The sequence below is a fragment of the Mycobacterium lacus genome, from assembly GCF_010731535.1.
Lineage (GTDB): Bacteria > Actinomycetota > Actinomycetes > Mycobacteriales > Mycobacteriaceae > Mycobacterium > Mycobacterium lacus.
Genome location: NZ_AP022581.1, coordinates 3,454,512 through 3,569,854, shown reverse-complemented (window position 1 = coordinate 3,569,854; position 115,343 = coordinate 3,454,512). Strand labels below are relative to the sequence as shown.

Sequence of the window (115,343 nt, the reverse complement as noted above, 5' to 3'; positions counted from 1 at the left end):
CGGGTCGCCGGTGATCACCACGCGGCCGATGTTGGGCAGTGGATGGCTGGCCAGCAGCCCGGTCTTCGGATTCTTGACGTTCATCAGCGTCCACACCATGATCGCCTCCCCCTGGGAGAACACGACCGGCTTGTTGTGGCCGCTGTCGTAGATCTTGCGGACGGCCGCGGTGAACTGGGAATTGAAATCGCGGCCGCTGATCGAGCCCGGGATGCTGTTGCCGACATCGCCGTTGATCCAGTTCACCGGCGCCAGCAGGTACGTCGAGTTGGCCCACGTCTCGGGCCTGCCGTTGTACCAGCCGGCGTTGATCGACTGCAGGCCGGGCACGATCTCGACGCGCTTGCCGAGTTGGCTGGCCAACGGCCCGGCGGTCTGCTGGTCCGCCGCCATGGTCGACGCGTAGATGCTGTCGAAGTCATTGTGGGAGTGCACAACCCGTTGGGCCTGCTCTTTGCCCTCGGCGGTGAGGCCGGGGCCGGGCACGTCGGTGTCGATGACCCCGTCGGCGTTGGCCTGCGTCTGGGCGTTGCGGATGAAGGTCAAGGTGATGCTGCGCGCCTGCGCCGTCCCTGCGCAGGCGCCGACGATCAGCGTCGCGGCGAGCACGGCTAACACTTTGGAGGCCTTCCAGATCATGGTGCGCTTTGCCATGGCGATAGCCTGCCCTGCCGACACCGCCGGTGGGAAGGGTTTGCGATGGTTGGGTGCAGAAAAGGCGTGAATTTTCTTGATCGAGAGGAGACTCGCATGGCGATTGACCCGAGCGCCATCGGCGCGGTGACCGAGCCGAGGTTGTTCGAGTGGACCGACCGGGACACCCTGCTCTACGCGCTCGGTGTCGGTGCCGGCATCGAGGACTTGTCCTTCACCACCGAGAACAGCCACGGCATCACCCAGCAGGTGCTGCCGACCTACGCGGTGATTTGCTGCCCGGCGTTCGGGGCGGCGGCCAAGGTCGGCACGTTCAACTGGGCGATGCTCCTGCACGGTTCGCAGGGCATAAGGCTGCATGCGCCGCTGCCGGCGGCGGGGAGGCTGTCGGTGGTCACGGAGGTCGCCGACATCCAGGACAAGGGCGAGGGCAAGAATGCGATCATCATGCTGCGCGGGCGCGGCAGTGACCCGGAATCGGGGTCGCTGGTTGCCGAGACGTTCACCACGCTGGTCATCCGGGGAGCCGGCGGGTTCGGGGGAGTGCCGGGCCAGCGGCCGACCGCGCCCGAGATCCCGGACCGCGAGCCGGACGCCCGAGTCGACCTGCCCACCCGCGAGGATCAAGCGCTGATCTACCGGCTGTCCGGTGACCGCAACCCGCTGCACAGCGACCCCTGGTTCGCTAAGGAGATGGCCGGTTTCCCCAAGCCGATCCTGCACGGCCTGTGCAGCTACGGCGTTACGGGCCGCGCCTTGGTGGCCGAGCTTGGCGGCGGCGTGGCCGCCAACATCACCTCGATCGCGGCGCGGTTCACCAAGCCGGTGTTTCCCGGCGAGGCGCTGAGCACGCTGATCTGGCGGACCGAACCGGGACGGGCGGTGTTTCGCACCGAGGTCGCCGGGGCCGACGCTCGGGTGGTTCTCGACGACGGCGCGGTGGAGTACGTGCAGGCTTAGCTCCGGCGAGCAGACGCAAAAGCCCCCATTTCGGGCCCGAAATGGGGGCTTTTGCGTCTGCTCGCCGTCGTCAACAAGGGGCAATCACGACCAGGCCGAGCGCCTCGGCGGCGTCGCGCATCCGCTCGTCGTAGGTGCACAACCGGCCCAGGTCGACGCCGAGCCGCTGGGCCGTCGCAAGGTGAATTGCGTCGAGCGTGCGTAGTTCGAATGGCAGCAGTCCACCAGCGAGATCGAGCACCCGGTTGTCGACGCGAAGCAGGTCTAGGTTGGCCAGCACCCGGCGTCCGGCCTTGCGGGCTGGTTCGCCCTGGTGGAGCAAAGCCCGCATGACCTCCGTGCGCGCCAGGGCACTCGACACCCGCGGACGGCGGGTGCGCAGGTAGCGACGCAGCGCGTCCGACTCCGGCTCACGAACCGCAAGCTTGACGATGGCCGACGAGTCGAGGTAGATGGCCGCCATCAACGCTCGTGCTCGCGCAGGCGCGCGAGCGTCACCGACGGCAGCTCGACGCCCGCTTCGAGGTCAAGCGGTTCGGGCAGATCATCGAGATCGAGCGTCGCACGTTCGATCTCGCCGCTTGCCAGCATCCGCTGGTAGGGACCGCCCTCCGGCAACGGCGAGAGCAGGGCGACGGGCCGACCGCGGTCGGTGATCTCGATCGTCTCGCCAGCCTCGACGCGGCGAAGCAGTTCGCTGGCGCGCTGCCGCAGCTCACGCACACCCACCGAAGGCATGTGCTAACTGTAGCACATTGGAGGGGCCTTCCGCGGCTCCCGCGGCCGGCGGTGAGCAGACGCAAAAGGGCCCGGAAACCGCGGTTTCCGGGCCCTTTTGCGTCTGCTCACCGGGCTTGGGTGCCGTCGGTGCCGTGGGTGCCCGGGGCGCCGAACAGCGTGCCGCCGGTGCCGCCGGCGGCACCGGTGCCACCGGCGCCGGGGAAGAATCCGGTGCCGCCGTTGCCGCCGTTGCCGCCGTTGCCGCCGTTGCCGAACCGGACGGCGTTGGCGCCGAGTCCACCGGTGCCACCAGCCCCACCGTTGCCATTAGTGGCAACGATGCTGGTGGCGGTGCCGCCGTTACCGCCGGCCCCGCCGTCGCCGCCACCGCCGCCGTTGCCGATCTGGCCGGCCTGGCCGCCGGCGGCGCCGGTGCCACCGTTGCCACCGTTGCCGCCCAGGGCGGAGGTCGCCGCGGTGGCGTTTCCGCCGTTGCCGGCGATCGCGCCGGCGCCGCCGGATCCGCCGTTGCCGAAGAGCGAACCGCCGTCGCCGCCGATGCCCCCGCTGCCGCCGTTGCCGCCCGTTCCGCCCTGACTGCTACCCACCGCATTATTGGCGGTGCCGCCGTTACCGCCGGCCCCGCCGTCGCCGCCGGCCCCGCCGGCGCCGGTAAGCCCGGCCTTGCCGCCGGCCCCGCCGTTACCGCCATTGCCTCCCGCGGCGCCGATGAAGTCTCCCGCGTTGGTGGTCGCGGTGGCGCTGCCGCCGATGCCGCCGCTCCCACCGGCCCCGGCGTTGCCGGACAGCCACCCGCCGTCGCCGCCGGCGCCGCCGTCCCCGCCGGCGCCGGCGGCCGCGGCAGACGTCCTGCCTTTGGTGTCTCCGCCGTCGCCGCCGTCCCCGCCGTGGCCGCCGGCGCCGATGAGCCGGGCGCTGCCGCCTGCACCACCGTTGCCGCCGTCTCCGCCGTCGGAGCCGTTGCCGCCGGCGGTGTTCTTGCCGCCGGCCCCGCCGTCCCCGCCGTTGCCGCCGTCGCCGTAGAGCCACCCACCGGCGCCGCCGGACCCACCGTTGCCGGCGGCGCCGCCGTTGCCGACGCCGCCGGGTTGGTTGCCGCCGCCCCCGCCGGCGCCGCCGTGGCCGCCGTGGCCGATCAGCCCGGCGCTCGCGCCGGTCCCGCCGTTGCCCCCGGCACCCGCGGCCCCGGCGGCTGCGTTGTTCCCGCCGGCCCCGCCGGCCCCGCCGGCCCCGCCGTTGCCGTACAGCCACGCGCCGGCTCCGCCGTCTCCGCCGAAGCCACCGACGCCGCCGGTACCCGCGCCGCTGGTGTTCCCGCCGGCTCCGGCGGCACCGCCAGCACCGCCGTTGCCGTACAGCCACCCGGCCGCGCCGCCTGTTCCGCCGGCCCCGCCGGTGCCTCCGATGGCGCCCCCGCTTGCGTTTTGCCCGCCCGTGCCGCCGTTTCCGCCGGCGCCGCCGTCGCCGATGAGGTAGCCGCCGCCGCCCGCGCCGCCCGCGCCGCCGGCGCCCCCACTCGGGCCAGTATGGCTATTTGTCCCGCCGGTGCCGCCGGTGCCGCCGGTGCCGCCGGTGCCGACCAGCCCGGCGTGGCCGCCGGCCCCGCCCGCACCTCCGGCCGAATCGGTCAAATTATTAAAGCCCTTGCCGGCGTCGCCGCCGTCGCCGCCGGCCCCGGCCGTCCCGGACAGCAACCCGGCGTTCCCGCCGGCCCCGCCGCCGGCGGTGACGGCGTCACCGTCGGCGCCGGCCGCGCCCGTTCCGCCGTTCCCGCCCGAGCCCCACAGCCCGGCGCTGCCGCCGGCCCCGCCGGCCCCGCCGCTGCCGCCGAGGACCGTGGCCGCCCCGCCGTTGCCGCCGGCGCCGCCGCCGCCATACAGCCACCCGCCGTTGCCGCCGGCGCCGCCGGCCGCGCCGGCCCCGCCGGACCCCCCGGCGCCGCCGTTGCCGATCAACCCGGCGGACCCGCCGGCACCACCGGCCACCCCGGCGGTCGTCTGGGAGAAGCCGTTGCCGCCGTTGCCGTACAACAGCCCACCGGCCCCGCCGTTCGGGCTGGCCGCCGTCCCGTCGGCGCCGTCGCCGATCAGGGGACGGCCCAACAGCGTCTGGGTGGGCGCGTTGATCGCGTCCAGCACGGTCTGCAAGGGCGACGCGTTGGCGGCTTCGGCGGCGGCATACGAGGCGCCGGCGCCGCTCAGGGCCTGGACGAACTGGGTGTGAAACTCCGCTGCCTGGGCGCTGACCGCCTGATACGACAGGCCATGCTCGCCGAACAGCGCCGCGATCGCCATCGACACCTCGTCGGCGGCCGCGGCTTACAGTTGCGAGGTCGGGGCCAATGCCGCCGCGGTCGCGGCGCCGAGCGCCGACCTGATCCCGGCCAGGTCGGATGCCGCCGCTGCCAGCATCTCCGGGGTCGCGAACACAAACGCCATGGCCCTACTCCTATCGACCGGAGGACGTATCTCCCCGCCGGGCCGGGCGCCCGGGATTTCGGCGAGTTTGGGCGGCTAATTCACGCGAGCGTCACTCAGCTGGCGCGCCAGCCGAAGGGTGAACTCGCTGACCCGGGCGGGATTGTCCAGCGCGAACAGTGCGGCGGTGGCGCGGTCACCGTCCTCGTTGTGCCGCACCACGATCGGAACACCCTGAACGTCACCGTGGCGGACGGCGTCGAACGCGTCCTCGTCGGTGATGTCGTCGCCGAGATAGATCGGGAGCAGCGCCGCGGAGCCGGCCGCATGCAGGTTTTCGATCACCCAGCGCAGCGTTTTGCCCTTATCCCAGTCGATATCGGGACGCAGCTCGACGACTTCGCGGCCCGTCGTCACCCGAAGCGCAGCACGCCGGCCCGCCGCGCGCACCGCAGCCGCGACCTCGGTAACGCGGTCGCGCGCGGCGTTGCGATAGTGCACGGCGACACCAAACCGCTTGCGCTCCACCACAACACCGGGAATGGACGCGAGTTGATCGTGTAGCTGCGCGGCGGCCTGCGCCAGGATCGGTATGGCCGCCGCGGCGGCGTCGTTTTGGTGGTGGGTGCCGTCGGGCGCGGTCAGCTCGAAGCCATGGCTGCCGGCGTACCAGATGCCGGGCAGCCCGACCCGCTGGGCCACATCCGCGAGGTCGCGGCCGGACAGCACCGCGACCGGACACTGCGCGGCCAGCTTCGCGAGCGCCTCGGACGCGCCGGTGACGAGCCTGGCCGCGTCGGGATCGTCCACGATGTCGGACAGGGTGCCGTCGAAGTCGAAGAACACCGCCGGCCGCCGAGCGGTGAGGCCGGCGGCCAGGCCGAGGGCCCGCGAGGCGTCGGGGAGCTCGGACATCCGCCGGTCTCCGGTCCGCACGCCAAGCTCACGCAGGTCGGTGACCACCGTGTCGGCGCCGTGATCGCGCAAAGCATCGCGATGCCCCGTCCGGTCGACACCGATCACCAGGGCGAATCCACCCTTACGCCCGGCCGCGACGCCGGCCGCGTCGGCCGCGACGACGACGCACCGGCCCGGCCGCGCGGCCAGGTGGTTGGCCGCCTCGATCAGGTCGCCACCGCTCGCGGAAAAGACGCCGGTACCGACGCCGACCTCCAGCAATTGCCCGATCAGCGCCGTGGATTCCAACGCGGCATCGAACAGGACGGCGTCGTGGCGGCGCGGGTCGATGATAACCGGCCCCAACTTGCGCACGCCCCACCTTCTCACGGTGGTCGATGCCGACGAGAGCGGGTCAGTGCCGCCCCGGCGCGGATCGGGGTGCCCGCCTCCGTTGTCCGCGGGATGAACGCTTGCGTCCGTCTTTGGTGAACAGTAGGACGGAGTCTTCGCTGAGCGCCGCCAGCCGCGCTATCCCCGATTCGATGCCGGCGGCCAGCCGCTTCATGTCGGGTGCGGCGTCATAGTCGGCGGTGATGCCGAATACCAACTCTTCGCCATAGCTGAGCACCGCCACCCCGGTGCTGAGCCGGTGCGCGGTCGGCGGGATTGGCAGCAGCTGGTCCATCCATTGGCCCATCAGCCGTAACCGGTGCCGTGGCCCGGGTGCGTTGGTCGCGAGCGTCACGATGCCCTGTTGCGGTAGCCGAGCGAGCGTTTGAATGGCCTTGGCGCACAACATCAACGGCCGGTAGCTGGTTGTCAGGTCCGAGAGGCTGCCGGTTTGGCGACGGCCGTCCTGGGTGGTCTGGTGCAACCGGTTGTGCACGGCCCGCAGTCGCCGAACCGGGTCATCGTGCTCGACCGGAAGATACGGCAGCATGGCCGAGACACGATTGTCGGTTTTCTCCAAGGTGCGCAGCGAGTCGGCGCGCGGTTGCTCGCCGCGCTGCAGCAGCACCGTCCGGAAACCCTCGCTGATGGCCGCGAGGGCAACGTCGTTGGTGGTCACACCGAACTTGCGGCACACGCTGTCGACCGCGGCGAGGGGAATCCGCACCGCGTCGTACCGCCGCATGGTGGTGGCGGGGCCGATCGACGATACGCACGTGGAACGTATCGCTGCGGCGGCGGTTTCCGCAGCGCGTGCGGCCACGTTGTAGACGGCTGCAGACGTGCGCCACAGGACATCGGCCCAGCTCCGCATGTGGTCTGACGACGAAACCTGTTTGGTAGCAGCATCATTAGCGAACGTGTCGGTGTCGACATCGTCACAGAGCCTGGTAAGGAGCTGGGCCGCCGAGATGTCGTCGGTCAGGTAGTGGTGGATCTTCACCAGGATCGCCCAGCGATTGTCTTTCAGGCCCTCGATGACCCAGCACTCCCACAGCGGGAGGTCCAGGTCGAGGGGGCGCTCCAGGGCGTAGGCGATCGCCCGGAACAGCTCGGCGTCGTCGCCCGGCCAGGGCAGCGCCATCCGTCGCACATGATGGTTGAGGTCGAATCCGGGATCGTTGACCCACCCCGCCCGCAGCACCTGCGTGCACCGCGGAATCGCCTGAATCCGCTCTGCCAGAAGCGCTTTGAGCAGGCCGAAATCAGGCACGGCGCCGCCGATGATGGCGACCGCGCCGATCGCCAGGCTGGCGTGCCGATCAGGGTCCTGAGCTTTGAGGAAGCCCGGATCCAGTGTCATCAGCTGTGGCATGACTGGTCCCCGCCGTGTTTTTGAAGTGGTACCAGTATCCGTCGCGAGCCGCTGGGAGCGGTAGGCCCGCAAGGTTAAGAACGTGTTTTGCAGTTAACGACATGTTAAACGGCAAAACATGCCGGGGCCCTCGATATCGAACAAACTTTCGATAGACTGGTGGGCATGGGCTTTAGCAACGGGCCGCCGAGCTGGGCGGAAATGGTGCGGGTACTCGACGGAAAACCGCGCCATGCCGGTGCGCCGGTTGCAGCTGAACCCGCTGATGACGGTCCGTGGTCTCGCCGGCGCGAGACGTACCAGCCGCCAGACCGGGCCCGGACGGTCCGCTCGTCCGTCGCGTATGCCGAGCTGCATGCGCATTCCGCGTACAGCTTCCTCGACGGAGCCAGCACGCCGGAGGAACTGGTCGAAGAGGCTGCCCGGCTGGGTTTGCGTGCCCTCGCGCTGACCGACCACAACGGCCTGTACGGGGCGGTGCGGTTCGCCGAGGCGGCCGCGGAGCTTGACGTGCGTACCGTATTCGGCGCCGAGCTGTCGCTGGGATCGCAGGCCCGTACCGAGCAGCCCGATCCGCCCGGGCCGCACCTGCTGGTGCTGGCCCGCGGCCCGGAAGGTTACCGACGACTGTCGCGTCAACTGGCCGCGGCGCATCTGGCCGGCGGCGAGAAGGGCAAGCCGCGCTATGACTACGACGCGCTGACCGAGGCGGCCGGCGGGCACTGGCACATCCTGACGGGTTGCCGGAAAGGTCATGTGCGCCAGGCGCTTTCCGACTCCGGCCCGGACGCGGCGGGGCGGGCGCTGGCCGACCTGGTGGACCGGTTCGGCGCCGGCCGGGTCAGCATCGAGTTGACCCATCATGGTCAACCGCTCGACGACGAACACAACGCGGCGCTGGCCGAGCTGGCGCCGCGTTTCGGTGTCGGCGTCGTGGCCACTACCGGAGCCCATTTCGCCCATCCGTCACGCAGTCGGCTGGCCATGGCGATGGGCGCGATCCGGGCCCGGCAGTCCCTGGACTCTGCCGCCGGGTGGCTGGCTCCGCTGGGCGGCTCGCACCTACGGTCCGGCGAGGAGATGGCCCGGCTGTTCGCCTGGCATCCCGACGCGGTGACGGCCGCCGCCGAGCTCGGCGAGCAGTGCGCGTTCGGGCTGGCGCTCATCGCGCCGCGGCTGCCGCCGTTCGCCGTACCCGACGGGGACACCGAGGACAGCTGGCTGCGGTCGCTGGTCATGGCGGGCGCCCGCGATCGCTACGGGGCTCCTGACGCAGCGCCCCGGGCGTACTCGCAGATCGAGCATGAGCTGAAAGTCATTGCCCAACTGGCATTTCCAGGCTACTTCCTGGTGGTGCACGACATCACCCGGTTTTGCCGGGAGAACAACATCCTGTGTCAGGGCAGGGGATCGGCGGCCAACTCCGCGGTCTGCTATGCCCTCGGCGTCACCGCCGTCGATCCGATAGCCAACGAGCTGTTGTTCGAGCGCTTTTTATCGCCCGCCCGTGATGGGCCACCCGACATCGACGTCGACATCGAATCGGACCAGCGCGAAAAGGTCATCCAGTACGTCTACGACAAATACGGCCGTGACTACGCCGCCCAGGTTGCCAACGTCATCACCTACCGGGGGCGCAGCGCCGTGCGCGACATGGCCCGCGCCCTGGGCTTCTCGCAGGGCCAGCAGGACGCCTGGAGCAAGCAGATCGGTCACTGGAATGGGTTGGACGCCGCCGACATTGAGGACATCCCGCAACAGGTGATCGACCTGGCGACCCAGATCCGGAACCTGCCGCGGCACATGGGCATCCATTCCGGCGGCATGGTGATCTGCGACCGCCCGATCGCCGACGTGTGCCCGGTGGAGTGGGCCCGCATGGAGAACCGCAGCGTCCTGCAGTGGGACAAAGACGACTGTGCAGCAATCGGTTTGGTGAAGTTCGACCTGCTCGGGCTGGGCATGCTCTCGGCGCTGCACTACGCGATGGACCTGGTGGCCGAACACAAGGGCATCGAGGTGGACCTGGCCCGCCTCGACCTTTCCGAGCCGGCGGTCTACGAGATGCTGGCCCGCGCGGATTCCGTCGGCGTGTTCCAGGTGGAATCGCGGGCGCAGATGGCCACCTTGCCGAGGCTGCGGCCGCGGATGTTCTACGACCTGGTGGTGGAGGTGGCGCTGATCCGTCCCGGGCCCATCCAGGGCGGTTCGGTGCACCCGTACATCCGGCGGCGCAACGGCATCGACCCGGTCGGTTACGACCACCCGTCGATGGAGCCAGCATTGCGAAAGACGCTGGGGGTACCGCTTTTTCAGGAACAGCTGATGCAGCTCGCGGTCGACTGCGCCGGCTTCTCCGCCGCCGAGGCCGACCAGCTGCGCCGCGCCATGGGATCCAAGCGTTCCACCGAGCGCATGCGACGGCTGCGCGGCCGGTTCTACGACGGCATGCGCGCGCTGCACGGCGCCGACGACGAGGTGATCGACCGGATCTACGAAAAGCTGGAGGCGTTCGCCAATTTTGGGTTTCCGGAGAGCCACGCGCTGTCCTTCGCCTCGCTGGTGTTCTACTCGTCGTGGTTCAAGCTGCACCACCCGGCGGCGTTCTGCGCGGCGTTGTTAAGGGCCCAGCCGATGGGTTTCTATTCACCCCAGTCGCTGGTCGCCGATGCGCGCCGGCACGGCGTGGTGGTGCGCGGACCCGACGTCAACGCCAGCCTGGCGCACGCCTCATTGGAGAACGCCGGAACGGAGGTCCGCCTCGGATTGGGCGCCGTTCGTTACATCGGTGACGACCTCGCCGAGAGGCTGGTCGAGGAGCGAAAAGCCAACGGCCCGTTCGCCTCTCTGCTGGACCTGACGTCCCGGCTGCAGCTTTCCGTGCCGCAGGCCGAAGCGCTGGCGACGGCCGGGGCGCTGGGCTGCTTTGGGATGTCGCGGCGAGAGGCGCTGTGGGCGGCCGGGGCCGCGGCCACCCAACGGCCGGACCGCTTACCCGGTGTGGGCTCGTCGTCGCACATCCCGGCGTTGCCGGGGATGAGCGAGCTGGAGCTGGCCGCCGCCGACGTGTGGGCCACCGGCATTTCCCCGGACAGTTATCCGACGCAGTTCCTGCGGGCGGACCTGGACGCGATGGGGGTGCTGCCCGCCGGCGCGCTGTTAAGCGTGCCCGACGGCGACCGGGTGCTGATCGCCGGCGCGGTGACCCATCGGCAGCGACCCTCGACGGCCCAGGGGGTGACGTTCATCAACCTCGAAGACGAGACCGGGATGGTCAACGTGCTCTGCACGCCGGGGGTGTGGGCGCGGCACCGCAAGCTGGCGAACACGGCGCCGGCGCTGCTGATCCGCGGTCGGGTCCAAAACGCCAGCGGCGCGGTCACCGTCGTGGCCGAGCGGATGGGACGCGTCAACCTGGCGGTCGGCTCCCGTTCGCGCGACTTCCGCTGAGCACCGCGCCGATTGTGAAACGGGCGACGTGACACGCCGCCAAGGCGTCGTGGAATTCACTTTCGCCGCAGCAGGTCAAGCTGTCCACCCATACGGTTCGTCTTCCCGTTGGCTGCTTGTGGCGCGGAGTACATGGTCAGGCCGGCCCCGTCGCAGTCAAACCAGACCAGCCGGGGTACGGGCTGTCCCGATTTGGCGACCGTGGTCAGCCACCCGTAGTGGTCCGAGGCCAGTCTGCTGGAAACCTCTTGTGTCAGTTCGACGGTCAGAGCCAACGGTAGTCTCCGCACATGACACTTCACCTGTCCGTCGACGAAGTCCTGCGCACCACCCGCTCGGTTCGCAAACGCCTGAATTTCCACAAGCCGGTGCCACGTGAGGTGCTGATGGAATGCCTCGACCTGGCGCTGCAGGCGCCCACCGGCTCCAACTCGCAGGGCTGGCAGTGGGTGTTCGTCGAGGACGCGGGCAAGAAAAAGGCCATCGGCGACATCTATCTGGCCAACGCCCGCGGCTACCTCAGCGCGCCCGCACCCAATTACCCCGAGGGCGACACCCGCGGTGAGCGAATGGGCCGCGTCCGCGATTCCGCGACCTATCTCGCCGAGCACATGCACGAGGCACCGGTCCTTATGGTCCCGTGCCTGCAAGGCCGCGAAGACAACTCGCCGATCGGCGGTGTGTCGTTCTGGGCGTCGCTGTTCCCGGCGGTCTGGAGCTTCTGCCTGGCGCTGCGCTCCCGTGGTTTGGGTTCGTGCTGGACGACGCTGCACCTGCTCGACGACGGCGAGCGCAAGGTGGCCGAGGTGCTCGGCATACCCTACGACAGCTACAGCCAGGGCGGGCTGTTCCCGATCGCTTACACCAAAGGCACCGACTTCCGGCCCGCCAAGCGGCTGCCCGCCGAGAGCCTCACGCACTGGGACACGTGGTGACTAGCGTGCGGAGGTGTTCCGCCATTAGAGCGCCGAATCGCTTGCTTGTCGCCGCAAACCCGCACTAGTAGTTTCTGCTTAGTGGTCGAGGTCGTGATCGTGGGCGCCGGACCCAACGGGCTGATGCTGGCCTGCGAACTGGGACTGGCGGGCATCAGGCCGGTGGTGTTGGACGGCAGTCCTGGCCCTAACCAGCAGAGGCGTGCCGAAGGCGTTGTCGGCCAAGGGGTTCGGATCTTCGACCACCGCGGCTTGTACGGCACGCTTGCGGGGACGACCGAACCCCCTCAACCAGCGCCCGGCGCAATGTTTGCGGGCTTCGCATTGGATTTCGCCGCGGTGCCGGATCCCCAACTGTTCACGCTCCTGGTGGGACAGCCCAGGTTGGTTCAGGTGTTGCTCGCGCGTGCCCTCGAATACCACGCCGACATTCGCTGGGGTCATGCGATGACGGGCTTCGACCAAGGCGTCGACGGCGTCACCGTACGCGTCGCCGGTCCGGACGGCACCTATGAGCTGGCCGCCAAGTACCTCGTTGGTGCCGACGGTGGTAATAGCCTGACCCGCAAGCTCGCCGGTATTGATTTTCCCGGGATGTCGTCGTACGACGTGGTCGACCGGGTCGCGTTCGGGGTGCTGCCGCCGGACGACTTTGTGGACCCGGTCAGCGGGGCTCTCGACATACCGGGACTGGGCGCCGTCGCGCCGAGGCGGTTCTTTCGCACCGACCGGGGCATTTTCGGGTGGGGCCGATTAGCGGATCGGCCGGGGGTGTTCACCATCGAATTGGAGAACTTGCCCCGCGAAGACCCCGGCCAAGGTGACAACGACGATCCCATGACCCTGGACGAGCAGCAGGCCAGCATCAAGCGGGTGCTGGGCGCCGATGTGCCGCTGCGGCCCGAATCGCCCGACACGCCACCCGATCTGCGTCGTATCTGCGGCGTGAACTCGAGGCTGGCGTCGCGGTATCGGACCGGCCGGGTGATTCTGGTCGGCGATGCCGCGCACGTGCAGTCCCCGGTGGGGGGACCGGGGCTGAATCTCGGTCTGCAGGACGCGGTGAACCTTGGCTGGAAATTGGCGGCGGTGCTCGATGGTCGCGTCGACCCCGGACTGCTTGACACCTATGAGGCCGAGCGCCGGCCTGCGGCCGAGCGGGTGATCCTGCACAGCCGCGCCCAATTGGCTCTGTTGCGGCCCGGGCCTGAGGTCTCGGCCCTGAGGGAACTGTTTTCCGAACTGCTGGCCCAGCCCGGTGCCCTCGGTCACGTCGGCGACCTGCTGTCCGGCGCCGACGTGCGCTATGCGTTCGATGGGCATTCCCTCGTCGGGCGCTGGGTGCCGGATTTTGCCGTGGCTAACGCGAGCGGCACGAGACGCATTGCGGAGCTTGCTCGCGACGGTAAGCCCCTACTTGTCGACCTCACCGAGCGGGGCGCGTTAGCCGCCATGGCGGCCGATATCGCAGGCCGCGTCACCGTCGTCGCCGGGCGCCCGATCGGTGACGTGTCGGCTACGGCCTTGCTGGTACGGCCGGACGGTTACGTGGCCTGGGCCTCGTCGATGTCGGCGCCTGATACCGACGAGCTTCGTGATGTGTTCACCCGCTGGTTCGGAATCACCCTGGTCTGACGGGGTCTGAGCTACAGCTGGGGGACCGCTGACCCCCCATTCGTACCACCGAAGTTTCCTCACACGTGCCCCCCAATGGGTGGGTGACGTTTGCTCGTCATCCCAGGCAACGTGGTGTGCGACCAATGTTGTGGCCCAGTGCCCGTTTGCCGATGAGGAGATTCCCATGAACCACGAGATCCTGTTCCACGAGGTGGAGACCGCGTACACCTGGCCCGTTTTTGGGGTTGACGACATCGTCTAGCGCGAACCGCGTGGGAAGCAGGCTCTGCCGATAGGCTCAATCCCTGAGCCTGTTTCTGTATTTCCGCCACCCTGCCTGCCAGACAGACCGAACCCCCGAGATCCAGTTTCACGCGGCGCCCGAGCTCCCCGATGAGCTCAAGGGTGTTCGGCTGCAACTGGACACTGGTGCGCCCGTTACGACGGGATGGCTGCAGGCAGGCGCCATGCATGCGCCCAGGTCTCAGGTTGCCCCGGCGAACCCGTGCTGCCGCCACGCCTCGTAGACGGCGACGGCCGCGGCGTTGGACAGGTTCAGCGAGCGCCGGCCCGCCAGCATGGGAATGCGCACCTGCTCGGTGATGTGCCCGTCGGCCAGGGTCGCCGCGTCCAGCCCGGTGGGTTCGGGCCCGAACATCAACACGTCGCCGGCCCGGTAGCTGACGTCGGTGAACACAGTGCTCGCGTGCGTGCTGAACGCGAATACTCGCGCCGGCGACAGCGCGTCCCACGCCTCGGCCAGCGAGGCGTGGACGGTGACCGAGGCCAGGTCGTGATAGTCCAGCCCGGCGCGTCGGAGCTTGGGCTCGGACAGGTCGAAGCCAAGCGGCTCGACCAGATGCAGTTCGCAGCCGGTGGCGGCCGCGGTTCGGATGGCGTTGCCCGTGTTGGGCGCGATGCGCGGGGAGAAGAACAGCAGCCGAAACATCTGCTGATCATGGCAAAGTTCGATGGCCCGGCTCCTTGCTCGCGCCGCGCCGGCGCTCGCTGTCGCCGGGCGAACTTGGCCGGACCTGCTCGGCGGTGTGCGGTTCCGCTCCGGCGGGTCGCTCTGCTCAGTAGCAATGGTGGAGACCTCGGCCGCGGGCTGTCATACTCGTCGAATTGCCAGGCGTTTATTCGTTCGCGCCCATATTCCCGGCGCGGGCGGCGTAAAGCAGGAAAGTTTCATGAGCGATCCAGTTCTCCGCGCGCCACAGATTCGGGGAGCGGCCGGTAGCGCGGCCGCGAGCAAGTGACCGTGTTCACCCGCCCGACCGCTCTGGTCGCGGCGGCCGCGCCCGGCATCGCAGCCGTCCCCGCCGGTGAGCCGGCGCCTGCAGGGCGCAAAAAACGCCGGCCGCGGCCCCGCGCCTGGTCGCTGCGCAACTGGCCGGTTGGGTGGAAAGTCGTTGCGATAGCGCTGGTTCCACTGGTGCTGGCGACGGCTTTCGGCGGATTGCGCATCCAGGGTGCGATGGCCAATTCCAGCGGCCTGCGGCTGGTCGCCGCGCGCGCCGACGTCATACCGGCGATCACCAAATACATGTCGGCGCTGGACGTCGCATTGCTGGCGAGCTCCACCGGACGCGACGTCGAGGGGGCGAAGAAGAACTTCGCGGCCCGCAAGTACGAGTTGCAGACCCGGTTGGCGGACACCGACGTGATCCCCGACGTCCGGTCGGGGGTGAACATGTTGCTGAACGGCGGCCAGGCACTGCTGGATAAGGCACTGGCCGACAGCATCGGTTTGCGCGACCGGGTGACCACCTACGCACCGATCCTGTTGACCGCCGAGGATGCGATCAACGCGTCGGTGCGCGTCGACAGTGAGCAGATCCGGACCCAGGTGCAGGGCCTGAGCCGGGCGGTCGGGGCCCGCGGGCAGATGACGTTGCAGGAGATCCTGGTCACCCGCGGTGCCGACCTCCCCGAGCCGCAGCTGCGCACCTCGATGATCACCCTGGCGGGCACCGAACCGTCGACGCTGTTCGGGATGAGCGCGGTGCTCGGTGTCGGCTCGACAGATGCCAAGACGCTGCAGCAGCAGATGGTGAACCGGATGGCGATCATGTCCGATCCGGCCAGCGTGCTCGTCGACAACCCCGAGCTGCTGCACTCGATCCAGACGACCCGCGGGATCGCCGAACAGGTGATCAACGACGCCACCGCGTCGGTGACAAAGTCGGTGCAGGGTCAAGCGACCGATCGGCGGAATGCCGCCATCCGCGACACCGTGCTGGCGTTGGCCGCCCTCGTCATCGCACTGGCCATCGTGTTGCTCGTGGCGCGCGCGCTGGTCGGACCGTTGCGCCTGCTGCGCGACGGCGCGCTGAAAGTTGCCCACACCGACCTCGGGGAGGAGATCGCGGCGGTCCGCGCCGGCGCCGAGCCGATCCCCGAACCGTTGCCGGTGTACACCACCGAGGAAATCGGCCAGGTCGCCCACGCCGTCGACGAATTGCACACCCAGGCCCTGCTGCTGGCCGGTGACGAGGCGCGGCTGCGACTGCTGGTCAACGACATGTTCGAGACCATGTCGCGGCGCAGCCGTTCGCTGGTCGACCAGCAGCTCTCGCTCATCGACAGGCTGGAGCGCAACGAGGAGGATCCCGAGCGGCTCGACAGCCTGTTCCGGCTGGACCACTTGGCCGCCCGACTGCGCCGCAACAGCGCCAACCTGCTGGTGCTGGCGGGTGCTGAGCTTTCGCGCGAGCAGCGTCGGCCCGTGCCACTGTCGACGGTGATCAACGCCGCCAGGTCCGAGGTCGAGGACTATCGCCGTGTCGAAACCGTCAAAGTGCCCGACTGCACCGTCACCGGTGCCGCCGCCGGCGCGGTCATCCACCTGCTGGCGGAGCTAATCGACAACGCGCTGCGGTACTCGCCGCCGACGACATCGGTTCGGGTCTCGGCCGCGCGTGGCCGCGATGGGGGCGCATTGCTGCGGGTGGCCGACTCCGGCTTGGGCATGAACGACGCCGATCGGCGCATGGCCAACATGCGGCTGCAGGCCGGCGGGGAGGTCACCCCCGACAGCGCCCGCCACATGGGCCTCTTTGTGGTGGGCCGGCTGGCCGGACGGCACGGTATCCGGGTGGGACTGCGCGGCCCGGCGACCGGTGAAGCGGGCTCCGGCACCACCGCCGAGGTCTACCTACCGCCGGCCGTGCTCGTCGAGGGTCTTGCAAAAGAATCAGCTCGGGCGCCCAAACCGCGGGCATTTGCGGTCACGCCGCCGGGCGCCGAATCCGCCACAGCGTCCGGCGCCGCCGTTCTCGCGGCGTCGCGCCACGACGGCGCCGGCGAATCGGGACCACCGGTCACCTTGTTGCCGCGCCGCAATCCGGGGTCCAGCGGGATCACCGACGTTCCGGTCCAGCCGGCCGAGCACCAGCAGCGGCGGCCCCGGCGCCAACTGCCAACTCCGTGGTGGGAGAACGGGTTCCAGCAGGAGCCAAACCCGGCCCCCCGCGAAACTCCGGCGCGGGTTGCACAACAGGCGCCGGAACGGGCCCCGGCCAAAGCGGCGACGGACACGTCGGCGTTTTTTGCCCGGCGCTCGCCCAGGCCCGCCCGGCCCGCGCCACCCGCCAAGCCCGCCGCCAAGCCGTCGGGCCCACCAGGCCCGGCCAATGAGGACGTGATCTACCAGCGGATGCTCTCCGAAATGATGGGCGATCCGCACGAACTGGCCAACAGCGCCGACCTGGATTGGCAGTCGGTGTGGGACCGCGGCTGGTCGGCGGCCGCCGAGGCCGAGGACAAGCCCGTCGAATCCCACACCGATCAAGGCCTGCCGGTGCGCACACCGGGCGCTCGGCTGGTGCCCGGCGCCGCCGGGCCCGACCAGGAGGACCCGGGCCGCCCGATAGCATCGAACGGCGGATCGCATCAAGGCCGGCAGCCTTCCCGGCAACCGCAGCACGCCGCCGCGCTGCGTGACCCCGATGCGGTTCGCGCGTCCATCAGCAGCCATTTCGGCGGTGTTCGCTCCGGACGGTCGCACGCCCGCGAGACCAGTCAGGAACCCGATCGCCAATGAGTGCCCCTTCGTCGGACGGCCAACTGGACTGGCTGGTGTCGAGATTCGCCCGCGAGGTGCCGGGGGTGGCGCACGCGTTGTTGGTATCGGTCGACGGGCTGCCCATCGCCGCCAGTGAGCACCTCCCGCGCGAGCGGGCCGATCAGCTGGCCGCGGTGGCGTCTGGGTTGGCCAGCCTCGCTACCGGCGCCGCGCAACTGTTCGACGGTGGACCGGTGCTGCAGTCGGTGGTCGAGATGCAGAACGGATTCCTGTTGTTGATGCGCGTCGGCGACGGCTCGCACCTGGCAACGCTGGCCGCGACGTCGTGCGACATCGGCCAGATCGGTTACGAGATGGCCATCCTTGTCGAACGCGTGGGCGGCGTCGTGCAGTCCACCCGTCGTGGTGCCCCACAGCACTCGTGAAATGGCCAAACACGAGTCTGCACGACGTGCGGCTGAGGCGAACCTGGTCCGCCCTTATACGCTGACGGCCGGACGGACGGACACCGACGTCGACCTTCCCCTGGAAGCGCCGGTGCAGACGCTGCAAGCGGGGCTGGCTCACCGGTGGCCCCCCAACGACGTCAACGGCGAGATCATCCAGCTGTGCGCCGGTAATCCCTCGACCCCGTCGGTCGCGGAGATCTCGGCCCGGCTGGATTTGCCGGTGGGCGTCGTGCGCGTCTTGATCGGCGATCTCGTTGTGGCGGGCTACCTTCGGGTGCACAGGACGCTGACCGACCGCTCGACCCGCGACGAGCGCCAGGAGCTCATAGGAAGGACCCTGCGTGGCCTCCAAGCACTCTGAGGCGCATGTTGAGAATCGCGGCACCGCGTCGACGAAGATCGTCATCGCCGGCGGATTCGGTGCCGGCAAGACCACGTTCGTCGGCGCGGTCTCGGAGATCATGCCGCTGCGCACCGAAGCGATGGTCACCGACGCCTCGGCCGGCGTCGACATGCTCGAAGCCACCCCGGACAAACGGACCACCACGGTCGCGATGGACTTCGGCCGCATCACCCTGGCCGAGGACCTGGTGCTCTACCTGTTCGGTACCCCGGGCCAGCGACGCTTCTGGTTCATGTGGGACGACCTGGTGCGCGGCGCGATTGGCGCGATAGTCCTGGTCGACTGCCGGCGCCTGCAGGACAGCTTCGCGGCGGTCGACTTCTTCGAGCACCGCAACCTGCCGTTTGTGATCGCGGTCAACGAGTTCGACGGCGCGCCAAGGTATCCCGCTGACGAGGTCCGCAAAGCGCTGACGCTGCCGCCGCAGATTCCGGTGATCAGCATCGATGCCCGCAATCGCAGGTCGGCGACGGACGCGCTGATCGCGGTGAGCGAATACGCACTGGCCAGCCTGACCCCCAACTGACCGCGTTGCAAGACTGGACAGACGGCGAGTTCACCGGCCGGGATTTTCGCGACGAGGACCTGAGCCGGCTGTGCACGCGGCGAGTGGTGTTCACCGAATGCGACTTCAGCGCCGTCAACCGGGCCGAGTCCCAGCACCACGGCTCGGCGTTTCGCAACTGCACCTTCTGGGCGAACGACCCTGTGGCACAGCACATTTGCGCAATGCAGCATGACGGGCTCGGTGTTCGTGCAGTGCCGCATGCGGCCGCTCACGCTCGACGAGGTGGATTTCACGCTCGTGTGGCTCGGCGGTAACGACCTGCGTGGTGTCGACTTGAGCGGCTGCCGGCTGCGGAGGCCAGCCTGGTGCAGACGGACCTGCGCGAGGCGGTGCTGCGCGGCGCCGACCTCGGTGGCGTGCGGACCACCGGCGCTCGGCTGGACGCATAGCGGTGGGGCGAGCAGACGCAAAAGCCCCCGAAAACGGCACGTTTTGGGGGCTTTTGCGTCTGCTCGCCCCACCTCGTCAGCGCGGCAGCAGGCCGACGATGCCCTCGTGATGTGCCACCTCGAAGGTGACTCGCGGCCCGTCGGGCCGCCCCAGGTTGATGGCCAGGCCGTCATGGATGTCGACCCGCGGCACCCGACGACCGTCGACGAAGGTCCCGTTCGACGAATTGTTGTCGATCGCGATCCAGCTGCCCTGCTCGAAACGCAGCAACAGGTGCGCGCGGGCGATCAGCGGGTGTGCGACGCGCAGGTCGGCGTGAAGATCGCTGCCGACGACCACGTCGCGACCCGCGGCGAAGCTGCGCTGCGACTGGCCAGACCGAACGGTCAGCACCGGCTGCCGAGCTCGGTTCATCACCTCACATTAGTCGCGCGTGCACTAACGCCGCCTGAGCCTGATCTTCCACCACACGATGGCGCTGTAGACGATGCACAACACCCCGAGCATCGCCATGTCAAACAGCCATGCGCTCGGCTTGTGCACCCAATGCTGGTCCTTCGGCTTGACCGGCCCCGGCACCAGCTTCTCGATGTTGACCGTCGAACACGATGCCGCATAGCCCCACCGCGCGGGTGTCGCCCACGACAGCTGGTCGAGCAGGAACCGGTCGGTCACCCAGATCATTCCGCCGGAGAACACCAGCTGCGACATGATCGACACCACCAGCATCGGCATGATCTGGTCTTGCGAGTGGGCCAGCGCCGACAGGGCCAGGCCGAGAATGGCCGCGGCCACACAGGTCGCGGCGACCGTCACGAACAGCTCGAGGCCCACCCCGAAGCCACCACCGCCCAGCATCACAGCGTCGGTGGGAGGATAGCCCCAGCCGATGAGCGTGATGCTCGTCGCGATCGCGGCCTGGACGATCGCGAACCCGCTGAACACGGCGATCTTGGCGCCCAGATACGCCCCCGTCGACAGGCCGACCGCCTGTTCGCGCCGGAAAATGGCACGCTCGCTGACCAGGTCACGAATCGTGAGCGCGCAGCCCATGAAAACGCCGCCGACGTTGAGCATCACCAGGATCTGCCCGGGCTGGTCGGGGTTGCTGCTGATGGGCTCGGCAACGCCGAACCCGGTCTTGCCGCGAACGGTCATGGCGAGGACGCCGATCAAGAACGGCAAGACCGCCAGGAAGACCGTGTACCCGCGGTCGGAGACCACCAGCCGAAACTGGCGGCGGGCGATCGTGGAGAACTGCCGGAAAACACTCGTATGCACCGGTTCGCCAAGATCCGCCGGCCTGGTTTCCACCCGCGCGGCGAGCGGCGGCCGGTTCTCGGCCAGGAAGCGGCGGTTGGCCTCGTCGGGATCGGCGCCCACCTTGGCGAAGATGTCGGCCCAGTTGGTGGTTCCCATGGCCGCACCGATCTGGCTCGGCGGGCCCAAAAACGCGGTCCTGCCACCAGGGGCCACCAGCAGCAGCTGATCGCACACGTCGAGGTACGACACGGAGTGTGTGACGACCAGCACCACGCGGCCCGCGTCGGCCAGTTGACGCAACATCATCATCACCTGACGATCCAGCGCCGGGTCCAGGCCGGTGGTCGGCTCGTCGAGGATGAGCAGTGACGGCCCGGTGAGCAGTTCGAGTGCCACCGAGGCGCGCTTGCGCTGGCCACCGGACAGCTTGTCGACGCGGGTGTCGGCATGTTTGGTCAGCTCGAGTTCTTCGAGCACCTGGGCGACCACCTGGGCGCGGTCGGCTTTGCTGGTGTCGGGGGGCAGCCGCAGCTCGGCCGCGTAACCAAGTGCCTGGTTGATGGTCAGCTGGCGGTGCACGACGTCGTCTTGGGGAACCATCCCGATCCTGCTGCGCATCGACGCGTACTCGGCGTGGATGTTGTGGCCCTCGAAGGTGACCGTGCCGGAGCTGGGGCTGGTGTACCCGGCTATCAGCCTCGACAGCGTGGTCTTGCCGGCGCCCGATCCGCCGATGATGGCGGTGAGCGTGCCGGGCCGGGCGGTCAGCGAGATGTGGTCGAGAAGTCGCTTCCCATCGTCGATGGTGTAGCAGACGGAGTTCACCTCGAGGCCGCCGACGCGCGTCGCGGCTTCGGTGCGGCGGATCAGTGTGCCACCGGTGAACACCAGGTCGACATTGCCGATGGTGACCACGTCGCCGTCGGAGAGGATCGCGGACCCGACCCTGACCCCGTTGACGAATGTTCCGTTGACGCTGTGCGCGTCGCGGACCTCGGTGCCCAGCGGGGTCTCGGTCAAGAACGCGTGGTGGCGCGACGCCAGGACGTCGGCGATGACGATGTCGTTGTCGGTGGCGCGGCCAATCGTGACCGCGCCGGGAGGTCTCTCGTGCGCCCCGGTGCGCGGCAACAGGGCCTGGAACACCTTCGTCGCCAGGTTCGACAACTCGGGCGGCTTGGAAAGGCTGGGAGACATCTGGGTTGGCGGTGCCGGAGGCGGTGCCGCCACCGACCCCACGCCGGCCATCTGTGGGTGGGGGTGGTAGTTCGACGGCGGGGGCGCGCTCGCGGGATAGGCATGCGGCCGTTGCACCGAGCTGCTGCCCGGGTACATCGGTTGCCCGGACGGTGCGACGGTGTACGGGAGCGCGCCGGGATGCGGTCGCGACGCCGATGACTCGGTCCGAATTGGTGCGCGTCCGAATTGCGGTGGCCCCGGCTGACCGGAGGGCTGGGCCGATGGCCACCGGGCGCCGGCCCGGGCGATCCGCATCGAGTTGGTTTCGGGCGGACGCCCGGCCATCCCCACGTGCCGGCCGACCTCAAACGTCAGCAACGGCCCGTCGGGATTGCCGATGTTGACGCTCTGGCCGTCGTGGATGTCGACGACCGGGACCCGCCGGCCGTTGACGAATGTCCCATTCAGCGAACCGTTGTCGATCGCCAGCCACCGGCCCTGATCGAAGCGCAGCAGCACGTGGGCGCGCGAAATCAGCGGATGGGTGATGCGCATGTCGGCGCGCAGGTCACGCCCGATCACCACGTCGTGGCCCGCCGCGAACGTGCGCTCGGTCCCGTCATAGTGAACGGTCAGCGTCGGCGGCGCTGGTGGACTCATTGGATCAACTGTAGCTCGCGGACCTGCGGTTACCCTGGAGCGTCCGGCGCGCCGGTGACCACGCAATGGGTGCGGCGATAGATGGTCGGCATGCATTGGTTGCAGTGCGTGCACGCCGGGAGCACCCCCGCGCCGTCGCGTGCGATCCGGTTGACCAAGTCCGGCTCGGCCAGCAGGGCTCGCGCCATCGCGACGAACTGGAATCCCTCGGCCATCGCCAGGTCCATGGTCGCGCGGTTGGTGATGCCGCCGAGCAGGATCAGCGGCATCGTCAGCTCGGCGCGGAACAGCTTGGCGTCGTCCAGCAGATACGCCTCGTGGTAGGGGTATTCGCGCAGAAACTTCTTGCCCGTCATCCGCATGCCCCAGCGCAGCGGCGGCTGGAAGGCGGCGGCGAACTCCTTGACCGGAGCGTCGCCGCGGAACAAGTACATCGGGTTGACCAGCGAGCTGCCCGCGGTGAGCTCGATCGCGTCCAGCCCGCCGTCTTCCTCCAGCCATTTCGCGGTGATCAGCGACTCGTCGGTGCTGATACCGCCGCGGACGCCGTCGGCCATGTTGAGCTTGGCGGTGACCGCCACCCGCGCGCCCTCCTTGTCCACGGCGCGGCGAACGGCCATCGCCAGGCCGCGAGCGACCTTCGCCCGGTTTTCCAGCGATCCGCCGAACTCGTCGCCGCGCCGGTTGATCAGCGGAGACAGAAACGCGCTCGCCAAATAGTTATGGCCCAAATGGATTTCGACGGCGTCAAACCCGGCGTCGACGGCAAGCCGGGCCGCGTTGGCGTGCGCGGCCAGCACGTCGTCGATGTCATCGCGGGTCGCCTTCTTGGCGAACCGCATCCCGATCGGGTTGAAGAACCGCACCGGAGCCAGCGCTTTCGCCTTGTTGGAGCGGGCGTCGGCGACCGGGCCGGCGTGGCCGATCTGCGCGCTCACTGCCGCCCCCTCGGCGTGGATCGCCTCGGTGAGCCGCCGCAACCCGGGCACCGCCTCCGGGCGCATCCAGATTTGGTTGCCGCCGGTGCGGCCGCCGGGGGAGACCGCGCAATAGGCGACGGTCGTCATGCCGACCCCGCCGGCGGCCGGCAGCCGGTGGTACTCGATCAGGTCGTCGGTCACCAGGGCGTCCGGGGTGCGGGCCTCGAAGGTGGCGGCCTTGATGACCCGGTTGCGCACCGTCAGCGGGCCGAGCCTGGCCGGGCTGAACACGTCCGGGGGGCTGGCCATGCGGGGAGCCACATGGCGATCGTAAGCGCGGCGGAGCCGGGCGCGCCGGGTCGCCGTCATCGGGCCCCGCACACGGCCGTGCCAGACTGTCTGGCGTGGGTGCGATCACGCTGGACGGCAAGGCCACACGCGACGAGATCTTCGTCGATCTCACGCAGCGGGTGGCCGCATTGACCGCGTCGGGCCGCGCGCCCGGACTGGGCACCATCCTGGTCGGTGACGACCCCGGGTCGCAGGCCTACGTGCGCGGCAAGCACGCCGACTGCGCCAAGGTGGGCATCACGTCGATCCGCCGCGACCTGCCCGCCGGCATCAGCGAAACCGTGCTCAACGAGACCATCGACGAACTGAACGCCAACCCCGACTGCACCGGCTACATCGTGCAATTGCCGCTGCCCAAGCACCTGGACGAGAACGCGGCACTGGAGCGCGTCGACCCCAACAAGGACGCCGACGGGCTGCACCCGACCAACCTGGGCCGGCTGGTCCTCAACACCCCGGCGCCGCTGCCCTGCACCGCGCGCGGCATCGTGCACCTGTTGCGGCGCTACGACGTTGAGATCGCCGGGGCGCACGTGGTCGTCCTGGGCCGCGGCGTGACGGTCGGTCGCCCGCTTGGGTTGTTGCTCACCCGCCGTTCCGAGAACGCCACGGTGACGTTGTGCCACACCGCAACTCGCGACCTGCCCGCGCTGACCCGGCAGGCGGACATCGTCGTGGCCGCCGTCGGCGTGCCGCACTTGCTGACCGCCGACATGGTGCGTCCCGGCGCGGCCGTCATCGACGTCGGTGTCAGCCGCGCCGAGGGCGGGTTGGTCGGCGATGTGCATCCGGACGTGTGGGAGGTCGCCGGTTACGTGTCACCGAATCCCGGTGGTGTCGGCCCGCTGACCCGCGCGTTCCTGCTGACCAACGTCGTCGAGCTGGCCGAGCGGCGATGAGCGCGCGGGCCGCCCACCGCGGCGGCGCCCGGGGACTGATTAGGCGCATCGTCCGGGCGCAATGGCCGATCCTGCTGGTCGGGCTGACCTTCACGGCGGGCTTCGCGTTGGCGGCCGCCAACTTCTGGCGCCGGGGCGCCCTGCTGCTCGGCATCGGCGTGGTGCTGGCCGCGGTGCTGCGGTTGACCCTGCCCAACGGCCGGGCCGGCCTGTTGGCCGTGCGCAGCAAAGGGATTGACTTTGTGACAACGGCGACGGTCGGCGCGGCGATGGTCTACATCGCGTCGACGATCGACCCGCTGGGCACCGGTTAAGAGCCGGGTATGCCCGGGATTTGCGGCAGGCCAGACAGGTTGCCCGCCGCGACGTCGGCGATCACGGTCGGGCAATACATCGAGATCGCAATGCTGGTGAACGTCTCCGCCATCTCCTGGGGCATGCCGCTTTGGGCGGCGACGACGCTGGAGGCGGCCGTGTTGAACGTGCCGCCGGGCTGGGCCAGGATCGGGCAGACCGACTGGCCCAATGCCACCGCGCTCGCGGGGTCGCCGTAGTTGACGCCGGCGTTGTTCAGCGCGCCGATGAAGGCGTCGTCGATGGGGCTTGCGTCGGCCGGTGCCGCGAATGCCGTGGCCGCGGCGAGGAGCCCCGCGGCCGCCGCCAGCAGACGAACTTTCAGGGGCTGATGGCGCCACAGTGCCTTCATGTCAAGCTCCTCATCCACCCCGGAGTGCTCATGGGCGACTCAAATGATCCTAGAAACCCTGGCCCACCGCGGTCACGTTGAGGACACGCCCGCGTAAAGGTTTGCGCACTTTGCGTTTCGCGATCGGTCCGGCCGCGACGGACGACACGATCGCGTCACGCTGCGTGCGACACGGCGGACGACACCCCGCTCCGCCGTCCCGGCGTTCGACAATGCGGCCCATGATCTCTCGCCAGGAGTTTCTTCGCGGCGCCGTCGGGGCGTTGGCGGCCGGGGCGGTTTTCGGGACCGTGCGCGCGGGCGCGGACCCGGGCAGCGGCTGGGCCGGCCTGGCCTCCTCGATCGGAGGCAAGGTCTTGTTGCCGGCCGGCGGCGCCGCGTTCACCTCGGGCAAGCAGGTGTTCAACTCGCTCTACGACGGCTCCACCCCGGCGGCGGTGGTGACGGTCACGTCGCGGGACGACGTGCAGAAGGCGGTCGCGTTCGCGGCGGCGAACAAGCTCAAGATCGCCCCGCGAGGTGGCGGGCATTCCTACATCGGCGCGTCGACGGCGTCGGGCACCATGGTGCTCGACCTGCGGGGGCTGCCGGGTGGAGTCAGTTTCGACAGCGCGAGCGGGAACGTCACGGTGCCCGCGGCGACCGACCTGTTTGCGATCCATCAGGCGTTGGCGAGCGCCGGACGGGCGATTCCCACCGGCAGCTGCCCCACCGTCGGCGTCGCCGGGTTGGCGCTCGGTGGCGGGCTGGGGGCCGACTCCCGGCACGCGGGTCTGACCTGCGACGCGCTCAAATCGGCGACGGTGGTGTTGCCCAGCGGCGACGCGGTGACCGCGTCGGCCGACGACCACCCCGACCTGTTCTGGGCCCTGCGCGGCGGCGGCGGCGGCAACTTGGGGGTGACGACGTCGATGACGTTCGCGACCTTCCCCACCGCCGACAGCGACGTCGTCCGCGTCAATTTCCCGCCGTCGGCGGCGGCCCACGTGCTCACCGGCTGGCAGTCCTGGCTGAGCGCCGCCGACCGCAACACATGGGGATTGGTCGACCTCTCGGTCGGCTCCGACCAGGCCGACTGCCATGTGCTGGCAACGTGTCCCGCGGGTTCGGGCCGCGGTGTGGCCGATGCGATCAAGTCCGCAGTCGGGGTCCAACCCAGCGGTATCGAGAACAAGACGCTCAGCCATATGAACCTGGTGATGTATCTGGCCGGCGGCAACACGACCTATCCGCCGGAGGCCTTCGTGGCCGGATCCGATGTGATCGGCTCGATGAATCTCGCCGCGGCCCAAGCCATCGTCGCCGCCATCGGAAAGTGGCCCCCGGCGGCGGGCCGTGCGTCGGTGCTCGTCGATTCGCTCGGCGGCGCGGTCGGCGACGTGGACCCGGCGGGCTCGGCCTTCCCGTGGCGCCGGGAATCCGCCGTTGTGCAGTGGTACGCCAGCACCCCCGGCGGCGGCCAGACGGCGACCGCGACCGCATGGCTGAGCGACGCACATCAAGCGGTGCAGCCGCATTCGGTCGGGGGCTACGTCAACTACCTGGAGGCCAACACGCCGGCGTCACGCTACTTCGGCGCGAACCTGTCGCGACTGAGCGCCGTCCGGCAGAAGTACGACCCGGCGCAGCTGCTGTTCTGCGGGCTGAATTTCTGATCTTCATCCCGCGGCGAGAGCGGCCACGATACCGCAGCCAGAAATCAGGGTGAATGTGCACTTTGCATCGTTTATTGGTCCTGCTTTGGTTGTTTTGCCCTTGGGCCGCGGCTATGTGAGGAGGATCATCGGCGCCAAACCGCGCTGCATGCGTCCGGCGTAGTTGGTTGCTGCGCTCGCCTGTCTCCAATTGGCAGCTGGGAGCTTTGATTTGGGTTGCCGGGAGGAGGCAGATGTCGTTTGTCATCGCTGCGTGGGAGATGCGGACGGCGGCATGGGATTTGGCGGGTACCAATTCGCAAATTGGCGCAATGGGGTTACCCGAATCGCCTGCGCTCGCCGATTTGCGGTGAGACGATGATGTCCGTTACGCCTGCTGAGAGGTAAGGGCGGTTGAGTTTTCAGGTATTGCCCCCCGAGATCAACTCCGCATTAACCTCGATTTTTCGCGCTGCTTGATGGGTGGGGTGTGAGCGGGGTTCTGGCCGGCTGGTGACGCCGATTCTGGCAGGTGGGTGCGACAGGTCGCCGGCTGTCGTGCCGGTGGGCGGGCTTCCTGGGGGCCGGGGTCTTTCGTCTGGTCGGGTCAGGGAGGTCGGGTGGTTAGGTGAAGGCGGCGCGGATGCGAATCCAGGCGGCGGTGATGGCCTTGGCCCAGCGCCAGGTGGCGTCGATGCGCAGGCGAACCTGGCGGGCGCCGCGGGTGATGCGGGCGGCCACGTGCAGCACCCGGTAGCGGAAGGCGGCGATCTCGCAGCGCGCCAGGTCCGGGTCCTCGGTGAAGCCGATCAGTTTGGTCCAGGCGATCAGATCGGTGGCTGCCAGGACGATTTCAAGCCAGGCGGCATTGGCGTCAAAAGCACTGAACGGTAGATTCCGCAGGCCGGTGGCTTTGGCTTGGCGGATGCGGTCTTCCACCCGGGCGTGTTGGCGGTGGCGCAACTCCAGGCCGGCCAGCTGGCCGGGGATGGCCCCGTCGGCGGTGTCGGTGAGAAACCCGGTGACCCGGTGGCCGTCAGAATCGGTGAACCGCAACTGGGCGCCGGGGTGCGGGCGCTCCTTGCGTAGGACCAACCGCGTGCCGGCCGGCCAAGCCGACAGATCCACCAGATCGGTGGCCTCGGCGACCAGGCGCCGTCGCGGATGGCGCCGTCGGTGTCGATGGCCGGATACCAGGCATCGGCGTCGTTGAGGATCTCGACAGCGTTTTGCACGCGGGAGTCGATGACCGCGCCCAAGGAGAACCCCACGTGCGCGGTACGGCAGGCCGCGGCGAACCCGTAGGTGGCCCCGGCCGAATCCGAGCGGATCAACACCGCCGGCCCGTCGGGGTTGTCCGGGTCGGGACGGTAGGCCGCCGGTAGCGATTCCAGCGCCTGCTCAAGAACGGTGATGTGGTCGGCGGTGGTGTTCGAGCCGGCGTTGCCTGCGCGCAGCAACCCGGCCAAGGCCTCCCCGGCGGCGATGTCGGGACGGTCCAAAAACACCAGCAGCGGGTGGAATCCGAAGGTTTTCTTCCAGGTCGCTGCCGCGTTTTCCTTGTTGTCGGAATGATCAACGCAGATGGTGGCATCGACATCCAGGTGCAGCCACCCACCGTGCTCGGGGGCCGCCCCGGCCGCCCACGCCTGGGCGCGGGCATGCGCGGGCCGCCCGAATCCCCGGCAGATGCGCGGCGTCGATGCGCTCATCAACCAACCGCCACAGCGTGCTCGTCGAGGCCACCGGCCCGAACGCCTGCTGGCGGTCACCCCACAATGCGCCGACCGAATCGATGCAGTCCGCGCCGTCGGCCACCGCCGCGGCCAGATCAGCGAACACCACCCCGGGTGCATGCATCCACGGCCCCCGGTAGGTATCGGCCAACACGGCTGTGACCTGCGACGACAGCCCGGTCAGATCGGCGACCTCCCGCAGCATGCCCACCCCGGCATGCGACACGACACCGGCACCGTCGGCTGATACTTTCACCCGCGGACCCGCTGCGCTACCGTTCACTTAGAAAGTGCCTCCCCGCTGGATACTGACGACTTGAAGAAACCTCATTATCCATTGCAGGACAGGCACTTTCGCTAACTCAACACCGTGTCACGCACAGTTTCGCGAAAAATCCGGGTTAATGTATGGCGGTGCGGGGTCGGGGCCGTTGTTGGCGGCGGCGACGGCCTGGGATGGACTGGCCGCTGAGCTGGGGTCGGCGGCGGTCTCGTTCGGGTCGGTGACCTCGGGCTTGGTGGGTGGGTCTTGGCAGGGTCCGTCGGCGGCGGCGATGGCGGCCGCGGCCGCCCCGTATGCCGGGTGGCTGAGCGTGGCGGCGGCCTCGGCCGAGTCGGCGGCCGGGCAGGCCCGGGCGGTGGTGGGGGTGTTCGAGGCGGCGTTGGCCGCGATGGTGGACCCGCTGGTGGTCGCGGCCAACCGGTCTGAGTTGGTGGCGCTGGCGTTGTCGAATCTGTTCAAGCAGAACACCTTGTCGATCGCGGCCGCCGAGGCCGAGTACGAGCTGATGTGGGCCCAGGATGTGGCCGCGATGGCCGGTTACCATGGCGGCGCGTCGGCGGCCGCCGCGGCGTTGCCGTCCTTTCCGTTGTTGCCGGGTCTGGTCAATAGTGTCAACGCGGCGCTGAGCGCGATCAACTCCTCGGCCAAGGTACTGCAGCTCAACGCGGGCTTGGGCAACGTCGGCAACTACAACATAGGCTCAGGAAATGTCGGGGACTTTAACCTGGGTGCGGCCAACGTCGGTGCGCAGAACCTGGGCCTCGGGAACATCGGCAACGGGAATTTCGGATTCGGCAATGTCGGCAACGGCAATTACGGATTCGGCAACTCGGGTCTGGGTTTGCTCCCGGGTATTGGCAATATCGGGTTGGGCAACGCCGGCAGCAACAACTTCGGTTTCGCGAATATGGGCACCGGCAACATCGGTCTTGCCAACACGGGTAACAACAACTTCGGTCTCGGGCTCACCGGTGACAACCTGACCGGTATTGGGACCCTGAACTCCGGTACCGGCAATATCGGATTGTTCAATTCGGGGACCGGCAACGTCGGCTTCTTCAATTCGGGGACCGGGAATTTCGGGTTGTTCAACTCGGGTAGCTACAACACCGGTGTCGGTAATTCGGGGACGGCCAGTACCGGGTTGTTCAATGCCGGCGGATTCAACACCGGTGTGGCCAATGCCGGCAGTTACAACACGGGCAGCTTCAATACGGGCAGCTTCAACACCGGCGGTTTCAACCCGGGCAACACCAACACGGGCTGGCTGAACACCGGTGACACCAACACCGGCATTGCGAACTCGGGCAATGTGAACACCGGCGCCTTCATCAGGGGCAACTACAGCAACGGCATGCTGTGGGTGGGCGACTATCAGGGCCTGTTCGGCTCCTCCGCCGGATATGCGATTCCGCCAATCCCTATCGGACTTAGTCTCAACGGCGGCATCGGCCCCATCACCATCTTGCCGATCCAGATTCTTCCCACCATTCCGCTCAACATTCACCAAACCTTCTACCTCGGCCCGCTGGTCGTTCCGGACATCGTTATTCCCGCATTCGGCGGGGGGACCGGCATACCCATCAGCATCGGGCCGCTGACCATCTCGCCCATTAAACTGTTTGCGGCACAGAGTTTCAATGCGACTTTCCCCATCGGCCCCTTTAGTTTGGGTAGCAACACGGGGCTCCCAGGGGTCATCGAAATCCCCGAAATGAGAACCGTATCCAGCGCTGGGACTTCCGTGGTCGGCCCCATCCGTATCAACACGAACATTCCCGCAATCCCCTTAGCCGTCACCTGGAATACCCCGGCCGTCACGCTCTTCCCGAATGGCATCAGTGTTCCCAATAATCCACTCGCGCTGCTCGCCAGTGTGTCGATCAGCACTCCGGGCGTCACCATTCCGGGCTTCAGCATTCCCGCGCAGCCATTGCCCCTGACGATCAACATAGATGGCCAGATTGACGGCTTCAGCACCCCGGCGATCACCATTGACCGAATCCCGCTTAACGTCGGGGGCGGCATCACCGTCGGTCCCATCGCGATCCAGGGCATTCACATCCCGGCGGGCCCGGGCTTCGGGAACACCACAGCCACGCCATCGTCGGGCTTCTTCAACACCGGTGCGGGTGGGGTGTCGGGGTTCGGCAACTTCGGCTCGGGCGTGTCGGGCTGGTGGAACCAGGCGCCGAGCGCGGTGCTGGGGGCCGGCTCTGGCTATGCCAACGCCGGCGCGCTGGGCTCCGGTGTGCTGAACTTCGGTTCGGGTGTGTCGGGGCTGTACAACACCAGCGCGCTGCCCCTTGGGACGCCGGCGTTGGTCTCGGGCCTCGGCAATATCGGCCAGCAGTTGTCGGGGTTGTTGTCCGCGGGCTCCGATCTGAATCGGACCTTGATCGCCAATGTCGGGTTGGCCGATGTGGGCAACTACAATCTCGGGTTCGGCAACGTCGGGGACTTCAACCTGGGTGCGGCCAACGTCGGCGGATCCAACCTGGGGTTGGGCAACCTCGGCAGTGGCAACGTCGGATTCGGCAACGTGGGCCAGGGCAACCTCGGGTTCGGCAACTCGGGCCTCGGCGTGGGCTCGCCGGGCAACGGCAATATCGGGTTGGGTAATGCCGGCGGCGGCAACTTCGGCTTCGCCAACCTGGGTGTGGGCAATATCGGGTTCGGCAACACCGGCAATGGGAATATCGGGATCGGTTTGACCGGGGACAACCTGACCGGTATTGGCGGGCTGAATTCCGGCGCCGGCAATATCGGGTTGTTCAACTCGGGCACCGGTAATGTCGGGTTCTTCAATAGCGGGACCGGGAACTGGGGTATCGGCAACTCGGGTAGTTACAACACCGGCGTTGGTAACTCGGGCATTGCGAGCACCGGGTTCTTCAACGCTGGTTATTTCAACACCGGTCTGGCCAATGCCGGTAGTTATAACACGGGCAGCTTCAACGCCGGTGACACCAATACCGGTGCTTTCAACCCCGGCAACGTCAACACCGGCTGGTTTAACACCGGCAACTCCAATACCGGCGTCGCCAACGCCGGCAACGTCGACACGGGCGCGTTCATGTCGGGCGACTTCAGCAACGGCCTGCTGTGGCGGGGCACCCACGAGGGCCTGTTCGGCCTATACCTTGGGCCCACGATTTCGCAATTCCCCATCACCGCTCACGCAACCGGCGGCATCGGCCCACTCCACGTCGCGCCCGTCCCGGTTCCCGCGCTCCACTTCACGATCACCAATGCAAACGTCGCCCTGGGCCCCTTCACCATCCCACCCATCACCGTTCCCACAATCCCCATCCAGGTGGTGGGATCCGTTGGTCTAGGGCAAAACGCCATTTCGGCTATCAACGCCCTTGCCCCCCTCGCCGGCTCGATACACCTCGCTCTCAATTCGTTCAGCCTCGGCAACCCGTTCATCGAGGTTAAGCAGTTCCTCATGGCCGACGGCAGCTTCCTCAAGAACATCAAACTCGTTAGCCCAGTGGTTTCCGGTCCCACCGCTGGCAATCCAATTCCGGTGTCCGTTACCTTCGCTACCTCCACCGTGACCGTCTTCCCGGATGGCTTCACCATTCCCGCCCAAACCCCGGTAACTCTGAGCTTGGCCGGCGGCAACGACCCGTTCACCTTCTTCCCGGGTGGGGTCACATTTCCGCAAGCTTCGGCGGGGGTCACCAACCTTTCCGGCGGCCTCGACGCCTTCACCCTGCTGCCCAACGGCTTCACGATCAACACGGTTCCGGCGACCTTCGACGGCACCATGTTTGTTGGTCCTATCCAGATCCCGCTCGTCAACATTCCGCCGACGCCGGGCTTTGGGAACACGACCACCGTCCCGTCGTCGGGCTTCTTCAACGCCGGTGCGGGTGGGGTGTCGGGTTGGGGGAACTTCGGGTCGGGGGTGTCGGGTTGGTGGAACCAGGCGTCGAGCGCGTTGGTGGGGGCGGGTTCGGGCTACTTCAACGTTGGCTCGTTGCACTCGGGTGTGCTGAATGTGGGCTCGGGCATCTCGGGGTTCTACAACACCAGCGTGCTGCCGTTGGGGTCGCCGGCGGTGGTCTCGGGCCTCGGCAACGTCGGCCAGCAGTTGTCGGGCTTGTTGGCGGCGGGGACCGTGCTGAACCAGGGCAGCAGCATCGTCAACCTGGGGGTGGCCGATGTGGGCAGGTTCAACCTCGGGTTCGGCAACGTGGGGGACTTCAACCTGGGTGCGGCCAACGTCGGTGGGTCCAACCTGGGGTTGGGCAACCTGGGCGGCGGCAACCTCGGGTTCGGCAATATCGGCGACGGCAACCTCGGGTTGGGCAACTCGGGTTGGGGCAATGTGGGGTTCGGCAATGCCGGCGGCGGCAACTACGGGTTGGGGAACGCCGGCGTGGGCAACATCGGGTTTGCCAATACCGGCCGCAACAACATCGGGATCGGGCTGACCGGCGACGACCTGACCGGTATCGGCGCCCTGAACTCCGGTGTCGGCAATATCGGGTTGTTCAACTCGGGCACCGGCAACGTGGGGTTCTTCAACACCGGGACCGGGAACTTCGGTTTGTTCAACTCGGGTAGCTACAACACCGGCATCGGGAACTCCGGGGTGGCCAGCACCGGGTTGTTCAATGCCGGCAATTTCAACACCGGTGTGGCCAACACCGGTTGGTACAACACGGGCAGTTTCAACGCGGGCGACACCAACACCGGCGGCTTCAACCCGGGCGACACCAACACCGGCTGGTTCAACACCGGTGTGGCCAACACCGGGGTGTTCAACGCGGGCAACGTCGACACCGGCGCCTTCATGACCGGCAACTACAGCAACGGCCTCTTGTGGCGGGGCAACTACCAAGGCCTGGCCGGCTTCGCCCTGGGATACACCATTCCCCAATTCCCCGCCGTGGGCGCCGACGTCACCGGCGGGGTGGGCCCCATCACCGTGCTACCGCCCATCCATATCCCCTCAATTCCGTTGGGCTTCACCGCAATCGGCGACATCGGTCCAGTCAACATCCCGGACGTCCCCATCCCCTCAATCCACCTGAGCCTCGACCCCGCCGTCAACGTCGGCACGATCACCGTCGACCCCATCACCATCACCACCCCGGCCATAACGCTCAATGTTGGGGTAGGGGCCAGCCAAAGTACCTCCGGAGGGGGGTCAGAGGTTTGGCTCAAGGCCAGCTTCCTTCCAGCCGGGATTCGGCTCAGCGAGGCCACCGGCCCGGGAGCGGTCTCCACCCAGCAGGGCTACAACCTGGCGCCCATCAACATCGCCCCCGCGACGGCGACCATTCCGGGATTCACCATCCCGATCGACCCCATCGACATCGGCCTGCCGTTGTCGCTCACCGTTCCGGGCTTCACCATCCCGGGCGGCACGCTCATCCCCCAACTGCCGCTAGGCCTCGGGTTGTCCGGCGGCACCCCGGCCTTCGACATCCCGCCCATCGTCATCGACCGGATCCCGCTGGAACTGCACGCGGCCACCACCATCGGCCCGATCAACATCCCGATCTTCGGGTTCGGGGGGACCCCGGGCTTTGGCAACTCGACCACCCTGCCGTCGTCGGGCTTCTTCAACGCCGGCGGCGGTGGCGGTTCGGGCTTCTGGAACTCCGGCTCGGCCATGTCGGGCTTGCTCAACGCGATGTCGGATCCGCTGCTCGGGTCGGCCTCGGGCTACTTCAACTTCGGCACGCAGCTATCAGGCGTACTGAACCGCGGCGCCGGCATCTCGGGTGTGTACAACGTGGGAACACTTGGCCTGATGGTGCCGGCCGTCGTCTCGGGCCTCAACAATATCGGCCAGCAGCTGTCGGGCCTGCTTTTCACGGGCATAGGTCCGTAGCCGGTTTCAGGCGTTAGCCCGGCGCGTCGGTGACCACGCAGGGCGCGCGGCGATAGGTCGCGGGCACGAACCCGGACTCGACCCTAGAGCCAAGCCCACGATAACGCCGGCTGCGGCGCCCAGGGATGCAGCCGCGCGCGGGCTTGGCCGCCCGAGGCATAGGTGAACGCCCCGGATGGCAGAGGTGCCGCGCGACCGACCATCGGGCGATTCTTGACCGCGATGGCGCCGGCGATATCGCATTCGTGGATCGCCTAATCCTAATGTCGGGGACGGTACTCACGTGACTCACGTGAGTACCGTCCCCGGCCATTCCACGCCGGTGGGATACCTCAACGCCGCCGACCCGCCACCCGGCGAACTCCGATCAAGACAATGTCGCCCGCACGCACACCGTAACGTACGGCAGCGCAAGGCCGTTGGCGTTCGCCAGCGCGGGATGGGTGGCCAGCAACTCGCGCACCCGGTCGAGCGTCTTGGTGCGAACCTCGTCCGGCGACGTGATGCAATACGTACGCGAGGCCACCAGGTCGATGAGGGCTTGCGGTGTCAGGTAATTCGTCCACTCGACCTGATGGCGCGCCATCTCGGTGAACGGCTCGGGCAGCGTCACCTTGTCGCGGACCGGATCGCCGTCGCGGCCGATGATCTGACCCAACTCGCGCACCCAGCCGAGCCGTTCGTCGCGCGTGTTCCACACCAGGCCCAGCCTCCCGCCCGGCCGCAGCACGCGGGCCACCTCGGGAATCGCTCGCGCGGGATCCACCCAGTGCCACGCCTGGGCGACCAGCACCGCGTCAACGCTGTTGTCCTCCAACGGAATCTCTTCGGCGGTGCCCAGCAGCGCGGGGGTTTCCGGCAGCGAGGTGCGCAGCACTTCCAGCATCTCGGGGATGGGGTCGACGGCCACCACGTCCAGGCCGCGTTCGACCAGCCGGGTGGTCAGCTTGCCGGTGCCCGCGCCCAGGTCGAGTACGTTGCGCGCCGTTTGCGGCAACAGCCAGTCGATTGCCTCCGGCGGATACGACGGGCGGCCCCGCTCGTAGGCGGCGGCCGCCGAGCCGAAGGACAGGGAGCGGTCACGCCTCGAGCGGGTCACCGCGCGCCGTCGCTATCCGCCAACTCGAGGGTCGCCCGAATCAAGTCGCCGACCGCCTTGGATTCCACCAGGAAGCCGTCGTGGCCGTAGATGGATTCGACGACCCGCAGCCCGCTGCAACCGGGCAACAGCTCGGCCAACTCCTCTTGCAAGCGCAGCGGGTAGAGCCGGTCGGAGGTGATGCCACCGACCACCACCGGTACCGGGCACCCGCGCAGCGCCGCGCTGACCCCGCCGCGGCCGCGGCCGACGTCGTGGCTGTTCAACGCCTCGGTCAAAATCACGTAGCTGCCGGCGTCAAACCGCGACAACAGCTTTTCGCCCTGGTGTTCCAGATAGCTCTGCACCGCGTAGCGGCCGCCATTCGCCGGATCCTCGTTACCCTGTCTGTCGTTGGCAAACCGGGTGTCGAGCTCGAGCTCGCCGCGGTAGGTCAGGTGCGCGAACCGGCGCGCCGTCGTCAAGCCGTTGTCCGGCGCCCGCCCTGTCTCGTAATAGTCGCCGTTCTGCCAGTTCGGGTCGGACTTGATCGCCGCGATCTGGGTTGTCTGGGTGCCGATTTGGTCGGCGGTGGCACGTGCGCCGACCGCAAGCAGCAATCCGGCCCGCACTCGGTCCGGGTGACCGATCACCCATTCCAGCGCCCGGGCGCCGCCCATGGATCCGCCGACGACGGCGGCGACGTCGGTGATGCCCAGGGCGGCCAGGGCGGCGATATCCGCCTCCACTTGGTCGCGCACCGATATCAGCGGAAACCTTGAGCCCCAGGGCTTTCCGTCGCGGGCGAGCGAGCTGGGTCCGGTGGACCCACGGCAACCGCCCAGCACGTTGGTGGCCACCGCGCACCAGCGGTCGGTGTCGATCGGCGCGCCCGGCCCGGCCACGCCGTCCCACCAGCCGGGTGTGGGGTGCCCCGGTCCGGCGGGTCCGGTGATGTGCGAGTCGCCGGTGAGCGCATGCAACACCACCACCACGTTGTCGCGCGCGGGCGACAACTCGCCCCAGCGCTGCACGGCGATACACACGTCGTCGATCACCGCGCCGCTTTCCAGCGTCAGCGAGCCGATGTCGATGATGCCGATCTCGCCTTCGGCGGGCAGCCGCTCGGTGGGAACCTCGGAGATCGTCATGTCAGAACCCGCCCCCCCGCCGCCGCGGCCCGTGGGTCGCCGCCGGCAGGGCGTGCGGAGGCGCTGTATGCCCGGGCCGCGGCGAAACCGAGCTCCAGGTCGGCCAGGATGTCGTCGATGCCCTCGAGGCCGACGGCCAGCCGCACCAGGCCCGGGCTGACACCGGTGGACAGCTGCTCCGCGGGGCTCAGCTGGGCGTGGGTCGTCGACGCCGGGTGGATCACCAGCGAGCGCACGTCACCGATGTTGGCGACGTGACTGTGCAGCTTCAGCGCGTTCACGAACGCCTTCCCAGCCTCCACGCCGCCGGCCAGCTCGAAAGCCAGGACGGCCCCGGTTCCCTTGGGCGCCAACTTCTTTGCCCGTTTGTGCCACGGCGAACTGGGCAGGCCCGCATAGTTGACCGACAACACGTCGTCACGGGCCGCCAAGAACTCGGCGACGCGCTGCGCGTTGGCCACATGCCTCTCCACCCGCAAACTCAGCGTCTCCAGACCCTGGGCCACCAGGAAGGCGTTGAATGGCGAAGCCGCCGACCCATAATCACGCAGCAGTTGCACGCGCGCCTTGAGGGCAAAAGCCGGAGGTCCGAGCTCGGCAAACACCACACCGTGGTAGCTGGGATCGGGCGTGGTGAATCCGGGGAAGCGGCCCTGTGTCCAGTCGAAGGTGCCGCCGTCGACGATCACACCCGCGATCGCGGCGCCGTGCCCGCCCAGATATTTGGTGGCCGAGTGCACCACGATGTCGGCGCCCTGTGCGATCGGCTGTATCAGGTAGGGCGTCGCGATGGTGTTGTCGACGATCAGCGGTATCCCGTTGCGGTGGGCGACCTCGGCGACGCCGGGGGTGTCCAGCAGGTCGATCTGCGGATTGGAGATGGTCTCGCCGTAGAACGCCTTCGTGTTGGGCCGCACCGCCGCCTGCCAGCAGTCCAAATCGTCGGGATCGTCGATGAAGCTGACGTCGATGCCGATCTTGGCCAGCGAATAGTGGAACAGGTTATAGGTACCGCCGTACAGGCGCGGGCTGGACACGATATGGTCGCCCGCACCGGCCAGGTTCAGGATTGCGAACGTCTCCGCGGCTTGCCCGGACGACAGGAACAGCGCGGCCACGCCACCCTCGAGCGCCGCGATGCGCTGTTCGACGACGTCGGTCGTCGGGTTGCCGATCCGGGTGTAGATGTTGCCCGGAACCTCGAGCCCGAACAGGGCGGCGGCGTGCGCGGTGTCGTCGAAGGTGTACGACGTGGTCGCATAGATCGGCAGGGCACGCGCGTTCGTGGTCGGGTCCGGTCGCTGGCCGGCGTGGATTTGTTTGGTTTCGAACGACCAATGCGCGGTCGGATCGCTGTCGGTGCTGCTATCGGCGCTCATGAGGTGCTTTCTGCTCGAATATGGGCTCGAAATGGATGACGTCTGACGACGTCAACGGGCGGCCATCGGCTAGCAGCGACACCAGCGACAACAAATGAGCGCCAGCCCGATCTGGGTGATGAAGTGCGCATCACGGTATCCCTGTCAGCTCAGGGGGCCCGTCATGGCGGACCCGCGCTTGCCGCGTAGCCGGCTGCGGCTACTCAACCTGGTCATCACCCGGGGCACCCCACCGCGGTTGGAGGGTTGCCGGCCAGCAAGCCGGGGCTTGAACGCTGGCGCTCATGACCGACCTGCAGCCTATCGCATGGTGGCCAGTCGATGCCAATTTGCCCGCTGAAGGCTCCTAGTACTCTGGCCTCACGAGCAACGAAGGACCTGGAGGGACTGCCGCGCAGATGTCCAATGAACCCAAGATCAAAGTCATGGGCCCGGTCGTAGAGCTCGACGGTGACGAGATGACCCGCGTCATCTGGAAGCTCATCAAGGACATGTTTATCCTTCCTTACCTCGACATCAACCTGGAGTACTACGACCTGGGCATCGAGAACCGCGACCGCACCGACGACCAGGTAACGATCGACGCCGCCTATGCCATCAAGAGGCACGGCGTTGGCGTGAAGTGCGCGACGATCACCCCGGACGAAGCGCGCGTCCAGGAATTCAACCTGAAGAGGATGTGGCTGTCGCCCAACGGCACGATCCGAAACATCCTGGGCGGCACGATTTTCCGCGAGCCGATCGTAATTTCCAATGTGCCGCGGCTGGTTCCGGGCTGGACCAAGCCAATCGTCATCGGCCGCCACGCTTTTGGTGACCAGTACCGGGCGACGAACTTCAAGGTCGACCAACCGGGCACCGTCACACTGACTTTCACTCCATCCGACGGCAGCGAGCCGATCGTGCACGAGATGGTGTCCATCCCCGAGGACGGCGGTGTCGTGATGGGGATGTACAACTTCAAGGAATCCATCCAGGATTTCGCGCGCGCGTCGTTCTCCTATGGCCTGAACGCGAAATGGCCGGTGTACCTGTCGACCAAGAACACCATCCTCAAGGCCTACGACGGCATGTTCAAAGACGAGTTCCAGCGCATCTACGAAGAGGAGTTCAAGGATGAGTTCGAAGCCGCCGGGCTGACCTACGAGCATCGGCTGATCGACGACATGGTCGCCGCGTGCCTGAAGTGGGAGGGCGGCTACGTCTGGGCCTGCAAGAACTACGACGGCGACGTCCAGTCCGATACCGTCGCACAGGGCTACGGCTCGCTGGGGTTGATGACGTCGGTGCTGATGACGGCCGACGGGCGCACGGTCGAGGCCGAAGCCGCGCACGGCACGGTCACCCGGCACTTCCGGCAGTACCAGGCCGGCAAACCGACCTCGACGAACCCGATCGCCTCGATCTTCGCGTGGACCCGCGGCCTGGCGCACCGCGGCAAGCTGGACAACACCCCGGAGGTGATCGACTTCGCCCACACGCTGGAGTCCGTCGTCATCGCCACCGTCGAGAGCGGAAAAATGACCAAGGACCTCGCCATCCTCATCGGTCCCGAGCAGGAGTGGCAGAACAGCGAGGAATTCCTCGAATCGATCGCCGAGAACCTGGAAAGGGAGCTGACCTAGCCGAGCAGACGCAAAGGCCCCCGAAAATGCACATTTTCGGGGGCCTTTGCGTCTGCTCGCGCGTGAGCTAACTCGCCGGTGGTTCGACGGCGCGCTGCGCCGGGCAGCATTCTTCGATGAAACTGGTGATGACCTCGGTGATGCGTTCCGGCGCCTCGTACATCGGAACGTGGCCCACATCGTCGAGCACGGTGACGCGATGGTCGTCCGGCAAGTGGGTGGTGAAATGCCGGCTGAACCGGGGTGCGGGGATTATTCGGTCCCTGCCGCAGATCACCAGATGCGCCGGCACGGCGTTCTGCGCGAGCTCCCGCAGGCCGTGCAACAGCAGCGCCTTGACCAGCAGCTGGAAGTAGGCGGGGCAGTGGGCGACGTCGTCGATGATGCCGAGCAGTTCGGCGTCGCTGACCCCATCTGGTGATGCGCTGATCGCGTAGGTGGCTAGCCGGCGGCTGAACGGCAGGCGCAACACCCGCGGCCCGAACAACCAAGCCAGCGCCATGAGCGGAATGCCCAGGACGAACTTGGCGATCACCTCGAACTTGGCCGGGCTCCATCGATGCCAGCCGCCCGCCGGGGCGATGCCGGTGACGCTGCGTGCCCGCCCCCGCCGCTCGAGCTCGAATGCGACCCAGCCGCCCAGCGAGTTACCGACGATGTGCGCGGTTTTCCAGCCCAGCTCGTCGAGTTGGCGTTCGACGTGGTCGGCCAGCACCGCGGAGGACAGAAACCAGGTGCCCGCGGACGGCCCGCCGTTGTGGCCGGCCATCGTCGGCGCGAACACCTCGTACCGGCCGGTGTCGGCCAATTGCCGGGCCACGTTCTCCCACACCGCCTGGGACAGCAGGAACGGGTGCAGCAGCAGGACCGGCTCTCCGGAGCCAAGGTGGATCGGTGGGCGAGGCGTCATCATAGCGCCGACACTAAAAGCGGTACCGCGGGTATCGCAAGCATGCCACTCCGTTGCCGGGTTCGGCCCCGCGACACACGGGATGGCTGACGCTAACCAGGGACATGGCTCCGGTTCATCGGTCGCCGCGGGCAGCACTCCGGTCGTCGGGGCCGCCCAGGCCGAAGTGGCCGCGCTGATCGCCAAGCCGATTCCGGCCAAATCCGTCGCCGCCGCCAACAGCGTGCGCCGCGCCGCCATCACACACGACATCGTGGCCCTCCCATCACCAGAGCTGGGGCGCGTAGGGGGAGTGAACGCGACATCGAGACGACCGCGGAGTCCGTTTCCACAAACTGCATTGGATGCTGCACTCGCGCGCAAGCCAGGCCCAGGGTGATGGTGCATGCATGCCGGTGCCAGCGTGAAATGATCGGGGCATCATGAGCACCGCTACCGGATCCCGCCGGATCTTTTCCGGCGTGCAGCCCACCTCCGACTCGCTTCACCTCGGTAACACGCTGGGTGCCGTTGCCCAGTGGGTCGACCTGCAGAATGACCACGACGCGTTCTTCTGCGTGGTCGACCTGCACGCGATCACCATCCCGCAGGATCCCGAGGCTCTTCGGCGACGTACCCTGGTCACCGCCGCGCAATACCTGGCGCTGGGCATCGATCCCGCTCGTGCCGCCATCTTTGTGCAGAGCCACGTGCCCGCCCACACGCAATTGGCGTGGGTGCTGGGCTGCTTCACCGGGTTTGGCCAGGCGTCCCGGATGACGCAGTTCAAAGACAAGTCGACACGTCAGGGCAGCGAGTCCACCACTGTTGGCCTGTTCACTTACCCGGTGTTGCAGGCGGCCGACGTGCTGGCCTACGACGCCGAGCTGGTGCCGGTGGGCGAGGATCAGCGGCAGCACCTGGAACTGGCGCGCGACGTCGCGCAGCGGTTCAACAGCCGGTTCCCCGGCACGCTGGTGGTTCCCGACGTGCTCATTCCCAAGGTCACCGCCAAGATCTACGACCTGCAAGACCCGACGTCGAAGATGAGCAAGTCGGCCTCCACCGATGCCGGGCTGATCAACCTGCTCGACGATCCGGCGTTGTCAGCCAAGAAGATTCGCTCGGCGGTGACCGACAGTGAACGTGAAATCCGGTATGACCCGGACGCCAAGCCCGGTGTATCGAACCTGCTGACCATCCAGTCGGCGGTCACCGGGATCGACATCGACAAGCTCGTCGAGGGCTATGCCGGGCACGGCTACGGCGACCTGAAGAAGGACACCGCGGAAGCCGTCGTCGAGTACGTCAACCCGATCAGGGCACGCGTCGAGGAATTAACCTGTGATCCAGCCGAATTGGAGGATGTTCTCGCCGCCGGAGCGCGGCGCGCCCAAGACGTGGCCGGCGAGACACTGCGGCGGGTCTACGCCCGGCTGGGCTTCCTTCCGGTGCGCGGGTAGCCATTACCCATGAGCAAACCGGACACACCAGGGGTCCTTGATGAGCTGCGGGCCGAGCACGGCTGGTTCGACCACGTCATGCGCGCCTTCGCGCGCTTCGGTGAGCGGAAAGGCAGTTTCTACGCGGCGGGCCTCGCCTACCACACGATCTTCGCGCTATTTCCGTTGCTGATGGTCGGTTTCGCAGTGGGCGGAATCGCGCTGTCGCGTCGTCCACAGCTACTGAGCACGATCGACGCACGCATCCGGTCCTCGGTATCCGCCGAGCTGGGGCAGCAGTTGGTCGACGTGGTGAATTCGGCGATCGCGGCCCGCATTTCGGTCGGCGCCATCGGGATGGTCACCGCGATCTGGGCGGGCCTGGGCTGGATGTGGCATTTGCGGGAAGCGCTGAGCGAGATGTGGGCACACCCGGTCGCCCCGACGGGCTATGTGCGCACCAAACTGTCGGACCTGGTGGCAATGGTGGGGACGTTCGCGGTGATCGCCGCCACCATCGCGCTCACCGCGCTCGCCCATGCGAGACCGATGGCCGCGGTGCTGAGATGGCTCGAAATACCTCAGTTTTCAGTGCTTGACCCGATTTTCCGAGGCGTTTCAGTGTTGGTTTCGGTGCTGGTGTCCTGGCTGCTATTCACCTGGATGATCGCCCGGTTGCCGCGGCAGTCGGTCGATTGGGTCACCTCGCTGCGGGCCGGGTTGATGGCTGCCGTCGGGTTTGAGTTGTTCAAGCAGCTGGGGGCGATTTACCTGGTGACGGTCCTGCGCAGTCCAGCGGGCGCGGCGTTCGGACCGGTGCTGGGCTTGATGGTGTTCTGGTTTGTGACGGCGTGGCTCATCCTGTTCGCGAGCGCATGGGCCGCGACGGCATCGGATGAGGATCCCCGGGCCAAGTCCGTCGAGCCCCCTGCACCCGCGATCATCGCGCCGCGGATACAGGTGGACGAGGGCTTGAGCCAGCGGCAGGCATTGACCGCGATGGGCGTGGGAGCCATTGGCGCGCTGGCGGTTTCGCGGTTCGCTCGCCTCCATGGGCGCAGTCGCTAGCTGGGGCGGTAGCGTTCGCCGGCCGGCCAATCGCCATGGCCGGTATCAGCCGGGTGCACCGGGAGTGCCCAACAGCGACGCGTTCGGCAGACTCTGCTCGGCGTTCGCAAGCTCGGTGCCCCGACACCACCCCGCGCCCGCGTTCAATGTCTGCACGAACTGGTCCTGAAACGCCGCTGCCGTGCTGAGGATTCTCTCGACTTGCCTTTGCAACTTCACCGTTATCCCACGGCCCCAAGCACATTCGACTCCCACGTGGCCGGCAGCATTGGCATCCGTGGACCAACACGAAGTTGGTCACCGGCCAACACCGTCAACCCGGAAGGCTTTGTGACGGCCCCCTTGCCGGCGGTCCCGGCAAATCCCAACGTGCCGGCACCACTTTCAGAAACCACGTCTGCCGTCTTCAAACCGTCGTCAACAGGCTCCGCATCCGCTGTCGACCGGTCCGCGAGGTACTGGCCAACGCCGATCGGCAAGGCAGTCGACAACGAAGTCGGCACCGCAATCACCGAGCCGGCCAGCACGAGCGGCGTTGCGATCGCGATGAACGGGGGAGCGAAGATGATCGCCAGGATCGCTATGACGATCGCGTAGGCGAGGATCAGGAGCGGCAAGACGAGCGTGATGACGATCGCGTAAGCGACGATTGCAAACAGCACCTCAAGCAAGATCAGAATGATCTGGATCAATATCACAATGATGATCGGGAGGTCCCCTAGCGTGGCGGGGATGGCCTGGACGGCGCTGGCCGCGCCAGCACCGGCTTTGAGCAATACCGGCGCCGGTGTGGTCTGTGGCGCCGAGGCCAGCGCTGCATCCGCGGCGGCCTCGTAGACGCTCATTGTGGTGGCGGCCTGGATCCACATCCGCACGTAGTCGGCCTCATTGAGCGCGATCGGGATCGTGTTGATCCCAAAGAAATTCGTCGCCACCAATGCCCCGTGTGTGGCGTGGTTCGCCGCCAATTCCGCCAGTGTCGGCATTGCCGCCAGTGCGCTGACATAAGCCGCCGCCGCGGCCTCATGCTGGGCGGCCAGCACCGCGCTGTGGGCACTGGCCCGCGTCAACCAGCCCACATACGGAACATGCGCGGCCACATAACTTTCGGCGCTGGGGCCCTGCCACGCTCCGGCTTGCACCCCGGCCAGCACCGCGGCGAGTTCTTCCGCCGCCGACGCGTATGTGGCGCTCAGCGCGGCGGACGCCGCAGCAGCCGACAGCAGCGAACCCGGACCCGGACCCGAACCGAGCAGCGCCGAATGTACCTCCGGCGGCGAGGCCAGCCAGATCGGCGCCGTCATCCCTGGCCACCTGCGTCGGCCAACGGCTCCGGCGCCACTCTGGCCGGCGCCCAACTTTCAGCAACCACTCGCAGCGTCACGACCGATCCCCTTCTGATCGCGTCTCGCGCACCCGCGCGGCCAACGCTCTGATCAACCACGGTGCACGTTCCGGGGATAACAATCTCACGGAATCGCAAGCCCTTGTCAACTGTTGCATAGGGCGATGGTTATCTAGGTAATGCTATGTGTCAGTCGTGCCAGCCCGCCAGACGCCGTTGGCCATGACCGCCACGACTCCCAGATCCTGGTCCAGCACAACGAGGTTGGCGGCAAAGCCGGCCCGCAGATTGCCGACGCACTCGAGCCTGAGGGCGCGGGCCGGCGTCGCCGAGGTCACCTGCACCGCTGCGGTCAGCGCCGCGTCGGGGTCGGGCCGAAAGCCCGCCACATTCCGGAAGAGCTGATCCATGGTGGCGGTGCTGCCCGCGATCGTCGACGTCTGGTGCACCCGCACCACGCCCGACTCGACATCCACAGGCACCGTGCCAAGCCGAAACGCGCCGTCTCCGCAGCCGGCCGCGGCGATCGCGTCGGTGACCACCGCGACCCGTTCGGGGGTCGCGGCCTCGATCACCGCGTGCACCATGGCGGGGTGGACGTGCACGCCGTCGGCGATGATCTCGACGGTCACCCGGGGGTCGGCCAGCAAGGCGAGAGCGGGTCCGGGTACGCGATGGTCCAGCGGTGGCATCGCGTTGAACAGATGGGTGCCCACCGTCGCGCCCAGGGCGATGGCGCGTTGGGTTTGTTCATAGCTGGCATCCGTGTGTCCCACGGCCACAACCACACCCGCGTCAAGAAAGCGCCGGATGGCCTCGGTGCTGCCGGGCAACTCGGGGGCCAGCGTGACCATCCGGACGGTGCCATCGGCCGCGGCGAGAACGGCGTCGATCTCGGCGAGATCCGGAGCACGCAACCGGGTGTGGTCGTGTGCGCCGCACCGTGCCGGGTTCAGGTACGGCCCCTCCAGGTGGATGCCGGCGACGGTGCCGCGCCGCGTTTCCTCGGCAAGGGCGCCCACGGCGGAAAGCATCTCTGCGGGTGTGGCGGTGACGAGACTGGCCAGCGTGGTGGTGGTGCCGTGCCGCAGGTGAAACTCCGCCGCGCGGGCGACGTCCCCGGCGTTGCCCTCGGTGTATGAGGCACCGCCGCCACCGTGCACGTGCATATCGATAAACCCGGGCACCACAACGCAATCCGGGAAGGCGACATCGACGGGACCAGCAGGCATGCCGGCCCCGCAGTCGACAATCCGTCGACCGGTTGTCTGCACCCAGCCCGGGCGGCAGATCTGGCCGTCGATGACCACGGTGCCCGCACCGATCAGGGTCACCGGGTCTCCGTGGCGCCGGTGGGCTCGGCGGGCCAGCGTCCGCCGTTCTCCCAGAAGTGCCGGATCTCCTCGAGCTGGCGGCCTTTGGTCTCCGGCGCATACCGGTAGACCACGACGAAGGCAGCGACGGCGAGGGTCCCGAACACCGCGAAAATGCCGGCGCCGCCGAGCCAATGCAGCATCGTGAGGAAGAAGCCGGCAACGAGCGCGTTGGCCGTCAGGTTGAAGGTAAGCATCGTGCTCGACCCCAGCGACCGCAGGTGGGTCGGGAAGGCTTCGCCGGCGTATACCCATACCAGCGAGCCGAACCCCAAGTTGAAGCCGACGATGAACAGCAACACGCCGACAAACCCGAATATCAGGCCGAAACCATGGGCGAAAACGGCGATCAGCACGGCGTCGGCGGCCATCATCATGGCTATGCCGGACAACAGGATTGGGCGTCGGCCCAGCCGGTCGACAAGAACCAGCGAGGTGCACACCGCGGCCAATCCGGCGACCTGCACCATTGCCGGCAGAGCCAGCAGCGCGAAGTTGCCCTGAAAGCCCATGGCTTCGAACAGCCGGGGGCTGTAATAGATGATCCCGTTGATGCCGGTGATCTGGACGAGAACACCGAGTGCGATCACAAAGATGGTGGCTCGCAGGTACGGACGCCGCAGCATCGCGGACAGACTGCTCTTGAAGGGGCTTGCGCCCTCGCGCAGGGCGCGGGCGATCTCGTCCAGCTGCTGTTGCGCGTCGGCGTCGGGCTCGACTCGCAACACGGCCCGGCGGGCGTCGGCGTCCCGACCCTTGAGCAGGTACCATCTAGCGGTATCCGGCATGCGAATCAGCAACAGCGCCAGTAGCGTCGCGGGCACGGCGGCCAGCCCGAGCATCCACCGCCAGCTGTGCGTATCGGCGAGCAGATAACCGGTCAGGTAGCCGAGGATGATGCCGCTGACCGTCGCCACTTGATAAGCGGCCACCAACGATCCGCGCACTGCCGCCGGTGCCAATTCCGCGACGTACACCGGGGCCACCACCACCGACACGCCGATGGTCACACCCAGTAGCAGGCGCGCCACCAGCAGCATCGGCAGCGAGACGGAGACCGCGTCCAGCACGGCGAATATCGCGTAGCCGGCGGTGATCGCCACCATCGACCTTTTTCGCCCGATCGCGTTGGCGAGGACACCGCCGCCCGATGCCCCGGCGATCTGGCCGATCACCACCATCGTGGTGAGCAGTTCCTGCTGCCGCGTGGTGAGGCCGAACTCCTCGGTGATGAATAGCAGCGCGCCCGCGATGATCGACAGGTCGTATCCGTAGATGACGCCGACGCTGGCCGCGGTGAGGCCGACCCGGAGTCCGCGCTGCGACAGACCCCTCAGCTGACCGGTACCCGGGTGCTCAGCAACTCGGCGACGCGGTCGGGATCCTCGGGAGTGATGCACGGCTTCACTCGGGCGTCCACGTCGAGGATTAGCAGGGCCTTTTTGCTGCCCCGTCGGAAGTCCAGCGGGAACCAGTAACGCGGGTCGGATGTCCCCCAGAAGCGGCCCTTGCCGGACAGCCAGTTCATCGGCTGAGCCTTGACGCCGCGGATGTCCGTGTAGGCGATCCGCTTGTGGCCGGCCAACGGGAAGTAGTAGCGGCGGATGGTGATGCCGTGCTCGTCGAGCGTCAGCCCGGCGTCCTCGTATAGGGCTTCAGTCATCCCGATGAGGCTGCCACAGCGGCGTGGGCCGGTCAACATTCCGGCTGGGCCGCCGCCAGGCTGCGGTTGGGCCGCCGGGCGGCAAATTGTCCTTGGCGGAAACCAATGAGGCGTCGAGGTCGATCAGCTAACCTACCCCGGCACCAGGCGTTCCCACGATCGGGGGACAAAAGATTCCGCTCATGAAATTTGATCGGAGGATTGTTTTGGCCGCTCAGCGTCCATATTGTCGTCAATCATGCCGGTATCGCTAGAGCCCGAAGCCGCGGCGCGAAAACAACCGTTCGGGCAACTGCTTACCCAGGGCACGTTGTACACCGCGGGGACGCAGCTGAGCAATGGTGCCGTGGTGCTGCCATTCATCTGCGCACACGAGCGGATTGCCTGGGCGGCCGCGCTGCTATTTCCCGCGTACAGCATCGGCAGTATCGTGGGAAATTCGGCGTCGCCGGCGATCCTGCAGCGAGTGGGGCGACTGCGCCACCTGCTGCTGGCGGCGTCGGCGGCGACCACGGCGACACTGTATTTTCTTCTCGCAATAATCCCCTGGTCTGGTGTTCACATGGGGACGGTTTTTCTGCTGACGTCCGCGGCCGGCGGGGTCGTCGTCGCGGTTGCCAGTGTCGCTTATGCAGACATGATCTCCAACAAGCTCTCCGCGTCGCGACGGGGCGAGCTGCTGCTGGCCCAAGGGGCCATCGGGTCGGTGCTGGCCACCGGCGTCATCCTGCTAGCCGTGCCGGTGCTCGCGCGCGGTGACGAGGTGGCCTATCACCGCGATCTACTGTGGCTGGGCGCAACCGGACTAGCTGCCTCCGCCATCGCGGCGGTGTTCGTCGGCCCAGTGCGGTCCGTTTCGGTCACCACGCGAATGCGCCTGCGGGACACCTACCGGCAGGGCTTCGCGGTCGCCCGGTCTCAGCCGTGGTTTCGCCGATACGCGGTGACGTACCTATTGTTCCTTCCGGTCAGCATGGGCACCACGTTCTATAGCCTGCGCACCGCGCGCCAGGGCGGCACGTTGCACGTGCTGGTGGTCCTTTCCAGTGTCGGACTGGTTATCGGTTCGGCGCTGTGGCGCAAGGTCTATCGCCTGCACGGGGTGCGCGGCATGTTGCTGGGCAGTGCCCTGCTCAGCGCCGCCGCCGCGGCGCTGAGCATCGTGGCTGAGTGGTGCGGCCAGTGGTTTCACACGTGGGCGTACGGCACGGTGTTCTCGCTGGCGACGGTTTCCGCGCAGGCTGTGTTCGCCGCGGCCATCTCGTGGATCAGTGTGAGCGCGCCCGAACAGCACCGCGGGACGCTGATCGGTTTCGGCTCGACGTTGGTTGCCATCGAATCCGCCGTGCTGGGAGCCGGGTTCGGCGCAATTGCCCAGATACACACCACGAGCTGGCCGGTTGTCGTCATGCTGGTCCTGGCCGTCGTCGCGGGCCTTGCGGCCTTGGGCGCGCCTCAGTCGGGGAGACGGGCCGAAGTCAATCGTCGTCAGCGCAGCGTGAAATGCTCGGGCCGGTCGCGCTCGAAACCATCGATGGCACTCGCAACCCTCTGAGGGTGCCGTTAGCGGAGCGCGAGCAGTCGTAAAGGCCCCAAAAATGTTGGGGCCTTTACGACTGCTCGGCTAGTTATTTATCGGCAGGCGTGAGCAACAGGGCGCGCACCAAACGGCGGGGCCCGAAGGGCCGAAGCATCTGACTAGCCGGGCGCGGGCGCACCCGTTGCGGCCACCAGAACCAGCGCCCGAGCAACGCGGCAATGGACGGCGTCATAAACGAGCGCACGATCAGCGTGTCGAACAGCAGGCCCAAGCCGATGGTGGTACCGATCTGGCCAATGATCCGCAGATCGCTGAACACAAACAAGGACATGGTGACCGCGAACACCATGCCGGCAGCCGTCACCACGCCGCCCGTGCCGGCCATCGCACGGATAATTCCCGTATTCAAACCGGCACCAATTTCCTCTTTGAGCCGGGAGATCAGCAACAAATTGTAGTCGGATCCCACGGCCAGGAGCAGGATCACCGACATCGCCAACACCATCCAATACAGCTCGATGCCGAGAATATCCTGCCAGATGAGCACGGAAAGCCCGAAAGAGGCGCCCATTGAAAGCAGCACAGTCCCTACGATGACTACGGCGGCAACCACACTTCGGGTGACTATCATCATGATGATCAAAATGAGACTGATCGCAGCTACTCCGGCGATCAGCAGATCGTATATGGCGCCCTCTCGAATGTCCTTGAACGTCGCAGCGGTGCCGCCCAGGTAGATCGCGGCGCCCTGCAAAGGAGTTCCCTTTATGGCCTCCCTTGCCGCCTGCTTGATCGGGTTGACACGAGCGATTCCCTCGGGCGACGCGGGATCCCCCTCGAGAGAAATGATAAAGCGGGCGGCCTTGCCGTCGGGCGACAAAAACATCTTCAGCCCCCGCTTGAAATCCGGATTGTCGAAAGCCGACTGTGGTAGATAGAACGAATCGTCAATCTGGGCGGCGTCAAAGACCCGGCCCATTGCGCCGGGGTCCTTGCTATTCATCTCCTGCTGCTTGTAAAACGACTGAAGCGTGCCGTGCCAGACCACCAGCATGTTCCTCATCGTCGTCATCGTGGATATCATTACCGGGATCAGCGCCCGCATTTGCGGTAGCAGTGTGATGAGAACGTCCAAATCTTTGACGAGATGCTCGAGTTTTTCAGTTAACTGATCCACGCTATCGAACATGTCGAATATCGATCTTATCGACCAGCAGACCGGGATGTCGTAACAATGCTTTTCCCAGTAGAAATAGCTGCGAATCGGCCGAAAGAAATCTTCGAAGTCCGCCAGCTTATCCCTTAAATCGTCGGTGATATTCGACATGTCATGTGTCAGGTGATCCATGTCGACAGTAGTATTAATGACCTCGCCCATGAGATCATACATGCGGTGCATCGAGGCGATGGCTTCATCCATCGCCTGCCGCTCGATCAGCATGTCGTCCAAGCGGTCCTTCATAAATTGCATGTTCTCGGTACTCGACACGCCCTGCATGCTGATGATGAACGGTATCGAAGTATGTTTGATGGTCGTTCCCAGGGGCCGGGTTATCGCTTTGACCTGTGCGATTCCTGGGCTGTGAAAGATGCCCTTGGCCACCTTGTCCAACACCAACATGTCCACCGGGGTGCGCATATCGTGGTCGGCCTCGATCAACAGCACCTCGGGATTCAGCCGGGCCTGCGAAAAGTGCCGGCCCGCGGCCGCGTCCCCGACGTTGGACGGCATGCTGGCGGGCATGAATTTGCGCAGATCGTAAGTTGTCGTGTAACTCGGTAATGCCAGCAGGCCAATAAACGCAACCACGCATGTCGCCGCGAGAACCGGCCCCGGCCAACGAACAATTGCCGTTCCCACTCGACGCCACCGCCGAGTGTTCATCCTTCGCTTGGGGTCGAAGAGCTTGAAGAAAGTGCCGACCACGAGCACGGCCGGGCCGAGCGTGAGCGCGGCGAAGACCGCGACAAGCATGCCTATCGCACACGGCGGGCCGAGCGTATTGAAGTACGGAAGCCGGGCAAAGCTGAGGCAATACATGGCGCCGGCAATGGTCAAGCCGGAGCCCAAGATCACGTGGGCGGTCCCGTGAAACATCGTGTAGTAGGCGGTTTCCCGATCCTCGCCGGCGTAGCGTGCTTCGTGGTAACGGCCGAGCATGAATATCGTGTAGTCCGTGCTCGCCGCAATCGCCATGAGTGTGAGCAGATTGACCGCGAATGTCGAAAGATTGAAAACATTGCAGTAGGAGAGAAAGGCGACGACTCCTCGGATTGCCCCCAGGTCAATTCCGACCACGATCAGGACGAGAACCATCGTAATTATGGAGCGGTAGATGGTGAGCAACATCAATGCGATCACCACGCTCGTGATCGCGGTGACCTTAGCGATACTTTTGTCGCCGGCCTCGGACTGATCGGCGTTTAGCGCCGATGGGCCGGTGACATAGGCCTTGATTCCGCGCGGTGGCGGCGTGGTTTCCACGATATGCCGCACCGCGTCGACCGAGTTGTTTGCCGAGGTTTCATTCTTGCCGACGACATACACCACGACGTAGGCGGCTTTGTCATCCGCGCTTTGCGATCCCGCCGCCGTCAACGGGTCCCCCCAGAAGTCCTGGACGTGCTCGACATGCCGGGTATCAGCGGAAAGTTTCTTCATCAACTCGCCATAGAATCGGTGCGCCTCGTCGCCGAGTGGCTTGTCGCCCTCCAGCACAATGGTCACCGCGGTATCGGAATCGAACTCATGGAAAACTTGGCCAACGCGTTTTATCGCCTGAATCGACTCGGCGTCGCCGGGGCTCATCGATACCGAATGCGCCTTTCCGACCATTTCCAACTGTGGTACGGCGATATTGACGACGGCGGTGAGGCCCAGCCAGAACAGGATGATCGGCACCGCGAACCGGCGGATCAGCCGCGGCAGAAGAGGCGGACCCGATGCCGGTCCGGGGTGTCTCTCGCTCATGCGGACGACACCTGGCAGAAGGTCAGGGCTTTCAGTCCGGTCTCAGACCGTTCGTCCTTGACGACGCCATTCACGATGATCCGGCAGGTGATCACGTCGCCGGTACTCTGCGCCATAAGGTTGACACTGACCGCGGGTAGCTGCGTCGTGACCGTTTCGGACCACGGGAGGGGCACGTTGCTCAGTTGGCGCACGTGGGCGTCGGGGTCCAAGTAGGCGATCTTTGCGACCGGGGCGGGGCCAAAGACTTCATAGGTCACGCGCTTAGGGTCGAACTGCGGGACATCGGTATCGGCCGCGACCCTGACGGACGGGCGCTGGTGAACGCCGAAGATGCCATGGAGCCGATAGATAACGAGCCCCGCGACGATGGCCACCGCGACGACGGCCAGCAGCAGCCACGTTCGTTTCACTACGCTGGTAGCCGGAATCATCCTCACCTCGTGCTCCGCCACCGGTTCACAAGATTGTCTGCTCGATCGGTGCTCCGGCCACGGCGTTGCCTCTTGCGTTTGCGACGTTGACGCTACCGTCGATAGGCGCAAGCTTCCTGGATTTCGGGTAATCGTTACATGGGCCCCCGGGTGCCGGACACCTGCGCGTTCAGTGCTTTACTCAGGGCTGCGCCGGCGGTTCACCGAGCGTGCGACCATCATCAACCCAAACACGATGATGGTGCCGATGACGGCCACGCCCACCCGTACCGGCAGTGTTTCCGCCGACGACATCAGCCCTGCCGCCTGCGCGCCGTTGGCCTGCCGGTCCGCCGGATTCTCCTGCCCGCCAGTAACCAGCGCGGGGTCGGGTTCGACCAGCGTCCCGATCCGGGTGCCCTGCGGGGTGGCGAATCCGTAATCCAGTAGATGCGCGGCCTGTTCCCACGGGGCAATCGGCTGCCGGGTGCCGTGCAGCAATACCGCCATCAGCCGTCGGCCGTTGTGGTTCGCCGCGCCGACGAACGTCTGGCCGGCATCGTCGGTGTAACCGGTCTTGCCGCCCAGCGCGCCCGGGTAGTGGTAGAGCAGCTGGTTGTCGTTCTCCAGCTCGTAGCCGGGATGGTCGCCATGGCCGGGAAAGTCGAAGGTGCGGGTCGCGACGATGTCGGCGAAGGTGGGGTTCTGCCAGGCGTAGCGGTAGAACAACCCGATGTCGTAGGCCGAGGTGCTCATGCCGGGCCCGTCCAGTCCCGACGGCGTCGCCACCCGGGTGTCCCGGCCGCCTAGCTTGGCGGCCAGCACGTTGATCTTCTCCAGGGCGGTCTGCATGCCGCCGAGCTGCGTCGCCAGCGCGTGCGCGGCGTCGTTGCCGGAATGCATCAGCAGGCCGTGCAGTAACTGGTTGACGGTGTAAGTGCCGCCGGCGTCGACGCCCACCTTGGTGCCCTCGGCGGCCGCGTCGTCCGCGGTGCCGACGACCGACTTGTTGAGATTGAGCGCATTGATGGACGCCATCGCGACCAGCACCTTGATGACGCTGGCGGGGCGGTGCCGGCCGTGCGGATCGCGGGCGGCGATGACGGCGCCGCTGTCCAGGTCCGCCACCAGCCATGCCTCGGCGGAGATGTCGCCCGGCACCGGTGGGGTGCCGGGAGCGGTGACGATGCCGCAGCCGCCCAGCGCGTTGCCGCCGACCGGCGTCGCGGGCACCGCCAGCGGCAGCGGCGGATCGCCCGCCGTGGGGACTTCCGACGAATCCACCGCGGGCGGGGTGGACACCTTGTACGGGCAATTCCCGGCCCCGGCGTTCGCCTCGGCGTTGGGCTCGGCCCTTGCCGTCGGCGCGGCCGGGCCGGCGAGCATTAGAGCCGCTGCGGCCAGGCATGCCGCGGCACGTAAGAAGTCCATCGCCTGTGCAGATTAGGGGATCGGCGGCCCGATCGCCGGGAGCCGCGCTGAGTTCTCTGCCGAGCAGACGCAAACGCCCCTTAACGCACCGCGTGTCGCGGGCGTTTGCGTCTGCTCGGCCTACAACGTGCTGAGAACGCCGCGCAGGATGGATTCGATGGCGTCGAACTCGGCCTGCCCGCTGATCAGCGGTGGCGCCAGCTGGATGACGGGATCGCCGCGGTCGTCGGTGCGGCAATACAATCCGGCCTCGAACAGCGACGACGACACCTGGCCCAACAGCGCTGCGCGTTCCTCGCCGGCGAAGGTCTGCTTCGTCGCTTTGTCCTTGACCAGCTCGATGCCGAAGAAATATCCCTCGCCGCGAACATCGCCGACGATGGGCAGGTCATACAGCTTCTCCAGGGTGGCGCGCAATGCGGGTGAGCGCTGTTTGACCTGCTCGTTGAGGTCCTCGCGGTCGAAGATGTCGAGGTTGGCCAGCGCGACCGCCGTCGACACCGGATGACCGCCGAAGGTATAGCCGTGCGGGAACATCGTCTTGCCGTCGTTGAAGGGCTCGAACAACCGGTCGCTGGCGATCATCGCGCCCAGCGGCGAGTAGCCCGACGTTAGCCCCTTGGCGCAGGTGATCATGTCGGGCACGTAGCCGACGTCCCCGATGTCACAGCAGGCGAACATCGACCCGATCCGGCCGAACGCGCAGATCACCTCGTCGGAGACCAGTAGCACGTCGTACTCGTCGCAAATCTCGCGCACCCGCTCGAAATAGCCGGGGGGCGGTGGAATGGAGCCGCCCGCGTTCTGTACCGGTTCGAGGAACACCGCGGCGACGGTATCCGGACCTTCGAACTCGATCGCCTCGGCGATCCGGTCGGCGGCCCACTGCCCGAACGCCTTGAGATCGGTGCGGAATGGCTCGGGTGCCCGGTAGAAGTTCGTGTTGGGCACGCGGAAGCCGCCGGGTGTCACCGGCTCGAACGGCGCCTTGTACAACGGCAGGCCGGTGATGGCCAGCGCGCCGTGGGTGGCGCCGTGGTAGGCGATCGAGCGCGAAATGACCTTGTGTTTGCCGGGTTTGCCGGTGAGCTTGAAGTACTGCTTGGCCACTTTCCACGCGGTCTCGACGGCCTCCGTGCCGCCGGTGGTGAAGAACACCCGGTTCAGGTCGCCGGGCGCGCGTTGCGCCAGGCGCTCGGCGAGCTCGATGGCGGTGGGGGTGGCATACCCCCACAGCGGGAAGTACCCGAGGGTGCCGGCCTGTCGGGCGGCGGCCTCGGCCAGCTCGGCGCGGCCGTGACCGACCTGCACCACGAACAGCCCGGACAGTGCATCCAGGTAGCCCTTGCCGCGGTCGTCGAAGATAGTGACGCCCTCGCCACGAGTGATGATGGGCGGCGTGATCCCCGGGCCATGGCGGGCATAGTGCAGCCAAAGATTGTCAGTCATTGCCCGCGAGCGTAGCGCCGGTGCGCATTTCAGGGCGCCACGCGGCAGGGGCCATGGCGTTACGCTCGAACAATGACCTCGACGCAGGTCGCGGAGTTTGAGGAGTTGCGACCACATCTCATGTCCGTCGCCTACCGGCTGACCGGAACCGTCGCCGACGCCGAGGACATCGTCCAGGAAGCCTGGCTGCGCTGGGACGCCCGGGACGACGTGATCCATGACCTGCGGGCCTGGCTGACTACCGTGGTGAGCCGGCTCGGCCTGGACCGGATGCGGTCCGCGGCGCACCGGCGCGAAACCTACACCGGCAATTGGCTGCCGGAACCCGTGGTCACCGGATTGGACAGCGCCGATCCGCTGTCTGCCGTGGTGGCTGGTGAGGACGCGCGGTTCGCGGCGATGGTGGTGCTGGAGCGCCTCAACCCCGATCAGCGGGTCGCCTTCGTGCTGCACGACGGCTTTGCCGTGCCGTTTGCCGAGGTGGCCGAGGTGCTGGGGACCACCGAGGCCGCCGCCCGGCAACTGGCCTCGCGGGCGCGCAAGGCCGCCGCAGCCGATCCGCCGCCGAAACCGGACCCCGCCCACAACGAGGTGGTCGGCCGGCTGATGGCCGCCATGGCCGCCGGTGACCTGGACGCCGTGGTGTCGCTGTTGCATCCCGACGTGACCTTCACCGGCGATTCAAACGGCAAGGCGCCCACCGCAGTTCGGGTCATCCATGGGGCGGACAAGGTGGCCCGGTTCATGTTCGGCCTGGCCCGCCGCTACGGCCCGGCGTTTTTCACGGTCAATCAGCTGGCACTGGTCAACGGTGAGCTGGGCGCCTACACCAAAGGTTGCCCCAGCGCCGACGGGTATCGGGAGATGGCCCCGCGGATAACCGCGATGACGGTGTGCGACGGAAAGGTCTGCGCCCTATGGGATATCGCCAACCCCGACAAGTTCACCGCCTCTCCGCTGCGTGACCTTGCTCGGCAGGCTCGGCTGCCCAGGGAACCCGGCACGCGTCACCGGAGCTGAAGCCCTGCTCGGCGATGCCCAGCGCGGTGTTCATCCGCGCCCGCATGTTTTCCACGCCGATCTGGTAGGTCAGCTCGACCACCCCGGCGTCGCCGAAGCGGGCCCGTAGGTCGGCCACCTGCTCGTCGGTGACGGTGTGCGGATCGGTGGTCATCGCGTCGGCATAGGCGATGGCGGCGCGCTCGTCGTCGGTGAACGCCGGAGAAGTCGCGTAATTGTCGATCTCCTTGAGGCGTTCCATGTCGAGGCCATCCAGGCGTTGCAGCATGGACCCGAAGTCCACGCACCAAGAGCAGCCGATCTTGCGCGCGGTCCACAGCACCGCCAGCTCGCGCACATTGACGGGCAGCGTTCGCGATGTGCGTTCCAGCATCGTCTCGTGCACGGCGCTGGCGACGAGCAGAGGCCGGTGGTGTGCGACGACGGTGAACGGCTCGGGGACCTCGCCGTAGCGCCGCTTGGCGACCCGGTACATGGTGCGGACCAGCAAGCCGACGCGATTCGGGGCTAGGGGGTCGATGCGGGTTTTCTGTGTCATACCCATCAGACGAGACGGGTCGCCAAGGTGTGACGGCCACACCACGAGTAGGCCAAGAATCCGCCAAGAATTCGCTGAGGATCGCGCCCGAGCCTGTGGTCATGCCTGCCTACTCGTATCTGGATGAACCGCGGCTCGAAGACATCGAGCCATTGACGCATACCGATGTTCTGGTCGCCCACTCGCGCGTTGACCAAGCGCGCATCCGGGCCGCGGTCGATGCGGTCTTCGACGCGCACCCCGCCCTTGGCTCCGTGTTCGAACCGGCCTTCGATACCTGGACGCCTCGCCCGGGCGGTGCATGGGGCTGGGGGGTGGAACCGCCGGGGTCAACGGTGGCGGATGTGATCGCGAGGCAGCGCGCTGGTTTCGACATGCGCACCGGCCGATTGTTCGCGGTGTCGCTGCTGCCCGGAGCCCCCGAACGGCTGGTGCTCACCGCCAGCAACCTCTGCATAGACGGGCCGTCGTGGCAGCTGGTGGTCGAAGACCTGGTGACGCACTACGACGGGGGTGTTCTGGCGCCTGCGGCCTCGTAGCCCAGCAGACGCAAAAGCCCGCGACACGCCGCGTTTTCAGGGGTTTTTGCGTCTGCTCGGCGGAAAACTCAGCGCGAGAACATCAGCGCGCGCTTGACCTCCTGGATGGCCTTGGTCACCTCGATGCCCCGCGGGCAGGATTCGGTGCAGTTGAACGTGGTCCGGCACCGCCACACCCCGTCGACCTCGTTGAGGATGTCGAGGCGCTCGGCGGCGGCCTCGTCGCGGCTGTCGAAGATGAAGCGGTGCGCGTTGACGATCGCCGCCGGGCCGAAGTAGCTGCCCTCGTGCCAGAACACCGGGCAGCTGGTGGTGCAGCACGCGCACAGGATGCACTTGGTGGTGTCGTCGTAGCGGGCGCGGTCGGTGGGGCTCTGGATCCGCTCCCGCGTCGGTGGGTTGCCGCTGGTGATCAGGTAGGGCTTCACCGCGCGGTAGGCGTCGAAGAACGGCTCCATGTCGACGACCAAGTCCTTCTCCACCGGCAGCCCACGGATGGGCTCGACCGTGACCGTGGGCGATTTGCCGGGCTTTTTCGGCAGGAGGTCGCGCATCAGGACCTTGCACGCCAGCCGGTTGACGCCGTTGATCCGCATGGCGTCGGACCCGCACACCCCGTGCGCGCAGGAGCGCCGGAAGGTGAGTGTCCCGTCCAGGTATCCCTTGATGTAGATCAGCAGGTTCAGCAGCCGGTCGCTGGGCAGGCACGGCACCCGGAAGCTTTGCCAGCCGCCGGTTTCCGCGTACCGGTCAGGGTCGTCGGGGTTGTACCGGGCGATCTTCACGGTCACCATCACCGCGCCCTCGGGAACGGGCGGTAGCGGAGGCGCTAGCTCGGGCTCGACGGCCATCAGTACTTCCGTTCTTTGGGTTCGTAGCGGGTCTGCACGACGGGTTTGAAGTCCAGCCGGACGTCGCTGAGCAGGTCGGTGCCCTCTTTGTCGGCCCCAATTTCCTTATAGGCCATCGTGTGGCGCATGTAGTTGACGTCGTCGCGGTTGGGATAGTCCTCCCGGGCATGCCCGCCACGGGACTCCTTGCGATTCAAGGCGCCGACGACGGTGACCTCGGCCAGCTCCAGCAGGAAGCCCAGCTCGATCGCTTCCAGCAGGTCGCTGTTGAAGCGTTTTCCCTTGTCGTGCACGGTGATTCGAGAGTAGCGTTCCTTCAAGGCGTGGATATCCGTCAAAGCTTGCTTCAGCGTCTCCTCGGTGCGGAACACGGCGGCGTTGTTGTCCATCGTCTGCTGCAGCGCCCCGCGGATGTCGGCCACGCGCTCGTTGCCGTGCTCGGAAAGGATGTCGCCCACCCAGCCCACGACCATCGCCGCCGGCTCCGGCGGCAGGTCGACGAAGTCGTGCCCCTGCGCGTAGCTGGCCGCCGAGATGCCGGCGCGGCGGCCGAACACGTTGATGTCCAGCAGCGAGTTGGTGCCCAGCCGGTTGGCGCCGTGCACCGACACGCAGGCGCACTCGCCGGCCGCGTACAGGCCGGGAACGACGCTGGTGTTGTCCCGGAGCACCTGCCCGGTGACGGTGGTGGGGATGCCGCCCATCAGGTAGTGACACGTCGGGTAGACCGGGACCAGCTCGGTGACCGGGTCCACGCCGAGGTAGGTGCGGGCGAACTCGGTGATGTCGGGCAGCTTGGCCTCCAGCACGTCCTCGCCCAAGTGGCGGACGTCGATGTAGACGTAGTCCTTGTGCGGGCCGGCGCCGCGGCCCTCCAGGACTTCGAGCACCATCGATCGGGCGACGATGTCGCGGGGCGCCAGGTCGACGATCGTCGGGGCATAGCGCTCCATGAAGCGCTCGCCCTCGCCGTTGAGTAGCCGGCCGCCCTCGCCGCGCACCGCCTCGGAGATCAGAATGCCCAGGCCGGCCAGCCCGGTCGGGTGAAACTGGTGAAACTCCATGTCCTCCAACGGAAGTCCCTTGCGGAAGACGATACCGATGCCGTCGCCGGTGAGGGTGTGCGCGTTGGAGGTGGTCTTGTACATGCGGCCCGAACCGCCGGTCGCGATCACGACGGCCTTGGCGTGGAAGACGTGGATCTCGCCGGTGGCCAGCTCGTAGGCGATGACCCCAGTGGCCACCGGCCCGCCCGGGGTGTGCGTGATCGCGAGGTCGAGCGCGTAGAACTCGTTGAAGAACTCCACGTCGTGCTTGACGCAGTTCTGGTAGAGCGTCTGCAGGATCATGTGGCCGGTGCGGTCGGCGGCGTAGCAGGCCCGGCGCACCGGGGCCTTGCCGTGGTCGCGGGTGTGCCCGCCGAAGCGGCGCTGGTCGATGCGGCCCTCGGGGGTGCGGTTGAACGGCATCCCCATCTTCTCCAGGTCGAGCACCGCGTCGATGGCCTCCTTGCACATGATCTCCACGGCGTCTTGGTCGGCGAGGTAGTCGCCGCCCTTCACGGTGTCGAATGTGTGCCATTCCCAGTTGTCGTCTTCGACGTTGGCCAGCGCGGCGCACATGCCGCCCTGGGCGGCGCCGGTGTGGCTGCGGGTGGGGTACAGCTTGGTCAGCACCGCGGTACGAACCCGCGGACCCGCCTCGACCGCGGCCCGCATCCCGGCACCGCCCGCGCCGACGATCACCACGTCGTATCGGTGTTGGTGGATCACCCGGTCGCCTCTCAGGAGATGTTCGCGTCGAACGTCAGCAGCACGTAACTTCCCAGCACGAGCGTGAACGCCATCGACAACGCCAGCAGTGCGTTGAGCCAGAATCGGGTGGAATCCTTGCGGCTGTAGTCGTCGATGATGGTGCGCAGGCCGTTGCCGCCGTGCAGCTGCGCCAGCCACAACAACAGCAGGTCCCAGGTCTGCCAGAACGGCGACGACCAGCGCTGCGCCACGTAGTTGAAATCGATGCGATAGACGCCGTTTTCCCACATCAGTCCGACGAACAAGTGTCCCAGTGCCAAAAACACCAGCACGACACCGGAAAACCGCATGAACAACCAGGCAAACTTCTCGAAGTTGGGCATGCCGGCGCGCCGGCGCGGGGAACGCGGATTGTCCAGGCTGGCGGGCCGGTCGAAGCTGCGCTGTAGCACGGGTGCTCGCTGACCCCTGAGCTGAACGTCGGGGATGCTCATCTGAAGTGCTCCCACATGTGGATGCCCAGCACCACCGCCGCGGGCACCAGGATCAGCAGCCACACGATGCCGACGACCCACAACATCAACCGCTGATGGCGCGGTCCCTGCGACCAGAAGTCGATCAAGATGATCCGGACGCCGTTCAGGGCGTGGTAGGACACCGCGACCACCAGCCCGAATTCCATCAAGCCGACGATCGGGGTTTTGTAGCTCGCCATCACCGAGTTGTAGGCCTGGGGGCTTACCCGCACCAGGGCGGTGTCCAGGACGTGCACGAACAGGAAGAAGAAGATCGTGGCGCCGGTGATGCGGTGCAACACCCAGGACCACATGCCGGGATCGCCCCGATACAGGGTCCGAGGTGGTCGCCGCTTGCTGACTTTTCTCGTGACTGTCGTCGGATCCGCGGTTGTCGCCGTTCTCCTCACCGCCTTCGCAGCTCTAGCCGGGCAATCGAGCTTAACGTGGCCAGGTTGCCCGCGGTGGTCAACAGGGAGATACACGCACCTGTGTCGCAGTGCGCGTTAGGGTTGCTGTCGGAGTTGCCGAGGCGTAAGCGAGGTAACGTAATGCTGTTGGTTGATTGGAATGTGCTGCGGGACAAGGCAATCCATGCAGCCGCTGGCGCCTATGCGCCGTATTCGCGGTTCGGAGTGGGCGCGGCCGCGCTGGTCGACGACGGCCGCGTGGTCACCGGGTGCAATGTCGAGAACGCGTCGTACGGCCTGAGCCTGTGCGCGGAGTGCGGGGTGGTGTGTGCCCTGCATTCGACCGGCGGCGGCCGACTGCGCGCGCTGTCGTGTGTCGACGGGCGTGGGTCTGTGCTGATGCCGTGCGGACGATGTCGTCAGCTGCTGCTGGAGCATGGCGGACCCGGGATGCTGATCGACCATCCGGCCGGGACCCGCCGGCTCGGCGAACTGCTGCCCGACCCCTTCGATGCCGGGGACCTCTCCCGGGAACGTCCTTGACCGACATCGGATTCGACGCGCCGACGGTGATCCGGACCAAACGGGACGGCGGCCGGTTGTCCGATGCCGCCATCGACTGGATCATCGCCGCCTACACCGACGGCCGGGTCGCCGACGAACAGATGGCGGCGCTAGTGATGGCGATCTTTTTTCGCGGCATGGACGGCGGCGAGATCGCCAGGTGGACGTCGGCGATGCTGGCCTCGGGTGAACGGATGGATTTCACCGATCTGCGCGTCCACGGTAGGCCACTACCTATTGTGGGCAAGCACTCGACCGGCGGGGTGGGGGACAAGACCACGCTGGTGTTGGTGCCCGTCGTCGCCGCGTGTGGCGCTGCCGTGCCCAAGGCTTCCGGCCGCGGGCTGGGGCATACCGGCGGCACCCTGGACAAGCTGGAATCCATCGCGGGCTTCACCGTGGAGCTGTCCAGTCAGCGGGTGCGCGAGCAACTGTGCGACCTCGGCGCGGCGATCTTCGCCGCCGGTCAGCTGGCGCCGGCCGATAAGAAGCTGTACGCGCTGCGCGATATCACCGCGACGGTCGAGTCCCTGCCGTTGATCGCCAGCTCGGTGATGAGCAAGAAGCTGGCCGAGGGGATCGGCGCGCTGGTGCTCGACGTGAAGGTCGGTGCCGGGGCGCTGCTGGAGTCGGAGGCGCGGTGCCGCGAACTGGCGCGCACGATGGTCGAGTTGGGCGCGGCGCATGGGGTGCCCACCCACGCGCTACTGACGGACATGAACTGCCCCCTGGGCGCGACCGTCGGCAACGCGCTCGAGGTCGCCGAGGCGTGCGAGGTGCTCGCCGGCGGCGGGCCACCCGACGTGGTGGAGCTGACGCTGCGGCTGGCCACCGAGATGCTCGAGCTGGCCGGCATCGACGGCCGCGACCCCGCGCAGACGCTGGCCGACGGTACCGCGATGGACCGATTCCGCCGGTTGGTGGCCGCGCAGGGCGGTGACTTGTCGGTACCGTTGCCGATCGGTGCGCATTCAGAGACCGTGATCGCCGATCGGAGCGGAACAATGGCCACTATCGACGCGATGGCAGTGGGGCTGACCGCATGGCGGCTCGGCGCGGGCAGATCCCGCCCGGGCGACCGAATTCAGCCCGGCGCCGGTGTCAGGATTCACCGTCGCCCCGGGGAGCCCGTGGCGGCCGGCGAGCGGTTGTTCACCCTCTACACCGACACCCCGGAACGCTTCGGCGCCGCGATGGCCGAGCTGGACGGCGCCTGGAGCGTCGACGACACGCCGCCCGAGCCAAGGCCGCTGATCGTCGAGCGGATCCTCCGATGACGGGTGCGCCGACGCTGGAGACAATCAGGCAAGCGCCCAAGGCCCTGCTGCACGACCACCTCGACGGCGGGCTGCGCCCAGCCACCGTGCTCGACATCGCCGGCCAGGTCGGTTACGACGGCCTGCCCGCCACCGACGTCGACGCGCTGGCGGCCTGGTTTCACGCCACGTCGTACCGCGGCTCGCTGGAGCGCTACCTCGAGCCGTTCTCGCACACCGTGGCGGTGATGCAGACGCCCGAGGCGCTGCACCGGGTCGCCTTTGAGTGCGTGGAGGACCTGGCGGCCGACTCCGTGGTATATGCCGAGGTGCGGTTCGCGCCGGAGCTGCACATCGCGCGCGGATTGTCGTTCGACGAGGTGGTCGATGCCGTGTTGGCGGGTTTCGCCGATGGTGAGAAGGCCTGTGCGGCGGATGGCCGTCGGATCACCGTGCGCTGCCTGGTCACCGCGATGCGGCACGCCGCGTTATCGCGCGAGATCGCCGAGCTAGCGATCCGGTTCCGGGACAAGGGGGTGGTCGGGTTCGACATCGCCGGCGCGGAGGCCGGCTATCCGCCGTCCCGGCACCTGGACGCCTTCGAATACATGCGAAATAACAACGCGCGCTTCACGATTCATGCCGGCGAGGCATTCGGGCTGCCGTCCATCCACGAGGCCATCGCGTTCTGCGGTGCCGACCGGCTGGGTCACGGGGTGCGCATCGTCGACGATGTTGGCGTCGACGACCGCGGCGGCTTCAAGCTGGGCCGGCTGGCATCCATCTTGCGGGACAAGCGAATCCCCTTGGAGTTGTGCCCCAGCTCCAACGTGCATTCCGGCGTGGTCGGCAGCATCGCCGAGCACCCGTTCGACCTGCTGGCCCGGGCCCGGTTCCGGGTGACCGTCAACACCGACAACCGGCTGATGAGCGACACGTCGATGAGCCGCGAAATGCACCGCCTGGTGGAGGCGTTCGGCTACGGCTGGAGCGACTTGGAGCGCTTCACGATCAATGCGATGAAGTCGGCGTTCATTGCGTTCGATGAGCGGCTGGCGATCATCGACGAGGTGATCAAGCCGCGGTTCGCGGTGCTGATCGGCTAACGGGAACCCCTGATCCCCCGCCCGGATCGCGGTAGCCTCTGCTAGTCGAGTGCACGCGTGCTGGGAGGTGCTCATGTCGTTTGTGATCGTGGCGCCGGAGATGTTGGCGGCGGCGGCAACGGACTTGGCGGGGATTGGGTCGGCACTCAGCACGGCCAACGCAACCGCCGCGGCTCCCACGACGGAGCTATTGGCGGCGGCCGCCGACGAGGTCTCGACGGCGGTCGCGGGGCTGTTCGGCGGGTACGCCCAGAGCTATCAAGCCCTCAGCGCGCAGGCGGCGGCGTTTCACCAGGAGTTCGTCCGCGCCGTGACCGCCGGGGCGAGTTCGTACCAGAGCGCTGAGGCCGCCGCGCGGGACCAGCTGCTTGCCGCGGTCAACGCGCCCACCCAGGCGTTGGTGGGCCGCCCGCTGATCGGCAACGGCGCCGACGGCACGCTGCCCGGGCAGGCCGGCGGGGCCGGTGGGCTGCTGTACGGCAACGGCGGTAACGGCGCGGCCGGTGGGGCCGGCCAGCCCGGCGGGGCCGGCGGGCAGGCGGGGTTGATCGGCAACGGCGGCAACGGCGGGGCCGGCGGGCCTGGCGCGGCCGGCGGCGCCGGGGGTTCGGCGTGGCTGTTCGGCAACGGCGGCAACGGCGGCAACGGCGGCGCCGGCGGGGCCGGCGGTCACGGCGGCACCGGCGCGATGGTGTACGGCAACGGCGGGGCCGGCGGGTTCGGCGGGTTCGGCGTGGCCGGCGTCAACGGCGGCGTCGGCGGGCGCGGCGGCGACGGCGGCCCCGCGATCGGCCTGATCGGCGACGGCGGGGCGGGCGGCCACGGCGGCGCTGGCCTCGCCGGAGCGGACGGCGTCAACCCCACCCCTGGCGCCGCGGCGCCCGCGGGCAGCAGGGGCGCTGACGTAGCCGTAACGGGGACTGCAACCGGTGGCAATGGCGGCGACGGCGGCGACGGCACCTCCGTCACGGGCACCACCCCGACCGGCGGCGACGGCGGCGACGGCGGCAGGGCGGAGGTCTTTAGTTTAGGCACCGCCACCGGGGGCAACGGCGGCAACGGCGGTATCGCGGGTGCCGGCGGTGCCGGCGGCAACGGGGGCAACGGCGGCCAGGCCTTGGTTAGCAGCAAAGGTGACGCGGTGGGCGGTGACGGCGGCAACGGGAGCAGCGGCGCCGCCCCCGGCAGTGCGGGCGGTGACGGCGGCAAGGGTGGTAGCGCCTTTGCAAGCACCGCGACCGGCAGCGTTACCAACCACGGTGGTGCCGGGGGTTCCGGCGGCGACGGCGCTGCCAGTGTTGCTTCCGGTGGTAATGGTGCCGCCGGGGGCGCCGGTGGTGACGGGGGCGCGGGCGGGAGGTGGCTTGGCAACGGCGGGGCCGGCGGCAACGGTGGCGCGGGTGGTGCCGGCGGGGCCGGCGCCTCAGGTGGGGCCGCGGGCGCCGGAGGGGATGGCGGCCCCGATGTCATCTCGCAAGGGGCCAGCGCCCGTGGCGGTGTCGGCGGTGATGGCGGCGACGGCGGCAGCGCGTTTGGTACTGGCGGCAGCGGCGGTGCGGGCGGGGCTGGGGGTCACGGTGGCGCCGCCTCCTTAATCGGCAACGGCGGTGACGGCGGCAACGCCGGTGCCGGCGGCAGCGGCGGTGTTGGCGGGGCTGGGGCAGCCGGCGGCAAGGGCGGTAACGGCGGCAGCGCTGTTAGCGGTCCGTCGGCCTTCGGCGGTGCCGGCGGTCACGGCGGCAATGGCGGCAACGGCGCCGCCGGGGGTAACGGTGCCGCCGGGGGTGCGGGCGGCGCGGGCGGGGCCGGAGGGCTCCTGCTTGGCAGCGCGGGCACCGCCGGGACCGGCGGCACCCCCGGCGCCGGCGGCAAGGGCGGTGGCGGCGGCACCCCCGGCGCCGGCGGCATGGGCGGAACCTCGAGCAATGGCAACCCCGGCAGCGACGGCCTCGACGGCAGCCCAGGCATCGCCGGCACCGACGGCCAACCCGGCTGACCGCCCCGTCAGCCGTCCGCGCCCGCGCGGCGCCGGGGGCCAGCTGCCGCGATCGGTGGCCGCCGCCGAGAACACGTGATGTTGTTGAAACCAATTGCGCCACCGTGGTTTTACTACTCATTCGATCTGTTGGCCCGGGCCGGGTTCCGGTGACTGCGCAGACATTCGGCTACGGCTGCAGTGATCTCGAACGCGTCGCCATCGATGCGGTGAAGTCGGCGTTCGTTGCGTTCGGTGAGCGGCTGGTGATCATCGACGAGGTGATCAAGCCGCGGTTCGCAGCGCTGATCGGCTAGCCGGTGGCCGCAGCTTACGGTGTTCGCTCGATGTCACGGCTAGGTCGCGAGCGCCGCCCGGGTGAAGCTGACCGCGCCCCTGGCCGGCCGCTCGGCCAGTTGGAGTTCGATCTCGGCGGTGCCCGACCACCATGGACGGTGCGCGTCGATCCGAACACGCCCGCCGCCGCGCATCGACACGGATGGCCGCCGCTGCGATCCTGGGCCGTCACCCGCGTTCTCGTGCGAAGGCGCGCCACGCCCGCAGATGTGCCGATCGAGCCCGTCGTGACGGGCGCGGTTCGAGCGGTGCGACCATCTCGCCCCGGACCAAGCGGCGTGATCGTGGATGCCGCGCTGCGTTGCGGCCACGAGTCGCCGCGGACGGCCGCACTCGAGAAGCTGGTCGGCTGGGGCATGGCCGATCGAGCGCGGGTTCTCGCCGAACACGACCCCGACGCCGCCATCCGGGCATGGGCTCGCAAACTCACCGACACCGCCACGCAGGGCGGCTTGTTCGAGCCGTAAATCGGTGGCTACCACCGCTGTCTCCGCTTGACCGGCCGTAGCATGTAACGACGAAGGGAGGTGGTCATGGCGGCAACGATTCCCCGCCCGTTTGATCCGCTCATCGACCTCGACGGCCTGTGGACGGTCGAGCTGGCTGCTCGTTACCTGCCGATCGACGGCATGCCACCGGTGCGCTACGAGGCCGAGGAGGGGAGGCTGGTCATGAGCCCGCGCGAGGGCAGCGCGAACAGCTGGGCAGCGGTTCGGCTGGTGTTCGAGTTGGATGCCGGCGCACGTGCCGCTGGATACGCAGTGTATTCCGCGCTGAACCTGCGCACCGACCCCAAGGGCTGGATCGAACCTGACCTGATCATTCTGAAGACACCAGTTCGTGACCAGACCTGGTTCGAGCACGACCAGGTGCTGTGCCCGGTCGAAATAGTTTCACGATCTTCACGCCGTCGCGATCGCATCGACAAGCCAGCCACATGTGCGCGGCTGGGCATCCCCTACTTCATGCGTGTGGAAATCCTTCGCGACGAGTCACTGGTCGAGATGTTGCGCCTCGACGGCGACCGCTATGTCGCGCACGCAAAAGCCTTGTCCGGCCAAACATTCGAGATCACCGAGCCGTTCGCCGCTTCCTTCGACCCGCAGGTCCTGCTCGAGCCCTGACCGGCGCCTCTTCACCCGAGTGCTATTTGCGCCTTGGCCGCGACACCCGCCGGCCGGCGGCGCAATTCGCGCCTTAGTTCGCCAGCCTTGAACCCGTATTCGGCCAAAGGCGCACCCGGCAACACGCCAAACAACTCTTGCTTCGCGGGCTCGATCAGCCCCACGGCGAATGGCTACTGCCGGCAACCTGCCACAACCTGCGCAAACTGCACGGCCACGTCGGTGTCACCGGACCGGCCAGCATTGCGGCCGGCTGACCCGCCCGTCGATTCCCGGGCGCCTGATCACACGAGTCTGCATCCAGGACGCCCAGTCTGCGCCCAGCGTGCCGCGGACCGCGATTTCGTCGCCCTCAGCGCAGACTGAACACCTCACCCGGGGTCGGGCAACGCCGGACCCCGGGAACCGTTACTGACCCGCAACCCTCGCGGACCTCAGGAGCGCCGAGCAGCGTGTGGTGAGCTCGATCCCGCTCGGCATGCTAACCAGCATCGAGCAGCGCGACCCGCATTTTTCAGCGAAATCGCGCACATGCGCCCGGCGCGCCTCCGCAAACGTACGACCCCCTCCCGGGCCGATTTACGCGTTCTCACCGATGGTTGCGGCCACGCCAAATAGCACAGTTGGGACATCCACTTTTTGAACCGACTTTCTGAAGGGAACGCGACGATGAAGTACCTGATCCGAATCGTCTCCGCCCTGGCCCGCAACGACGAGGCCGGCGCCCTCTCGCCCGTGCACCGGAACCGCCCACAATCACGTCAGTACCGTCCGAAGCGCTACTCGTTCCTCGAGGACTCCTCCACGGCGCGCGCGATGGAACGGCTCTGACGGTCGCCGGCTGGCGGCGCTATTCGCGCCTGAGCCGCGACGCTCACGTTGAATGTCGTCGCCGGTTGGCGGCGCTATTCGCGCCTGAGCCGCGACGCTCACGTTGAATGTCGTCGCCGGCTGGCGGCGCTATTCGCGCCTTAGCCGCGACTCCACGAACTGCTCCAACTTTTCCCACTCCCGCACCGCGGCGACATACGGTGCCGCGGGCTTGCCCACCGAGCCGGGCTCCAGCACGTAAGCCACCAGCTTGCCGAGGGGCCGGCCTGTTTCCAGCGCCCTGTCGACGGTGCGCTCCTCGGAGTATTCGCCGATGTCTCGAAGCAGCTCGACCGCCAGGTCGAGCTGCTCGCGATCCACCGCGTCCGGCCCGTCGGCAATGTCGTCGGCCAGCCCGCTCAACACGTAGACGTTGTCGTCGGTGATGTCCACCGCCAGCGAGCCGTCGGTGGCGGCGGTACGGATGTCGTCGTAGGTGCTCAGGTCGGACAGGTCGTGGTCGTGCTCGTCGGCAAGGTAGCGGGCCAGGGCCCGCTCGGAGCTGAACACACTGATCCGACCGTTGCGGCCCAGGAAGATCGGCCGGTCATCCAGGTAGCAGCGAAGCGTATAAAAGGTGCCCGCACTCGTCATGATCTGGATCGGGTCAATGCCCACCTGTAGCCAGAAGCCCTCGTCGCTGCCCAGTACGACGGTGTCGCCGGGCGCGCGGGTTTCTTCGTCGGAGTCGTCCTCGGCTTCCTTGGATTCCTCGTCTCCGGTCGTCTCTTCCGCGGATTCGGCCCCCGACTCTTCGTCCTCGGGCTCTGCGCGCTCCTCCTCCAACTCGTCGGCGGCCTGGGCCGACAACTTGGCGTCGACGTCGGGGGTGCTGACGATCTCGTCGACGGCCTGGAGCACGTCGTCCCAGCTTCGCCCGATGATCTCGGCGATCGCATTCCAGCGCTTCTGGCCGGCCCTGCCGGTGAAGTGGTCGATTCCGCCGGATACCGTGCCCAGGCTGGGATTGCCGTTGAAGAACTTCGAGACCGCCGGCAGCTCGCACACCGATCCGATGGACGACACGATTGTTAGCGTGGCGGCCAGCGCGGTCACCGACTCCTCGGTCGGCTTCTCGGCCACCAGCTCCTCGACGGCGACCAGATCGAATTTCTTGTCTTCGGGCGGATCGAGCCTGTGCGCGTGAGCCGCGGTCAGGTCCTTCCACGCTGGGTGGTCCACCAGATCGTGGTCGGTGTCGGAGCGCACGAACGCGACCAGATCGGCGACGGTCTCGAAGCCGTACAGGTCGTCGTCCTTACCCAGAAACGCCTCCCACTCATCGCCGGCATCGCGCCAGCGGGGCGCCCACAGCGTGTAGCGATCACCGGCGGACAGGCTCAGGCGGATGGGCACGAGGTCAACAGCCATGCGGCACAGAATAGCGACGGCCGGCAATGCAGCCCGGCCCGGTAGCGTTCACCCGCTCCAGATATCGGTGATCGCCGGAGCATTCGCCGCGTTGCCCGTCTTGGGCAGCCCATACATCTGTTCCAGGGTGGAAAGAACGTTGTAGTGGCTGATGGCCTCGCCATAGGTTCCGGGCTGCACGTGCGCACCGTAGAACAGCGTCGGGATCTGATTGCGGCTACTGCCGTCGTCCTCGTCCCAGGTCACGACGAGCAGGCTGTTGTTGGCCTTGGCCCAGGTGGCGTAGGCGGACAGTTCCCGGTTCAGCCACGCGTCGCCAGCGGCGATCGTGCCGTCGTGCATGTCGTTGTCGCCATTCGGAATGACGAACGACACGGTCGGCAGGCTCGCATAGTTCCCCGGCTTCGGAAATGCCGAGAACGGCACCGAGTTTGCAGCCGGCACGTTGCCGAAGTTAACCCAGGGCGCGTGCTTGCGTGCGTACTTGCCCGAACTGCATACGGTCGACCCGACCGCGGGCAGTCCTTCGGCGAATCCGGCGAATGTGTATCCGGCAGCAAGCAATTCGGAACCCAGGTTGGGGCGGGTGCCGCCATCTACCGGACAGATATTCTTCGTCAGCCCAAACGTGTCCCCGGCGAACAGTGCCAAATAGTTCGGTTCGCTGGGATGTGTTTCGGCGAACGACTGGGCCATCATCGCCCCGCCCGCGGCCAGGGCGTTGATGAAGGGCGCCGACGGGTTGCCGATGATGGTGGCCTGGGAGCGGTTCTCTTCCACCACGATTACCACGTGCGCGGGCGTCGGCAGTTCGCCCGCCGTGAGGCCGATGCGAGACGGAGCGTCGGCGCCGTGAGTGGGCAGCGATAGGGCCACCGCGCCGAGTACCGTCAATGCGCGGTATGCCCTTGTCAGGTGCCGTCTCGCGGAGAGCATGCCGGGAGTATATGAGCGGGCTTGCGCGGTCTCGGCCCCCACGCTCGCGTGTTAGGGGACCTAGCTCTGATTGTTATATAGGGTCAAACCCCGTGGATGTGCGCGTCGTTGACCACCCGCTGGCCGCCGCCAGACTGACCGTGCTGCGCGACGAACGCACCGACAATGCCGGCTTCCGGGCCGCGCTGCGTGAGCTGACACTCATGCTGGTCTACGAGGCCACCAGGGACGTGGGTTGCGAGACATTTCCGATCCGCACCCCACTGGCCGAGACGCGCGGGGTGCGGCTGGCCAAACCGCCACTGCTGGTGCCCGTGCTGCGGGCCGGGTTGGGCATGATCGCTGAGGCACACGCGGCGATACCCGAAGCCCGGGTCGGATTCGTCGGCGTCGCCCGCGACGAGGAAACCCACCGGCCCGTCCCGTACCTGGAGTCGCTGCCCGACGACCTGACCGACACGCCGGTAATGGTCCTCGACCCGATGCTGGCCACGGGCGGGTCGATGGCGCACACGATCGGGCTGCTGCGGCACCACGGCGCAGCCGATATCACCGTGTTGTGCGTCGTGGCTGCTCCGGAAGGCCTTGCGGCGCTAGAGAAAGTGGCGCCGAACATACGGTTGTTCACGGTGACCGTCGACGACGGGCTCAACGAGGCCGCCTATATCGTTCCGGGTCTCGGCGACGCGGGTGACCGCCAGTTCGGGCCCCGCTAAGCGGAGTCACCACCGCCGCACGGTCGAGACCAGATCGTCGCGCAGCGCACCGGCCCGCTCCCGGGCAGCGCGTAGGTCACCGGCCGCCGCGCAGCGAACCTCCATGTAACACTTCAGCTTCGGCTCGGTCCCCGAAGGTCGCACCACCACCCTGACCGACGTGTCGTCGTCGTCGCCGGTGAAGATCAGCGCGTCGGTGATATCGATGGTGGTCACCGGGAAACCGGCCAGCCGGTCCGGCGGCGTCGCCCGCAGCCGGCCCATCAGGTCCACGGCCTCGTCGACGTTGGCCACGCGGCGCGACACCGCCGCAACCTCGTGCACGCCGTGGCGACGGGCGAATTCGTCCAACTTGTCAGGCACCGAACGGCCCTGCGTCCTGAGCGTGGCCACCAGATCGCACACCAGCACCGCGGCGCTGATTCCGTCCTTGTCGCGCACCGCGTCGGGGTCGACGCAATGCCCGATCGCTTCCTCGTAGGCGTACACCAGGGTGCCTGCGACTTTCGCGTCGGCCCGCGCGAGCCAATTGAAGCCGGTGAGGGTCTCGACGTGGGTCGCGCCGTACTGCGCGGCGATCGCCACCAGCATCCGCGACGACACCACGGTGCTGGCCACCACAGCGGACTCGGGATTGGCATGCCGCGCCAAGATGTAATCACCCAGAAGCCAACCGGTTTCGTCGCCGGAGAGCATCCGCCACCCCTCCCTGGTGGGTATCCCGACCGCGCAGCGGTCGGCGTCGGGGTCCAGCGCGATCGCGACGTCGGCCCCGACATCTGCGGCCAGGGCAAGCAGTGCGTCGGTAGCGCCGGGCTCCTCGGGGTTGGGGAACGACGTCACGGTGGGGAAGTCGGGGTCCGGCGCGAACTGCGCCGCGACGGTGTGCACGTCGTCGAAACCGGCGCGGCGTAGCGTTTCGACGGCCACCGCGCCGCCCACCCCGTGCAGCGGTGTCAGGGCCACCCGAACCGACCCGGTACCGCGCCGGACCTTGGCCGCGCGCTGGATGTAGCGCTGAACCAGGTCGGTGGCGCTGTTTTCACCGGGGTTGACGGGCTTCCTGGGGATCCGGTCGGCCGGGGGAGCGACGGCCATCGCGGCTTCGATCTGGCGGTCGGTGGGGGAGACGATCTGGATGCCGCCGTCGAAATAGACCTTGTAACCGTTGTCGGTGGGTGGGTTGTGCGAGGCGGTGATCTGTATCCCGGCGGCGGCGCCGGTGCGGCGCACCGCGAACGCCACCACCGGCGTGGGCACCGGATCGGGTAGCAGCAGCACGGAAAAGCCTTCGGCGGCAAACGCTTCGGCCGTTGCCGTCGCGAAGGCAGCCGAGCCGTGCCGGGCGTCGCGTCCCACAAGGACCAGCGCACCGGCCTGTTCGCTGAGAACGCGTGCCACCGCCCAGGTGGCCCGCAGAACCACCGCGAGGTTCATTGCGTCCGGCCCGCCGCGCACCGGTCCACGCAACCCGGCGGTGCCGAACGTGAGGGGGCGGGCGAACCGGGCTGCAAGTTCGTCGGGGTCGCAGCCGGCGAGCTCGGCCGCCGTCTGCGGGTCGGGATCGTGGGCGATCCAATCCTTGGGTTTCACAAGCACATTCAGAATCGGGCTATGACGTCGGCCAGTAGCGCGCCCATCCGAGCCGCCGACGCAGCCCCGGTGGCAAGCACCTCGGCGTGGCTCAGCGGCTCACCGGTGATCCCGGCTGCCAGGTTGGTCACCAGGGACACGCCCAGCACCTCGGCGCCGGCCGCCCGGGCGGCGATGGTCTCGTGCACCGTCGACATGCCCACCAAGTCGGCGCCCAGCGCTCGCAGCATCCGGATTTCGGCGGGCGTCTCGTAGTGCGGTCCCGGCAGGCCCGCATACACGCCTTCGCTCAGCTCCGGGTCGGACTCGCGAGCGAGCGCCCGCAGCCGCGGCGCGTAGGCATCGGTCAGGTCGACGAACTGCGGGCCGACCAGCGGCGAACGCGCGGTCAGGTTCAGGTGGTCGCTGATCAGCACCGGCTGACCGACCCCCATGTCGGGGCGCAGCCCGCCGGCCGCGTTGGTGAGCACGACGATGCGCGCTCCGGCCGCGCAGGCCGTGCGCACCGGGTGCACCACATGCTGCAGGTCGTGCCCCTCGTATGCATGCACGCGACCGACCAGCACCAGCACCCGATGCTCACCGATCCGCACGGACAACAGCTCACCGGCGTGCCCGACCGCGCTGGGCGGTGCGAACCCGGGCAACTCGGCCTGGGGCAGGGCCGCGGTCGGGGAGCCGAGCGCCGCAGCCGCCGGCGACCATCCCGAACCGAGCACGATCGCGACGTCGTGCTCGCCGATCCCGGTGCGCTCACCGAGAACCTGCGCCGCCTGGCGCGCGAGTTCGGCGGGTTCAGTCACAGTGGGCGAGCTTAGCTAAGCCGCGAGCAGACGCAGAATCGCCCCAAAACCGTGGTTCTGGGGCGATTCTGCGTCTGCTCGCGGTCTCAAGCCCGGGTTACCGGAATTGTTGGCCGAACCGAAGAGGCCGGTGTCGCCGCTCGACGACGTGACCGCAAATCCCGTCGAGGCCGACAACCGGTGGGCCGACCCGGAGCTGCAGAACTGCGACATCGTGTGCGGATGCGGCTCAATCACCAGCGGGCTGCGCCGGATGATCGGCGGCCCGCATGGGCAATCCGTTTGCCGCACAACGGTTTCGACTCGTGGCGACACGACACGCTCGACACCCAAAGGCAGCTCCGAGGGGCGCCGAAGGTGGCGGCAACGACCGTCAAATCATCCTGCCCGGGGGACACACGAAATCCGAGTCCGGGTGGTCGAGCTTAGCCGGGCGACGACGTGGGCCGGATGGCCCAGGAAAGGCGGCCAGCTCTGCCGATGTTCGTCGGTGAGATACTGCGAAGATGCCCGCACCGAGCGCACTGGACAGCGTCGAGGAATTGGTGCGGCGCCGTGGCGGCGACCTGGTCGAGCTGTCCCACGCGATCCACGCCGAACCGGAATTGGCATTCGCCGAATACCACAGCTGCGCCAAGGCTCAGGCGTTGGTCGGCGAGCGCGGCTTCGAAATCACCCCGGCCGCCGCCGGTTTGGACACCGCGTTTCGTGCCGACTTCGGCAGCGGACCACTGGTGGTCGGGGTGTGCGCCGAATACGACGCGCTGCCCGGCATCGGGCACGCCTGCGGTCACAACATCATCGCCGCATCGGCGGTGGGGACCGCGCTGGCGCTGGCCGAGGTGGCCGACGACCTCGGCCTGACGGTTGCGCTGCTGGGAACTCCCGCCGAGGAGTCCGGCGGCGGCAAGGCACTGATGCTGCGCGCCGGGACGTTCGACGACGTCGCGGTGGCTGTGATGGTCCATCCGGGGCCGGCCGACATCGCCGGGACGCGATCATTGGCCCTGTCCGAGGTCACCGTGGACTACCGGGGTAAGGAATCGCATGCGGCCGTAGCGCCGCATCTGGGGGTCAACGCCGCCGACGCCGTGACCGTCGCGCAGGTGGCCATCGGACTGCTGCGGCAGCAACTGGCGCCCGGGCAACTGGTGCATGGCATCGTCACCGACGGCGGCCAGGCGGTCAACGTCATCCCCGGGTCCGCGACGTTGCACTATGCGATGCGGGCGGTCGACTCTGATTCGCTGCGTGACTTGCAGGGCAGAGTGTCCGCGTGTTTTGCCGCGGGCGCGCTGGCCACCGGCTGCGAATACGAAATCGACACGGCCGCACCGGCATACGCGGAGCTCAAACCGGACCGATGGCTGTCCGACGTGTGCCGGGAGGAGATGCGCCGGCTGGGACGCGAGCCGGTGCCGGCCGACGTCGAGGCCGGGCTTCCGCTGGGCAGCACCGATATGGGCAACGTGACGCAGGTGCTGCCGGGGATCCATCCGGTGATCGGGGTCGACGCCGGCGGGGCCACCGTCCACCAGCGCGCCTTCGCCGAGGCGGCGGCGAGTCCCAGCGCCGACCGCGCGGTCGTCGAGGGCGCGATCATGTTGGCGCGCACCGTTGTTCGGCTCGCCGAGACCCGTGCCGAGCGCGACCGGGTATTGGCCGCACAGCAGCACAGGGCTACCGGGGCGGCGGTATGAGCCTCGTCGACACCGCCGAAGCCTGGCTGGCCGCGCACCACGACGACCTGGTCGCCTGGCGCCGGCACTTCCACCGCTACCCGGAACTGGGCCGCCAGGAATACGCGACCACGCAGTTCGTCGCGGAGCGGCTGGCCGACGCCGGGCTGAATCCGAAGGTGCTGCCCGGCGGAACCGGACTGACATGTGATTTCGGGCCCGAGCATCGGCCGAGGATCGCGCTGCGCGCGGACATGGACGCGCTACCCATGGCCGAGCGGACCGGCGCCCCGTACGCCTCGACGATGCCCAACGTCGCCCACGCCTGCGGCCACGACGCGCACACCGCGATCCTGCTGGGCACCGCACTGGCATTGGCGTCGGTGCCCGAGCTGCCGGTCGGGGTGCGGCTGATCTTTCAGGCCGCCGAGGAGTTGATGCCCGGCGGTGCGATCGACGCGATCGCCGCCGGAGCGTTGGCCGGGGTATCGCGGATCTTCGCCCTGCACTGCGACCCGCGGCTCGAGGCCGGCAAGGTCGCCGTCAGGCAGGGCCCCATCACGTCGGCCGCCGACTCGATCGAGATCACGCTGTATTCGCCCGGCGGACATACGTCGCGTCCACACTTGACGGCCGACCTCGTGTACGGCCTCGGCACGCTGATCACCGGGCTGCCCGGGGTGTTGTCGCGCCGCATCGACCCGCGCAACGGCACCGTGTTGGTGTGGGGCGCGGTCAACGCGGGCGTGGCCGCCAACGCGATTCCCCAAAACGGCGTCTTGTCCGGCACCGTGCGCACCGCCAGCAGGCAGACGTGGGTCGACCTGGAGGAAATCATCCGTCAGGCCGTGTCGGCGCTGTTGTCGCCGTTGGCCATCGAGCACACGCTGCAATACCGTCGCGGCGTGCCACCGGTGGTCAATGAGGACGTCTCGACCCGCATCCTCACCCACGCCATCGAGGCCGTCGGCCCCGATGTGCTGGCCGATACCCGGCAGTCCGGTGGCGGCGAGGACTTCTCCTGGTACTTGGAGGAAATTCCCGGCGCGATGGCGCGTCTGGGTGTGTGGTCGGGCACCGGAATGCAGTTGGATCTGCACCAGCCGACGTTCGACCTCGACGAGCGGGCCCTCGCGATCGGGCTGCGCGTGATGGTCAGCATTGTCGAGCAGGCCGGCGCCTTCTGACCGGTCGCTTTGGTGAAAACGGCTTGTGGGGCCCCGGTTTCGCTGAGAGTGTTGGGGCATGAATTTCCCGGTGTTACCTGCGGAAATCACGTCGGCGCTGATGTTCGCCGGTCCGGGTTCTGCTCCGATGCTGGCGACGGCGGCGGCGTGGGATGGGCTGGCCGGTGGATTGGCTTCGGCGACTGGGTCTTTCGGTTCGGTGATCTGGGGATTGGCAGAGCAGGCGTGGCAGGGGCCGGCGTCGGCGGCGATGACGGCTGCGGCGACATCCTATGCGGGTGGTTGCGGAACGCCGCGGCTCATGCCGCGGACGCATCGGCTCAGGCCAAGGCGGTCGCCGCTGCGTTTGAGGCGGCGCAACTGGGCCACGATTCATCCAATGGCGGTGGCGGCCAACCGGAGCGGGTTCGTGAAGCTGGTGTTATCGAATCTGTTTGGCCAGAACGCGCCGGCGATCGCGGCCGCTGAGTTCGAGTACGAACAGATCTGGGCCCAGGATGTGGTGGCCATGTCGGGATATCACGCAGCCGCCGCTGCGGTGGCCGAGCAGTTGACGCCCCTGCAAAGCCTGGTGCCGGGCTTCAATATCGGTTTCGGCAATACCGGCACGGGAAACTTCGGCAGTGCAAACACCGGCGACTACAACGCGGGCAGCGGCAATTTCGGCAGCTGGAACCTGGGCAGCGGAAACGGGAACTCGGGGTCGGGCACGCCGAGCATCACGGCCAGCTTCTACGTGGGCAACGGAAATCTCGGTTCCTGGAACCTTGGCAGCGGAAACTTTGGAAACTCCAACGTCGGCCACGGAAACGTCGGCAGCACCAATTACGGCAGCGGAAATACCGGTAACGACAACCGGCGGCTTCAACTCTGGTGCCCTCAACACTGGTTTCGGCGGTTCGGTGAACCAATCCGTCGCCAACTCGGGCTTCGGCAACTCCGGTGCCGGCTCGAACGCGGGTTGGGGAAACTCGGGTAACGGCGGCTTCAACGCGGGCATCGGCAACTCGGGCAGCAGTGGCGCGAACACAGGTGTCGGAAATGCGGGCGATGGTGGCTTCAACACAGGTTTTGGCAACCTAGGTATCGGCGGCTCCAACGTAGGCTTTTTCAACTCGGGTATCGGCGGCTGCAACTCGGGGCTTTCGAACTCGGGCAAGTACGATTCCGGCGCCTTCAACACCGGGTTGGGCCAGTCGGGCTTCTTTGGCCGGTAAACGGCTAAGCGATGGTCCCCGGCCCGATGTTGCGCGCCGGGCGGGTACGCAGGTCGTGCACGTAATCGGCGGGCGCGCCGGCGATCTCGGCGGCATCGGCCATCACCCCCAGGTACCGCGCCGACGGCAGCCCGCCCTCCCAGGCGTCCAGCACGTACAGCCAGGCCAGCACGGGATCGGTTGTGGTGTCGCTGGATAGGCGTTCCACCCGGCATCGGATCTTCTTGTGGACGCCGAACTCGGAACCCTCCCAACGGTCAAGGTTCTTCTCGTCTGCCGGCGTCATGTCGTAGAGCACGACGAACACCTTCGAATCCGGATCCTCGACGACTGTGGCCAGGGCCCCTTCCCAACCGATGTCCTCGCCGCCGAAAGTCAGGCGCCACCCCGGTAACCAACCAGTTCCGGCCATCGGCGAGTGGGGTGCGCGCTGCAGCATCTGTTCGGGATGCATGTTCGATCCATACGCGGCGTAGAGCGGCACGGGGAAAGCTTAGACGGAGCGCGCCCGCACGCTAGGTTATGCCTGTGGTGACCCGCATCGTGATCCTCGGTGGAGGCCCGGCTGGTTACGAGGCCGCCCTGGTCGCGGCCACCTCGCACCCGGAAACAACCCAAGTGACCGTGATCGACTCCGACGGCATCGGCGGGGCTGCGGTTCTGGACGACTGTGTGCCGTCCAAGACGTTCATCGCGTCCACCGGGCTGCGCACCGAACTGCGCCGGGCGCCGCAGCTGGGCTTCGACATCGACTTCGACGACGCCAAGATCTCGCTGAAACAGATCCATGCTCGGGTCAAGTCGCTGGCCGCGGCGCAGTCGGCCGACATCACCACCCAGCTGCTCAGCATGGGTGTCCAGGTCATCGCCGGTCGGGGGGAGCTCGTCGACCCCACCCCGGGTCTGGCGCGCCACCGCATCAAGGCGACCACCCCCGACGGCGCGGCCAGCGAGCACGAAGCCGACGTCGTCCTGATCGCCACCGGCGCCAGCCCGCGGATCCTGCCCTCGGCCACCCCGGATGGCGAGCGCATCCTGACCTGGCGGCAGCTCTACGACTTGGACGCGCTGCCCGAGCACCTCATCGTGGTGGGCTCGGGGGTCACAGGCGCCGAGTTTGTCGACGCCTACACCGAATTGGGGGTGCCGGTCACGGTGGTGGCCAGCCAGGACCGGGTGCTGCCGTACGAGGACGCCGACGCGGCGCTGGTCCTGGAGGAATCGTTCGCCGAACGTGGCGTCCGGCTGGTCAAGAACGCCCGCGCGGCTTCGGTCACCCGCTGCGATGCCGGGGTCTTGGTGACGATGACGGACGGGCGCACCGTCGAGGGCAGCCACGCCCTGATGACCATCGGGTCGGTCCCCAACACCGGCGGCCTGGGCCTGCAACGGGTTGGGATCGAGCTTGGGCCCGGTAATTATCTCACCGTGGACCGGGTGTCGCGCACGTCAGCCACCGGCATTTACGCCGCGGGCGACTGTACCGGCCTACTGCCGTTGGCGTCGGTCGCCGCCATGCAGGGCCGCATCGCGATGTATCACGCGTTGGGTGAGGGCGTGAACCCAATCCGGTTGCGCACGGTCGCGGCGACGGTTTTCACCCGGCCCGAGATCGCCGCCGTCGGCGTGCCCCAATCGGCGATCGACAACGGCTCGGTGACGGCCCGGACCATCATGCTGCCGTTGCGGACCAACGCGCGGGCGAAGATGTCCGAGGTACGCCACGGCTTCGTCAAGATCTTCTGCCGGCGGTCCACCGGGGTGGTGGTCGGCGGCGTCGTGGTGGCGCCGATCGCGTCGGAGTTGATCCTGCCGATCGCGGTGGCCGTGCAAAACCGCATCACCGTCAACGAGTTGGCCCAGACGCTGGCCGTTTACCCGTCGTTGTCCGGTTCGATCACCGAGGCGGCCCGCCGGCTGATGGCACACGACGATCTGGACTGAAGAACGACCCAAGGACGCCGCAACAACTAGCCTTGGTGAAGCGACCTCCTACCGACGAGTAACTGACAGGAGTCCGGTGAGCAATCCGATCCACGCAGCGGAAAGCGCGCAGCCGCCGTCCGTGCTGGGACCCGAGCAACGCGCGTTGGCCTGGGAACGACTCGGCAGCGAGCAATTCGACGTGGTGGTCATTGGCGGCGGCGTGGTGGGCTGCGGCTGTGCACTGGACGCGGCGACTCGTGGGCTCAAGGTGGCGCTGGTCGAGGCCCGCGACTTTGCCTCGGGCACGTCGAGCCGATCGTCGAAGATGTTCCACGGCGGGTTGCGCTACCTCGAGCAACTGGAATTCGGGCTGGTGCGCGAGGCGCTCTACGAGCGTGAGTTGTCGCTGACCACGCTGGCGCCGCATCTGGTCAAGCCGTTGCCGTTCCTGTTTCCGCTGACCAAACGCTGGTGGGAGCGCCCCTACATCGCGGCGGGCATCTTCCTCTACGACACGCTCGGCGGCGCGAAATCCGTTCCGGCGCAGAAACATATGACCCGCGCCGGTGCACTGCGGTTGAGCCCGGGTCTCAAACGCAGCTCCTTGATCGGCGGTATCCGCTACTACGACACCGTCGTCGACGACGCGCGGCACACCATGACGGTCGCGCGCACCGCCGCGCATTACGGCGCGGTGGTGCGATCCTCCACCCAGGTGGTCGCGTTGCTGCGCGAGGGGGACCGGGTGATCGGCGTGCGCGTGCGCGACTCCGAGGACGGCGCGATCACCGAGGTCCGCGGCCATGTCGTGATCAACGCGACCGGGGTCTGGACCGACGAGATCCAGGCATTGTCCAAGCAGCGCGGACGATTCCAGGTGCGCGCGTCCAAGGGCGTGCACGTGGTGGTGCCGCGGGACCGGATCGTCAGCGACGTCGCGATCATCCTGCGCACCGAGAAATCGGTGATGTTCGTGATCCCGTGGGGGAGTCACTGGATCATCGGCACCACCGACACCGACTGGAACCTCGACCTGGCGCACCCCGCGGCCACCAAGGCCGACATCGACTACATCCTCGAGACGGTCAACACCGTGCTGGCCACGCCGCTGACCCACGCGGACATCGACGGTGTCTACGCGGGGCTGCGCCCGCTGCTCGCCGGGGAAAGCGACGAGACCTCGAAGCTGTCCCGGGAGCACGCCGTGGCGGTTCCGGCGGCCGGCCTGGTCGCCATCGCCGGGGGCAAGTACACCACCTACCGGGTGATGGCCGCCGACGCCGTGGACGCCGCGGCGGAGTTCATCCCGGCCAGGGTCGCACCGTCGATCACCCAGAAGGTGCCGCTGCTGGGCGCCGACGGCTACTTCGCGTTGGTCAACCAGACCGAGCACGTCGGCGTTCAGCGAGGCCTGCACCCCTACCGGGTGCGTCATCTGCTCGACCGCTACGGGTCGTTGATGGGCGACGTGCTGGCCCTGGCCACCGACCGCCCCGACCTGCTGAGCCCAATCACGGAGGCGCCGGGCTACTTGAAGGTGGAAGCCGTGTACTCCGCCACGGCCGAGGGTGCACTGCATCTGGAGGACATCCTGGCCCGCCGGATGCGGGTCTCGATCGAATATCCACACCGCGGTGTCGACTGCGCCCGGGAGGTGGCCGACCTCGTCGCCCCGGTGCTGGGGTGGACCGCCGATGACGTCGACCGCGAAGTCGCGAACTACACCGCGCGGGTGGAGGCCGAGGTGCTGTCGCAGGCCCAGCCCGACGACGTGTCGGCGGACGAGTTGCGGGCCAGTGCACCGGAAGCGCGCGCGGAGATCCTCGAGCCGGTGCCGCTCAATTGAGTGCCGGTCGGTGACCTGTTTCACCGGATTGCGGGCTGAGGTCGCGCGGCACGATGGGCGGGCCCGGTGAGCATGGTGGCGTGACTGGCATCTCTTCCGCGGGCGCGATCCCGATCTCGACCAATACCGGCGAACCGGTGGCCCGCGTCGCCGCGGACGCCACGGTTGCCGACCTTGCCAAAGCCATCGTCGCCCGCGGCGCCGGGGCCATCGTGGTCGGTGCCGACGAGCGGCCCACCGCACCGGTGAGCCAGCGCGACATCGATCCGGCAGAGCTCCGCCGCCGAGGGCCCCTCGGCGCGCACGGGCACGACCAGTCGCTCCATGGTGCGGTTCGGCACCGCCATGGCCGATGATTGCCATGCGACACCCAGGCTCAGACAGGCTCAGGGAGGTTTAGGTCATGCGAACCGTCTATCACAAGCAGATAGCCGAGCTGACCGCGCAACTGGGAGAGATGTGCGGCATGGCCGGGGCGGCAATGAAGCGCGCAACGCAAGCCCTGTTAGAGGCCGACATTGCCGCCGCCGAACAGGTGATCCGCGACCACGAGCAGATCGTGGCGATGCGAGCGCAAGTCGAAAAGGAAGCGTTCGCGCTGCTGGCGTTGCAGCAACCGGTGGCCGGGGAGCTACGGACGATCTTCAGCGCGACACCGATCATCGCCGACGTGGAACGAATGGGCGCGCTGGCGGTGCATATAGCCAAGATCGCGGCTCGGGAGCATCCGAAGCAGGTGCTTCCCGCCGAGGTGCGCGGGTGCTTCGCGGATATGGCCAGGGTGGCAATCACGTTGGGCGACAACGCAAAACAGGTGCTGATGTCCCGCGACCTGCAGCAAGCCGCTCGACTTCACGAACAAGACGACGCGATGGACGATCTCTATCGGAATTTGTTTAGTGTGCTGATCGATCAGGAATGGAAGCACGGCATCTCCGTCGCCGTCGAGACGGCCTTGCTTGGCCGCTTCTACGAGCGCTTCGCCGACCACGCCGTGGAAATCGGCCGCCGCGTCATCTTCATGGGCGGCGGTGCTCTGCCTGCTGAGGATGTCAACCACTGAGCTCCTTCGTATCGGGTGCGGATGTCTGACCAGCAAGTTGAAAGCTTGGTGAAACAACCGGTCGTGCCGGTGCGGAGCGGCGGGGGCGCGTGACATCGTTGAGCCCAACACAGGAGGGCCCCGCAATGTCCGCAACGCCACCGGTACCGAAGGCGGCACCCTCGGCTTCACGCCGCTGCCGTGGCAGTTCTGCCTCCCATCCCGCCGACGGCGTACGCTCGCGTGACCGGCCACCACAGGAGGATCGCAATGAAGCCCGCGGTGCTTGGCGTACGCGATGCACTGGGGCCCTCGCGGGTGCGGCTGCACGGCGGATCCGTGCTGGCCGAGCTGACCCGCCGATTCGGCGCGCCGGCCCGCGCCAAGGTGCTTGCCGGGGAGGTCGTCGACGGCGACGGCGCGGTGGTCGATACTGGCACCGTGCTGGCACCCGGGTCCTTTGTGTACCTGCGCCGCGATCTGCCGGTGGAGGTGCCGGTGCCCTTTGAGATTGCGGTTCTCCACCAAGACGACGACATCGTCGTCGTCGACAAGCCGCACTTCTTGGCCACCATGCCGCGGGGGCGGCACGTCGCGCAGACCGCGCTGGTGCGGTTGCGCTGCGGCCTTGGGTTACCCGAGCTCAGCCCGGCGCACCGGTTGGACCGGTTGACCGCCGGGGTGCTGCTGTTCACCACCCGGCGCGAGTTGCGTGGCGCCTACCAGACGCTGTTCGCCCGCGGTCTGGTGCGCAAGACCTATCTGGCACGGGCGGCCGTCGACCCGGCGCTGGCGCTTCCGTGCGTTGTCCGCAGCCGCATCGTCAAGCGCCGGGGCCACCTGCAGGCGGTCTGTGAGCCGGGTGCGCCCAACGCGGAGACGCTGGTGGAGTTGATCACGGCCGACGGGCTCTACCGATTGACGCCGCGCACCGGCCGCACCCACCAGCTGAGGGTGCACATGGCGTCGCTGGGCATACCGATCACAGGAGATCCGTTGTACCCCAATGTGATTGATGTGCCAGCTGACGATTTCAGCACGCCACTGCAGTTGTTGGCTCACCGAATTGAGTTCGATGATCCGGTCACGGGCTTGCGCCGCGAGTTCGTCAGTAGCAAGGAGTTTCGTCTTGAGTGAGGAAAACGCACTGGTCACCGTTGCCGGCTATCAGGACATCGATTCGGCCCGGCACGACTTTCAGACCCTCACCGATCGGGCCAAGAACAAGAGCCTCCCGTTGCAGGGGGCGGCGCTGATCGGCAAGGACACCGACGGCAACCCCATCCTGGTCGACACCGGAAATCGGCTCGGGCGGCGCGGCGCGGCGTGGGGCGCCGGGGCCGGCCTGGCGATCGGCCTGTTCTCACCGGCCCTGTTGGCATCGGCGGCGGTCGGCGCCGCGGCCGGAGCGGTCGCGGGCACCTTCGCCCACCATCGGATCAAGAGCGGTCTGGCCGACAAGATCGGGCAGGCGCTGTCCGCGGGCAGCGCGGTAATCATCGCCGTGACCCCGGCGCAGGGTCGCCTGGCCGTCGGGCAGGCATTGTCCGGCTCGCCGATGAAATCGGTCGCCGAGCTGAGTCGTTCGACGTTGCGAAGCCTGGTCGCGGCTTTGCAGGAGGCGATGGGTAAGTTCAACCCGGACCGCACCCGGCTGCCGATACCCCAGCGCAGCTTCGGCGGCACGGTGGGGCGCACCGCCGCGGAGTCGGTCGGCGACTGGACCATCGTCCCCGGCGCCAGCGCGCCCGACGATGCCCCGAACGTGCTGATCGTGCTGATCGATGACGCCGGGTTCGGCGGCCCGGATACCTTTGGCGGCGCCATCCGGACCCCGACGCTGACTCGGGTGGCGCAGAATGGGTTGGCCTACAACCGCTTCCATGTCACGGCGGTGTGCTCGCCGACCCGCGCGGCGCTGCTGACCGGGCGCAACCATCACCGGGTGGGCTTCGGATCGGTCGCCGAGTTCCCGGGCCCATACCCGGGCTATTCGACGGTCAGGCCGCGCAGCTGCGCCTCGCTGCCACGCATTCTGCGCGACAACGGTTTTGTGACCGGCGCCTTCGGCAAGTGGCATCTGACCCCCGACAACGTCCAGGGGGCCGCGGGGCCGTTCGACAACTGGCCGCTGGGTTGGGGATTCGACCATTTCTGGGGGTTCCCCACCGGCGCCGCGGGTCAGTACGACCCGATCATCACCCAGGACAACTCCGTTATCGGCATTCCCGAGGGTTCTCGGGGACACGACGGCAAGCCGTACTACTTCCCCGACGACCTGACCGACAAGGCCATCGAGTGGCTGCACACCGTGCGGGCCCAGAACGCCACCAAACCGTGGATGATGTACTACTCGACCGGCGCCACCCATGCCCCGCACCACGTGTTCGCCGAATGGGCCGACAAGTACCGCGGGCAGTTCGATGAGGGCTGGGATGTCTACCGGCAGAAGACATTCGAGCGGCAGAAGCAGCTGGGGATCATCCCGCCCGATGCCGAACTCACCGAGCGACCCGACCTGTTCCCGGCGTGGGACAGCCTGTCGGAGAACCAGAAGAAGCTCTTTGCCCGGCAGATGGAGGTGTTCGCCGGGTTCTCCGAAAACGCCGACTGGAACGTCGGCCGGCTGCTTGACGCGATCGAGGACCTCGGCGAGTCGGACAACACGCTGGTCTTCTACATCTGGGGCGACAACGGCGCCAGCATGGAGGGCACCAACACCGGCTCGTTCAACGAGATGACGTTCCTCAACGGCCTGGACCTCGACGCCGACCATCAGCTGGCGCTCATTGAACAATACGGGGGGATCGCCGCACTTGGGGACGAGTTCACCGCGCCGCATTTCGCGAGCGCCTGGGCGCACGCCAACAACACCCCATTCCAGTGGGGCAAGCAGATGGCCAGTCACCTCGGCGGCACCCGCGATCCCATGGTGGTCGCCTGGCCGGCACGGATCCGGCCCGGCGGCATTCGGGGCCAGTTCACCCACTGCATCGACATCGCGCCGACCGTGTTGGAGGCCATCGGCTTACCGGAGCCGACCAGTGTCGACGGCTTCGAGCAAGAACCGATGGACGGAACCAGCTTCGTGCACACCTTCGACGCGAACATGGGGGCGGCCGCCGAGGAACGTCACACGGTGCAGTACTTCGAAAACTTCGGCAGCCGCGCCATCTACAAGGACGGATGGTGGGCGTGCGCTCGCCTGGACAAGGCGCCGTGGGACTTGTCCCCGGAGACATTGCGGCGGTTCGCGCCCGGCAACTACGACCCCGACCAGGACGTCTGGGAGCTGTACTACCTGCCCGACGACTTCTCCCAGGCCAAGAACCTGGCAGCCGAGCATCCCGAGAAGGTCGCCGAACTCACCCGGCTGTGGTGGCAGGAAGCCGAACGAAACCGGGTGCTGCCGTTGTTCGGCGGGCTCGCGGTCATGTTCGGCGACCTGCCGCCGCTTCCCACTTCTGCCCTTGGAGCACGGTTCACCTTCAAAGGAGGCGTGCAAAACATCCAGCGCGGCATCGTCCCCCGCATCTTCGGGCGCTCCTACGCGATCGAGGCGCGGTTGCGCGTCCCCGACACCGGCGCGGCGGGCGTGATCATCGCCAACGCCGACTTCATGGGTGGGTTCGCTCTGTGGGTCGACGAGGGGGGGCGGCTGCATCACACCTATTCCTTCCTGGGGGTGGAGACCTATCGGCAAGTGTCCACCGAGCCGATACCCACCGGCGATGTCACGGTGCGCATGCAGTTCGATTCCGATCAGCCCGTCGTCGGGTCGGGTGGCCGGGTGACGTTGTGGGCCAACGACCGGTTGATCGGCGAGGGTGAGCTGCCCCGAACGGTGAGCCTGGCGTTCACGTCCTACGCCGGGATGGACATCGGCCGCGACAACGGTCTGGTCGTCGACCGCGACTACGAGGACAAGGCGCCGTACGCGTTCACCGGAACCGTCGAAGAGGTCGTCTTCGACCTGAAACCCGTTGCGCCCGAAGCCGAGAAGGCGCTGCACGAGCACGCGTCGGTCCAGGCTGTCGGGCAGGGCGCGGCGGGCTGAGCGAGCGCGATCGGTAGCTTGACGACATGCCCTGGAAGCGATTGGCGGCGCTGGCCTTCCTGGTGCTCTGCGTGGCCGGGTGCGGCGGGCACCCGGTCCTGGCGGCCAGCTCTCGGGATCAGCCCGGGACGTTGCAATACGGTGGCCTGAATCGGACGTACACGGTGCACGTGCCACCCGGCCCTCCCGTCGGCCTGGTGCTGAACCTGCACGGCGGTGGCGGCACCGGAAACGGGCAGCGGGGTCTGACGAACTTCGACAGAATCGCCGACGTCGACAACCTGCTGGTGGTCTATCCCGACGGCTACGACAAGAGCTGGGCCGACGGGCGAGGCGCGTCGCCGGCGGATCGACGCCGCGTCGACGACGTCGGGTTCCTGGTCGCCCTGACCAGCAAGCTGCGGGACGATTTCGCCGTTCCGGCGGGCCATGTCTTCGTCACCGGCATGTCCAACGGGGGCTTCATGGCCAGCCGGCTGGCGTGTGACCGCGCCGACGTGTTCGCCGCGATCGCGCCGGTGGCGGGGACGCTGGGCGAGGGTGTGGCCTGCAATCCGTCGCGGCCGGTCTCCGTTATGGATTCGCACGGTACCGCCGACCCGCTGGTGTCGTTCAAGGGTGGGGTGGTGCACGGTCGCGGCGGGATCAGCCACGCCATCTCGGTTGCCCGCCTGGTGGACAGGTGGCGCTCCGTGGATGGATGTCAAGGCGATCCGGCGGTCCAGGGGTTACCCGACGTCGGCGATGGAACCCACGTCCGCCGATTCGATTCCACCGCCTGTGCGGCCGGCACCGAGGTGGTCTTGTACCAGGTCGAGGGCGGCGGGCATACCTGGCCGGGGGGCAGGCAGTATCTGCCCAAGGCGATCATCGGGCCCACCAGCCGGGCGTTCGACGCCTCACAGGCCATCGCGGAATTTTTCTTGACGCACGCGCGAAACCAGCCCGCAGGAGGCTGAATTGAAACTCGATCGATGTGGCGCCGCGCTGGGCATTCTGACGACCGGTGCGGTGATGTTGTCGGCATGTGACGGCGACAACAACGCGATTGGAGGAAGGGCGACGACTCCCACGTCGTCGGCGAAGGTGACCTGCGGCGGCAAGGCGACCCTGAAGGCCAGTGGTTCCACGGCCCAGGAAAACGCGATCACCCGCTTTGCCAAGGCCTTCGAACAGGCCTGCCCGGGGCAGTCCCTGACGTACACGGCCAACGGTTCCGGCGCCGGGATTGCCGAATTCATGGACAACGAAACCGATTTCGGTGGTTCGGACTCGCCGTTGAGCAAGGACGAGTACGCGCGCGCGGAGCGGCGGTGCGGCTCGCCGGTGTGGAACCTGCCGATGGTGTTCGGTCCCATCGCCATCGCCTACCACGTCAACGGTCTGACTTCGCTGAACCTCGACGGCCCGACCGCGGCCAAGATCTTCAACGGCGGCATTACTACCTGGAACGATCCCGCGATCGGAGCGCTGAACCCGGGTGTCACCCTGCCCACTGAGCCGATCCGTGTCGTGTTCCGCAGCGACGAGTCCGGGACCACGGACAACTTCCAGAGATATCTCGATACCGCGTCGGGCGGCGCGTGGGGAAAGGGCGGCGGCAAAAAGTTCAACGGCGGCGTCGGCGAGGGCGCCAGGGGCAACGGCGGCGCCGTCGCGGCCGTCGAGCGCACCGAAGGGACGATCACCTACACCGAATGGTCGTTCGCCCAGGCGCAACGCCTGGCCATGGCGAAAGTCGTCACGTCGGCCGGTCCAGACCCGGTGGCGATCAGCGCTGATTCGGTGGGGAAGACGATTTCGGCGGCCTGGTTCATCAGGGAGGGCAACGACCTCGCCCTCGACACGATCTCGTTTTACCGGCCAAACCAGCCCGGCTCCTACCCGATCGTGCTGGCGACGTATGAGATTGTGTGCTCGAAGTATCCCGATTCGCAGGTCGGTACCGCCGTAAAGGCGTTCCTGCAAAGCACGATCGGCGCCGGCCAAGATGGCTTGGCGGACAACGGCTATGTCCCCGTTCCGGACGATTTCAAGCCGCGATTGTCGGCCGCGATCAACGCCATCTCGTGATGGAGGCGGCATCGATGCCCAATGTTCCACGGTTTGTTTCAGCCTAGTCAACGCAATGTTCCAAAGGTTTTCCCACGGTAGTAAATGTTTGGCGTCATGGAGTTCATGGCGTTGCCGCCCGAGGTCACCTCCGCGCTGATCCACTCGGGACCCGGTGCGGCATCACTGATCGAGGCCTCCGACGCTTGGCAGCGGCTCGGTATCAGTTTGGAAGAATCGGCCGGCCTCCATATCGCGGCGTTGTCGCCACTGAGCGAGGCCTGGCAGGGTCCATCCTGGTTGGCTATGGCCCAGGCCGTCGAGTCCTACCTCACCTGGGTGCGCACCACCGCGCAGCAATGTCAGCGGATGGCCTCTTCGGCGCAGGCCGCGGTGGCCGCATTCAACTCCGTGGATGCGGCGGTCGTTCCCGTCGCACAGGTCAGTGCCAACAGGCTGCGGCTGGCGCAGTTGTTGGCCACCAACGGGTTCGGGAGCAACCTCCCGGCCATCGCCGAAACCGAAGACCAATACCAGAGCATGTGGGCGAACAACTCGGCGGCGATGAGTCGGTATCGGGCGGCCTCGGCGCAGGCCGCCCGGCTGCCTCAGTTCTCGTGGCCGCCTCCGATTGCCGATCCGGCGGGGGTGGCCGCTCAAGCCAGTGCGGTGCCCGCCGCCACCGCTCCCGCGACCGCCGTCGCGGCCGCCTCTCCGCTGGATTCGGCATTGGCGGCGCTCTTCGACTTCGACCCCAACAGCGGCTGGTTTGGATTGGCGAACACCTATGCCAACCAGTTCGTCTCGTCCGGATTTCCCATCAACCTCCTCAGCTACTTGGCGCAGAACACCTCGGCCCAGGCACTCCAGACGGTGGGCAGCGACATCGGTCAGGGTCTGTCGGAGGGGCTGCAGGCCGTGGGAGGCCCGGGGTTGGGCGCGTTGGGCGACGCCGGACTCTCGGCGGAACCGACGGCGGCGATAGGCGTTGGAGTGTCGATGGGCAAGTTGACCGCGCCGCCCGCTGTGGTGGGGCTGTTGCCCGGTTCGCAAGCGCCTGTCCAGCTCGCCTCGGCGGTATCGCCCCTTTCGCCGGGAGAATCCGGGTTCCCCATGCCGCCGCTGATGGCGCCGCCGATCTCGGCAGGCAGTGGTTGGCGCAAACGCAAGCAGCAAAAGTACGAAGACATTGCGATCGGCGCGGAACTCAAGGGGACCGTGATGCCCCGACCGCCCTCGGCGGGATGAGCGATCCCGCGCGGCGGCTCACTGCTCGTGTGATAGTGGCGACGGGCTCGCCGACATGTGGAGGCGGTCCGGCGACGTAATCCGTGACATGCCCGCGCTATTCGATCGCTTCGGCCTCGACGTTTGGGAGGATTCGATCGGCGGGTTTGGCAGCATTCATCTCTGCGTTGCTACCAAGCGGTGATCACGGTGGCCGAGGGGCTCGGTGCAGCATATGCAGCAGATGTCAGTAGCGTCGGCACGTCTACACGTTGTGCCTCGGGCAGAACGCGCCAATGCTTGCTCCGACGAAAAACCCCGCGTGGTAGCCGTCCAGGTTGCTGTTCTTCATCACGTCCGACGCGACGTCGGATAGCTGCCTACCGCCGTCAAGTTCGTCGCAGACCGCGTGGCCGGCCATGATCGCGGCCCGCGCCGACGCGAAGTTGATTCCCCTGGCCTTCAGCGCCGTCAGGAAATTGTCATCGACGGCGTCGGCGCGAGCGGTCGGGGCAGCCACTGCCGCCAGACACATCAACGCGACCGACACGGCAAGCTCGGCCCAGAGCGATCGGACCGCGCCGAATCTAGCTGGGCTGGGCGAACGCACGTGGGTGGCCGTCCTTTCTGAGCAGCTTGCACCTGCGATCATCGCATGCGAAATCCACCTCTGCCGAAGCGCTACTGCGGCGCGCGCGATCGGTAACCCGACGGCCATGCCGCGGCCTTTCAGCGTTGGCAAGCCGGGCACCAGTAGGCAACCCGCTCGCCGGTGTCGTCGTAGGTGATGCGCGCGCCGCAGCGTCGGCACCCTTGCCCGGCCCGTCCGTAGACCCAGAGCCGCCGGCCCGCCCTGGTGTCGCCGGTGGTGCAGCGGTTCCAGCGAAAGCGGTTGGCCCACAACATGTCCCGTACCCGTGTCACCAGACGTCGCGGATCGGCGAGGTGGCCGACCGGCGCGGTCGGCAGGTGTCCGCTGACGAAACACAGTTCATTGCAGTACACGTTGCCGACCCCGGCCATCACCCGCTGGTCGAGTAGCGCCTCGGCAATGGGCCGGCGCGGATCGGCCATCAGATTGGCGACCGCCACCCGCGGGTCCCAGTCATGGCCCAGCAGGTCGGGCCCCAGGTGGGCGACGACGTCGCCGTCGTGGTCACGATCGAGGATTTCCAGCACCCCCAGCTCGGCGCCCACGGCTCGAATCGCGTTGGCTTCCAGGATGATTCGCGCTCGATGATCCACCCGTACCGGCCGGTTGCCCACCCGCCAGCTGCCGTCCATCTCCAGGTGCGAGTGAATGCTGGCCGGCCCGACTCGGATGAACAGGTGCTTGCCCCGGCTAAGCACCTCGTCGACCACGCACCCGGTGAGGTCGACGGCGGCAAACCGCGGCACCCGGATGTCGCAGCGGGTCAAGATGCGGCCGGCCAGGTGCTCGCGCAGCGTGGCCGCCGTGCGCCAGACGGTGTCACCCTCGGGCATGGGGTCAGCGCAGCCGCAGCCCGCGCGGCGTGCGAACAAAGCCGGCGTCGATCAGCGCCTCCGTCACCGGGGTCGGCCCGCCGGGCTGCAGCACCGGTATCCCGTCGACGCGCTCGACCAGGATCGACGCTGGCCGCCGCGCGGCCACCGCCTCGGCCAGACCGGTGGCCGCCGCGTGGTGTGCCCCGGGATCGTCGGTGAACGTGAGCACTGACCGCCCGCCGCGTTCAGAGAACCAGGCCAGCTCGCCGTCCACCAGCACGACAAGTGCCCCCGCCTTGCGGCCCGGCCGGGCGGCATTGTCACCGCGCGTCGAAGGCCAGGGCAGCGCAGCGCCGTAGGGGTTGGCCGGGTCGGCGGCGGCCAGCACCACCGGCCGGTACTCGGGACGTTCCGGGTCGATCCCCTCGCTGTAGCTGCGCAGCCGGTCGACCGTGGAGGCGACGGCGAACTGCGCACCCCCCAACGACTCGACGAAGTAGCCCCGCTGGCACCGGCCGGCGTCCTCGAACGCGCTGAGCACCTTGTAAAGCGTGGCGAACCCGCCCGGCACGTCCTCGGCCGCAACCGCGCCGCGGGTCAACACGCCGTGGCGGTTCAACAGCAGCTCCGCCTGGTAGTGAGCTCGCAGCGTGGAGTCCGGCTCGGGAGGCGGCAGCGCCGACCACCGTCCGGCCACGATCGGGTCCGCGGAGCGGGCCTGGGCATGCGCGACGCGGTAACGGCTCAGGCGTGGCGGGCGGTGTCCCCGGTGCGCCGGCGCCGAACGCCTGCGGGCGCCCGACCCGCCGAGCAGCGCGCGCACCGGGGTGAACGTGTCGCCGGTGACCCAGCCGGCCCAGATCAGTTCCCACAGAGCGGCTTTCAGCGTCGCCTCGTCGGGCCCGTGTGCCGTGAGCTGGCGGAAGAAATACGCACCGCCGCCGGACAGCGTGTCCAGGATGGCCCGGTGAGCGTCGGTGAGATCGATCTCGGCGGGTGCCGTAAGCGTCATGGGCGCCGAATCGGCGGGGTGCAGCGCGATCCAGCCGTCGCTGCCCGAGATCGACCCCGCGCCAGACCAGGTGACCTCCCCGCTCGCCAGCAGCTCGTCCAGCATCGCCGGGGTGTAGTCGCGGACGCGCGGCGCCAGCACGAACGGTTCTAGCGCCGAAGCCGGCAGCCGCGCCCCAGCAAGCTGATCGATCACCGACAAGAGCCCGTCAACACCCGAAAGCGCCGCAGAACCAGAGGCGCCGACTTGGTGCCAGGCGGGCAGAAATCGCCCGTAGGCCGCGGTGGTCACCGGCTCGACCTGGGCCCGCAGCGCGGCCAGCGATCGCCGCCGCAGAATGCGCAACACCTCGGCGTCGCACCACTGCTCGCCCCCGGCCGCGCCCGACATCTCGGCGGCCGCGACGAAGTCGCCGCGCACCAGCTGGCCGTCACCGGCCAGGCGGCCCAGCACGTCGGCGGTCACCCGCAGCCCCAGGCCGAACCGGGCGGCGGCCTCGGCGGTGGTGAACGGGGTGTGGGTGCGCGCGTAGCGCCCCAGCAGCTCGCCCAGCGGGTCGGCCACCGGGTCGGTGAACGTGGCCGGCAGGCCCACCGGAACCGCCGCGCCGACGCCATCGCGCAGCCGGCCGATGTCTTCGACGGCCACCCACCAGCTTCGGCCGGCGAATGACACCGTCAGCGCGCGCCTGGCGGCGCGCAGGCCCTGTAGCCACCCGCCAACATCGGACACCCTGGCCCGGGCGCCGAGCTCGTCCTCGGTCAGCGGACCCAGCAGCCGCAGCAGATCCGCTACCCCTTCGGCGTCTCGGGCGAGCCGGTCGGCCGACAGGTGCTGCAGCTGGCGGCCGGTCGCCGCGATGACCTCGGGATCGAGCAGCTCGCGCAGCTCGACGCGGCCGAGCAGCTCGGCCAGCAGGGTGCTGTCCAGCGACAGCGCCGCGGCGCGGCGCTCGGCCAGCGGCGAGTCGCCCTCGTACATGAACGCGCCGACATACCCGAACAACAGCGACGCCGCGAACGGGGACGGTCTCGCGGTTTCGGTCTCGAGCACACGCACCCTGCGCTGGGCGATCTCGCTGATCAGCCGCACCAGGGTCGGGACGTCGTAGACATCCTGGAGGCACTCGCGGACCGTCTCCAGCACGACGGGGAAGTCGGGGTATTTGCGCGCCACTTCCAGCAATTGGGCGGCCCGCTGGCGCTGGTGCCATAGCGGCGAGCGGCGGCCGGGGTGCCTGCGGGGCAGCAGCAGAGCCCGGGCCGCGCATTCCCGGAACCGCGACGCGAACAGCGCTGAACCGCCCACTTCGGCGGTGACGATCGGGTCGATCTCGTCGGCGTCGAAGACGAACAACTCCGCACCGGGCGGGGCGTCTCCGGAATCGGGGAACCGCACCACGATCCCGTCGTCGAAGGCCGTCGGCTTCTCGTCGAGGCCGTAGCGTTCGCGCAGCCGCCGGCCCACCGCCAGCGCCAGCGGTCCGTGCACCCGCAGCCCGTACGGCGAGTGCAATATCACCCGCCAATCGCCGAGCTCGTCGCGGAACCGCTCGACCAGCAGTGTGGAGTCGGTGGGCACCACGCCCGTGGCGGTGCGCTGGTCGTCCAACAGGACCCGCAGGTTTTCGGTCGCGTAGTCGTCGAAACCCAAACCCGCACAACGCTTGCCGAATGCGTTGCGGTCCAGGCCGGCCAGCTCGGCGGTGAACGCGCCGAGCGCGGCGCCGAGCTCGGCCGGGCGGCCGACGTCGTCGCCGCGCCAGAACGGCAACCGGGCGGGCTGGCCCGGCGCCGGGAGCACCAGCACCCTGTCGTGGGTGATCTCGGTGATCCGCCAGCTGGTGGCTCCCAGCGAGATGACGTCCCCGGGGCGCGACTCGTAAACCATCTCCTCGTCGAGTTCGCCTACCCGCGAAGGCTTTTCGGTGGCCAGCCACACCGTGAACAGCCCACGGTCGGGGATGGCGCCACCGGAGGTGACGGCCAGCCGCTGCGCGCCGGGCCGGGCGGTCAGCGTGCCGGTATCGCGGTCGTAGACCAGCCGCGGCCGCAGCTCGGCGAACTCGGTGGACGGGTACTTGCCGGACAGCAGGTCCAGGGTGGCCTCGAATACGCTGCGCGGCAGCGTCGCGAACGGGGCGGCTCGCCGCACGGTGTCGAACCACGCGTCGGCGTTCAGCGGTTCCAGCGCGGCGGCAGCCACCGTGTGTTGCGCCAGAATGTCGAGCGGGTTGGTGGGCACCCGCATGGTCTCGATCTCGCCGGCGAGCATGCGCTGCACGCTCACCGCGCAACCGAGCAGATCGGTGCGATGCTTGGGAAACAGCACCCCACGCGAGATCTCACCGACCTGATGACCGGCCCGCCCGATGCGTTGCAGGCCGCTGGCCACCGACGGCGGTGCCTCCACGTGGATCACCAGATCGACGGCGCCCATGTCGATGCCGAGCTCGAGGCTCGACGTCGCCACCACCGCCCTGAGCTGCCCACGCTTGAGGTCCTCTTCGACCATGGCGCGCTGCTCCTTGCTCACCGAGCCGTGATGGGCGCGGGCCAGCACCGGCGGCGCGCCGAAGGTCTGGCCGCTGCCCATGATGTGGGCCGGGGCGCCGCCGGCGACCTGCGGGTTAGCTTCCGGCGTTAGCGCCACACCGCAGCGTTCGGCGTGAATTTCGTTGAGCCGTGCGGTGAGTCGCTCGGCCAGCCGTCGCGAGTTGGCGAACACGATGGTCGAGTTGTGCGACTCGATGAGATCGACCAGCCGCGCCTCCACATCGGGCCAGATGGTGTTGTTGGCCATATTGGCCATGTCGGGCACCGGAACCAGCACCGACAACTCGACGGTTTTGGCCGCTCGCGGAGCCACGATGGTGGTCGGTGACTGCCCGGACAGGAACCGCGCGAGTTCTCCGGGCGGGCGTACCGTCGCCGACAGCCCGATGCGCTGCGCCCGGCGCCCCCGACGCCGGCCCCGAGCCAGGTCGTCCAGCCGCTCCAGCGACAGCGCCAGGTGCGCGCCGCGCTTGGTGGCGGCGATGGCGTGGATCTCGTCGACGATGACGGTCTGAACGCCGGCCAGGGTGTCACGGGCGGCCGAAGTCAGCATCAAGAACAGCGACTCCGGGGTGGTGATCAGCACGTCGGGCGGCCGGGCGATGAGCTGGCGGCGCAGTGCGGGCGGGGTATCACCCGATCGGACCCCCACGGCGATATCGGGCACGGGCAGACCCCGGCGTTCGGCCAGCCGGGTCAGCCCCGCCAGCGGGGTGCGCAGGTTGCGTTCGACGTCGACCGCCAGCGCCTTGAGTGGGGACACGTACAGCACCCGGGTGCCGGCCGCCCGGTCGGGCGTGGCGGCCAGGCTATCCAATGCCCACAGGAATGCGGCCAGCGTCTTACCCGATCCGGTCGGCGCGACGACCAGGGTGTCATCGCCGTCGGCGATCGCGGCCCAGGCGTTGGCCTGCGCGGTCGTGGGCGCGGCGAAGGTGGCCGAAAACCAGTCGCGGGTGATCGCGCTGAACCGGCCCAGTGCTTCGGAGCTCACCTTGTCATGGTGCCAACGGGCGCCGACAAAAAACTACTGCGGGAGATGGCGCGCGGTCGCCATCGCGTCGGCCAGCTCGATCGGAATCTCCGGCACCCGGGCGATCGCATCCAGGAGCGTGTGCGCACAGGCGTCGGCGAGCCGCTCGGCGTCGGTCGTGGGGTCCATGATCCGCTGGCGGCATATTTCGAAGGTGAACGAGATCCAGCCGTGAATGATCACCCTCAGGTCGCGCTCGACATCGGGCTCCAGCGTGCTGCCCCCGGTCGCGCCCACCACCTCGCCGATGCGGGTCATGATGTGTTCCATTTGGCGGTTCTTGGCTTCGTCGTCGATGCCGAGCAGAACCGGGTCGGACCGGCCGAGGCCGACGTATGCGGCCCACGCGGCTTCCGGATTCTGTTGGTGGTACGCCATGTACGCCAAGACGCCGGTCCGAATCTCTTCGAACATCGTCATGCCCGGGGGAGGCTGGATGTTGGTGGCCGCATACAGCCGGTCGGCCTCGTCCTTGACGACCGCGGCAAAGAACGCCCGCTTGTCGGGGAAGTAGTGGTACATGAGCGCTCGCGACACCCCGGCTCGCTCTGCGATCTCATCGATGCGGACCTCGTCGTAGGGCCGCTTCCCGAAGACCTCCGCCCCCAGGGCGAGCAGTTCAGCGCGTCTATCCTCGGGGGATAACCGCCTCCGGGCCGTCGCCATGTGACAGATATTACTCACGCGGGGTGTGACCGCCGCTACGCCGCGGGCTCAACCGAACACCACGCCCTGCGCCAGCGGCAGCTCGTTCGAGTAGTTGACGGTGTTGGTGGCGCGGCGCATGTATGCCTTCCACGCGTCCGAACCCGACTCGCGCCCGCCGCCGGTTTGCTTCTCGCCGCCGAACGCGCCGCCGATCTCGGCGCCGGACGTGCCGATGTTGACGTTGGCGATACCGCAGTCCGATCCGTCCAGGAAACGTTCGGCCTCGCGCAGGTCGGTGGTAAAGATCGCCGACGAAAGCCCTTGTGGCACAGCGTTGTTGAGTGCTATTGCCGCGTCCAGGTCGTCGTAGGTCAGGACGTACAGGATGGGCGCGAACGTTTCGGTCGCCACGATGTCGGTTTGCGACGGCATCCGGACCACAGCGGGTTCGACGTAGTAGGCGTTCGGGAGACCGACCCGGCGGCGTTCCCCGCCGATGACCTCGCCGCCGTCGGCGCGGGCCTGTTCCAGTGCGCCCACCATGTCGCGGTAGGCGGTCTCGTGGATGAGCGGGCCGATCAGCGTGTCCGGGGCCGCCGGATCGCCGATCGGCAGTTGCCGGTAGGCGGCCACGACGCGGGCGACAACATCGTCGGCGACCGCGCGGTGCACGATCAGCCGGCGCAGGCTGGTGCAGCGTTGCCCGGCGGTGCCGGCGGCGGCGAACACGATGGCGCGCACCGCCAGCTCCAGGTCGGCCGACGGCGTCACGATCGCCGCGTTATTGCCGCCCAACTCCAGCAGTGCCCGCCCGAAGCGGCGGGCCACGCGGGGCCCGACGTGCTCGCCCATCCGCACCGAACCGGTCGCCGACAACAACGCGATCCGTGGGTCATCGACGAGCCGCCCGCCAAGGTCGCGGCCGCCCAGCAGCAGCCCACCAACCGCGGGCGGCGCGCCGACGTCGGCGGCGGCCCGGGTCAGCAGCGCCTGGCAGGCCAGCCCCGTCAACGGCGTCAGCTCGGAGGGTTTCCACACCACGGTGTCCCCGCACACCAGCGCGACGGCGGCGTTCCAGGCCCAGACCGCGACCGGGAAATTGAACGCGGTGAGCACACCCACCACCCCGAGCGGATGCCAGGTCTCCATGAGCCGGTGCCCGGGGCGCTCGGAGGCGATGGTCCGGCCGTAGAGCTGACGCGACAGGCCGACGGCGAACTGGCAGATGTCGATCATCTCCTGCACCTCGCCCAGCGCCTCGGAGGTGATCTTGCCGACCTCGGCCGTCACCAAACTCGCGAGGTCGTTCTTGTGCGCGGTGAGCAGCTCGCCGAGCCGGGCCACCAGTGCGCCGCGCACCGGGGCCGGCGTCGCGCGCCACGCCGAAAAGGCCTGCGCGGCAGCGGTAATCGTGTGGTCAGCCTGTTCGGCCGTGGTCTCGGCGACGGTGAAGAGTACCTCGCCGGTGATCGGTGTGCTGGCCGGCAGGCCGTGCTCGCCCGGCTCGCCAAGGCCGACGGCAACGCCGATCTCCTCGAAGGCCTTGAGTACCCGGGCGCGTAGGTCGTGAGTGGTCATCCAGACGCCTCCTCCTCATCGCTAGCCTCTTCGGGCGGCTCATCGCGCGCCGTTTGCTGAGCCGTCACTGCGATAGTCTCCGGCCATGGGTGAGACGCTCGACGATATCGACCGGATCCTGATGCGCGAGCTGGTCGCCAACGGACGCGCGACGCTGTCGGAGTTGGCCACGAGCGCCGGCCTGTCGATCTCGGCGGTCCAGTCGCGGGTGCGCAGGCTCGAGTCACGCGGCGTGGTGACGGGGTATGCGGCGCGGATCAACCCGGAGGCGGTCGGGCACTTTCTGTCGGCGTTCGTGGCCATCACTCCTCTTGATCCGTCTCAACCCGATGATGCTCCCGCCCTCCTGGAACACATCGCGGAGATCGAGTCGTGTCATTCGGTGGCCGGAGAAGAGAGCTACATCCTGCTGGTTCGCGTCGAGTCCGCGCGAACGCTCGAGGACCTCCTGCGCCGGATCAGGACCACCGCGAACGTACAGACCCGGAGCACCATCATATTGAACACTTTTTACAGCGATCGGCAGTATGTACCATAATCTTTCCTGCATAGCCGTCAGAGTTTCGTAAAAATCTAGCTATCATGGCGTCATGACCGCTGCTCCGACACGTGCCGGCCAACATGTGGCAGCCGACCGGGTCCACGAGGTGCTGGCGCGCAGCATTCTTCTCGACGGCCTCGACCTGGTGCTCGATCTGGCGCGGTCATCCGGTTCGCATCTGGTCGACGCCCGTGACGGTCGGCGCTATCTCGACATGTTCACCTTCGTCGCGTCGTCGGCGCTGGGCATGAATCACCCGGCGCTGGCCGACGACGAAGAATTCCGCGCCGAGCTCATCGAAGCCGCACTCAACAAGCCCAGCAACTCCGACGTCTCCACGGTGGCGATGGCCCGGTTCGTCGACACCTTCGCACGCGTCCTGGGCGACCCGGCGCTACCGCACCTGTTCTTCGTCGAGGGCGGCGCATTGGCGGTAGAGAACGCGCTCAAGGCCGCGTTCGACTGGAAGAGCCGGCACAACGAGGCGCACGGCATCGACCCGAGGCTCGGCACCCGGGTGCTGCACTTGCGCGGGGCATTTCACGGCCGCAGCGGCTACACCCTGTCGCTGACCAACACCAAACCCGCCGCCGTGGCGCGCTTCCCGAAATTCGACTGGCCACGCATCGACGCGCCCTATATCCGGCCCGGAGCCGACATGGACGCGCTGGAAGCCGAGGCGGCGCGCCAGGCCCGCGCGGCATTCGACGCGCACCCACACGACATCGCGTGCTTTATCGCCGAACCCATCCAAGGCGAAGGCGGTGACCGGCACTTCCGGCCCGAGTTCTTCGCCGCGATGCGCGAGTTGTGCGACGAACACGACGCCCTGCTGATCTTCGACGAGGTGCAGACCGGCTGCGGGATGACCGGGACGCCGTGGGCCTACCAGCAATTGGGTGTTGAACCCGATGTGGTGGCGTTCGGCAAGAAGACTCAGGTGTGCGGCGTGATGGCGGGGCGCCGGGTCGACGAGATCGCCGACAATGTGTTCGCCGTCGCCTCCCGGCTCAACTCGACATGGGGCGGCAATCTCGCCGACATGGTGCGCGCCCGCCGCATCCTGGAGGTGATCGAGGCCGAGGGTCTGTTCGACCGCGCCGCCGAGCGGGGCCGCTACCTTCGTAGCAAGCTCGACGAACTCGCCGATGACTTCCCGGGAGTCGTTCTCGATCCGCGCGGCCGCGGCCTGATGTGTGCGTTCAGCCTGCCTTCCACCGCCGAGCGCGACGAGCTGATCCGCCTGCTATGGCAACGCGGGGTGATCGTGCTGCCCTGCGGTGACGACGGCGTGCGCTTCCGTCCTGCCCTGACCGTTTCGCTCTCCGAGATCGATGCGGCGATAGCCGGCGTGCGTGGCGCGGTGGCGTCGATGGGACGGGCTGTGAGATGAGCCGCGAGCCGTTTACCTTGCTTATAACGGGGTATGTGGCCCGGCATCAAGCGCCGGTAACTAAAGCCAGCCGCCTAGCGATGGATTCAGTGCAGCCGAACGCGAGTTAGAGGTTCCGCCGATGCAGAAAATTCATGAGCGATCCGGTGGTGATCGCTTGGGCCAGGAGGATAACGAGGTCCGTGCCGCGATTCGGTTCGCGGTCGTGGCGGCGGTCGCCGGCGTTGCCTTCCTCATCGTGGCCGCGTTGTGGGTCAGTACCTGCGGTCCAACCGGCGTGGACACCGTCGCCTGCGGCCCGCCCCAGCGAACGCTACTGGCATTCGGTGGGCCGTTGATCCTGTTCGCGGGGGGCCTGTGGGCGTTCCTGCGCACCTACCGCGTGTGGCGCGAGCGGGGCACCTGGTGGGGATGGCACGGGGCCGGCTGGTTCTTGTTGACGCTGATGGTGTTGACGCTGTCCATGGGTGTCGGGCCTATCGCGGGCCCGGTGCTGGCCCCCTGAGTGGTGCGGTCGGCGACCGCGAGCGCAATACGCCACGCCCATTATCGAGGCCAAAATCTGTCGGGTCGCTACTGGGTCGCTACCTCTCGATAAACGCGTTATCGACAATGTGCCATGCCGTCCGCGCGGTTAGCGATATTCGCCTTTCGCCGCGCGCCTGACGACGCGCACCAGGATTTGTTATGCAACCTATCTTGATGTGGCACAACCCGTCTGCGCTCGGGGCAAGCCGCAGCGTACCTGCCAGCAATGTGTTCACGGCCATGGCGAGCGGGCATTTCGACGGGTCGACACGGTTCTTCACAAGCCATGTTCCCGAGATCTACGCTCATTGCCATGAGGCGAATCCTGTTGCGCACGGTTGTGCTTCTGGGATCGTGGGCGATCGGGCTGCTGGTCGCGGCGTGGGTTGTTCCCCAAGTTTCGTTGTCGGTGTTGGGGTTCATCGTCGCCGTGGTGGTGTTCTCGGTAGCCCAGGCGGTCCTGTCGCTGTTGATCCTGAAGTTGCCCCATGGTTATGCGTCGCTGCTGCTTGGCGGCACTGGCCTGGCAATGACCCTCCTCGCGTTGATTCTTGCTTCGGGATTGACTCACGGGCTCACGATTCGCGGCTTTGCGTCCTGGTTGGCCACGACGGTCGTGGTGTGGCTGGTGACAACGGTGGGGGCAATTTCACTGCCCGACCTGTTCGCCCGCGAGGACGCTCGCTCGACCTGACCGAATCGAGGCGACAGACATCAGAGCCCGGCAGGCGCGACACCGTGCAAATTCGGCTGGCGTCCAAAGGCATCCAAAGCGTCTAACGCAACCTTATCCAGCGGGAGCGCATCCCTTTCGCGCCTGGCCCGCGCGAATTCGGCATTTCGGTGGGTCCGCCAACTGGGTAGCATTTTGTTGTCTCGTCCGACGAGAGAGGAGACGTGATGGGAGACACGCATCACGATCCAACGGACTATTCCCGGACCACGCAACCGCACGCCGGCATTGTCATGAAGGACAACTTTTTCTGGCCCGGGTTAATCCTGCTGGTCGTGGCAGTTTTCGGGATGATCAGCACGGCGGTAGCTGCCAGCTACCGACACTACGAGTGGCTCACCACCACGGTGCTGATCGCCGTGCTCGGATCGGTTGCCGGAGCGCTGTGGTTCGTCGTGGAGCATCGCCGTGTGACCCGCCTCGAGGAGCGGTGGTACGCTGCACATCCCGATAACCGGCCGCGCCAGCGCGCTGCATGACGCCAAGACCTAGCCAGGACCCATTGGGAAAGCTGCGTTCACGTGGTGGGGTGGAACGTCGCACCATCAGCCCAATCGTCAGCGACCGGCGGGCTGGCTTCTACTGAACCGCCCCGACCCCTCCGAAATCTCGACGGAAAACCCGCGGCGGGGGTTTTACCGGCGGCTCCGAGCGGGTATCAGTCTCACACCATGATGAGTTCCGGCAGTGATGCGCGAGCGTGGTTGTCCCGCTATCGGGGACGAAATCACCCATGCACCGACATAGATTGCTACTGCCACCAAGATCGACACAACCGGCGTCATCCCGGCTATCGCCGCGGTGCGCCGTCGTCGGCGCGCGCGGAGGGTGCCGGTCACGTCAGCCTCGCCCATAGCGGGTCCACCACCCGGTGGGGATCATGACCAACCGACTCGAACGCGAGGGAAGTGTCGGTCAGATATTGCCGGGAGACCACATGAGTGATGCCGAACTGTGCGCTAACAAGCGCCAGCGGGGCCACCGCGCCGTTGAGCTGCAGGTTGCTGCACGACTGGAGAACCTGGCGATGCTGCGCACCCTGGTGGGAGCGATCGGCACCTTCGAGGATCTGGATTTCGATGCCGTGGCGGACCTGAGGCTGGCGGTGGACGAGGTGTGTACCCGGCTGATCCGCTCGGCCACACCGGATGCCACCCTGTCCGTGGTCGTCGATCCGCGAGACGACGAATTAGTAATCGAGGCTTCCGCGGAATGCGACACCCACGACGTGGTGGCACCGGGTAGCTTCAGCTGGCATGTGCTCACCTCGCTGGCCGACGACGTCGCGACCTTCCACGACGGCAGCCAGCCCGGTGTCACCGGCAGCGTCTTCGGCATCACCTTGACCGCGCGACGGGCGACCCCTGGCCGGTGAAGAACCAGGTGACGGCCAGGTGACTGCGCGTGCTGTCGGTGACTCCGATTCGCGCCCAAATGAGTATGCCGATGTCCCGGAGATGTTTCGCGAGCTGATGACTCTCGCCGCGGACTCACCGGAATTCCACCGCCACCGTGACAAGATCGTCGAGCGATGCTTACCGCTGGCCGATCACATCGCCCGGCGGTTCGAGGGTCGCGGCGAACCACGTGACGACCTGGTTCAGGTCGCGCGCGTCGGATTGGTCAACGCGGTGGTTCGCTTCGACGTCGAAACCGGTTCGGATTTCGTCTCATTCGCGGTCCCGACCATCATGGGAGAGGTTCGACGCCACTTCCGAGACAACAGCTGGTCGGTCAAGGTCCCCCGCCGTCTGAAGGAACTGCACCTGCGGCTGGGCACCGCCACCGCCGATCTGTCGCAGCGCCTCGGCCGGGCGCCCACCGCATCAGAACTGGCTGATGAACTCGGCATGGACCGCACCGAGGTCGTTGAGGGCCTGGTGGCGGGCAGCTCCTACAACACCTTGTCCATCGACAGCGGCGGTGGTGGCGCCGACGACGACGACGCCCGCGCGATCGCGGACACGCTGGGTGATGTGGACGCCGGACTCGAGCGCATCGAAGATCGGGAATCGCTTCGTCCGCTGCTCGACGCGCTACCCGAGCGGCAACGAATGGTGTTGGTACTCAGGTTTTTCGAGTCGATGACACAGACCCAGATCGCCGAGCGGGTCGGCATCTCGCAGATGCACGTGTCCCGACTGCTGGCAAAGTCGCTGGCATGGCTGCGCGACCAGTTGGAGTAGGCCGAGTCTGTGGTAACGGTCTATTTGATCTCGGCGAGGACCGTGCCCTGTGTGATCGCCGCGCCCGCCTCGACCGCCAGTCCGGTGATGGTGCCGTCCTTGTGCGCGGTGACCGGGTTTTCCATCTTCATCGCCTCGAGGACCACCACCAGGTCGCCGACGGCGACCTCTTGTCCTTCCTCGACCGCGACTTTCACGACGGTGCCCTGCATGGGCGCGGTGACCGCGTCGCCGGAGGCGACGGCACCGGAGTGCGCGCCGCGCTTGCGCGGCTTGGGCTTTCGGCGGATAACGCCGACCGAGTCGCAGCCGCCGCCGTTGGATAGCGCCAGGTCGGCAGGCAGCGAGACCTCGAGCCGGCGGCCGTCGACCTCGACGACCACCTTTTGCCGCGGCCGGGCGTCCTCCTCGTCGGGGGGCTCGCCGCCGGTGAAGGGCTCGACGGTGTTGTTCCACTCGGTCTCGATCCAGCGGGTGTGCACCGAGAAGCCGTTCTCGTCGCCGATGAACGCGGGGTCGGACACCACGGCACGGTGGAACGGGATGACGGTTGCCAGGCCCTCCACCTCGAATTCGTCCAGCGCGCGCCGGGCCCGGGCCAGCGCCTCGGCGCGGTTGGCGCCGTGCACGATCAGCTTGGCCAGCATCGAGTCGAACTGGCCACCGATCACCGAGCCGGTCTCCACGCCGGCGTCCAGCCGCACGCCCGGCCCGGCGGGCGGGTGGAACTTGGTCACCGGGCCGGGGGCAGGCAGGAAGTTGCGTCCCGCGTCCTCGCCGTTGATCCGGAATTCGATGGCGTGCCCGCGCGGGGTTGGGTCCTCGGTGAGGTCCAGCTTGTCGCCGTTGGCGATCTTGAATTGCTGCAGGACCAGGTCGACTCCCGAGGTCTCCTCGGTGACCGGGTGTTCGACCTGTAGGCGGGTGTTGACCTCCAGGAACGAGATCACGCCGTCCTGACCGACCAGGAATTCGACGGTGCCCGCGCCGTGGTAGTGCGCCTCTTTGCAGATCCGCTTGGCCGATTCGTGGATCTCCTTGCGCTGCGCGTCGGTCAGGAATGGGGCCGGCCCTTCCTCGACCAGTTTTTGGTGGCGTCGCTGCAGCGAGCAGTCACGGGTGCCGGCGACGACGACGTTGCCGTGCTGGTCGGCGATCACCTGCGCCTCGACGTGGCGTGGCTTGTCGAGGTAGCGCTCCACGTAGCACTCGCCGCGACCGAACGCCGCCGTCGCCTCCCGCACCGCCGACTCGTACAGCTCGGGAATCTCCTCGAGGGTGTGGGCCACCTTCATGCCCTTGCCGCCGCCGCCATGGGCGGCCTTGATCGCGATCGGCACGCCGTGTTTCTTGGCGAAGGCCACCACCTCGTCGGCGTCTTTGACCGGGTCCGGGGTACCGGGCACCAACGGCGCCTGCGCGCGGGCGGCGATGTGACGGGCGGTGACCTTGTCGCCGAGGTCGCGGATCGACTGCGGGCTGGGCCCGATCCAGATCAGGCCGGCGTCGATCACGGCCTGGGCGAAGTTGGCGTTCTCCGCCAGGAACCCGTAGCCGGGGTGGATGGCGTTGGCGCCGGACTTGGCGGCGGCGTCGAGCAGCTTCTCGAAATCCAGGTAGGACTCGGCCGAGGTTTGACCGCCCAGCGCGAACGCTTCGTCGGCCAGCCGCACGTGCGGAGCCTCGGCGTCGGGCTCGGCGTACACGGCCACGCTGGCCAGCCCGGCATCGCGCGCCGCGCGGATCACCCGAACCGCGATCTCGCCGCGATTGGCGACGAGCACCTTGGAGATCCTCGAGCTGGCGTGACTGGCCACGGCGCCTCCTGTGGGACTGGACGTTGCTGCGTCGTTAAGGTCTCTAAGAGAAATTCTTACAAGTCTTGTCGGGGAAGTTTATGCGGCGCACTGCGGGCCCGGCCACGCGGTGTCGCAATTCAACGGTCTTGGGGGTTCTCGCGCAGGTGCCGCTTGATCCGGGCAAGCATGGCCGACATTCCGCGCAACCGCAGCGGGCTGATCAGCGCCGCCAGCCCCAGGTCGGCGTAGAAATCCTCGGGCACCGCCAGGATGGCGGCCGCTGGCTGTTCGTCCAGCCCGGCGGCCAGGATTGAGGCGAACCCACGGGTGGTTGGCGCTTCGGCCGGCGCGCTGAAATGAAGCCGCACCCGATTTGGGTCGTGCGCGTCGACGTGGAGGAACAGCGGGGACTGGCACTCCGGCACCGGCTCCATGGCGGACTCGGCCAGGTCAGCGGGCAAGGCCGGCAACTCGTTCGCGAACTCCAGCAGCAGCCTCAGCTTGTCCTGGCCCTGGACTTCGGCGAAGTCGGACACCACCTCCGCTAGTGGAGCGGGCAGACTCGCGGGCATGGTCATCGCGCCGGCACGGCTCCGGGGCTCTCGCCCGCGACGATAGGCACCCGCACGGTGTTTCCCCACTCGGTCCACGACCCGTCGTAGTTACGCACGCCGGGCTTGCCCAGCAGGTGCGTCAGCACGAACCAGGTGTGGCTCGACCGCTCGCCGATGCGGCAGTACACGATAGTCTTGTCGTCCGGCTTCAGGAAGCCGTAGAGCTTGTCCAACTCCTCACGGCTGCGGAATCGACCGCTCTCGTCGGCGGCCTTGCCCCACGGGATGTGCACCGCCGTGGGGATGTGGCCGGCCCGCAGCGCTCCTTCCTCGGGGTAATCGGGCATGTGCGTGCGTTTGCCGGTGTACTCCTCCGGCGAGCGCACGTCGATCAGCGGCTGGGTGCCCAGGGTCGCCAGGACGTCGTCCCGGAACGCGCGAATCGGGGCGTCGTTGCGCTCCACGACGGGATAGCCGCTAGACGTGTTGGTCGGCACGTCCAGGGTGGTTTCCCGACGCTCGGCGAGCCAAAGGTCCCGGCCGCCGTTCAGGAGCCGCACGTCGGGGTGGCCGAACAGGGTGAAGACCCACAGGGCGTAGGCCGCCCACCAGTTGCTCTTGTCGCCGTAGATCACCACGGTGTCATCGCGCGCGATGCCCTTGCGGTCCATCAATTCGGCGAACTGCTCGCCGGTGATGTAGTCGCGCACCCGCGGGTCGTTGAGGTCGGTGTGCCAATCGATCTTGACGGCGCCGGGAATGTGGCCGACGTCGTAGAGCAGCACATCCTCGTCGGATTCGACGATGACCAGACCGGGTGCGCCCATGTTGGCCGACAACCAGTCGGCGGTTACGAGCCGTTCGGGGTGGGCGTAGGCCGACAGGGTTGGGCTTGGATCTGCGGGTAGCGGCACATAATCGAGCCTACCGCTGGTCCCGAAATCATCATGTGGTCAGTGCTTGCGAACCACCCGTTCTGGCTCGCCCGGATTCCAGACGGTGATGTCCATTGCTGTCGCGGACGTGGCCCGGTCGGCGCTTGCGTGATCGGTCGCGGGCGGTGGTCGGCGGGGTCTGTTAGTATCGAATGTATGTTCGAAGAGGTGATCGCCCACATTGAGGAGCACGTCGAGCGATGCTATCCGTCGACCACTGCGGAGTCGGCGGGGTTGGTGGAGCGGATTTGTGCGGCCGCGCGGGCGGAGAACCGGGCCGCCGCCGCGCAGCTAGTGGCGATCGGGGAGTTGTTCGCCTCTCGGCTCTCGCGCTCTTCGGAGACCGAGGACTGGGCGATCGACACCATGGAGGCGGTGGCCGCGGAGGTGGGTGCGGCGTTGCGGATCAGCCAGGCGCGCGCCGCCGGCCGGCTGCGTTATGCGCGCGCGATGCGTGAGCGGTTGCCCAAGACCGCTGCGGTGTTTGTGGCCGGCGAGATCGACTTTCGGGCGTTTTCCACGATTGTGTTCCGCACCGATCTGATCGTCGACCCCGAGGTGCTGGCGGCGGTGGATGAGTTGGTGGCGCTCAATGTGACGCGCTGGCCCTCGATGACCAGCGCCCGGCTGTCCGGGGCGGTCGATAGGATCGTGGCGAAGGTGGATGCCGATGCGGTGCGCCGGCGTAAGGAGTATCAGGCCGATCGGCAGATCTCGATCGGACAGGACCAAGACGGCCTCTCGCGCATCGACGGCAGCCTGTTCAGCGTCGACGCCCACGCGCTGGACAAGCGGTTGAGCGCGTTGGCGGCCACGGTGTGTGCCCACGATCCGCGCACCCGCGAGCAGCGCCGCGCCGACGCGCTGGGGGCGCTGGCCGCCGGGGCGGATCGGCTGGGCTGTCGCTGCGGGCTCACCGACTGCCCGGCCGCCACCCGCCCGGGCGCGGCCCCGGTGGTGATCCATGTGATCGCCGAACCCGCCACCCTCGAGGGCACCAGCTCGGCGCCAGCCTCGATGGTGGGCGCCGACGGGCTGATCACCCCCGAACTGATCGCCGAGCTCGCCACCTCGGCCAAACTGGTGGCGCTGATCCACCCCGGCGATGCCCCACCCGAGCCCGGGTATGTGCCGTCGAAGGCGTTGGCCGATTTTGTGCGGTGCCGGGATCTGACCTGCCGCTGGCCGGGCTGTGACCAACCCGCGATCCACTGCGATGTGGATCATTCGATCCCCTACGCCGAGGGTGGGCCCACCCATGCGGCCAACCTGAACTGCAAATGCCGAACCCATCACCTTGTGAAGACCTTTTGGGGGTGGCGGGAACGGCAACTGCCCGACGGGACCCTGATTTTCACCTCACCGTCGGGGCACACCCATGTCACCACGCCGGGTAGCGCGCTGTTGTTTCCCAGTTTGTGCCGCGCGGTCGGCGGTATGCCGGCACCGGAGGCCGACCCCCCGCTCGACTACTGCGCCCACCGGACGGCGATGATGCCCAAACGCCGGCGCACCCGCGCCCAAGACCGCGCCCACCGCATCGCCACCGAACGCCGCCACAACCACCACGTCCGCACGGTCGCCCACACCACCCGGCTAGCCCGAAGTTGCGACTGTTGGGTTAGGTGATTTCTTGGGTTTACCTGGGGTTTTGCCGGTTCGGGTGGGTGTTTGTTCTGGCTACGCGGCGATGGTGAGGGGAATGGTGGTGTCGATGAGGTCGAAGGCGCGGCGTTGGTCGGGGGTGGGTTCGGTGAGTTTGTCGATTTCGATGTCGGTGTCGTGGTAGCGGATGCGGTCGCGGGTGAGGGTGCCGAGATGGTCGAGCAGGCCGCGGAAGCTGCGTAGCGGGTTGCCGTCGGCGTCGTGTTTTGTCGAGGCTTTCGCGTTGGCGGCGGCGGAGCGTTGCGCGGGCGCGACCGGGTTGTCGCGCGCCGGTGGTGTTTCGTCGGTGAAGGTCAGCGGCGCCCAGGCCTGCGTAGGTGCCAGACGAGGTAGCAGGCCAGCAGGCAGATCAGCACGTGCGCACGCGCTGATCGAGACGGTGATAGATGGGTCGCAGATCCAGGTCGTCGGCTTTGATGATGCGAAAGTCGCGTTCGATATTGGCCAGGTTCTTGTAGCCGGCGACGACGCCGGCCGCATCGAGGGTGTCGGGGTCAACGCTGGTGCGTAGCACGTAGATGCCATCCAGGGCGGCTTCGGCGTCGATGGCCGCCTGGTTGCGTGCGAAGGTGAAGCTGGTGTCGGTGATGGTGGTGACAAAGTGCTTGTCCACCTTGTATTTTCCGCTGACTTTGCCGAGGGCTTTGCCGATCTCGGCGGCGCCGGACAAGGTGCCGCGGTCCACCCGGTCCTTGATCCGGGCGAGCTCTTTGTCGGTGGCGTCCAGTAGATCGCGGCGTTTGCGGGCACGCTCGGCCGCCAGAGCGGGTTGCGGCAGGCGATGAGCCGTTCGTCGGGGTAGTCGGGGTGGACGATCTCGGCCAGGTCCTGGGTGTCGAACAGGGTCATCTGCAGTGGCCCGTCGTCACGGGCGAGTTTGGCGATCGCCGGTGCCCGCAGCGCGGTGATCCACCCGAAATCGGTTGGGGCGTCGGGGTTGTCGTTGAGTTCGCGCAGCATGCCGATGCGCGCGGAGGTGATCATGCCGCGATCACCCACCAGCACCAGGTCGGTGAGGCCGAAGGTGGCGGGCAGTTCGGCGACGATCTCGGTGAACGCGACCGGGTCGGCGGTATCCCCGCGCACCACCCGCACCGCCACCGGCCGTCCGCCGGGGTCGGTGAGCACCCGTACTCGATCTGCGCGCAGCCCTTCTTGCCGTCGCGGGAATACCCGTGCGCGGCCAGCTCACAACACCGCCCGGTCACCCACGAACTGGTCAGGTCAAACAACGCCATCCGATGCGGGTTTGCTTGCGGGCTCAGGTGTTTGGCGGCCAGTTTGCGCTCGATCGCATCTTGGCGGTGCGCCAGCCAGTCCATCGCCGCGTAGATCTCGTCGGTCGACGCCCCCGCCACGTCCAGATCGACACCCAACGTGGTATCGGGCCACCGTGACAGGGTGGACAGCTTGGACGCTGGGCGGATCACCCGCGAGATGATCAACGCGAACACCACATCGCGTGACCGGCAGGCCGGGCCCAGCAGCGCGGGAAACCCGAGCCGATGCGCCATCGCCGACACCGCGGCCACATGCCCGTGCGGCAGCGAGCGGGTCTTGGTGAACTCGCTGCCCGCCGGGATCAGGGCCTGCCCCTTCAGCGTCGCCTCCAGCGCGGTGATCGAGGCCGCCGGCAGCATCGACAGGTTGGCCACCGTCTCGTTCCGCACTTTGGCGCCGTCGCGAAACGTGCGGCGCAGATACACCGATTCGTAGTCACGCCGCCGCCCCTGCTTATCCACATGAGTCTTCTTGACTCTGACTACGTGGACTTTCCCCATGTTGCGCGGCATACCAAGCATCGTAACCGACCTACCGCGACGATCATCAACACAACACACCAGTATTCTGACTACAAACACCAGGGCTTCAACACCCGAAACGTCAGGTCACATCACACTTCCGCGTCAGAACCCGTCGCAACTTCGGGCTAGCCGAACCCCCCCACCACCCCGGCCCCGCCCCACCCCACACCCACGACGACCCACCACCCTTCTAACCTGGGTTTTGCTGAAACTTGGGTACGCAGACGTTTCACCGACGCACAACGCCACGGTGGCCCCAGAGCCGTCGTTACTCGCCGGCGTTTGCTACCCACAGGGCGGCGACCGACAGCCCCACCCGCTGCAACAGTGATCGCAGAAGTGGCAGGCTCAGGCCGATCACGTTCGACGGATCGCCGTCGATTCGGTCGATGAACCAGCCGCCCAGGCCGTCGAGGGTGAATCCTCCCGCTACCCGCAACGATTCCCCGCTGGCCAGGTACGATGCGAGGTCGTCAGGCGATGGAGTCCCGAAATATACTGTGGTTATTGACGTTTCATCAACACAGTGTGTGATCGTGTTGTCCAGCAACCGGATAACGCAGTGGCCGGTGTAGAGTTGGCCCGCGCGTCCCGCCATCGACTGCCACTGTTGCCGTGCGTCTGCGACGGACTGTGGTTTGCCGTACAACTGGCCGTCGAGGTAGAGCATTGAATCACAACCAACGACAACGCAATCGGCCGCAACTGCGGGGTGCACAGCCGTTGCGACGTCCTCGGCCTTGGCCCGGGCCAGCGCACACACCACGTCACCGGGCGCGATTTGCGAGCTTAGCTCGGCGCCGACCGCGTCCTCGTCGATGCCGGCGACCATCACCAGCGGGTCGACGCCGGCCTGGCGAAGCACCCTGAGCCGACCTGCGGAGGCGGACCCGAGCACCAGCCGGGTCATCGGCGCATGTGGATCATTTCCCGCAGCGTGATGACCTGCCAGCTGAAGGCGGGATAGCGCAGCTTGTCGACCGGAAGGCCCCACCGAGACGGCTCGGGTTCGGCGGCCGGCGGCCGACCGCCGATGCTGCCCAGCACCGCGATCAGCGCCGCCAACTCCTCGTCGGTGGGTTGGCCCTTGAGTATCTCGACGTGAGGCTCGTACGGGTTGTTGGTCACAGCGGAATGTTCCCGTGCTTCTTGGGGGGCAGCTGTGCGATCTTGCGTTCCAGCAGGCGCAGCGCCGTGCCGATGTAGCCGCGGGTATGCGACGGCGGGATCACCGCGTCGACGTATCCGCGTTCAGCGGCGACGTAGGGGTTGACCAGCGTGTCCTCGTACTCCTGCTGCAACTGCAGCCGCAGCGCATCAACATCGTCGCCCTTCTGGGCGGCCTCGGCCAGCTGCTGGCGGTATACGAAGCCGACAGCGCCCGAGGCCCCCATCACGGCGATCTGCGCCGTCGGCCAGGCCAGGTTCACGTCGCAGCCCATGTCCTTGGAACCCATCACGCAGTAGGCGCCGCCGTAGGCCTTGCGGGTAATAACCGTGATCTTCGGGACGGTCGCCTCCCCATAGGCGAAGAGCAGCTTGGCGCCACGCCGGATGATGCCGTTGTATTCCTGGTCGGTGCCCGGCAGGAAGCCCGGAACGTCCACGAGCATCACGATCGGGATGTTGAAGCAGTCGCAGGTCCGCACGAACCGCGCCGCCTTCTCCGAGGCGTTGATGTCCAGGCAGCCGGCGAAATGCGTCGGCTGGTTGGCAACAATCCCGACCGGCCGGCCCTCGATACGACCGAACCCGACCACGATGTTCTGCGCATAGCCGGCTTGGATTTCGAGGAATTCGTCCTCGTCGAGGATGCGAGTGATCACCTCGTGCATGTCATAGGGCTGGTTGGGCGAGTCCGGGATCAAGGTGTCCAGCTCGAGGTCCTCGGCGGTGAGGTTGTCTTCAACGGACCCCGTCGGGGCCGCGACCTGATAGCGCGGCGCATCGGTGAAGTTGTTGGGCGGCAGGTAGCTCAGCAGCTCGCGAATGTAGTCGAAGGCGTCATGCTCGCCCGACGCGACGTAGTGCGCGGTGCCCGACTTGGCCATGTGGGTGTGCGCACCGCCGAGCTCCTCCATGGTGACGTCCTCACCGGTGACGGTCTTGATGACGTCCGGTCCGGTGATGAACATCTGGCTGGTCTGGTCGACCATCACCACGAAGTCGGTCAGCGCGGGGGAGTAGACGTGCCCCCCGGCGGCGGCGCCCATGATCAGCGAGATCTGCGGGATGACGCCCGAGGCCAGGATGTTGTTGCGGAAGATGCGGCTGTAGAGGCCCAGCGAGACGACGCCCTCCTGGATGCGCGCGCCCGCGCCGTCGTTGATGCCGATGAGGGGCCGACCGGTCTTGATCGCCAGCTCCTGGACCTTGACGATCTTCTCGCCGTACACCTCGCCCAGGCTGCCGCCGAACACCGTGGCGTCCTGACTGAAAATGCACACGTCGCGCCCGTCGATGGTGCCGTAGCCGGTGACCACGCCGTCGCCGACGGGGCGGTTGCTTTCCAGCCCGAAATTGGTGCTGCGGTGCTTGGCCAGCGCATCCAGCTCGACAAACGAGTCCTCATCCAGCAGCGCGTAGATTCGCTCACGCGCCGTCAGCTTGCCCTTGGCATGGACCTTGTCGACAGCGGCCTCGCCGACCGGGTGCAGCGACTCTTCCCGGCGCCGATGTAGCTCCGCCAGCTTGCCCGCGGTGGTGTGGATGTCGATGGTGTGTTCGGCGGCACGCTCGGCGGTATGGTCGGTAACGCTCGTCATGGGAGTCGATGGTATCGGCAACCGCTGGGCGTGCCTCTTTAGGCTGGGGCGATGGACCGTGATCGGCTCAGGCTGCCCCTGGACGAACACTCATTGCGTGATGAGCTGATCGGCACCGGAACGGGGTGGCGGCAACTCGACGTCGTCGCGCAGACCGGTTCCACCAACGCCGACCTGCTGGCCCGCGCGGCGGCGGGGGTCGATATCGGCGGCGCGGTGCTGATTGCCGAGCACCAGACCGCCGGGCGTGGGCGCCACGGCCGCGGATGGACGGCCACCCCGCGGGCGCAGATCACGATGTCGATCGGTGTGTGTGCCGCCGACGTGCCGGTGGACGCGTGGGGCTGGCTGCCGCTGGCCGCCGGTGTGGCGGTCGTCGACACCGTGAGCCCGCTGATCGAAGGCGCCGGGATGGAAGCGGGACTCAAGTGGCCCAACGACGTGCTGGCCGGGGGCGGCAAGCTCGCGGGGATCCTGGCCGAGGTGGCGCGGCCCGTCGTGGTAATCGGGTTGGGGCTCAACGTCACCCAGTCTCCCGAGGAGGTCGATGTTCCCGGGGCGACCTCGCTGCTCGACCTTGGTGTGGCGGCACCCGATCGGGACCGGCTGGTCGGGGGGCTCCTGCGTGACCTCCGGTTACGGATCGCCCAGTGGCGAAGCGCCGACCCACAACTGGCGGCCGACTACCGGGCGCGCTGCCTGACGATCGGGTCGCGGGTGCGCGCTCAGCTGCCCGGCGGCAACGAATTCGTCGGGATCGCGCGCGGCATCGACGACCAGGGGCGGCTGTGCCTAGCGACGGACGTGCAAACCATGGTGATTTCCGCCGGTGACGTGGTGCATTTGCGTTAGCTTTGCTCGGCCGGCGGCTAAGGTCGCGAAGATGAGCTATCCCGATAACGCACTGGCCAAAGGCGAGCGGGTCGTCCTGCATCGCCACCCGCACTGGAAGCGGTTGATCTCGCCGGTGCTGGTGCTAATCCTGGTGACCGGGCTGGCCGCGTTGGGATCTGGGTTCGTCAACTCGACGCATTGGCAACAGATCGCCAAGAATGTGATCTACGGAGTCATCTGGGGGATCTGGCTGGTGATCGTCGGCTGGCTCACGCTGTGGCCGTTCCTGAGCTGGCTGACGACACATTTCGTGGTCACCAACCGGCGGGTGATGTTTCGCCACGGTGTGCTCACCCGCAGCGGGATCGACATCCCGCTGGCGCGGATCAACAGCGTGGAATTTCGGGACAAGCTTTTCGAACGGATGTTTCGCACCGGGACGCTGATCATCGAGTCCGCGTCTCAAGATCCGCTGGAGTTCTACAACATTCCGCGCCTGCGTGAGGTGCACGCGCTGCTGTATCACGAAGTTTTCGACACGCTGGGTTCCGAGGAGTCGCCCAGCTGAGCGAACCGGTTGGCCCGGCTGCGCCAGCCGCGCAGCAGGGTGACGTTGCCACCCTCGAATGTGTCCTCGAAGACTTCCGCGATGCCGCCCGCGGTGAGGGCGGATTCCAGGGCCTTGTCGGGATTGCGGGCGAACTCGTCGGGAAAGACCCACCGGCGGAACGCCCAGAAGCGGAACGCCATCTGCAGCAGGTTGCCAATGATGTAGGCGGAGATGAAGTCCGCGATGTTTTCCACGGTCAGCGACACCGTAGGCACCCGCAGCTGCAGGACGTAGCTGGAGATCCACAGCGGCGCCATGCTGAGCAGCACCCCGACGCCGCTGAACGCGAAGAACAGCAGCGCCTCGTGATGGCGCTCGCGGCCGCCGCGGTCGCGGAAGCTCCATTCCCGGTTCAAGACGTACGACGCGATGACCGCGACGATGCCGGCGATGACCTTGGCGGTGACCGGTTTGGGTTCGAGGATCGTCAGCTTGAGGGTGTAGAAAATCGCCGAGTCGATGACGAATGTGGTGCCGCCGACGATGGCAAACTTGATGAGCTCGTGATGGCGCTCTGCGTAGGGCTGGACCACCCCGGGTAGGCGCGCGATCGTGGCATCGGCAAAGGACACAACACGTCAGTGTACGGACGT

General features: G+C 67.6%; 91 protein-coding genes, 10 pseudogenes and 1 riboswitch (1 of these 102 only partly in view). Of the genes and pseudogenes, 51 read left to right on the top strand and 50 right to left on the bottom strand.

Annotation, left to right across the window (positions count from 1 at the left end; translation table 11 throughout):
- Positions 1–654: the 5' portion of a histidine phosphatase family protein gene (locus G6N24_RS16340; protein ID WP_085160784.1), read on the bottom strand. The gene continues 51 nt to the left of window position 1, outside the view; only the first 654 of its 705 coding nucleotides appear in the window; its start codon is at positions 652–654; its stop codon lies beyond the left edge, outside the window.
- Positions 655–750: 96 nt separating this feature from the next.
- Between G6N24_RS16340 and G6N24_RS16335 the strand changes: the two genes are divergently transcribed.
- Positions 751–1,614, top strand: coding sequence for a MaoC family dehydratase (locus tag G6N24_RS16335; RefSeq protein ID WP_085160786.1), 864 nt, complete (start codon positions 751–753; stop codon positions 1,612–1,614).
- Positions 1,615–1,684: 70 nt separating this feature from the next.
- Here G6N24_RS16335 and G6N24_RS16330 read toward each other — a convergent pair whose 3' ends face one another.
- The 5 genes and pseudogenes from G6N24_RS16330 to G6N24_RS16305 form a co-directional block, all read right to left on the bottom strand.
- Entirely contained in the window at positions 1,685–2,077 is a 393-nt protein-coding gene (locus G6N24_RS16330; protein ID WP_085160788.1) for a type II toxin-antitoxin system VapC family toxin, read from the bottom strand.
- Positions 2,077–2,352: a type II toxin-antitoxin system Phd/YefM family antitoxin gene (locus tag G6N24_RS16325; protein ID WP_085160790.1), complete on the bottom strand. Its 276-nt coding sequence runs from the start codon at positions 2,350–2,352 to the stop codon at positions 2,077–2,079. Before G6N24_RS16325 ends, G6N24_RS16330 begins: the two co-directional genes overlap by 1 nt.
- A gap of 107 nt (positions 2,353–2,459) precedes the next feature.
- Positions 2,460–4,793 (bottom strand): annotated as a pseudogene (locus G6N24_RS16320) (PE family protein).
- A gap of 75 nt (positions 4,794–4,868) precedes the next feature.
- Positions 4,869–6,044 (bottom strand): trehalose-phosphatase, encoded by a 1,176-nt coding sequence (gene otsB / locus G6N24_RS16310; protein WP_085162091.1) that lies wholly within the window; start codon positions 6,042–6,044, stop codon positions 4,869–4,871.
- Positions 6,045–6,084: 40 nt separating this feature from the next.
- Complete coding sequence (locus tag G6N24_RS16305; protein WP_085162090.1) at positions 6,085–7,437, bottom strand: wax ester/triacylglycerol synthase family O-acyltransferase; 1,353 nt, start codon at positions 7,435–7,437, stop codon at positions 6,085–6,087.
- Positions 7,438–7,602: 165 nt separating this feature from the next.
- Between G6N24_RS16305 and G6N24_RS16300 the strand changes: the two genes are divergently transcribed.
- On the top strand, positions 7,603–10,887 hold the full coding sequence (locus tag G6N24_RS16300) for an error-prone DNA polymerase (protein ID WP_085162089.1): 3,285 nt from the start codon (positions 7,603–7,605) through the stop codon (positions 10,885–10,887).
- A 110-nt stretch (positions 10,888–10,997) separates the two neighbouring features.
- Here G6N24_RS16300 and G6N24_RS16295 read toward each other — a convergent pair.
- Positions 10,998–11,156 (bottom strand): annotated as a pseudogene (locus G6N24_RS16295) (TIGR03667 family PPOX class F420-dependent oxidoreductase); the annotation flags it as partial.
- 21 nt (positions 11,157–11,177) lie between these two features.
- Between G6N24_RS16295 and G6N24_RS16290 the strand changes: the two are divergent.
- Together G6N24_RS16290 and G6N24_RS16285 are read left to right on the top strand one after the other, a co-directional pair.
- Positions 11,178–11,822, top strand: coding sequence for a nitroreductase family protein (locus G6N24_RS16290; protein WP_085162088.1), 645 nt, complete (start codon positions 11,178–11,180; stop codon positions 11,820–11,822).
- A gap of 81 nt (positions 11,823–11,903) precedes the next feature.
- Entirely contained in the window at positions 11,904–13,457 is a 1,554-nt protein-coding gene (locus G6N24_RS16285) for an FAD-dependent monooxygenase (RefSeq protein ID WP_085162087.1), read from the top strand.
- A gap of 466 nt (positions 13,458–13,923) precedes the next feature.
- Here the strand turns inward: G6N24_RS16285 and G6N24_RS16280 are convergent, their stop codons facing one another.
- The gene (locus tag G6N24_RS16280; protein WP_085162086.1) at positions 13,924–14,388 is read right to left on the bottom strand and encodes a tRNA (cytidine(34)-2'-O)-methyltransferase; all 465 of its coding nucleotides are present in this window, start codon (positions 14,386–14,388) and stop codon (positions 13,924–13,926) included.
- A gap of 306 nt (positions 14,389–14,694) precedes the next feature.
- Between G6N24_RS16280 and G6N24_RS16275 the strand changes: the two genes are divergently transcribed.
- From G6N24_RS16275 to G6N24_RS16255, 5 genes and pseudogenes are all read left to right on the top strand, one after another.
- Positions 14,695–17,484, top strand: coding sequence for a sensor histidine kinase (locus tag G6N24_RS16275; protein ID WP_085162085.1), 2,790 nt, complete (start codon positions 14,695–14,697; stop codon positions 17,482–17,484).
- Positions 17,481–17,891, top strand: a complete 411-nt coding sequence (locus G6N24_RS16270; RefSeq protein ID WP_085162084.1) for a serine protease inhibitor — start codon at positions 17,481–17,483, stop codon at positions 17,889–17,891. The genes G6N24_RS16275 and G6N24_RS16270 overlap by 4 nt, the downstream gene beginning before the upstream one ends.
- Position 17,892: 1 nt before the next feature.
- Complete coding sequence (locus G6N24_RS16265) at positions 17,893–18,276, top strand: DUF742 domain-containing protein (protein ID WP_085162083.1); 384 nt, start codon at positions 17,893–17,895, stop codon at positions 18,274–18,276.
- A complete protein-coding gene (locus G6N24_RS16260; RefSeq protein WP_085162082.1) occupies positions 18,257–18,844 on the top strand; it encodes a GTP-binding protein in 588 nt (195 codons plus the stop codon). The genes G6N24_RS16265 and G6N24_RS16260 overlap by 20 nt, the downstream gene beginning before the upstream one ends.
- 5 nt (positions 18,845–18,849) lie before the next feature.
- A pseudogene (locus tag G6N24_RS16255) lies at positions 18,850–19,269 on the top strand (pentapeptide repeat-containing protein); the annotation flags it as partial.
- 82 nt (positions 19,270–19,351) lie between these two features.
- Here G6N24_RS16255 and G6N24_RS16250 read toward each other — a convergent pair.
- The 3 genes from G6N24_RS16250 to G6N24_RS16240 are packed head-to-tail and all read right to left on the bottom strand — an operon-like array spanning position 19,352 to position 23,607.
- Complete coding sequence (locus G6N24_RS16250; protein WP_085162081.1) at positions 19,352–19,690, bottom strand: FHA domain-containing protein; 339 nt, start codon at positions 19,688–19,690, stop codon at positions 19,352–19,354.
- 24 nt (positions 19,691–19,714) lie between these two features.
- Complete coding sequence (locus tag G6N24_RS16245) at positions 19,715–22,378, bottom strand: FHA domain-containing protein (RefSeq protein ID WP_085162080.1); 2,664 nt, start codon at positions 22,376–22,378, stop codon at positions 19,715–19,717.
- Between the two features lie 29 nt (positions 22,379–22,407).
- Positions 22,408–23,607 carry an NADH:flavin oxidoreductase gene (locus G6N24_RS16240; protein WP_085162079.1) on the bottom strand — a complete coding sequence of 400 codons (1,200 nt, stop codon included), beginning with the start codon at positions 23,605–23,607 and terminating at the stop codon, positions 22,408–22,410.
- 95 nt (positions 23,608–23,702) lie between these two features.
- Here G6N24_RS16240 and G6N24_RS16235 point away from each other — a divergent pair, with 95 nt between their 5' ends.
- Positions 23,703–24,548 (top strand): bifunctional methylenetetrahydrofolate dehydrogenase/methenyltetrahydrofolate cyclohydrolase, encoded by an 846-nt coding sequence (locus G6N24_RS16235; protein WP_085162078.1) that lies wholly within the window; start codon positions 23,703–23,705, stop codon positions 24,546–24,548.
- Positions 24,545–24,862 carry a DUF3017 domain-containing protein gene (locus G6N24_RS16230; RefSeq protein ID WP_085162077.1) on the top strand — a complete coding sequence of 106 codons (318 nt, stop codon included), beginning with the start codon at positions 24,545–24,547 and terminating at the stop codon, positions 24,860–24,862. Before G6N24_RS16235 ends, G6N24_RS16230 begins: the two co-directional genes overlap by 4 nt.
- On the opposite strand, the gene G6N24_RS16225 is transcribed toward G6N24_RS16230, so the two are convergent.
- Positions 24,859–25,254: a DUF732 domain-containing protein gene (locus G6N24_RS16225; RefSeq protein ID WP_085162092.1), complete on the bottom strand. Its 396-nt coding sequence runs from the start codon at positions 25,252–25,254 to the stop codon at positions 24,859–24,861. The two genes, G6N24_RS16230 and G6N24_RS16225, sit on opposite strands and share 4 nt — an antisense overlap.
- Positions 25,255–25,466: 212 nt before the next feature.
- Here G6N24_RS16225 and G6N24_RS16220 point away from each other — a divergent pair, with 212 nt between their 5' ends.
- Positions 25,467–26,909 carry an FAD-dependent oxidoreductase gene (locus tag G6N24_RS16220; RefSeq protein WP_085162076.1) on the top strand — a complete coding sequence of 481 codons (1,443 nt, stop codon included), beginning with the start codon at positions 25,467–25,469 and terminating at the stop codon, positions 26,907–26,909.
- Positions 26,910–27,512: 603 nt separating this feature from the next.
- Here G6N24_RS16220 and G6N24_RS16215 read toward each other — a convergent pair.
- Positions 27,513–28,907: pseudogene (locus tag G6N24_RS16215) on the bottom strand (IS1380 family transposase).
- A gap of 121 nt (positions 28,908–29,028) precedes the next feature.
- Here G6N24_RS16215 and G6N24_RS16210 point away from each other — a divergent pair.
- Positions 29,029–34,761, top strand: a complete 5,733-nt coding sequence (locus tag G6N24_RS16210) for a PPE domain-containing protein (RefSeq protein ID WP_085162497.1) — start codon at positions 29,029–29,031, stop codon at positions 34,759–34,761.
- Between the two features lie 367 nt (positions 34,762–35,128).
- On the opposite strand, the gene G6N24_RS16205 is transcribed toward G6N24_RS16210, so the two are convergent.
- Genes G6N24_RS16205 through G6N24_RS16195 form a run of 3 tightly spaced genes read right to left on the bottom strand, consistent with a single transcriptional unit; the run spans position 35,129 to position 38,369 of the window.
- A complete protein-coding gene (locus tag G6N24_RS16205) occupies positions 35,129–35,860 on the bottom strand; it encodes a class I SAM-dependent methyltransferase (RefSeq protein ID WP_085162496.1) in 732 nt (243 codons plus the stop codon).
- Positions 35,857–36,990 carry a homoserine O-acetyltransferase MetX gene (metX, locus tag G6N24_RS16200; RefSeq protein WP_085162495.1) on the bottom strand — a complete coding sequence of 378 codons (1,134 nt, stop codon included), beginning with the start codon at positions 36,988–36,990 and terminating at the stop codon, positions 35,857–35,859. The genes G6N24_RS16205 and metX overlap by 4 nt, the downstream gene beginning before the upstream one ends.
- A complete protein-coding gene (locus tag G6N24_RS16195) occupies positions 36,987–38,369 on the bottom strand; it encodes a bifunctional o-acetylhomoserine/o-acetylserine sulfhydrylase (protein WP_085162494.1) in 1,383 nt (460 codons plus the stop codon). The genes metX and G6N24_RS16195 overlap by 4 nt, the downstream gene beginning before the upstream one ends.
- Before the next feature lie 169 nt (positions 38,370–38,538).
- A riboswitch (SAM riboswitch) is annotated at positions 38,539–38,659 on the bottom strand.
- A gap of 108 nt (positions 38,660–38,767) precedes the next feature.
- Here G6N24_RS16195 and G6N24_RS16190 point away from each other — a divergent pair.
- Positions 38,768–39,994, top strand: coding sequence for an NADP-dependent isocitrate dehydrogenase (locus G6N24_RS16190; protein ID WP_085162493.1), 1,227 nt, complete (start codon positions 38,768–38,770; stop codon positions 39,992–39,994).
- Positions 39,995–40,061: 67 nt separating this feature from the next.
- Here G6N24_RS16190 and G6N24_RS16185 read toward each other — a convergent pair whose 3' ends face one another.
- Positions 40,062–40,904, bottom strand: a complete 843-nt coding sequence (locus tag G6N24_RS16185; RefSeq protein ID WP_163745647.1) for an alpha/beta fold hydrolase — start codon at positions 40,902–40,904, stop codon at positions 40,062–40,064.
- 174 nt (positions 40,905–41,078) lie between these two features.
- Positions 41,079–41,144: pseudogene (locus G6N24_RS25900) on the bottom strand (hypothetical protein); the annotation flags it as partial.
- 182 nt (positions 41,145–41,326) lie between these two features.
- Between G6N24_RS25900 and trpS the strand changes: the two are divergent.
- Both trpS and yhjD read left to right on the top strand, forming a co-directional pair.
- Positions 41,327–42,346 (top strand): tryptophan--tRNA ligase, encoded by a 1,020-nt coding sequence (trpS, locus tag G6N24_RS16175; protein WP_085162491.1) that lies wholly within the window; start codon positions 41,327–41,329, stop codon positions 42,344–42,346.
- Between the two features lie 9 nt (positions 42,347–42,355).
- Positions 42,356–43,219 (top strand): annotated as a pseudogene (gene yhjD, locus G6N24_RS16170) (inner membrane protein YhjD); the annotation flags it as partial.
- Between the two features lie 395 nt (positions 43,220–43,614).
- Here yhjD and G6N24_RS16165 read toward each other — a convergent pair.
- From G6N24_RS16165 to G6N24_RS16150, 4 genes are all read right to left on the bottom strand, one after another.
- On the bottom strand, positions 43,615–44,697 hold the full coding sequence (locus G6N24_RS16165) for a PPE family protein (protein WP_085162489.1): 1,083 nt from the start codon (positions 44,695–44,697) through the stop codon (positions 43,615–43,617).
- Positions 44,698–44,920: 223 nt separating this feature from the next.
- Positions 44,921–46,072, bottom strand: coding sequence for an N-acetylglucosamine-6-phosphate deacetylase (gene nagA / locus G6N24_RS16160; RefSeq protein ID WP_085162488.1), 1,152 nt, complete (start codon positions 46,070–46,072; stop codon positions 44,921–44,923).
- Entirely contained in the window at positions 46,069–47,448 is a 1,380-nt protein-coding gene (locus tag G6N24_RS16155) for a sugar porter family MFS transporter (RefSeq protein WP_085162500.1), read from the bottom strand. The genes nagA and G6N24_RS16155 overlap by 4 nt, the downstream gene beginning before the upstream one ends.
- A complete protein-coding gene (locus G6N24_RS16150; RefSeq protein ID WP_085162487.1) occupies positions 47,445–47,774 on the bottom strand; it encodes a PH domain-containing protein in 330 nt (109 codons plus the stop codon). Before G6N24_RS16150 ends, G6N24_RS16155 begins: the two co-directional genes overlap by 4 nt.
- A gap of 238 nt (positions 47,775–48,012) precedes the next feature.
- Here G6N24_RS16150 and G6N24_RS16145 point away from each other — a divergent pair, with 238 nt between their 5' ends.
- A complete protein-coding gene (locus G6N24_RS16145; protein ID WP_085162486.1) occupies positions 48,013–49,329 on the top strand; it encodes a hypothetical protein in 1,317 nt (438 codons plus the stop codon).
- A gap of 73 nt (positions 49,330–49,402) precedes the next feature.
- Here the strand turns inward: G6N24_RS16145 and G6N24_RS16140 are convergent, their stop codons facing one another.
- The 4 genes from G6N24_RS16140 to G6N24_RS16125 form a co-directional block, all read right to left on the bottom strand.
- On the bottom strand, positions 49,403–52,285 hold the full coding sequence (locus tag G6N24_RS16140) for an MMPL/RND family transporter (RefSeq protein WP_085162485.1): 2,883 nt from the start codon (positions 52,283–52,285) through the stop codon (positions 49,403–49,405).
- Positions 52,282–52,719 carry an MmpS family transport accessory protein gene (locus G6N24_RS16135; RefSeq protein ID WP_085162499.1) on the bottom strand — a complete coding sequence of 146 codons (438 nt, stop codon included), beginning with the start codon at positions 52,717–52,719 and terminating at the stop codon, positions 52,282–52,284. Before G6N24_RS16135 ends, G6N24_RS16140 begins: the two co-directional genes overlap by 4 nt.
- A gap of 177 nt (positions 52,720–52,896) precedes the next feature.
- Positions 52,897–54,129, bottom strand: coding sequence for a D-alanyl-D-alanine carboxypeptidase family protein (locus G6N24_RS16130; protein ID WP_085162484.1), 1,233 nt, complete (start codon positions 54,127–54,129; stop codon positions 52,897–52,899).
- 120 nt (positions 54,130–54,249) lie between these two features.
- Complete coding sequence (locus G6N24_RS16125; RefSeq protein ID WP_085162483.1) at positions 54,250–55,578, bottom strand: aspartate aminotransferase family protein; 1,329 nt, start codon at positions 55,576–55,578, stop codon at positions 54,250–54,252.
- A 72-nt stretch (positions 55,579–55,650) separates the two neighbouring features.
- Here G6N24_RS16125 and G6N24_RS16120 point away from each other — a divergent pair, with 72 nt between their 5' ends.
- Entirely contained in the window at positions 55,651–56,598 is a 948-nt protein-coding gene (locus tag G6N24_RS16120; RefSeq protein ID WP_085162482.1) for a sigma-70 family RNA polymerase sigma factor, read from the top strand.
- On the opposite strand, the pseudogene G6N24_RS16115 reads toward G6N24_RS16120, so the two are convergent.
- A pseudogene (locus G6N24_RS16115) lies at positions 56,522–57,169 on the bottom strand (carboxymuconolactone decarboxylase family protein); the annotation flags it as partial. The gene G6N24_RS16120 and the pseudogene G6N24_RS16115 overlap by 77 nt on opposite strands.
- A 68-nt stretch (positions 57,170–57,237) precedes the next feature.
- On the opposite strand from G6N24_RS16115, the gene G6N24_RS16110 reads away from it, so the two are divergent.
- A complete protein-coding gene (locus G6N24_RS16110) occupies positions 57,238–57,675 on the top strand; it encodes a condensation domain-containing protein (RefSeq protein WP_085162498.1) in 438 nt (145 codons plus the stop codon).
- Between the two features lie 68 nt (positions 57,676–57,743).
- Here G6N24_RS16110 and G6N24_RS16105 read toward each other — a convergent pair whose 3' ends face one another.
- From G6N24_RS16105 to sdhC, 4 genes are read right to left on the bottom strand one after another with little or no spacing between them, the layout of a single operon-like run.
- The gene (locus G6N24_RS16105; RefSeq protein ID WP_085162480.1) at positions 57,744–58,526 is read right to left on the bottom strand and encodes a succinate dehydrogenase iron-sulfur subunit; all 783 of its coding nucleotides are present in this window, start codon (positions 58,524–58,526) and stop codon (positions 57,744–57,746) included.
- Positions 58,526–60,298 carry a succinate dehydrogenase flavoprotein subunit gene (sdhA, locus tag G6N24_RS16100; RefSeq protein ID WP_085162479.1) on the bottom strand — a complete coding sequence of 591 codons (1,773 nt, stop codon included), beginning with the start codon at positions 60,296–60,298 and terminating at the stop codon, positions 58,526–58,528. The genes G6N24_RS16105 and sdhA overlap by 1 nt, the downstream gene beginning before the upstream one ends.
- A gap of 11 nt (positions 60,299–60,309) precedes the next feature.
- Complete coding sequence (locus tag G6N24_RS16095; RefSeq protein WP_085162478.1) at positions 60,310–60,774, bottom strand: succinate dehydrogenase hydrophobic membrane anchor subunit; 465 nt, start codon at positions 60,772–60,774, stop codon at positions 60,310–60,312.
- Positions 60,771–61,109: a succinate dehydrogenase, cytochrome b556 subunit gene (gene sdhC, locus G6N24_RS16090; RefSeq protein WP_232070589.1), complete on the bottom strand. Its 339-nt coding sequence runs from the start codon at positions 61,107–61,109 to the stop codon at positions 60,771–60,773. The genes G6N24_RS16095 and sdhC overlap by 4 nt, the downstream gene beginning before the upstream one ends.
- 237 nt (positions 61,110–61,346) lie before the next feature.
- Between sdhC and G6N24_RS16085 the strand changes: the two genes are divergently transcribed.
- The 5 genes and pseudogenes from G6N24_RS16085 to G6N24_RS16065 all read left to right on the top strand — a co-directional run.
- On the top strand, positions 61,347–61,748 hold the full coding sequence (locus G6N24_RS16085) for a cytidine deaminase (RefSeq protein ID WP_085162476.1): 402 nt from the start codon (positions 61,347–61,349) through the stop codon (positions 61,746–61,748).
- Positions 61,745–63,046: a thymidine phosphorylase gene (locus G6N24_RS16080; protein WP_085162475.1), complete on the top strand. Its 1,302-nt coding sequence runs from the start codon at positions 61,745–61,747 to the stop codon at positions 63,044–63,046. Before G6N24_RS16085 ends, G6N24_RS16080 begins: the two co-directional genes overlap by 4 nt.
- Positions 63,043–64,131: an adenosine deaminase gene (locus G6N24_RS16075; RefSeq protein WP_085162474.1), complete on the top strand. Its 1,089-nt coding sequence runs from the start codon at positions 63,043–63,045 to the stop codon at positions 64,129–64,131. Before G6N24_RS16080 ends, G6N24_RS16075 begins: the two co-directional genes overlap by 4 nt.
- A 73-nt stretch (positions 64,132–64,204) precedes the next feature.
- A complete protein-coding gene (locus G6N24_RS16070) occupies positions 64,205–66,127 on the top strand; it encodes a PE family protein (protein WP_163745539.1) in 1,923 nt (640 codons plus the stop codon).
- A 158-nt stretch (positions 66,128–66,285) separates the two neighbouring features.
- Positions 66,286–66,423: pseudogene (locus G6N24_RS16065) on the top strand (adenosine deaminase); the annotation flags it as partial.
- A gap of 39 nt (positions 66,424–66,462) precedes the next feature.
- Here G6N24_RS16065 and G6N24_RS16060 read toward each other — a convergent pair.
- A complete protein-coding gene (locus G6N24_RS16060) occupies positions 66,463–66,603 on the bottom strand; it encodes a hypothetical protein (protein WP_163745538.1) in 141 nt (46 codons plus the stop codon).
- A gap of 144 nt (positions 66,604–66,747) precedes the next feature.
- On the opposite strand from G6N24_RS16060, the gene G6N24_RS16055 reads away from it, so the two are divergent.
- The 3 genes from G6N24_RS16055 to G6N24_RS16045 all read left to right on the top strand — a co-directional run bounded on the left by G6N24_RS16055 (position 66,748) and on the right by G6N24_RS16045 (position 68,418).
- Positions 66,748–66,930 (top strand): hypothetical protein, encoded by a 183-nt coding sequence (locus tag G6N24_RS16055; protein WP_139822340.1) that lies wholly within the window; start codon positions 66,748–66,750, stop codon positions 66,928–66,930.
- A gap of 66 nt (positions 66,931–66,996) precedes the next feature.
- On the top strand, positions 66,997–67,587 hold the full coding sequence (locus tag G6N24_RS16050) for a Uma2 family endonuclease (protein WP_085159435.1): 591 nt from the start codon (positions 66,997–66,999) through the stop codon (positions 67,585–67,587).
- 669 nt (positions 67,588–68,256) lie between these two features.
- Positions 68,257–68,418 carry a hypothetical protein gene (locus G6N24_RS16045; protein WP_163745537.1) on the top strand — a complete coding sequence of 54 codons (162 nt, stop codon included), beginning with the start codon at positions 68,257–68,259 and terminating at the stop codon, positions 68,416–68,418.
- Positions 68,419–68,547: 129 nt separating this feature from the next.
- Here G6N24_RS16045 and satS read toward each other — a convergent pair whose 3' ends face one another.
- Together satS and G6N24_RS16035 are read right to left on the bottom strand one after the other, a co-directional pair.
- The gene (gene satS / locus G6N24_RS16040) at positions 68,548–69,828 is read right to left on the bottom strand and encodes a protein export chaperone SatS (RefSeq protein WP_085159423.1); all 1,281 of its coding nucleotides are present in this window, start codon (positions 69,826–69,828) and stop codon (positions 68,548–68,550) included.
- Positions 69,829–69,876: 48 nt separating this feature from the next.
- Positions 69,877–70,764 carry an alkaline phosphatase family protein gene (locus tag G6N24_RS16035; protein ID WP_085159421.1) on the bottom strand — a complete coding sequence of 296 codons (888 nt, stop codon included), beginning with the start codon at positions 70,762–70,764 and terminating at the stop codon, positions 69,877–69,879.
- A 92-nt stretch (positions 70,765–70,856) separates the two neighbouring features.
- On the opposite strand from G6N24_RS16035, the gene upp reads away from it, so the two are divergent.
- Positions 70,857–71,480, top strand: coding sequence for a uracil phosphoribosyltransferase (upp, locus tag G6N24_RS16030; protein WP_085159419.1), 624 nt, complete (start codon positions 70,857–70,859; stop codon positions 71,478–71,480).
- 6 nt (positions 71,481–71,486) lie between these two features.
- Here the strand turns inward: upp and G6N24_RS16025 are convergent, their stop codons facing one another.
- The gene (locus G6N24_RS16025; protein WP_085159433.1) at positions 71,487–73,073 is read right to left on the bottom strand and encodes a phospho-sugar mutase; all 1,587 of its coding nucleotides are present in this window, start codon (positions 73,071–73,073) and stop codon (positions 71,487–71,489) included.
- 8 nt (positions 73,074–73,081) lie between these two features.
- Entirely contained in the window at positions 73,082–73,876 is a 795-nt protein-coding gene (locus G6N24_RS16020; protein WP_085159417.1) for a purine-nucleoside phosphorylase, read from the bottom strand.
- Positions 73,877–74,382: 506 nt separating this feature from the next.
- On the opposite strand from G6N24_RS16020, the gene G6N24_RS16015 reads away from it, so the two are divergent.
- The 4 genes from G6N24_RS16015 to G6N24_RS24835 are packed head-to-tail and all read left to right on the top strand — an operon-like array spanning position 74,383 to position 77,959.
- Complete coding sequence (locus G6N24_RS16015) at positions 74,383–75,576, top strand: M20 family metallopeptidase (protein ID WP_085159413.1); 1,194 nt, start codon at positions 74,383–74,385, stop codon at positions 75,574–75,576.
- Positions 75,573–76,742 carry an amidohydrolase gene (locus G6N24_RS16010; RefSeq protein ID WP_085159411.1) on the top strand — a complete coding sequence of 390 codons (1,170 nt, stop codon included), beginning with the start codon at positions 75,573–75,575 and terminating at the stop codon, positions 76,740–76,742. The genes G6N24_RS16015 and G6N24_RS16010 overlap by 4 nt, the downstream gene beginning before the upstream one ends.
- Positions 76,743–76,800: 58 nt before the next feature.
- Positions 76,801–77,721: a PPE family protein gene (locus G6N24_RS16005; protein ID WP_232070588.1), complete on the top strand. Its 921-nt coding sequence runs from the start codon at positions 76,801–76,803 to the stop codon at positions 77,719–77,721.
- Entirely contained in the window at positions 77,645–77,959 is a 315-nt protein-coding gene (locus G6N24_RS24835; RefSeq protein WP_232070587.1) for a hypothetical protein, read from the top strand. The genes G6N24_RS16005 and G6N24_RS24835 overlap by 77 nt, the downstream gene beginning before the upstream one ends.
- Before the next feature lie 4 nt (positions 77,960–77,963).
- Here G6N24_RS24835 and G6N24_RS16000 read toward each other — a convergent pair whose 3' ends face one another.
- The gene (locus tag G6N24_RS16000) at positions 77,964–78,443 is read right to left on the bottom strand and encodes a gamma-glutamylcyclotransferase (RefSeq protein ID WP_085159409.1); all 480 of its coding nucleotides are present in this window, start codon (positions 78,441–78,443) and stop codon (positions 77,964–77,966) included.
- Between the two features lie 44 nt (positions 78,444–78,487).
- Between G6N24_RS16000 and G6N24_RS15995 the strand changes: the two genes are divergently transcribed.
- The 9 genes from G6N24_RS15995 to G6N24_RS15955 all read left to right on the top strand — a co-directional run bounded on the left by G6N24_RS15995 (position 78,488) and on the right by G6N24_RS15955 (position 90,130).
- Positions 78,488–79,903, top strand: a complete 1,416-nt coding sequence (locus tag G6N24_RS15995; RefSeq protein ID WP_085159407.1) for an NAD(P)H-quinone dehydrogenase — start codon at positions 78,488–78,490, stop codon at positions 79,901–79,903.
- A 76-nt stretch (positions 79,904–79,979) separates the two neighbouring features.
- The gene (locus tag G6N24_RS15990; protein WP_085159405.1) at positions 79,980–81,731 is read left to right on the top strand and encodes a glycerol-3-phosphate dehydrogenase/oxidase; all 1,752 of its coding nucleotides are present in this window, start codon (positions 79,980–79,982) and stop codon (positions 81,729–81,731) included.
- An 80-nt stretch (positions 81,732–81,811) separates the two neighbouring features.
- Entirely contained in the window at positions 81,812–82,087 is a 276-nt protein-coding gene (locus G6N24_RS15985) for a CBS domain-containing protein (RefSeq protein ID WP_139822339.1), read from the top strand.
- Positions 82,088–82,134: 47 nt separating this feature from the next.
- Positions 82,135–82,794 (top strand): phosphate signaling complex protein PhoU, encoded by a 660-nt coding sequence (gene phoU / locus G6N24_RS15980; RefSeq protein ID WP_085159401.1) that lies wholly within the window; start codon positions 82,135–82,137, stop codon positions 82,792–82,794.
- A 249-nt stretch (positions 82,795–83,043) separates the two neighbouring features.
- Complete coding sequence (locus tag G6N24_RS15975) at positions 83,044–83,910, top strand: pseudouridine synthase (protein ID WP_085159399.1); 867 nt, start codon at positions 83,044–83,046, stop codon at positions 83,908–83,910.
- Positions 83,849–86,830: an arylsulfatase gene (locus tag G6N24_RS15970; protein WP_139822341.1), complete on the top strand. Its 2,982-nt coding sequence runs from the start codon at positions 83,849–83,851 to the stop codon at positions 86,828–86,830. The genes G6N24_RS15975 and G6N24_RS15970 overlap by 62 nt, the downstream gene beginning before the upstream one ends.
- 26 nt (positions 86,831–86,856) lie before the next feature.
- Entirely contained in the window at positions 86,857–87,789 is a 933-nt protein-coding gene (locus G6N24_RS15965) for an extracellular catalytic domain type 1 short-chain-length polyhydroxyalkanoate depolymerase (protein ID WP_085159395.1), read from the top strand.
- A gap of 1 nt (position 87,790) precedes the next feature.
- Positions 87,791–88,903, top strand: coding sequence for a phosphate ABC transporter substrate-binding protein PstS (gene pstS / locus G6N24_RS15960; protein WP_085159393.1), 1,113 nt, complete (start codon positions 87,791–87,793; stop codon positions 88,901–88,903).
- 96 nt (positions 88,904–88,999) lie between these two features.
- On the top strand, positions 89,000–90,130 hold the full coding sequence (locus tag G6N24_RS15955) for a PPE family protein (RefSeq protein ID WP_085159431.1): 1,131 nt from the start codon (positions 89,000–89,002) through the stop codon (positions 90,128–90,130).
- A 244-nt stretch (positions 90,131–90,374) separates the two neighbouring features.
- Here the strand turns inward: G6N24_RS15955 and G6N24_RS15950 are convergent, their stop codons facing one another.
- The 5 genes from G6N24_RS15950 to amaB form a co-directional block, all read right to left on the bottom strand.
- Entirely contained in the window at positions 90,375–90,659 is a 285-nt protein-coding gene (locus G6N24_RS15950) for a DUF732 domain-containing protein (protein ID WP_232070586.1), read from the bottom strand.
- A 179-nt stretch (positions 90,660–90,838) separates the two neighbouring features.
- Positions 90,839–91,594: an endonuclease VIII Nei2 gene (gene nei2 / locus G6N24_RS15945; protein ID WP_085159389.1), complete on the bottom strand. Its 756-nt coding sequence runs from the start codon at positions 91,592–91,594 to the stop codon at positions 90,839–90,841.
- Positions 91,595–91,598: 4 nt separating this feature from the next.
- A complete protein-coding gene (locus G6N24_RS15940; protein WP_085159387.1) occupies positions 91,599–96,137 on the bottom strand; it encodes an ATP-dependent helicase in 4,539 nt (1,512 codons plus the stop codon).
- Positions 96,138–96,170: 33 nt separating this feature from the next.
- Complete coding sequence (locus tag G6N24_RS15935) at positions 96,171–96,842, bottom strand: TetR/AcrR family transcriptional regulator (RefSeq protein ID WP_085159385.1); 672 nt, start codon at positions 96,840–96,842, stop codon at positions 96,171–96,173.
- Between the two features lie 48 nt (positions 96,843–96,890).
- A complete protein-coding gene (gene amaB, locus G6N24_RS15930; RefSeq protein ID WP_085159383.1) occupies positions 96,891–98,402 on the bottom strand; it encodes an L-piperidine-6-carboxylate dehydrogenase in 1,512 nt (503 codons plus the stop codon).
- An 85-nt stretch (positions 98,403–98,487) separates the two neighbouring features.
- On the opposite strand from amaB, the gene G6N24_RS15925 reads away from it, so the two are divergent.
- The 7 genes from G6N24_RS15925 to G6N24_RS15895 all read left to right on the top strand — a co-directional run bounded on the left by G6N24_RS15925 (position 98,488) and on the right by G6N24_RS15895 (position 103,783).
- On the top strand, positions 98,488–98,940 hold the full coding sequence (locus tag G6N24_RS15925) for an Lrp/AsnC family transcriptional regulator (RefSeq protein ID WP_085159381.1): 453 nt from the start codon (positions 98,488–98,490) through the stop codon (positions 98,938–98,940).
- Between the two features lie 52 nt (positions 98,941–98,992).
- Complete coding sequence (gene lat, locus G6N24_RS15920; RefSeq protein WP_085159379.1) at positions 98,993–100,336, top strand: L-lysine 6-transaminase; 1,344 nt, start codon at positions 98,993–98,995, stop codon at positions 100,334–100,336.
- Between the two features lie 121 nt (positions 100,337–100,457).
- Entirely contained in the window at positions 100,458–100,841 is a 384-nt protein-coding gene (locus G6N24_RS15915; protein ID WP_085159377.1) for a hypothetical protein, read from the top strand.
- 336 nt (positions 100,842–101,177) lie between these two features.
- Positions 101,178–101,558 (top strand): phage holin family protein, encoded by a 381-nt coding sequence (locus tag G6N24_RS15910; protein ID WP_085159375.1) that lies wholly within the window; start codon positions 101,178–101,180, stop codon positions 101,556–101,558.
- Between the two features lie 206 nt (positions 101,559–101,764).
- Positions 101,765–102,076, top strand: coding sequence for a protein UsfY (gene usfY / locus G6N24_RS15905; protein ID WP_179963438.1), 312 nt, complete (start codon positions 101,765–101,767; stop codon positions 102,074–102,076).
- 458 nt (positions 102,077–102,534) lie between these two features.
- Positions 102,535–102,972, top strand: coding sequence for an ATP-binding protein (locus G6N24_RS15900; protein ID WP_085159427.1), 438 nt, complete (start codon positions 102,535–102,537; stop codon positions 102,970–102,972).
- Between the two features lie 19 nt (positions 102,973–102,991).
- The gene (locus G6N24_RS15895) at positions 102,992–103,783 is read left to right on the top strand and encodes an RNA polymerase sigma factor SigF (protein WP_085159373.1); all 792 of its coding nucleotides are present in this window, start codon (positions 102,992–102,994) and stop codon (positions 103,781–103,783) included.
- Between the two features lie 20 nt (positions 103,784–103,803).
- Here G6N24_RS15895 and G6N24_RS15890 read toward each other — a convergent pair whose 3' ends face one another.
- The 3 genes from G6N24_RS15890 to G6N24_RS15880 form a co-directional block, all read right to left on the bottom strand.
- Positions 103,804–105,600, bottom strand: coding sequence for an acetyl-CoA carboxylase biotin carboxylase subunit (locus G6N24_RS15890; protein ID WP_085159371.1), 1,797 nt, complete (start codon positions 105,598–105,600; stop codon positions 103,804–103,806).
- 119 nt (positions 105,601–105,719) lie between these two features.
- Positions 105,720–106,160, bottom strand: coding sequence for a cysteine desulfuration protein SufE (locus G6N24_RS15885; RefSeq protein WP_085159369.1), 441 nt, complete (start codon positions 106,158–106,160; stop codon positions 105,720–105,722).
- Positions 106,157–107,050, bottom strand: coding sequence for a sulfurtransferase (locus G6N24_RS15880; protein ID WP_085159367.1), 894 nt, complete (start codon positions 107,048–107,050; stop codon positions 106,157–106,159). The genes G6N24_RS15885 and G6N24_RS15880 overlap by 4 nt, the downstream gene beginning before the upstream one ends.
- Before the next feature lie 177 nt (positions 107,051–107,227).
- Here G6N24_RS15880 and G6N24_RS15875 point away from each other — a divergent pair, with 177 nt between their 5' ends.
- The gene (locus G6N24_RS15875; RefSeq protein WP_085159365.1) at positions 107,228–108,700 is read left to right on the top strand and encodes an HNH endonuclease signature motif containing protein; all 1,473 of its coding nucleotides are present in this window, start codon (positions 107,228–107,230) and stop codon (positions 108,698–108,700) included.
- Positions 108,701–108,751: 51 nt separating this feature from the next.
- Here G6N24_RS15875 and G6N24_RS26105 read toward each other — a convergent pair.
- The 4 genes and pseudogenes from G6N24_RS26105 to G6N24_RS15855 form a co-directional block, all read right to left on the bottom strand.
- A pseudogene (locus G6N24_RS26105) lies at positions 108,752–110,529 on the bottom strand (IS1634 family transposase).
- 280 nt (positions 110,530–110,809) lie between these two features.
- The gene (locus G6N24_RS15865; protein ID WP_085160409.1) at positions 110,810–111,451 is read right to left on the bottom strand and encodes a nucleoside triphosphate pyrophosphatase; all 642 of its coding nucleotides are present in this window, start codon (positions 111,449–111,451) and stop codon (positions 110,810–110,812) included.
- Positions 111,448–111,660 (bottom strand): annotated as a pseudogene (locus G6N24_RS15860) (acyl-CoA carboxylase subunit epsilon); the annotation flags it as partial. The pseudogene G6N24_RS15860 and the gene G6N24_RS15865, both read right to left, overlap by 4 nt.
- Before the next feature lie 5 nt (positions 111,661–111,665).
- A complete protein-coding gene (locus G6N24_RS15855) occupies positions 111,666–113,306 on the bottom strand; it encodes an acyl-CoA carboxylase subunit beta (protein WP_085160413.1) in 1,641 nt (546 codons plus the stop codon).
- Positions 113,307–113,357: 51 nt separating this feature from the next.
- On the opposite strand from G6N24_RS15855, the gene G6N24_RS15850 reads away from it, so the two are divergent.
- Positions 113,358–114,158: a biotin--[acetyl-CoA-carboxylase] ligase gene (locus G6N24_RS15850; protein ID WP_085160415.1), complete on the top strand. Its 801-nt coding sequence runs from the start codon at positions 113,358–113,360 to the stop codon at positions 114,156–114,158.
- Between the two features lie 31 nt (positions 114,159–114,189).
- Positions 114,190–114,708: a PH domain-containing protein gene (locus G6N24_RS15845; protein ID WP_085160417.1), complete on the top strand. Its 519-nt coding sequence runs from the start codon at positions 114,190–114,192 to the stop codon at positions 114,706–114,708.
- Here G6N24_RS15845 and G6N24_RS15840 read toward each other — a convergent pair.
- Positions 114,663–115,322, bottom strand: a complete 660-nt coding sequence (locus G6N24_RS15840; protein WP_085160419.1) for a GtrA family protein — start codon at positions 115,320–115,322, stop codon at positions 114,663–114,665. The genes G6N24_RS15845 and G6N24_RS15840 overlap by 46 nt on opposite strands.
- Positions 115,323–115,343 lie beyond the last annotated feature (21 nt).

Bases quoted from the DNA above. Each gene is read 5' to 3' on its own strand.
- G6N24_RS16335 (WP_085160786.1), top strand. From the start codon at position 751: ATGGCGATTGACCCGAGCGCCATCGGCGCGGTGACCGAGCCGAGGTTG.
- G6N24_RS16330 (WP_085160788.1), bottom strand. From the start codon at position 2,077: ATGGCGGCCATCTACCTCGACTCGTCGGCCATCGTCAAGCTTGCGGTT.
- G6N24_RS16325 (WP_085160790.1), bottom strand. From the start codon at position 2,352: ATGCCTTCGGTGGGTGTGCGTGAGCTGCGGCAGCGCGCCAGCGAACTG.
- G6N24_RS16305 (WP_085162090.1), bottom strand. From the start codon at position 7,437: ATGCCACAGCTGATGACACTGGATCCGGGCTTCCTCAAAGCTCAGGAC.
- G6N24_RS16300 (WP_085162089.1), top strand. From the start codon at position 7,603: ATGGGCTTTAGCAACGGGCCGCCGAGCTGGGCGGAAATGGTGCGGGTA.
- G6N24_RS16290 (WP_085162088.1), top strand. From the start codon at position 11,178: ATGACACTTCACCTGTCCGTCGACGAAGTCCTGCGCACCACCCGCTCG.
- G6N24_RS16280 (WP_085162086.1), bottom strand. From the start codon at position 14,388: ATGTTTCGGCTGCTGTTCTTCTCCCCGCGCATCGCGCCCAACACGGGC.
- G6N24_RS16270 (WP_085162084.1), top strand. From the start codon at position 17,481: ATGAGTGCCCCTTCGTCGGACGGCCAACTGGACTGGCTGGTGTCGAGA.
- G6N24_RS16265 (WP_085162083.1), top strand. From the start codon at position 17,893: ATGGCCAAACACGAGTCTGCACGACGTGCGGCTGAGGCGAACCTGGTC.
- G6N24_RS16250 (WP_085162081.1), bottom strand. From the start codon at position 19,690: ATGAACCGAGCTCGGCAGCCGGTGCTGACCGTTCGGTCTGGCCAGTCG.
- G6N24_RS16245 (WP_085162080.1), bottom strand. From the start codon at position 22,378: ATGAGTCCACCAGCGCCGCCGACGCTGACCGTTCACTATGACGGGACC.
- G6N24_RS16240 (WP_085162079.1), bottom strand. From the start codon at position 23,607: ATGGCCAGCCCCCCGGACGTGTTCAGCCCGGCCAGGCTCGGCCCGCTG.
- G6N24_RS16230 (WP_085162077.1), top strand. From the start codon at position 24,545: ATGAGCGCGCGGGCCGCCCACCGCGGCGGCGCCCGGGGACTGATTAGG.
- G6N24_RS16225 (WP_085162092.1), bottom strand. From the start codon at position 25,254: ATGAAGGCACTGTGGCGCCATCAGCCCCTGAAAGTTCGTCTGCTGGCG.
- G6N24_RS16220 (WP_085162076.1), top strand. From the start codon at position 25,467: ATGCGGCCCATGATCTCTCGCCAGGAGTTTCTTCGCGGCGCCGTCGGG.
- G6N24_RS16210 (WP_085162497.1), top strand. From the start codon at position 29,029: ATGTATGGCGGTGCGGGGTCGGGGCCGTTGTTGGCGGCGGCGACGGCC.
- metX (WP_085162495.1), bottom strand. From the start codon at position 36,990: ATGACGATCTCCGAGGTTCCCACCGAGCGGCTGCCCGCCGAAGGCGAG.
- G6N24_RS16195 (WP_085162494.1), bottom strand. From the start codon at position 38,369: ATGAGCGCCGATAGCAGCACCGACAGCGATCCGACCGCGCATTGGTCG.
- G6N24_RS16190 (WP_085162493.1), top strand. From the start codon at position 38,768: ATGTCCAATGAACCCAAGATCAAAGTCATGGGCCCGGTCGTAGAGCTC.
- G6N24_RS16185 (WP_163745647.1), bottom strand. From the start codon at position 40,904: ATGACGCCTCGCCCACCGATCCACCTTGGCTCCGGAGAGCCGGTCCTG.
- trpS (WP_085162491.1), top strand. From the start codon at position 41,327: ATGAGCACCGCTACCGGATCCCGCCGGATCTTTTCCGGCGTGCAGCCC.
- G6N24_RS16165 (WP_085162489.1), bottom strand. From the start codon at position 44,697: ATGACGGCGCCGATCTGGCTGGCCTCGCCGCCGGAGGTACATTCGGCG.
- G6N24_RS16150 (WP_085162487.1), bottom strand. From the start codon at position 47,774: ATGACTGAAGCCCTATACGAGGACGCCGGGCTGACGCTCGACGAGCAC.
- G6N24_RS16145 (WP_085162486.1), top strand. From the start codon at position 48,013: ATGCCGGTATCGCTAGAGCCCGAAGCCGCGGCGCGAAAACAACCGTTC.
- G6N24_RS16140 (WP_085162485.1), bottom strand. From the start codon at position 52,285: ATGAGCGAGAGACACCCCGGACCGGCATCGGGTCCGCCTCTTCTGCCG.
- G6N24_RS16135 (WP_085162499.1), bottom strand. From the start codon at position 52,719: ATGATTCCGGCTACCAGCGTAGTGAAACGAACGTGGCTGCTGCTGGCC.
- G6N24_RS16130 (WP_085162484.1), bottom strand. From the start codon at position 54,129: ATGGACTTCTTACGTGCCGCGGCATGCCTGGCCGCAGCGGCTCTAATG.
- G6N24_RS16125 (WP_085162483.1), bottom strand. From the start codon at position 55,578: ATGACTGACAATCTTTGGCTGCACTATGCCCGCCATGGCCCGGGGATC.
- G6N24_RS16120 (WP_085162482.1), top strand. From the start codon at position 55,651: ATGACCTCGACGCAGGTCGCGGAGTTTGAGGAGTTGCGACCACATCTC.
- G6N24_RS16110 (WP_085162498.1), top strand. From the start codon at position 57,238: ATGCCTGCCTACTCGTATCTGGATGAACCGCGGCTCGAAGACATCGAG.
- G6N24_RS16105 (WP_085162480.1), bottom strand. From the start codon at position 58,526: ATGGCCGTCGAGCCCGAGCTAGCGCCTCCGCTACCGCCCGTTCCCGAG.
- G6N24_RS16095 (WP_085162478.1), bottom strand. From the start codon at position 60,774: ATGAGCATCCCCGACGTTCAGCTCAGGGGTCAGCGAGCACCCGTGCTA.
- sdhC (WP_232070589.1), bottom strand. From the start codon at position 61,109: ATGTGGTCCTGGGTGTTGCACCGCATCACCGGCGCCACGATCTTCTTC.
- G6N24_RS16085 (WP_085162476.1), top strand. From the start codon at position 61,347: ATGCTGTTGGTTGATTGGAATGTGCTGCGGGACAAGGCAATCCATGCA.
- G6N24_RS16075 (WP_085162474.1), top strand. From the start codon at position 63,043: ATGACGGGTGCGCCGACGCTGGAGACAATCAGGCAAGCGCCCAAGGCC.
- G6N24_RS16070 (WP_163745539.1), top strand. From the start codon at position 64,205: ATGTCGTTTGTGATCGTGGCGCCGGAGATGTTGGCGGCGGCGGCAACG.
- G6N24_RS16050 (WP_085159435.1), top strand. From the start codon at position 66,997: ATGGCGGCAACGATTCCCCGCCCGTTTGATCCGCTCATCGACCTCGAC.
- G6N24_RS16045 (WP_163745537.1), top strand. From the start codon at position 68,257: ATGAAGTACCTGATCCGAATCGTCTCCGCCCTGGCCCGCAACGACGAG.
- satS (WP_085159423.1), bottom strand. From the start codon at position 69,828: ATGGCTGTTGACCTCGTGCCCATCCGCCTGAGCCTGTCCGCCGGTGAT.
- G6N24_RS16035 (WP_085159421.1), bottom strand. From the start codon at position 70,764: ATGCTCTCCGCGAGACGGCACCTGACAAGGGCATACCGCGCATTGACG.
- G6N24_RS16015 (WP_085159413.1), top strand. From the start codon at position 74,383: ATGCCCGCACCGAGCGCACTGGACAGCGTCGAGGAATTGGTGCGGCGC.
- G6N24_RS16010 (WP_085159411.1), top strand. From the start codon at position 75,573: ATGAGCCTCGTCGACACCGCCGAAGCCTGGCTGGCCGCGCACCACGAC.
- G6N24_RS16005 (WP_232070588.1), top strand. From the start codon at position 76,801: ATGAATTTCCCGGTGTTACCTGCGGAAATCACGTCGGCGCTGATGTTC.
- phoU (WP_085159401.1), top strand. From the start codon at position 82,135: ATGCGAACCGTCTATCACAAGCAGATAGCCGAGCTGACCGCGCAACTG.
- G6N24_RS15975 (WP_085159399.1), top strand. From the start codon at position 83,044: ATGAAGCCCGCGGTGCTTGGCGTACGCGATGCACTGGGGCCCTCGCGG.
- G6N24_RS15970 (WP_139822341.1), top strand. From the start codon at position 83,849: ATGATCCGGTCACGGGCTTGCGCCGCGAGTTCGTCAGTAGCAAGGAGT.
- G6N24_RS15965 (WP_085159395.1), top strand. From the start codon at position 86,857: ATGCCCTGGAAGCGATTGGCGGCGCTGGCCTTCCTGGTGCTCTGCGTG.
- G6N24_RS15955 (WP_085159431.1), top strand. From the start codon at position 89,000: ATGGAGTTCATGGCGTTGCCGCCCGAGGTCACCTCCGCGCTGATCCAC.
- nei2 (WP_085159389.1), bottom strand. From the start codon at position 91,594: ATGCCCGAGGGTGACACCGTCTGGCGCACGGCGGCCACGCTGCGCGAG.
- G6N24_RS15935 (WP_085159385.1), bottom strand. From the start codon at position 96,842: ATGGCGACGGCCCGGAGGCGGTTATCCCCCGAGGATAGACGCGCTGAA.
- amaB (WP_085159383.1), bottom strand. From the start codon at position 98,402: ATGACCACTCACGACCTACGCGCCCGGGTACTCAAGGCCTTCGAGGAG.
- G6N24_RS15925 (WP_085159381.1), top strand. From the start codon at position 98,488: ATGGGTGAGACGCTCGACGATATCGACCGGATCCTGATGCGCGAGCTG.
- lat (WP_085159379.1), top strand. From the start codon at position 98,993: ATGACCGCTGCTCCGACACGTGCCGGCCAACATGTGGCAGCCGACCGG.
- G6N24_RS15915 (WP_085159377.1), top strand. From the start codon at position 100,458: ATGCAGAAAATTCATGAGCGATCCGGTGGTGATCGCTTGGGCCAGGAG.
- G6N24_RS15910 (WP_085159375.1), top strand. From the start codon at position 101,178: ATGAGGCGAATCCTGTTGCGCACGGTTGTGCTTCTGGGATCGTGGGCG.
- usfY (WP_179963438.1), top strand. From the start codon at position 101,765: ATGGGAGACACGCATCACGATCCAACGGACTATTCCCGGACCACGCAA.
- G6N24_RS15900 (WP_085159427.1), top strand. From the start codon at position 102,535: ATGAGTGATGCCGAACTGTGCGCTAACAAGCGCCAGCGGGGCCACCGC.
- G6N24_RS15885 (WP_085159369.1), bottom strand. From the start codon at position 106,160: ATGACCATGCCCGCGAGTCTGCCCGCTCCACTAGCGGAGGTGGTGTCC.
- G6N24_RS15875 (WP_085159365.1), top strand. From the start codon at position 107,228: ATGTTCGAAGAGGTGATCGCCCACATTGAGGAGCACGTCGAGCGATGC.
- G6N24_RS15865 (WP_085160409.1), bottom strand. From the start codon at position 111,451: ATGACCCGGCTGGTGCTCGGGTCCGCCTCCGCAGGTCGGCTCAGGGTG.
- G6N24_RS15855 (WP_085160413.1), bottom strand. From the start codon at position 113,306: ATGACGAGCGTTACCGACCATACCGCCGAGCGTGCCGCCGAACACACC.
- G6N24_RS15850 (WP_085160415.1), top strand. From the start codon at position 113,358: ATGGACCGTGATCGGCTCAGGCTGCCCCTGGACGAACACTCATTGCGT.
- G6N24_RS15845 (WP_085160417.1), top strand. From the start codon at position 114,190: ATGAGCTATCCCGATAACGCACTGGCCAAAGGCGAGCGGGTCGTCCTG.